The following is a 115,343-nucleotide window of genomic DNA, read 5'->3' on the forward strand; positions in this document are numbered from 1 at the left end:
TAGAAATTACCAAAGTGGAAAATGAACGCCTTGAATTTATAGTATCTGACGAGAAGCTCATTGAAAAAACAGGTGGCATTTTGCAGGGAATGAGTGGCAGTCCTATTATCCAAGACGGTCGTTTTGTCGGTGCTGTGACACATATGTTTGTGGAGGAGCCGAAAAAAGGTGCAGCGCTAACAGTAGCGGAAATGTTAAGAAGGTCTTCATAAAAAGGTATGAAAGGTAAAAATCCGTTTAATTTTCCCCAGGCAGGACAAAAGCCGCGGGAAACTACACGGATTTTTTACCCTTATTTCATCGAATCCAACATGTATTTCCGGTAATTTCCTGAAGAAGGCATGATATTTAAAAAAACTGTAGTTTTATCTACTAAATTTATCTAAAATAAGTTATAAGAGCATTCGACAAGTCGCGTCATTTAGCGTAACTTGTCGATATTAAAAGAAAGTATCGGACTACATACTCATTTTTGGAAATAGAAAAGGTTTTTAAAACAAAAATGTCGAAAATTCCACAGTGTGCCAAAAACGGCATTTAGGGGTTTAGGTTATCGCTTTGAGGTGTTCAAAGCAAGTCCAGAAGGAGGAATTGAAATGACAAAGGTAAAAGTAGCGATTGCAGATGATAATCGTGAGTTATTAAAAACAATGGAGCAGTATTTTCAAGGACATGCCGAAATAGAAATTATTGCAACTGCTTCAAATGGAAAAGTATGTCTACAAATGCTTGAGGAATTTACACCAGATATTTTACTTCTAGATATAATAATGCCTCATCTTGACGGTTTAGCTGTATTAGAGTCCATGTATCAAAATGAGAAAATGTCATCAATTCAAGTCATTATGCTAACGGCTTTTGGCCAAGAGGATGTCATGAAACAGGCGGTGGATTTAGGAGCTTCTTATTTCATGCTAAAGCCCTTTGAATTCGACCAATTGGTACAAAAGATTTTACATTGTGCTGGACAGAAGGCGACACTTCCGAAAAAGACAAGCGTATTACAACCGACAGTACCTCAAAAATTAAATCAGCATCAATTAGACAGTACGATTACAGCCATCATCAAAGAAATCGGTGTACCTGCACATATTAAGGGCTACTCCTATTTGCGTGAAGCCATTCAAATGGTCTTTGAGGATATTGAATTATTAGGATCTGTGACAAAAATTTTATATCCAGAAATCGCTAAAAAATTTAATACGACACCATCCCGCGTGGAACGTGCGATTCGTCACGCCATAGAGGTAGCCTGGAATCGTGGCAATTATGAATCCATTTCGTCAATGTTTGGCTATACAGTCCATCACTTGAAATCCAAACCAACAAATAGCGAATTCATCGCCATGATCGCAGACAAAATTCGTATTGATATGATGGCTAGCTAGTACCGATATATATCATTAACATATACAGCAATTATACTTCGCATAGTATAGCGCCTTTTTAAATCTATAGTTTAAAGGGGCGCTTTTTTTGTTACTTGAACAAATACTGTGGAAATTTCTGTGGCTGACCTTTAACATTGAAATCGTTAAAAGAACGTCAAATCAGCTAAAAATACGCGATATATACATGTATAGTGGATTTAACGTCATATTCTAAAGATGAAGAGTAAATCATTTGAGACCTTTCTACAAACTTATAGTAGGTGATTACAATAAAAAGTATAAATTTTCAATTAGAGGGAATGAATTCGCTCGAAATCACACAGATAACAGAAGAGCTATTTGAGGTGCGTTTAGCATTCGATGGTAAAATAAGTATGCAATATATGAATCGACAGCAATTGATACAACTAGGTTCTACTTTCCGAATTGAAAGGAATATCAATACTTTGTTGGTTAAAAAGACCTATTTAGACCTATAGTTTAGTGGGAAGCACCCGTGGATACCTGTACTTGGAAGATGATATATTCAAAATAGCCTGATGGAATTACTTTGAATTTATCGGTAATTTTAATAAAAAAACTCAAAAACAAACAATTTATTAGTACTAAATATCTATAATCTATTAGCGTAAATAAAATATTGTCTTATATTTTAATGATTAAGTGGTACTATTTTCTTTCTCGGTAGTGACAATGGTCTCTAAACAAATGTAAGTGGATTGTATATACTTACATATAGAGGGAAGGAGGAGGTAGCTTGATTCTAGTTCGAAATGAAAACTTCGAAATTTCTGAGGAAAATGGCAAGGTATTTATGCTTACTTTTAGCGCAGGTTTCCCATTAAAAGAATTTGATAGCATCCTACGTAGTCATCCACGACTGAAATTATCTAATTTTTCAATTTTAAAAAATGTGTTATCAACCCAGAATACCAATCCTGTTGAAATTGGACGCTGGCTTCCGAACATTGAAGCAGAAGTGGCACGTGATAAGATGTCAGCCTCTGTTTTTATATATGAAACGCATGATTATATTCAAAATAATAAAGAAAAATTAACACAACAAATTCGAGAAACACTCAATGAAAATGGAATTATACATGGCATATTAGATTTTGATATATTGAAGGCTGAACCAGGAAAAGCATTCTTAATTGCTCAAGGTGAGCAACCAATAGCAGGAATAGATGCACAAATTACATACTTACCTAAACCCGAGAGAAAGCCAGTCATTCGTGAAGACGGTAAAGCGGATTACTATGATATGAATTTTATTTCGGAAATTTCAGAAGGCTCTTGGCTAGGTGAAAAGATTCCTGCTACATTAGGTAAACCAGGGAAAAATGTGCTAGGTCAAGAAGTTGCTGCTGTACCTGGACGAGATTATCCTATCAAATATGATACAAAATCTGCCTATGAAGTGGAAGAAGACGGAAAAATCGTCATTCGCTCGAAAATTGCTGGCGTTTTAGATGATGTCAAAGGCATGATAGGTGTAAACAGGCACCTTCCTATAAATGGTGATGTAGGAGTTGAAACAGGTAACCTTGAATTTAATGGTTCACTTAGTATTAAAGGTACAGTAACAAATGGCTATACAGTTATTGCGACTGGCGATATTTCCATTGAAGGGGCTGAGGGTGTAAGCGGTGCCAAGCTTATTAAATCCATTGAGGGTGATGTATATATTCGTGGGGGCATCTTTGGGCTTGGTTCAACAGTGGTAGAAGCAGGTGGCAATATATTTGTTAAACATGTAAATGAAGCAAATTTATTTGCAGCTAATAGTATTCATATTGGTTTTTACGCACTAGGTTCACAACTTTCTGCTCATTCGATATATGTGGATGAACGAAAAGGTAAAATTATTGGGGGACGTGCAGTAGCTAAAAATACGATTGTTACGGCCATTTCAGGAAACCGATTAGAGCGTCGAACAGATTTAATAATAGAAAGTATTAATAAGCAGGAAAATAACACCGTGATGCAGGAAAAAGCAGCACAGCTAAAACAATTGCAAACAGAGATTTCCGCACACGAGAATAGCATGAAAAATTTATTACCTTTTCTCAATCAAATGTCCAAAGAACAATCAGCGTCATTTGAGGTAACAAAACAAGCCTTAACTAAATTAAAGGCTGAAGCGATTACATTAGATCGTGAAATAAAACTATTAATGGATGAAATGCGTCATGTAGGGAAAGAAGAGATTATTGTGACAAAAGAGGCGCACCCTGGAACTTATATTCAAATTGGTAGAAAATCATCTTTATTAAGCAAAATGACGAATGGTAAATTCCTACTAGAATTTGGTGAGTTAAATGTCTAAGGCAGCTTTTATCCCTGTTTTTGCACATCGAGGTGCTTCTGCTTATGCATTAGAGAATACCTTTCAAGCTTTTGAAAAGGCATTAGAGCTAGGTGCTGATGGGATTGAACTAGATATTCAATTCTCAAAAGATGGATTACCTGTAGTGTATCATGATCCACAATTATCGAGGTTAGTAGGCACCAATAAATTGGTGAGCGATTGTACGATGGAGGAGCTTCTGCGCTTTAAACTTGGCAAGCCTTGGAGACGTCTATTTTCGTCCTATAAAATGCCAGCGTTTGAGGCAGTTTTAGCATGGGCAAATATACAGCAGATGCCGTTGAATATTGAATTAAAATCAACGATCTTGGACAATAAGAGTGGGCTAATTCATTTTCTTGGAGGCTTGGCTCTGCCAAAAGGTAGTCATTTTTCATCCTTTCACTATGAGCTTTTAGAGATCGTAAAAAAGCATAGACCTGAATTTGAAACGGCCCTTATTGCTACGAAAAAAATAAAATGGGATCTTCTAGCTGATTATAAAGCGGCTGATAGTGTGCATATGCATAAAAGGTACTACAAACCAAGATATTTGGAGGCCTGTGTTACAAGTGAAAAAGCATGTCGTTTTTATGCTATTGATGGCACGGAACCATTTTTAACTAATCCGCACCCTTCTGTTATTGGTTGGATTACGGATTATCCTGATAAAGTTATCACATCTCAGCAGCGGGTATAAAAAGAGCTATCCAGTAAGTCTTGCATGACTTATTTGGATAGCTTTTTTTATTTTTTTTGGAAGCGTGGTGCTACTTTTCCGTTTTTTCGATCGCGATGCAGTAAAAATCCAGCGAAAAACCCAAAGCCTATGACGAAGAAAATGACACCAACTACAAATTGCAACCATAAAAATGGGAATGGTGAAATGAGCTTACCAAATAATGTATCACGCATAAATTTAATGCCACCTGCAGCCATAAGACCTGGAATAAGCATTACAATAAATGCAGCTAAACGGGCCATGTATACCCCTCCTTATTCCTATGATTAATTTTACCTGTGGATGGGGGAATGTCAAGGAAGGGTATAAACCAATATAATATTTTTAGCTAAAAACGTGACAGGACAGAAAGTAGCGATTGTAACTGAATGTTTAGAAAATTCTTACTTAAATAAGAATATGTAATAATAGTTGCGAAATTGTGAATTTGTCAGTATTGTAAAAATAAGTGGAGCAATATTATCCATTACTAAACAATTTCTTCTTTGAGTATTAGGGTCTAAACACCTACTACCGAATAGGAGCTCAGAATTTGCTGAGTGAGGACGCTATGAAGATTAGATTGTTAGATAAAACTTGATTGGATGGGCATTTGGGGATGCACTTTCCAAAGCAAAGGGGCGAGTTTCATGGAAATCTTCAAGTATATGGAAAAGTATGATTACGAACAATTGGTATTTTGCCAAGATGAAGCATCAGGGTTAAAAGCGGTTATCGCTATCCATGATACAACACTTGGACCAGCACTAGGTGGAGCACGTATGTGGACGTATGCGTCGGAAGAAAATGCAATTGAAGATGCATTACGTTTAGCACGAGGAATGACTTACAAAAATGCTGCAGCTGGTTTAAACCTTGGCGGTGGAAAAACGGTCATTATTGGTGACCCATTTAAAGATAAAAACGAAGAGATGTTCCGTGCGTTAGGTCGTTTCATTCAAGGATTAAATGGCCGCTATATTACAGCTGAAGATGTAGGTACAACGGTATCAGATATGGATTTAATCCATGAAGAAACAAATTATGTAACAGGAATTTCTCCTGCATTCGGTTCTTCAGGTAACCCATCTCCAGTAACAGCTTATGGTGTTTACCGTGGTATGAAGGCAGCTGCAAAAGAAGCATTCGGTTCAGACTCACTAGAAGGATTAAAAGTTTCTGTACAGGGTCTAGGAAATGTAGCCTACAAGCTTTGCGAGTATTTACATAATGAAGGGGCAAAACTTGTTGTAACAGATATCAATCAGGCAGCTATTGATCGAGTTGTTAATGACTTCGACGCGATTGCAGTGGCACCAGATGAAATCTATGCGCAAGAAGTAGATATCTTCTCACCTTGTGCATTAGGGGCAATTTTAAATGATGAAACAATTCCGCAATTAAAAGCGAAAGTGATTGCTGGTTCTGCAAATAACCAATTAAAAGATTCACGTCATGGTGACTACCTACATGAATTAGGTATCGTCTATGCACCAGATTATGTAATCAATGCTGGTGGCGTTATTAACGTTGCGGATGAATTATATGGCTATAATCGTGAACGTGCAATGAAACGCGTTGATGGCATTTATGATAGTATTGAAAAAATCTTTGCTATTTCAAAACGAGATGGCATTCCAACATATGTGGCAGCGAACCGCTTAGCTGAGGAACGTATCGCTCGCGTAGCAAAATCGCGCAGCCAATTTTTAAAAAATGAAAAAAATATTTTACACGGTCGCTAATTTAGACAGTTGATACATGAAGAGAAGTCGCATTGTCGACTTCTTCTATTTTCAACAAGAAATTAGGGCTTTAATGAAGTAAAGCTAAAGTTTTTCTAAAGCACTGACTGTTAAAAAAATCACTTGGTTATTGTTTAATAGAATCCTTTAGCACTTTTCTCAATAGGGGGAATAAACATGGCTCAAAATTATGATGTTGTCATTTTAGGTGGAGGTACAGGTGGATATGTTGCAGCCATCCGAGCTGCTCAGCTAGGCTTAAAAACAGCCATTGTAGAGCGTGAGCGTTTAGGAGGTACATGCTTGCATAAAGGCTGTATTCCAAGTAAAGCGTTACTCCGAAGTGCCGAAGTATATCGTATGGCTAATAAAACAGCTAGCGAATATGGTGTCGATATTGAAGGTGTAACATTACAATTTGACAAAGTTCAAGCTAGGAAACAAGCAATCGTTGAGCAATTAAGCCAAGGTGTGAATACACTGATGAAAAAAGGCAAAATAGATGTTTATCATGGTACAGGGCGAATTTTGGGTCCATCTATTTTCTCACCTATGCCTGGTACAATATCTGTAGAAATGTCCAATGGCGATGAAAATGAAATGCTTGTGCCTACGAATGTTGTCATTGCAACGGGCTCAAAGCCTCGTGGTATGGCAGGGTTAGCGATAGATGGGCAATATGTGCTGAATTCAGACCACGCATTACAGTTAGAAAGTTTACCAAAGTCACTACTAATCGTTGGTGGTGGTGTTATTGGAATTGAGTGGGCATCTATGCTATGCGATTTTGGTGTATATGTAACAGTAGTAGAATATGGTCCATCCATTTTACCAGCTGAAGATGCGGACATCGTTAAAGAAGTGACGAAACAACTTGAGAAACGAGGCGTTCGTATTGTTACGAATGCTCGCTTAGATACAAATACATTCAAAATTGAAAATGATAACGTTTTCATTTCTGCGCAAGTGAATGAAAAAGAAGAAGTTTTTGAGGCTGATAAACTATTACTTTGTGTAGGACGTGAGGCGAATACGCAAGGTATTGGTCTAGAAAATACAGAGATTGAAGTGGAAAATGGCTTTATTAAAGTGAATGGTTCCTATCAAACGAAAGAGTCTCATATGTATGCCATAGGAGATGTGATTGGTGGCTTACAATTAGCGCATGTTGCTTCTCATGAAGGGCTTTCAGCTATTGAGCATATAGCAACAGGGAAAACCGAGACATTGGATGCACTAAAAGTACCGAAATGTGTTTATTCCTATCCAGAAGTTGCTAGCATTGGATTAACAGAAAGTGCTGCTAAAGAACAAGGATTTTCATTAAAGATTGGTAAATTCCCGTTTAAGGCCATTGGTAAAGCATTAGTAAATGGAGAGACAGAAGGCTTTGTCAAAATTATTGCTGATGAAGAAACAGATGATATTTTGGGTATTCATATGGTAGGGCCTCATGTAACAGATTTAATTGGTGAAGCATCCTTAGCAAAAGTGTTAGATGCAACACCATGGGAAATTAGTCAAGCAATTCATCCACATCCATCCTTAAATGAGGTGTTAGTGGAATCTGCTCTAGCAGTGGATGATCGCGCTATCCATTTTTAATTTTCTGAATTTCATAACTAACATATCCAAATGTGGGGATATAGGATAAGATAGTTATTTCTCTATAATACGAAAGGGGTGTTCGTATGCAAGATGTTCAAATCAAACATGAAGATTTAGGTTTGTCAAATGAAGATGTACTTGCTATGTTCGAAACAATGTTAATGGCCAGAAGACTAGATGAGCGTATGTGGTTGTTAAACCGTTCTGGTAAAATTCCGTTTGTAATTTCCTGTCAAGGTCAAGAGGCGGCACAGGTTGGAGCAGCCTTTGCACTGGATAAAAGTAAGGATTATATTGCACCTTATTATCGTGATATGGGTGTTGTTTTACATTTTGGTATGACACCAAGAGAACTGATGCTATCTGCGTTTGCTAAAGCAGAAGATCCAAACTCTGGGGGTCGTCAAATGCCAGGCCACTTTGGTCAAAAGAAAAATCGTATTTTAACAGGTTCATCTCCTGTTACGACTCAAGTTCCACACGCAGTGGGCGTTGCACTTGCAGGACGTCTACAAAATGAAGATTTTGTTTCTTTCGTTACGCTTGGTGAAGGTTCATCCAACCAAGGAGACTTCCATGAAGGAGCGAACTTTGCAGGTGTGCATAAGCTACCAGTCATTATTATGGTAGAAAACAATCAATATGCGATTTCTGTGCCAGTAGAGCGTCAGCTAGGCTGTGCAAAAGTATCTGATCGTGGGATTGGCTATGGAATGCCAGGAGTGACCGTGGATGGGAAAAATCCGTTACAAGTGTATAAAGTGGTGAAAGAGGCTGCAGATCGTGCACGTAATGGGGAAGGTCCAAGCTTAATCGAAACAGTCACTTATCGTTTAACAGCCCATTCTTCAGATGATGATGACCGTCAATACCGTACGGCTGAAGATATTGCAGAAGGCAAAGCAAAGGATCCAATTGTATTATTTGAAAAGTATTTAATGGATACTGGCGTGATGACTGACGCGATACGTACTGAAATCGAAGAGCGTGTTATGGCAGAAGTAAATGAAGCAACTGATTATGCTGAAGCGGCTCCATATGCACAACCAGAGCATGCACTTAAATATGTTTATGCACCAGTGGACGGAGGTGACATGTAATGGCAGTAATGTCTTATATTGATGCGATTACATTAGCAATGAAAGAAGAGATGGAACGTGACGAACGAGTTTTCATTTTAGGAGAGGACGTTGGTCGTAAAGGTGGTGTATTCAAAGCCACTACTGGGCTATACGATCAATTTGGTGAATACCGCGTGCTTGATACACCGCTTGCAGAAAGTGCAATAGCTGGTGTGGGTATTGGTGCTGCGATGTACGGTATGCGTCCGATTGCTGAAATGCAATTTGCTGATTTTATTATGCCAGCTGTCAATCAAATCGTCTCAGAGGCAGCCAAAATTCGTTACCGTTCTAATAATGACTGGACTTGTCCAATGGTCATCCGCGCACCTTTTGGCGGAGGTATTCACGGGGCACTTTATCATTCACAATCCGTTGAAGCACTTTTTGCTGGTACACCTGGTTTGAAAATTGTCATTCCATCAACACCGTATGATGCAAAAGGCTTATTGAAAGCTGCTATTCGTGATGAAGATCCAGTATTATTTTTCGAACATAAACGTGCCTATCGTTTAATTAAAGGGGAAGTACCACTAGATGATTACACATTGCCAATTGGTAAAGCAGATGTAAAACGTGAAGGAGATGACGTGACAGTCATTACCTATGGTTTAGCAGTCCACTTTGCTTTACAAGCGGCAGAACGCCTAGCTGCGGATGGTATTTCCGCTCATATCCTTGACTTGCGTACAGTTTACCCTCTGGATAAAGAAGCGATTATTGAGGCTGCAAGTAAGACAGGTAAAGTATTGCTTGTCACAGAGGATAATAAAGAAGGTAGTATCATGAGTGAGGTTGCTGCAATTATTGCAGAACATTGTTTATTTGAGCTTGATGCACCAATTCAACGTCTAGCGGGACCTGATGTGCCAGCCATGCCATATGCACCAACGATGGAGAAATATTTTATGATTAATCCTGATAAAGTGGAACGTGCTATGCGAGAACTTGCTGCGTTCTAATAGATTACAACAAGGCTGAATGAAAAAATAAAAGCCTCAGACGGAACAACAGATTTTGACTTTGCACATATGAAAGTCAAAATCTGTCTAAATGCCTGTCTACGTTTAATGTTTTTAGCGCTGCATCAGGTACAATGACGCCTAGGCTTAATTGATGGGAGGAATAAAAGATGTCGGTTCAAAATATTACAATGCCACAGCTCGGCGAAAGTGTAACAGAAGGTACAATTGAAAAATGGCTTGTAAAGCCTGGAGATACAGTTAAAAAGTATGATCCATTAGCAGAGGTTGTTACAGATAAAGTAAATGCTGAAATCCCGTCATCATTTGAAGGGGTTATCACGGAGCTACTTGCGCAAGAAGGTCAGACATTACCAGTTGGAGCAGTCGTTTGCTCGATTGAAATAGCGGGAGAAGGTGAATTACCAGCACCGCCACCTGAAAAAAAATCAACGGTAAGTACGGCTATTTTAAATGCAGGTGTTCAAAAGAAACAGGAGGCACCACAGCAGGTAGCAGCTCCAGTATCTGCACCAAAAGAGGCACGTACGGGTAAAGTACGTTATTCACCAGCTGTTCTTCGACTTGCACAGGAGCATGATATAGCTTTAGACCTTGTAACAGGTACTGGCGAGGGTGGTCGTATTACACGAAAAGACCTGTTAAAGCTAATTGAAACAGGTAATATCCCAACGGCAAATGATGTAGCACAAGCAGCTCCAACCGTTCAAACGACATCAGCACCTACAGCAGCTTCTGCACCACAGCAACAAGTGGAAAAAGCAGCTGCACCTGTACAACCTATTCATCCAGGAGATATCGAAATTCCAGTGACGAAGATCCGTCGTGCCATTGCGAATAATATGGTGAAAAGTGTACATGAAGCGCCGCATGCTTGGATGATGATGGAAGTGGATGTAACAGATTTAGTGACTTATCGTGATAGCTTAAAGAATGAATTTAAGCAAAAAGAAGGCTTTAATCTTACATATTTCGCCTTCTTTGTAAAAGCGGTTGCTCAAGCTTTAAAGGAATTCCCAATGCTGAATTCGATGTGGGCGGAAGATAAAATCATTCAAAAACATGACATCAATATTTCGATTGCAGTAGCAACGGATGATGCCTTATTTGTACCTGTTATAAAACACGCAGATGAAAAATCCATTAAAGGAATTGCGAAAGAAATCAATGAACTGGCTATCAAAGTTCGTACAGGAAAATTAGCAATGGATGACATTACTGGTGGTACATTTACAGTGAATAATACAGGTGCATTTGGCTCTGTTCAATCAATGGGCATCATCAATTACCCACAAGCAGCGATCCTGCAAGTGGAAAGTATTGTAAAAAAACCTGTTGTTTTACCAGGTGGAATGTTTGCTGCACGTGATATTGTGAATTTATGTTTATCATTAGATCATCGTGTGCTTGATGGACTTGTCTGTGGTAAATTCCTAAATAGAGTAAAAGAAATACTCGAAAATACAAATAAATCTTCAACGTCAGTCTACTGATGACTTGTCGGAAACCTGCTGTATAAGGGTTTCCGATTTTTTTTATGCTTTTCGAGTCGCAATTTGTCATGTAGAATAACAAATAGAAACTACTAAGGGGGGAAGCTGATTAAGCGTCCGCATGTCAAACAACATGAAAAATATTGAATTTGAAATACCAGCCTATTCAGACTGGCAAGATGCAGCAATCAAAGCTTTAAAAGGGAAACCATTTGAGTCACTATTCACAAAAACAAATGAAGGTGTTACACTACAGCCGCTTTACACGCAAGAAAGTTTAGTAGCTAAGCTTGGAGAAGAGCTTGATTTACAAGTTGCCACAATCCGTTCCCTACAAAATGATCAAGTATTTCAGGTGGCACAACAAATTCACGCTGATTCAAGCGAAGCTTTTTTTGCACAGCTTGAGGATAGTCTAGCTCGAGGCAATGAAGTTATTACAATTGATAGCCGAGTGAGCTTTGCTTGGACAGAAGAAGTATTGGTCAAATTAGCATCATATTTCTCAGAATATTCGTTTAAAATTACTATTGAAAATTCAAAAGACCCATTATTAGCAGTATTCGACAACATTCCAGTAGATCAACAAGAAGCCATTAAAGGTTACATGATTTCAAAAGACCCTATCACTTTGACTGCATTTCCGAACGTGCGCTCAGTCAGTGCAGACACAACTGTTTATCATAATGAAGGTGCTAACGCTGTACAAGAATTAGCCTATGCACTTGCATTAGCAGCCAAATTTGCAGAACAAGAAGAAAGCTTTGAAGCGTTCTCGAAGAAATTCTTTGTATCATTTGCCATTGATACACAATTCTTTACGGAGATTGCAAAGCTACGTGCTTTTAAAGTACTTTGGAAAGCGTTCTCATCCGCTTATGGCGTAACAGATCATATCAAAATCCCTACTGTTGCTGAAACATCATTAAGAAGCTTTTCTAAATTAGATGTGTATGTAAATTTATTACGCTCTTCAAATGAAGCGCTTTCTGGTTTAATCGGTGGTGCTGATCTCTTTACGGTTCATCCACATGACGTGTTAACAAAACCTACGGATCAATCCATTCGTATCGCTCGTAATGTATCATTAATTTTAAGAGAAGAAACAAATGTCTTAAAAGTAAAAGATCCAGCAGGGGGCTCTTACTTTATCGAGTCGTTAACAGCAGATTTTGTGAAAGAAGCATGGGCACTATTTTTAGACATCCAGGCAGCTGGCGGTATCGATGAATATACAGCCTCTGGCAAGCTTGCAGAAGAAGTGGAAGCATCCTATCAAAAACGCATCAAAGCTGCCCAAACACGTAAGCAATCATTAATTGGAACGAATATTTATGCTAATCCAGCTGATATTCTTGAACAGGATACAAATCCATTATTTGCTGATATTAAGCGTATCGCTGCTCCATTTGAGGACTTACGTGCAGACATGACAGCAGCAGATGTAAAAACAGGTATTTTAGCATTAGGATCATTAAAAAGCTCTAAACCACGCGCAGATTTTGTAGCGGGCTTCTTAAACACAGTGGGTCTTGTACCAGAAAAAAGTGAGCCAGTGACAACTGTAGAAGAGGCAGTAGCTTGGCTGAAGGCGACAGAGGCTAAGTATGTAGTGATTGCAGGCAATGATGATGATACAAAAGCATTTGTATCAGTCATTTTAGCTGAAAAACCAGCGAATGTGCTTGTAGATGTAGCGGGCAAATTTAAAGACGAAGAAGAAGCATGGTTAGCAAATGGCTTAAACGGCTTTATTTTCGCAGGACAAAACATCATTGAAAAATTACAGTCCGTGTTTGCGAGCATGAAGGAGGTCCAACGATGAGCAAGCCAAATTTTAATGCAATAGAAATAGAAAAGGTTTTAACAGCTGAAGCACCTCAAGCGTCTGAAGATAAGTTCATGACAAATGAGGGGATTGAAATTAAAGATATTTACACAAAAGAAGATATTAAAGAGGCTAAACATCTAAATGATGTGGCAGGGATTGCACCCAACACACGTGGACCATACCCTACTATGTATGTAGCACGTCCATGGACGGTTCGGCAATACGCTGGTTTCTCAACTGCTGAAGAATCCAATGCCTTTTACAAACGAAATTTGGCCATGGGACAAAAAGGTCTTTCTGTCGCGTTTGATTTAGCAACACACCGAGGCTATGACTCTGATCATCCACGTGTAACAGGGGACGTAGGAAAAGCTGGGGTTGCGATTGACTCAGTTGAGGATATGAAAATCCTTTTCGATCAAATCCCGTTAGACCAAATGTCAGTTTCAATGACAATGAATGGTGCCGTATTACCCGTCCTTGCATTCTATATTGTAGCAGCAGAAGAACAAGGGGTAACGCCAGATCAATTAGCAGGTACTATTCAAAATGATATTTTAAAAGAATACATGGTGCGTAATACATATATTTACCCACCAGCTATGTCAATGAAAATCATTGCAGATATTTTTGAATATACAGCGAAGTATATGCCAAAATTTAACTCTATTTCAATTTCTGGTTACCATATTCAAGAAGCAGGCGCAACAAATGACATTGAGCTTGCCTATACATTAGCAGATGGCTTGGAGTATGTTCGAACAGGATTAAAAGCAGGTATTGATATTGATGCATTTGCACCTCGCTTATCGTTCTTCTGGGCAATTGGTATGAACTATTACATGGAAGTTGCTAAAATGCGTGCAGCACGTCGTATTTGGGCACAAATGATGTCTACGTTTAACCCGAAAAATCCAAAGACATTAGCATTACGTACGCACTCCCAAACATCTGGCTGGTCATTAACTGAGCAAGATCCATTTAACAATGTTGCACGTACTTTAATCGAAGCAAATGCCTCTTCGATGGGACATACGCAATCCCTTCATACAAATGCATTAGATGAAGCGATTGCACTTCCAACAGATTTCTCAGCACGTATCGCGCGTAATACACAGTTATTTTTACAAGAGGAAACAGCGATGACAAAAGTCATTGATCCTTGGGGTGGTTCGTACTACGTAGAGAAATTAACAGAAGAAATTACGAAATCTGCTTGGGTGTTAATCGAAGAGATAGAAGCGCTTGGTGGTATGGCTAAAGCGATTGAAACGGGACTTCCAAAAATGAAGGTTGAGGAAGCAGCAGCAAAACGTCAAGCTAAAATTGATTCTAAAACAGAAACGATTGTTGGCGTGAATAAGTATCGCTTAGCAAAAGAAGAGCCAATTGATATTTTAGATATCGATAATACCATTGTTCGTCAAAAACAAATTGAACGTTTAGAAGCGATGAAGGCAGCTCGTGATGAAGCGGAAGTTCAAAAACATTTAGCTCGCTTAACGAAGGCGGCTCAAGATGGAGAAGAAAACCTGCTAGCGGTAGCAGTGGATGCAGCGCGCGCTCGTGCTTCTTTAGGTGAAATATCTGATGCAATTGAAGCAGTTTCTGGTCGTCATAAAGCGGTCATTCGTTCGATCTCTGGTGTTTACTCTGCAAACTTCTCTGATGAGGAGCAAATTGCGGAAGTGAAACAAATGACAGAAGAATTCCTTGAAAATGAAGGTCGTCGTCCGCGTATTTTAGTTGCTAAAATGGGACAAGATGGACATGACCGTGGTGCAAAGGTTGTCGCAACTGGTTATGCAGATTTAGGCTTTGACGTAGATATTTCTCCATTATTTATGACGCCTGCTGAGGCTGCTCAAATGGCTGTTGAAAATGATGTTCATGTTATTGGTGTGTCTTCACTAGCAGCAGGACATAAAACATTAGTGCCTGAATTGATAGCTGAGCTTGAAAAACTAGGTCGTGAAGATATTATCATTATTGTGGGTGGTGTTATACCAGCACAAGATTATGATTTCCTTTATAATGCCGGTGCAGTAGCCATTTTCGGACCAGGTACAGTGATTCCTGTATCCGCACAAAAAATTATTGAAGAAATCTACAAACGTTTAGGCTATGAGGAAGTGTCTGAATAATGGACAAAAATAAAGGAATGGAAGAAAGTGCGCTATTTGTCATGGACGGAGTAGAGGCGACTCACGACGGGATGCAATATGGTACACCCAAAAAGTTCCGAAAGAAAAAGGCAGACACTCTAAATGTAGGAGAGCTTGCACAACAAGTACGTGCGGGCTCTCGCACACATTTATCAAAAGCCATTACCCTCATTGAAAGTTCAAACGCTACCCATAAAGTACAGGCACAAGAACTATTGCAGGAGCTTCTTCCACATACAGGCAATAGTATCCGAATTGGCATAACAGGTGTGCCTGGGGCAGGAAAAAGCTCATTCATAGAGGCTTTCGGTACTATGCTTTGTGATATGGGGAAACGAGTTGCTGTTCTTGCCATTGATCCAAGTTCTTCTCTATCGGGAGGAAGTATACTTGGCGATAAAACGCGTATGGAAGAGCTCGTTAAGAAGCCTAGTGCATTTGTGCGTCCATCGCCATCGGCAGGTACCCTAGGGGGTGTTCACAAAAAGACACGAGAAACCATGTTAGTTTGTGAGGCAGCAGGCTATGATGTGATTTTAATTGAAACAGTTGGTGTTGGACAAAGTGAAACCTATGTCCGTGGCATGGTTGACTTCTTCCTGCTTCTAGTTTTAACAGGAGCGGGGGATGAATTGCAGGGCATGAAAAAAGGCATTATGGAATTAGCAGATGCAATTGTCGTGCATAAGGCGGATGGTGATAATGTACGTCTAGCTAAAAAAACGGTTGCAGAGTACAAACAAATTTTGCACTTTTTACAGCCTGCTACACCTGGTTGGATGTCAACTGCCATGCCTGTTAGTTCACTAGAAAATCGAGGACTTGATAAGGTTTGGGAAACAATTGGGGAATTCAAGCAAATCGTAGAAGCAAATCACTATTGGGCTACCCGACGCCAGCAACAAACAAAAGAGTGGTTCCAATCGATGATTACCGATCATTTAATAGATCTCTTTTATGGAAACCCGCAACGTAAAGCACAAGTACAACAGCTTGAACGTCAAATTTTAAGTGGACAGTTGACAGTTACACAAGGTGTGGATCGTTTATTTAGCGAGGAGCAGGAAGACAAGTAAACGAGTCTTATTGAAATCGTAGTAATTTCAACTGAAATGTGTTGAGCAAGTAGGTGCACAAATTGCTTGCAAACTGCTATGATAAGAGATGGATAAGCGTCAAAAATCTACTATCTGAAATATAACTAAATTGGCGCGAACTTGAAAGGAGCTATCGCTATATGAATATGGATTACGATTTATTTATGCAGGAAATTTTAAAAACAGCACGTGCTGAAATTGAGGCAGCTGGTTATGAACAATTAACAACACCAGAAGCTGTAGAAGAGGCGTTTGCTCGTCCAGGTACAACATTAGTAATGGTGAACTCAGTGTGTGGTTGTGCGGGTGGTATCGCTCGTCCAGCAGCAGCACAATGCGTTCATTATGATAAACGTCCAGACCATTTAGTAACAGTGTTTGCAGGGCAAGATAAAGAGGCAACTGCAGCAGCGCGTTACCATTTTGGAGAAGATCATCTACCTTCATCACCATCATTCGTTCTATTAAAAGATGGACAAGTTGTCGCAGAAGTGGGACGCTATGAAATTGAAGGGCATGACCCAATGTCAGTTGTGACAAATTTACAAGCAAACTTTGAAGAATATTGTGACGAACTTTAAGTCTATTCTTGCATAAGAAAAATCATTTTCAACCAAGTAGAAAAGCCTCATAGATCATGCTATCTATGTAGGCTTCCTACTGATCCTCATGTATAGATAGTTTCATTATTATTAAAATTTTTGTAATATTGGCTAAATAATTAGCTGAATGAGTGAAGAGTACTAAAGGATGGGAGGCAGTCGGCCTGAAGAAGTTTTCAATCGGCTATCGAACTTTAAAAACAGCAATTGGTGCGGCCATCGCTATTGCCATTGCACAGTATTTTGATTTAGCCTCATATGCATCTGCTGGTATTCTAACCATATTATGTGTGCAACCAACAAAAAAGAAATCCATTTATGCAGCCTATACACGATTGGTTGCAAGTATTGTAGCAATGCTTTTTGCCTTTGTAAGCTTTGAGTTATTTGCTTATCATCCACTTACACTAGCAGGCATGCTTATACTCTTTATTCCTACCATTGTATCTTTAAAGGTTGCGGATGGATTTATCTCCAGTGTCGTGATTATTATGCATATTTACGCTGCTGAAGGTTACTCATTAACACTTGTTTATAATGAATTAGCGTTGATGGCTATCGGTTATGGAACAGGGATTGCCATTAATATGTATATGCCAGACATTCAAAAGGAATTAAATTACTACAGAGTCAAAATAGAGGAGCTATATAGTAAGATTTTTTTAGAAATTGCCAGCTATTTACGGCAAGGAGATACGTTGTGGAACGGCCAAGAAATTATCGATGCAATCAAAGCACTAGAAGAGGCAAAATCATTAGCGTTTAAAGATGTTCAAAACCATTTTACAAGACGTAAAAATGATTACTATGTATATTTCGATATGCGAGAGCAGCAGCTAGAAATTATCGAAAGAGTGCTACCCAAAGTGACGACATTACCTGTTATAGTACAAGAGGCTGAAATTGTGGCAGATTTTTTACAAGACCTAGGTGAGCATGTTCATTCGGGGAATACGGCTAGTCAGTACCGCGAAAAGCTCGAACATGTTAAGCGCGATTTTTCTCAGCTTCCTTTACCACAAAGCCACGAGCAATTTATCGCTCAGGCAGCCCTCTATCAGTTTATAGAGGAAATGGACAGGTATTTAGAAATAAAGCAGTCATTTAAAGGGTTAAAGGCTAAAAAAGAGCGCCCACAGTAGTGTGGACGCCTCGTGCTTTGCCTTAAATTATCATAGATAATCCGAATGCTAGAGATGAGATTAGCATAATTGCGATCATACTATAAATAACGACTTTTTGAAATTTTTTATTACTCATATGCTCGTTCGCTCCTTCTTTTCTTATAAATAGTTTAGCAAATCTGAAAAATTTCTCAAGTAGTAGAGTTTTGACAAAAAAGTCTGTAAAATAGAGTATGTACCATAACAGAAGGAGATGTCACCATGGAGAAAGTAGACCATATTGGGATTGCAGTGCGCGATCTTGATGAACGCATTACATATTATACAGAAACTTTGGGCTTAAAGTTGATGAAAGTGGAAGAAGTAGAATCTCAACAGGTTCGTGTGGCATTTATCGATGCAGGGAACGTGAAAATCGAGCTATTAGAACCAATGAGTGATAAAAGTGCCATCCATGGTTTTATTGAAAAACGTGGAGAAGGAATTCATCATGTTGCGTTTGGTGTGACGGGAATTCGTGAACGAATGGCAGAGCTTCGTGAAAAAGGTGTACGTCTCTTATCCGAAGAGCCAGGGCCAGGTGCTGGAGGGGCAGAGGTTGCGTTTATGCATCCTAAATCCTCATTTGGGGTGTTATATGAATTATGTGATAAAAGTGGAAAAGGGGATAAGTGATTAGTATGGATATGTTCGACAAAATCAATGACTTGTATGACCGTAAAACGGTAATTGAACTTGGTGGTGGCTATGATCGCATCGATAAGCAGCATGAGAAGGGGAAACTTACTGCTCGTGAGCGTATAGACTTGTTGCTAGACGAAGGTACATTTTTCGAAATCAACCCATTTATTACACACCGTACAGTAGACTTCGGCATGGAGAAAATGGAGGGACCTGGTGATGGTGTCGTAACTGGATTCGGTAAAATTAACGGACGTCCAGTATACTTATTCTCTCAAGATTTCACAGTGTTTGGTGGGGCGCTTGGAGAAATGCATGCGAAAAAAATGGCAACAGTGATGGATCTAGCTGCTAAAAATGGTACACCATTTATCGGCATCAATGACTCAGGCGGTGCACGTATTCAAGAGGGTGTTCTTTCATTAGATGGCTATGGTCATATCTTCTACCGAAATGCCATTTATTCTGGTGTGATTCCACAAATCTCTGTGATTATGGGACCTTGTGCTGGTGGAGCTGTTTATTCTCCAGCTATTACTGACTTTATTCTAATGGTGGATAAGACATCTCAAATGTTCATTACAGGACCTAAAGTAATCGAAACGGTAACAGGAGAGAAAATTTCTGCTGAAGATTTAGGTGGTTCGAAAGTAAATAATGCGGTCAGTGGGAATGCTCATTTCCGTGCTCCTTCTGAAGAGGCAGCGATTGATGAAATTAAAAAACTATTAAGCTACTTACCACAAAACAATAAAGAAAAGGCACCTCGTCAAGCTAGACCTGAAGGGGATGACTACCGTCCAGAAATCGTAGATACAGTACCAATCGAAACAACACGTCCATATGATGTACGTAAAGTTGTTGAGCAAGTAGTGGATGAAGGTTCGTTCATGGAAGTACATGCAGAGTTTGCTAAAAACGTAGTTGTCGGTTTTGCACGTATTGCTGGCGAATCAGTTGGACTTGTTTGTAACCAACCAAAAGTTCTTGCTGGTGGCTTAGATATCGATTCTTCTGATAAAGCTGCTCGTTTCATTCGTACTTGTGATGCATACAATATCCCAATCATCACATTTGAAGACGTTTCTGGCTTCTTCCCAGGTGTTAAACAAGAACATGGTGGTATTATTCGTCATGGTGCGAAAATTCTTTATGCTTATTCAGAAGCGACTGTTCCAAAAATTACAGTGATTTTACGTAAAGCTTATGGAGGCGCTTACGTTGCCTTAAACTCTAAATCAATTGGTGCTGACCTTGTATTTGCATGGCCAAATGCTGAAATTGCTGTTATGGGTGCTGCTGGCGCAGCTAACATCATTTTTGCCCGTGAAATTGCAAAATCAGATGACCCAGAAACAACTCGTGCAGCAAAAATCGAAGAATATAAAGAGAAATTTGCTAACCCATATGTTGCAGCATCTCGCGGTATGGTAGACGACGTAATCGATCCACGAGATACACGTATCAAGCTGATTCAAGGACTTGATATGCTGTCAAACAAACATGAAACACGTCCAGAGAAAAAGCACGGTAATATTCCTCTATAATAGTCATACAAGCCTAGCAGCTCAAAAGTTGCTAGGTTTTTCATTGCCAAAAAGTGAAACATTTTTGTTTGTCATCCGTACTGATAGATATGAGGAGTTGAGATGAATGGAATGGCAGCAATTACAAACAGAGCAAGAAAAGATTCATGCACAACTTAGAAAAGCATCTAGATTAAACGAACAAAATCAGTTAATTGATGGGCAAATTAAACATACACAACAGGAAATAGACACTCATACAGCAGCACTCCACCAAATTCGATCCAAACTTGATAAATTGGATGGTTTCTCGTTTATGAATATGATTCGTACATGGACAGGGCAACAAGATGAACTGAGGGCAGAAAAAATTGATAAGGCGGCAGTACTTGAATTAAAGCTGAATGAAGCAAAGAAAATGCAAAATGATTTAGCAGAGGACAACGTGCAAGTGATGAATCAGCTTGCCCAGATTGATGAAAATGCGCTACAGCAATCACTTCAACAGGTCTACCTTAAAAAGAAGAAGTATTTACAGATTCATGATGCTGCCCAAGCAGAAAGGCTAGAGCATTTAGCACATGAGGAAATGCTAACAAAGCAGCTCATTAGAGAAATTAAAGAGGCGGAGGAAGCGGGAGAAGTAGCTCTTACAAGGCTAGGGCAAGCAGCAGCTTCATTACATTCGGCCAATGGATATTCCACATGGGATACATTTTTTGGCGGTGGGCTGATTGCTACGCACTTAAAGCATGATGCACTCGATCAGTCTGAAAACTATTTACATAGTGCTCAAATTGCGTTACAAAGGTTTCATAATGAATTATTAGATGTTCATGATATGTCTACGAAATCGCTGCATATTGAAACAGATGGGTTTGTTAAGTTTGCTGATTACTTTTTTGATGATATTTTTTCAGCATGGTCTGTTCATTCTAAAATCTCGACAGCAAGGGAACAGGTCTCGCGTGTTCAAGATGATGTACATAATACGATTTGGCGCTTACAGGATAAACATAATAAAGCTGTCAACTACTTACAATCATTAGAAAAAGAAAAAGAGATTATTTTCAATGACTAGGGAAAGTCTGAGATTTTTCTCAGACTTTTTATTTTGGTAGTATTGTTCAATGATTTCAACTCTTCTGACGTTGTGCTAAAATGATACATATACTATAACGTGGAAATACACGTAAACTAAGGGAGTTTTACAACATGACAAGTCGTTTAGTAGAAGAGTTTTTTGAGCTCGTACAAATTGATTCGGAAACAAAACATGAACAACTAATAGCACCAATTCTTGTAGATAAGTTAACTGCACTTGGATTTTCAGTGATTCAAGACGATGCACATACGCGTAATGGACATGGGGCAGGTAATATTATTGCCACATTAAAAGGCACATTGGATGTAGAGCCAATCTATTTCACTTCTCATATGGATACTGTCGTTCCAGGAAAAGGCATCAAACCGTCTTTGCGTGAGGATGGCTATATCGTATCAGATGGTACGACGATTTTAGGTGCCGATGATAAAGCAGGACTAGCTGCTCTATTTGAGATGGTCAAACGTTTGAAAGAGCAAAATATTGCACATGGCGATATTGAATTTATTATTACGGCTGGTGAAGAAAGTGGCCTTGTTGGCGCTAAAGAGTTAGATCCAGCTAACATTAAAGCAAAATATGGATTTGCGGTTGATAGCGATGGCAAAGTTGGTGGTATCGTGACAGCAGCACCATTCCAAGCGAAAATTTTCACAAAGATTATTGGAAAAACGGCACATGCAGGGGTTGCTCCTGAAAAGGGCATTTCTGCCATAACAGTCGCATCAAAATGCATTGCTCAAATGAAACTGGGTCGTTTAGATGAAGAAACGACAGCGAATATTGGGCGTTTTGAAGGTGGACAAGCGACGAATATTGTTTGTGACGAAGTGACAATCCTTGCAGAAGCACGCTCTATAGACAAAGCTAAATTGGATGCGCAAACAAAGCATATGCAAGATACGTTTGAACAAGTAGCTGCTTCTTTAGGCGCACGTGCAGAGGTAGAAGTGAAGCTGATGTATCCAGGCTTCCGTGTAACGGAATCGGATAAAGTAGTTCAGGTAGCGATGGCTGCTGCACGCAATATTGATCGTACACCGACACTAGGCATTTCTGGTGGAGGCTCAGATGCAAACGTCATCGCAGGCTTTGGCATTCCTACAGTTAATTTATCTGTTGGATACGAGGATATCCATACAACAAATGAAAAAATACCAGTAGAAGAACTTGAAAAATTAGCAGATTTACTAGTAGAAATCGTCAAAGAATCGGCGAAAAACTAACAGTCGAATAAGGATGTGACCCTATGGAAAGTGTCAAAGCAGTCGTTTTTGCTTGTGGGACAGAGGAGTATGCTGTGCCTGTGGAGCAAGCGATTTCAATTGAAAAATTAGAGCAAGTAACACCTATTCCTCATTTACCTAACTATCTTCTAGGCTTTACAAGAATTCGCGGTGAGCTTGTACCTGTTCTTGATTTTGAACGCATACTGTACAATCGTTCATCGAATACAGCAACTGCTCGTATCATTGTGTTGAATACAGATGTTGTTAATTATGGATTACTTGTTACAGAAGCACGTGAAATTCTTGATTTCGATGAATCAGTACTTCAGCAATTGGGTCTAGTCAATTATAGTAAAACACGCTATTTTACTGCGGTAGCTAATCTTGAAAATCGAATGATAACTTATGTTGATCCAAAAATACTGGTTAATTCATTAGAGGGCATTCGAGAAATTATCAATTATTTACACAAAATGCTTGAAAATGAAAAGGAAAACGTAGAGGCTTAAGTTCTCTACGTTTTTTTATGTTTGAATAGTAAATTTAACCTGTATTTTGTCGTTTTTACCTGATCATACATGTGACAATTATGCATTATACCTACAGACAAACAATTGCTAACCGCGTATGATAATGGTTAAGAAAAAACTGAAAAAGGCAAACTTCACCGAAAGGGAGGGACGCAAAGCCATGAGTCTAAACACTATAATTTCAGTGCAAGATTGTCAGGTTGCCAGGTTCTGTTCTAGGAGCCGTGGCGAGTAGAATGGAGTTAGTTCGTATGAAGAGACAATTAAAAGTATGGACCGCACTAATCGTCATCATGATTAGTTCATTAGCTTTATCAAGTGGAAAGGTTGATGCAATGTCTATACAGGAAAAGGCTACTTGGCTGTGGGATACATCCCTCATCATTGATGACCAAGAAAAAATATTATTATTTTTAGAACATAACGATGTCAATAAAGTTTATCTGCAAATCGATCAAGGCATAGCGAGCAATGACTATAAGCATTTTATTAGTAACGCTTCTCACAGAGGTATTCGCATTTATGCATTGGATGGTGCTGCAAGCTGGGTTTCAACTGAGGGTAGTCGAAGCCAAGACGAATTGTTTAATTGGTTACATACATATAATGAGAATTCAACTCAATCTGAGCAATTTTCTGGGGTTCACCTTGATGTAGAACCTTATTTAAATAGTGGATGGAGTTTACATCAAGCACAAACGATAGAATCCTATCAAACACTAATAATGAAAGCAAGTGAGAAAGCAAGTCAGTTACAACTTACTTTAGAAGTAGATATGCCATTTTGGTTTGATGAAGTTCAGTATAATAACCAATTTGGAAAAGGGTTATTAGCTGATTGGGTCATTGACCATACGGATAGTGTGACGATCATGGCCTATCGTGATGCTGCAAAAGATATTATCTCTATTGTAGAACATGAAATCGCTTATGCTTCCACTGTGAATAAATCAATTGTAATTGGTGTAGAAACAGGCGCTTCAGAGGAAGGGGAAAATATTACTTTTTATGATAATGGAGAAGCCTTTATGAATGAACAGCTTATACTTGTTCAGCAACATTTTTCAAATAACGATGCTTTTCATGGAGTAGCCATTCATTATGTGGAGAATTGGATGACCATGCGTCCATAAAAAAAGTCCTTCCAGTGTTAAACTGGAAGGGCTTTTCTATTGGTATTAGGAGAGTCGACCACTGTAGTCCTCGAATTTAAATTCACGAATGACTTTAATACCTTCTTCATCATTATAAGAAACGATAGATGGTAAGTTGACACCGTTAAACATATGGTTTTTAACCATTGAATAATGAGCCATATCTGTGAATACAAGACGATCACCTGGTTTTAATGGCTGTTCAAACGAATAATCGCCAATCACATCACCAGCTAGACATGTTAGTCCGCCTAAGCGATACGTGTGTGCTAATTCATTTGCTTGTCCAGAACCAATAATCATTGGACGGTAAGGCATTTCAAGTACATCAGGCATGTGACATGTTGCTGATGTATCTAAAATAGCAAGATCCATTCCATTTTCTTGAATATCTAGCACCGTTGCTACTAAATAGCCTGTATTAAGGGCTACTGCTTCACCTGGCTCAAGATAAACAAGCAGGTTATACTTTTCTTGAATATAATTAATGATGTTCACAAGTTTTTCTACATCATAATCATCACGTGTAATATGGTGACCGCCACCGAAGTTTAACCATTTCATTTGGTGTAAAACATCACCAAATTTTTCCTCAACTACTTCAATAATACGCTCTAATGTATCAGAATTTTGTTCACACATCGCATGGAAGTGTAAGCCATCGATACCATCAAGCTGTGATTTATCAAAGTTAGCCAATGTTGTACCAAGGCGAGAGTTTGTGTAACAAGGATCATAAAGAGCTGTTTCAATTTCAGAGTATTCAGGATTCACACGAATACCACATTCAATTGTTTTACCAGCAGATTTAACTTTATCCTTGAACTGAGCCCATTGGTTAAATGAGTTAAATACGATGTGGTCCACATAGCCTAGAAGCTCGTCCATTTCATGCTCAATATAAGCAGGTGCATAAACGTGAACTTCTTTGCCCATTTTTTCATAGCCAAGACGTGCCTCATGCAGTGAGCTAGATGTAATGCCCGCTAAATATTCCCCTACTAGTGGGAATGTTGAATGCATAGAGAAGCCTTTAAGGGCTAATAAAATGCGGCAGCCTGTTCGATCTTGAATTGATTTTAAAAGCTCAAGATTCTTTGTTAATAATCGCTCATCCACTACATAAGAAGGGGATGGAACTTTTGAAAAATCAATTGGTTTCATCGGCTTAATTCCTTTGCATCTAAATCAAGGTCTAATAATTCTGGGTTATGGCTTTCTTGCCACGGTAGACCCCATTTATTTAGTGCATCCATGAATGGATCTGGATTGAAATCTTCCACATTCCATACACCTGGTTTACGCCATTCACCGTTCATCACAAGCATTGCACCGATCATAGCTGGTACGCCAGTTGTGTAAGAAATCGCTTGTGAACCAACCTCGTTGTAGCACTCTTCGTGGTCACATACGTTGTACACATAGTACGTTTTTTCTTTGCCATCTTTTAGACCGCGAATGATACAACCGATGTTTGTTTTACCTTTTGTACGTGGTCCAAGTGAAGCTGGATCTGGTAATACCGCTTTAAGGAAATGGATTGGTTGAATCATTTGCCCTTCGAATTCGATTGGCTCAATTGATGTCATACCTACGTTTTCTAACACTTTTAAGTGTGTTAAGTATTTTTCAGAGAACGTCATCCAGAAGCGGATTTGTTTTAAACCTTTGATATTTTTTGCAAGGGATTCAAGCTCTTCATGGTATAGAAGGTAAATATCTTTTGGTCCGATTTCAGGTAGGTTATACACTTCTTTTTTCTCAAGTGGTGCAGTTTCAATCCACTCGCCTTCTTTCCAGTAACGACCATTCGCTGTAATTTCACGAATGTTAATTTCTGGGTTGAAGTTTGTTGCGAAATGATATCCATGATCTCCCGCATTGGCATCCACGATATCGATATAGTGGATTTCATCAAATTCATGTTTTTGTGCATGAGCTGTGAAAACGCCTGTTACACCTGGGTCAAAACCGCTTCCAAGTAATGCAGTTAAGCCAGCTTTTTCAAACTTCTCTTTATAAGCCCATTGCCATTTATATTCAAATTTTGCCGTTTCAGGTGGCTCGTAGTTTGCAGTATCCACATAGTGCACACCTGTCGCTAAGCAAGCATCCATAATCGTTAAGTCCTGATAAGGTAGAGCCACGTTAATCACTACATCTGGTCCGAAAGCTTTAATAAGCTCAATAACCTCTTCTGTATTGTCTGCGTCTACCTGTGCAGTATGAATTTTTGTTTTTCCGCCATCTAGTTTTTCTTTTAGAGCGTCACATTTTGAAACAGTTCTACTTGCGATACAAATTTCCTCAAATACGTCCGAATTTTGAACACACTTGTGTACCACAACACTGGCAACTCCGCCAGCTCCGATAATCAATGCTTTACCCAATTGTCTACCCCCAAGTTCATATAAAGTATTGTCAAACAAGCTGATTATACAGAAAATTGATATACTACTCAATCATTGTTTTAAAATTTTCTACAAAAAATTTTATTTTTCTACAACAATTAGACGTATAAGGAGGGGAATGCCTCGGAAAAGAAGGGAATCATGAATAAATCTACAACGCCATTTTAGTAAAAATAGAGGAAAGTTGCTGTTGTATAGACCTAAATAATTGGTGAAGTTATATCACAATTCATCCAAGATACTACGACATCAAGTAAATATTTTTCTAAATGAATGTTTTGACATAGTATCTCTACCGATTGACGATTTGATACCAGCTACTAAATCATTTCTACTAACTTTACATAAAAAAATCCCTCTACATATAGAAAGGGAAGGAACCACATTAAACGTGCTACAGGTATCTGTGTACTGGAAAATGATGCATATTATTTCAGAAAACGATTGGATACTTGTTGTTTTTCTTCCCCCCATATATAGAAGAAAACCACAAGCAAAGTACTAAAAAAACCCATCACAAGAGCATACGTACTGAGGGCTACTCCCACTTGACTTTGCATGGCATAAATAAAAATGGCCCCTATTGTTAACAAGTTGCCTGTAACAATCGATACTAGATGAAAGCGTTTATTCATAGCAAGCCCTCCTATTAGATGAATTGGTAATGCTCAGGATTTAAGATAATTAACTTCAATTATCGCACAATTCAGAACTTTTTCCAATGTTTTTATCTTACTAGAATAATTAAAGATGCTTTTTTAATACATCTTTTTGTAGTATGATGAAACACAAAAGGAATATTCATAGATTATTACAAGAAAGGGGAGAGGATGGATCGTGAAATTACGCAATTCATTAACTTTTCAACTTGGGACGATTATCGCTGGTATTTTAGTGGTGATGCTAGGGATTACTTCGTTCGCTACATACATAACTGCTTACAATAAACTTTATGATGCTGCTGGTGTTGAGGCCTATGGCTGTGCCAATATTACGACAGGTTTGATCAATCCGCAACAATTGGACAAGGCCATTCAAGGCGACAAGGCTGTACAGGAAAGCATTGGGAACGATTTGAACTGGACAACAGGTCATAAAGATATTTTCCAAACACAATATATTTTATCGTTGGATGGCACATTATTAGCGCTTGATGATCATTTGGCTGAAAAAGGTTATGCCCCTGGTGATCAATTTTATTTAGATAAAGAAGCTATTGATATGTTGCTTACACATAAGCATCCAACATACTCACAGCCTTATACCTATGCAGGGATGGACCGTTTATCTGGCTATGCTCCTATTTTTAAAGACCATGATTCCAGTAAAGAAATTATTGCCATTAGTGTCATCGACTTTGATGCTAATATCGTGAAGGAGCGAACATGGGATGTTGTACGAAATGGGATTTTAATTAGTATTTTCCCTATGCTAATTGCTTCCATCATTACAGGCTTTTTAATTCGTCGTAAAGTAAGACCGATTAGTGTGCTGATTCAGCAGGCGAAAGAAATTGCCAATGGTAATTTAGCTGTACCTGAAACAAAAATTAACAGTAAAGATGAAGTAGCGGATTTAGCGAATACATTAAATCGAATGACAGCTAATTTACAAAATATGATTATGACGATGCGTTCCACTTCTAACACTTTAACGAATAACGCAGATGAAACCGCTTCCACCCTGAACGATATGAGCAATACCATTCAAGGTGTCGCCAATAATATCGAAGAGGTAACAAGTGCCGTGACGGCAGGGATGCACCATGCTGAAAATGCGACAGATGTTCTTACTTCTTTAGCGCAGGACCTTCAATTGATTCAAAGCAATACCAATAACAGTGCTGATAATGCTAGACAAACGATGGAATTAGCAACAGAGGGTGAGCGACTAGCAAAAGATATAAGCAATGATATGGCATTAATTCATAGCGGATCAGGTGAGGTACAACAAACAGTAGAAAACTTAGTTACATCTGCAACCAAAATTCAAACGATTACAACGTCTATTGCAAACATCGCATCACAAACAAATTTGCTAGCACTGAATGCTTCCATTGAAGCGGCTAGAGCAGGGGAGCATGGCAAAGGCTTTGCTATTGTTGCTGAGGAAGTACGGAAGCTTGCTGAGCAATCTAATCAAGAGGTATTGCAAGTTGAACAGCTTATTCAGGATATAATGAAGCATGTGCAGCAGGTCATGTCATCTACGAATGATAATACGCAATATATTGAAAAAGGAACAGAGACAGTGCGTCTAACAGCACAATCTTTAGGAAATATTTCTACAGCAGTGGCTGCAACAGTAGAAGAAATGATTACCATATCTAATGCTATGACCGCTGAAAACGAAAAATCTACACGTATTGTGCAAATGATTCAACAATTAACAGAATCTATTCGTGATATAGAAGAAACGATGAATATGATTACTGTCGCAGCACAGCAAACAACTGCAAGCATTGATGAGGTGGCACATGGCTCTAATGAAACAAATCACATGGCACACACACTCGAACAGCATGTAAAGGCGTTTAAATTAAAAGAATAATAGAAAGATTAGGACATGTTGGCTTTTGCTAATACTACTTAAATGGTAAACTAGCAATAAGATTTTTCTTTTGCGAAGGTGAGGATTTTAATGGTGGTAAAACAAATGAACGAGCAAGTTCAACAAGTCAATGACTTATTTTTGAGTGGTCAAGTAAAGGAAAGTTATCAACTAGCTAAAGAAATATTGGGCAATGATACAGCGATCGCAGAAGAGGCCTATCAAGTCATTCAGCAGCATGTGGCAATGCTAGAGGCAAATGGGTATGCAAATATGCCTCAGCCTACTGATGACAAAGCAAAGCAAAGTGTGGAACGTACAGATGGTTCGTATCCAGAACGAGATGTTCTCGCAGCTTATATAGGTAGTCAGGATGATGAGCAATTTGGTAAAGTGGTCGATGAATTATTAGCAGGACCTATAGAAGCGCAGGCGAACGCCTACTATACAATGGCAGAATATTATGTCCTTGCAAAAGAACAGGATAAGGCATCAGTACAGTATGCGGAGGCAATCAAATTGCAGCCTAATAAGGCATTGTATTGGGGAGCATTTGCACAGTTTTTAAATCGTCACGAAGGTAGCCCTTATTTGGCATTAAGACTGATTGAAGAAGCAATACTCCTAGATGGAATGAATCCTCGTTGGCACTATATTCAAGGTAATATATTTTTCCAGCTAGTAGCAGCGACAAAAAATTTAAGCTATTTACCTGCCTTGGAAGAAGCATGGGAGAAAGCTAAAAAACGTTGTACAGCTAAGCAGGTCACATTGAAATTGGATTTGGAGAAGTCAAAAGATTTGTTAGCGCAATGGAAAAAGCAAATGCTCTAACAGGTATCTATTAATAATTATTTCCTTTCAAGTATAATTATGCTATAGTGAAACCATAAACGGACGTATGAAGCTTATCGATGACATGAAAGAAGTGTTTTTTTGAGTTTATATGTAGCGTATGTATTGGTAGGACTTGCCATTGCCATGCCTGTAGGAGCTATTACAGTAGAAATGACAAAGCAAGGACTCAAAAATGGTTTTATGCACGGCTGGGCAGTTGGACTTGGTGGCATGACCATTGATATTGTATTGGTTTTTGCTTTGTATATGGGACTAGCTTCCATCTTGGCTATGCCTTTAATTCAACTACCTATGTGGATTATTGGAGCAGGCTTTTTATTCTTGTTAGGCTATGATTCTATCAAGAACGCTGACCATGATATTACATTGGCAGGAGAAAAAGTAACCAAATCGTTTTTTGCCTCTTATTTTAACGGCTTACTAGTGGCCATTTCGCCTGGTAATCTTGTTTTTTGGGTCAACGTATTTGGTGTGGTGCTAGCAAAATCTTATGGACAAGGGGAGTCAACGAGCTTTTTAATTATTGCTGCTGGTGTTTTAAGTGGAATTTTACTCCACGATATCGGTTTGCTGACCATTGTCTCGGTTACTCGTAAAGCTATGAATCGGAAGATGATTAGGACATTTACCATTGTCGCAGGATTCTTATTGATTGGTTTTGCTTGTTATTTTATCTATGAATTTATACAAGGAATTAAGATTTATATATGAAAAGTGCGATCCCTAAAGATCGCACTTTTTTTATTGCGCAATAGCCTCAGTATGCTCTTTTAAACAAGCTAAAATTTCTTCTGCTACTTCATGCGCTAATGCTAGTTCTGAAGTAAAGCCAACACAAGAACAATTCATCTCACCTAAAATATAGCAATCTTCTCCGACTTCATTGGTATCTAGCATAAAGTCGGCTGTCCAGATTAGCGGTAAATCATAATTGCCTAGTAGGTTTGTTACTTGAGGGAGCTGCTTTAAAAAGTTTTGTACCAGCTCTTGCCAGTCTTCAGGTTTGTCATAGCGATATTGAGCGCCAGAGAATAGAGTTGCACTAAAGGCATCCTCGGTAGCAGCTGGTTTTTTATGTACGACGTGTACAGGATGATCGCGCAACATGAATAAGCGGATTTCGCCTTCTGTAATCCTTGGAAGAAAGCGCATATCGATTAACATACCATTCGTCCCTGTAATATACTGCTCACAAAATGTCATAAAGTCGCCAAGCTGCCAATATTCTACATGATTATCTTTTGCTTCAGTACATTTGATTTGTGCATCAAGTGGCACTTCAGTGATACCCTCTGCTAGCGGTTCCACCAATTTTACACGCCAAATACCTTCTCCAGTTGAACCACGATTTTGCTTCAAAACACGCTCTGTTAAAGCTAAGGAAGTAGGGAATTGTTTTTTGAATGCTTCGATTGTGTAGTAGGCAAATGTATCATCAGGTACTAAATTTGTTGTCGTCAGTTTTGATAATACGTCTTTTGAACCATAGCTAATCATGGCGTCTGGATGTGGCATCCCTATAACGCCAGCTTGGCATAGCTCTCGTAGCATAGCAAAGTACTCTTCCTCATGCTGTAAGTTGCCTGGGTTAATGCGAGATACATAGGCAATACCATGTTCCTTAACATAGTGAAAGATTTCCTGCTTTTTTGTGATATCAAAGAAGAGTACCTCTGCATCCTGTCCACGTTGCTGTAGCGCTTCCACCATTGGCATTGTATCTGGGCGATAGCCATCTGGGCCTTTATCTGTGCCGCCTTCCACCTCGAAAAAAATAACTTTTTTATCCATAAAATACCTCCTTATATCTGTTGTTATGTTCAGTATAGTAGACAAATAAGGAGAAAAGATAGATAAAATATGTAAATTTTATGTATAAATTCATATATTACTATCTCGGTAATAGGAGGTATTGACTATTAAAATTCATAACTCTCTTAATTTTCTGTTTTCAAGCTTGCTTTTTCTGAAATACTGTAAGGTATAAAATCATAAGAAGAATTAGCAATGTACCAATAAACTGATAGCCACCAAAAGCAATCTTTAACCACCAAACACTTGTGATGACAGCCATTAATGGTTCAAGACTACCTAGTAGGCTTGACTCCTTTGGTGAAAGATAGTGCAAGCTAGCAATATAAAACCAAAAAGCGAGCATTGTCCCAAAAATAACAATAAAGAGAAAATAGGCAATGGTTGAAAACGTCCAATCAGATAGATCGATAGCCCATGGTGGGTGAGCTATACTCATTACTATACCACCGATGATCATCGACCAGCCGACAACTAGTAATGAATGGAATTGCCGTAAAAGTGGGACGGCATAAATGGTATAAAATGCAACAGAAAGACCAGATAAGATACCCCATAACACAGCCATTAAAGGAACGGACAATGTTGAAAAAGAACCGTTTGTTAATAATAAAAAGGTCCCCACAAGTGTAAGTGATACAGCTATACCATCCTGCTTTGTCAATGGACTTTGCCTCGTTAGAAAGTAATAAGCCATGATAAACAGTGGTGCTAAATATTGCAATAATGTGGCTACAGCTGAATTACCAATAGCGATTGACATCATATAGGTGTATTGGACAGCAAGCATGCCAAGTAGGCTAAATAAAATTTGTCTAAAAGCATTTTGCTTTGTGCGCCATATGACGAAAATGGATTCATGCCGATGGGTCATTTTATATATAGCTATTAGTAACAGACCTGCTAAAAGTAAACGACTAGAAACAAGCCAGCCGACCTCTAAATTGTCCTGCTGAAATAGTCGTTGGGCAACGGTCCCTCCGATTCCCCAGAAACTTGCTCCAAGAATAACTAGTAGAAAGCCCAGTGTACGTTTATTTTGGATAATTTGATTCATCTGTTTACATCTCCTAAACTATCAATATAAGATGATTATAAAGTGATTAAGTGGAAATAAATATCGATTTAATCCAATAAACTATCAATATATTGAGGTGTTAGAGATGCCGTTAACACATATTAAAATTGCTAAGGATTTACAAGAATTAACCTTGCATGGAACAAAAGAATTTCCAGTTGCCTTGTATGAAACGATTATGCGATTAGAAAGCATGGATTTTCTACCTCTCCATTGGCATAAAGAAATACAATTTGTTTTGATAAAAAAGGGATGTGCTCAGTATCGAGTGGGGACGGACGTTTTTGTTTTGAACCAAGGCGAGGGGCTCTTTATTAATGCCTCTGGATTACATGAAGCAAAGCCTTATCAAATCGAGCAAGCGATCGTTTATTGTGTAAATGTAGATCCAAAGTTAATGGGGGGGCATGAGGGCAGTATCTTTTTCTCAAAATATGTAGAACCGTATATTACAAGTAATCGAATACCTTATGTCAAACTAACAGGAGAGTTGGCACAGAAAGTAGCAACGATTGCGGAATTAATGCGAGAGCAAACCGCTTTTTTTGAGTTAAAAGTACGGAGAGAGCTTCTATTTATTTGGGAATCCATGCTAACCCAATCCTTATTGACAGAACAAATAATGGATTCTGCCACTATTGTGCAGCATGAACGAGCAAAAGCTATGCTAGATTTTTTACATGCACATTATCAGCAGAAAATAGCATTAGAAGATTTAGCTAGCCATGTGTATATAAGTCGCGCTGAATGTAGTCGTTTTTTTAAGAAAATAGTGGGCATGACACCGTTTACCTATTTATGCCAATATCGACTGCGCAAAAGCATAGAATTATTGAAAGGTAATGAGCTATCGATAACAGAAATAGCTGTTAATACAGGCTTTAGTACCGTCAGTTATTATATTGAAAAGTTTAAAGAATACACTGGCTATCCGCCACATGTTTATCGTAAGAAGTTTTTAGGTGTGAAAAATAATTGAACGTGAATGGAAATAGGACCATCTTTTATTCTCAAATTCTATACAAGATGAACCATTTGGCATAAAGTAAAATTATTAGTAGAGAGGGGGCATTGTGAATGATGGTCTTAAAAAATAAGCAAAATATTTGGCTAGCCTTATTATTAGTGGTATTAGCGAGTAACTATACACTCTATAATACAGGATTTGGCACATCCCTTTTACCTATCGAAACAAATGGTGTTGTCATGGGCTCATTAATTGACTGTATTGTGGTGGTGCCTGTGCTATTTATGCTTTATAAAGGTAAATTTTCATTAAAGCAAGCCATCCTATTAGCTGCAGCTGGCTGTATTGCTGCACGTTTTATCATTCCTATGGAACACCTTCAGCCTTATGTGGCAGTGACATGGGCTGGCTTTGCGATTGAAGGGTCTATTATTCTATTAGAAATTATCCTAGTGGCAACACTTGTACGATACCTGCCAAAAATCCTAGGGGAAGTGCGGAGAAGCTCTTTACCAGATCTCTTTTCATTTTCAAAAGCTGTAGAAAAACATGCACCCAAGCATCCAGTTATTCAGATGATCTGTGCTGATTTATTAGTGCTTTATTATGGTTTCGCGAGTTGGAAAAGACAAGAACGACAAGGTTTATCTTTGCATAAAAATTCTAGCTATATCGCTTTTCAGCTCATGATTATTCATGGGATTGCTATTGAAACGATTGGTATTCACTGGTGGCTACATGAAAAGTCAATGATACTTTCCATTGTGTTGCTTGTTTTTAATATTTATTCAGTAATCTTCTTTCTTGCGGATATGCAGGCTATTCGCCTAAATCCTGTTTATGTCACAAATGATACATTGTACTTATCTCTGGGATTAATGAAACGTACTGAAATTCGTTTTGATCATATTGCTGAAATCATCGAAGACAAGGAGCGGTTAGAGGGAAAATTATCAAAAGATACGAAAGACTTTATAGCACGTGATTTTGGTGAGGCCTATCCGCATTTTATTTTGAAAATGAAGGAGCCTGTGGAAGTAACGTTTATGCTAGGGATCAAGAAGCACTATAGTCACATAGCCATTAAAGCAGACCAGGTTCAAGAATTTAGACAAATGCTTGTAGAAGGAATGGCAATGAGCCAACATCATTAAAATTACTTATAAAAAAGTAGTAGTCAATGTTTTGTAATCAAAACATTGACTATTTTTTTTATTGATTGATTTTAATACTATTTAAACTAATTTTAACCTTCGGATTTTATAGTTTTAATGTACTGAGAATGATTGATTTACAGGAGGGCTTTGTTTTAGCGAAAGATTGAGAAAATTGTATGCCTGAGATAAAAGGGGAAGTGTAATAACAGCACGAATTAGTACATGATTAAAAAACCGCAATGTTCAACATGGCTATATGGAAGTTCCAATAACGAAGAGATCAATCAAATACAGTCTATGACAGAGCAACAGCCATCCTTTGGTATGTAGTGAACGGATTGAAATGACAAAATTCCAGCCTGCACTAGCAGAATTAAGCACAGAAAGACGATATGAGCAGATTACAAACACCAGATCACTTGTTCCAAAACTTTCTTTAATAAAAGGCGAAGCGCATTTATTGGAGAAATATTATAATAAGCTTAATGAGCAACATACCATTTCTGACAGCATTACAAAAATTTTTATTCCCGTACATCCAATCGATGTTCTTAAAGAACAAGTAATGTTAGAAAATGTAAGAGTAACAAAAGATACGAAAACAAAAACCTCGGCATCTTTCTAGTCGATCAAAATCTACGAGCAAGTATTCCTTTACTGGTGTTTTTTATGTAAAGGATATCTGTCCTATTATGATCGACACTACAACAAGTAAAGAGGAGTTATTGAGAAGCGCTACTATCTGTTCATTCGAAGAGTAGCATTGCAAAAATATAAAGCGGTTACAAAGATGATAAATACTAGCATAGAAGAGGAGGGATTGTGTATGAACGATTGCATTCTTTTACAGTCTAGTCAAGATTGGCATCTACAGAGAATGTATATGAAGAAGTTCAACAAACTGGTACTGGTAAAAAGTGTTCATCATAATTCAGCAGAGACAAGAGCCAAACTACAATATGAATTTTCCTTGTTTTCGAATGAGCAAAATCCTTGGTTATTAAAGCCAATAGCTATTGATTATATAGATGATCAATATGCGATCATCTATGAAAATTTTAATGGAGTCCCCTTAAAGCAATTCAGTAATAACTTGATTTCTTTGCATCAATTTCTCCAGATTGCCATTGACCTTGTCAATATTTGTATGAAAATGCAACAAAGTGGTTTACTTTATCTACACCTACATCCTAATCAAATCTTAATCAATCCTAATTCTTTAAAAATAAAACTATTAAGCTCTGAATTTAGTACAAAATATGATGTAGAATCTCCAGTTGTGATTGAAAATCCCTATGAACGACTAGATCAGCTACCCTATTATGCACCTGAGCAAACTGGCAGACTACATTTAGAGGTAGACTATCGGACAGATTTATATGCACTGGGGACCATTTTTTACGAAATACTGGGCGGTCAATTGCCTTTTCAAGCAAAGGATGCCGTCGATTTGATTTATGAAATCATCACAAAAAAACCAGAACCATTGGTAAGTTTAGACAGTCGTTATCATTCATTGCTTTGGGAAATGATTGAAAAGCTATTAGCTAAAAACCCAGCTGATCGTTATCAAAGTGCCATTGGTTTGAGAGAGGATTTGCTACAAATCCAACAGAAACTTTTAGTAAACGAACCGCTTGAAAATTTCCTGCTTGGTGAACAGGATTTGCATCTGAATACGGGACTGTCTACTAAGCTTTATGGGAGAGAATCGCAATTCGCAGAGCTTTCCTCTGTTTTTCGTCAGGTTGCAAAAGGTGACAAAAAGATGGTTACGATATCAGGACAAGCAGGGTATGGAAAGTCCAAGTTAGTTCAAGAATTAAAGGGTGAAATAGCGGCCGCAAAAGGCTATTTTATTACAACTAAGTATGAGCAATTGCAATTAGAAAATGACTATTCCATTGTTATCCATCCTTTAAGGAGTTTATTGAAATTTATTTATATGGAAGGTGAAAGGTCTGTCCATTTATGGAAAAAATTATTTCAAGAGGTTAAATTAGTTGTGACAGATGAACTTATCCATCTATTACCTGAACTTAAATGGTTTGTGAAGGAGGAAGTACACTTCCAAAAAGAAGTTAGCCAAAATACAAAACAGCTCCATTCCTATACGTTTATATCGATTCAAAAAATTTTATTAACATTTGCTATGCAGAAGAAACCAGTTATATGGTTTGTAGATGATTTGCATTGGGCCAATCAAAGTACAGTTGAAATTATGACCCAAATTTTTGAGCAACACCGAGCAGGATACTTTATGATGATTGGTACATTCCGAGTGAATAAGGACAGCGCAGAGGAGGAAAATCAGCAAAGAACTTCTAGTTTTTCGAGCGGTCATCATATCCATTTACCCTTGCTTCAGGAACAACATGTTCAACAATGGTTGGAGGCATCTTTCCAGGCAAAGCCTCATACCATACAGATAATTGCCAAGCAATTATTTAATTTGACCAAAGGGAATCCGTTATTTGTGAAAGAGGCGTTTCGATCACTCCAGCAAGATAACACAATTTATTTTAATGCAACAACAAAAGAATGGGAGTTTAATCGTAAGAAATTTAATTTATCCCGATTGAACAACGAGCTACTTGTCTTTATTGAAACTAGAATGGCTAATTTAACAACAGAAGCCCATGAGATTTTACGCATAGTTGCATGTTTTGGTCAGCGCTTTGAATTTACAGATGTCTTAAAGCTCGTGTCCTTATCAGCTCAAGCGTTATTAAAACACCTGGAAACACTTGTTGAGAATGGCTTTATTATTCCGTTAGATGCCCATTATAAATGGGCAAGTACGTTAGAGCATGAAGGAATTTTACATACATTTTCTACCAAATTCCAATTTGTTCACGATCGTATTCAACAAGTAGCTTATCAGGACTTATCAGGGCAATTGCGTGCTAAATACCATTATCAAATTGGCCAGCTTTTAACAGATGACTCTCAAATGGCTGCAGATCATGATCGATTAAGCGAAATCGTCATGCATTTCAATTACAGTCGCCACTTATTGACTGGGGAAGAAAAGCAAAAGCTGGCTATCTGGAATTATCAACTCGGTATTGAGGCTAAAAGAATAGGGCTCTTTGATAATGCGCTAAAATTTTTTACAACTAGTAAAGAACTATTGACGCCTGATCATTGGGAGACTAGGAGAGAACAGTCGGTTAAATTATATGCAAATTTAGGTGAATGTGAATATTTAACTGGCCACTACGAACAATCGGAAATGCATTTAACAGAAGCTTTGCAGCACGCAGAGACAAAATTAGAAAAACTGATGATTAACAATTTGAAAACGGTATTATACATTGAGTCCGATAACCCTACTATTGGTCTAGAAGCAGGCTTGGCAGGTTTTCAAGTTGCGAATCTTAAAATTTCAGCATATCCTAAAAAGTCACAGCTTCTAAAAGAGTATCTATTGTTGAAATGGGCATTGCGACATATGTCTGACCAAGACTTGTTGCAGCATCCGCCAACGAATAGTAAAGAAATTGATATTTTGATTCATTTAATTATTAATATGACGGCAAGTGCTTTCCTATTAAATCCTAACTTAACAGGCATTCTTTTAATGAAAGGGCTGCGTTTACAGTTGAAGTATGGCGCTACATCGAAAAGCGGCATGGTATTGATTAACTATGCTATGCTTTTAAATGCAGGTTTTGCCAATATAAAAGAAGCCACTCGCTTTGGCAAACTTGCCATCATTGTTGCGGATAAGCAAGAAAGCATATATATCAAGGGCCATACTTATTATGTGTATGGCGTGTTTATCAGTCATTGGACAGAGCCCTATGAAACCAGTATTCAATATATTAATGAGGCTCAAGCAAAAAGCCAAGAGCTCGGCTTATATCATTTAGTATCCTCAGCTTCATGTTTTATTGTCGCTATACGCCTTATTCAGGGTGTTAACCTAGAGGATTTACAACAAGAAATTAGACGACAACAAGATGAATTTTCTATTCATGCAAGTACCCTTTCGATTGACTTTTTAGCCGAAATGGGGAGATGGATGAATATCCTCCGCTCTCCTCATCATCCTGTACATTGGGCCTGTCCTATCACAATACAGGATCAGCCTGCTATTAAAATCATGCATTATACAGTGCGTTTACAAATGTCCTTTTTATTAGCGGATGAAATACAAGGGAAAGCGATTCTGGTTGAATTAAAGAAGCTAAGTAAGGACAGTTATACATTACCAATCACCACAGTCTATTATTTTTATCGGGCCATGTGGCAATTTCACTTTCTGCATAGTCAAAATTGTCAGGTACAGGAGCAGAGATTATTTTTAACGGATATACGTCAAAGCCTCAAGAAATTTAAGAAATGGGCTGTTTATTCTTCAGAAAATTATGAGCATCTTTATGCTTTATTAATGGCAGAGAATTACCGTTTACACAACAATGACAGTGAGGCAGAACTCTATTATGACCGAGCAATACGATTAGCAAGTATGAATGGTTTTGTCCAGGATACAGCCTTAGCATATGAACGAGCTGCTAACTATTATCTCGCAAAACAGCAAAAGAAAACGGCAAGGCATTATATATTGAATGGTATTCAAAGTATTGAAACGTGGGGAGCAGAAACAGTTGCTAGCAGATGGGCAAGAGAATATCAAGTGCATCGCAAACTGGAGAATCACAGTAGAGAATCCCTCACGTTTGATATGATGACGGTTTTTGAAACGACTCAATCATTTGCAACAGCTATTCGTATGGAAGAATTACTGCATAAAATATTGTTTTCACTGTTAAAGCATGTGGGGGCAGATAGTGGCTATTTCATTCATAAACAGCAGCAGGAATTATTGGTGTTAGCAAAGGCGGAAGCTGCGGAAAAAACATTTACGATGTATGATCAACAAAGTATGGAGAATTTTAATGCGAATATGCAATCGATTATACGCTATGTTCTTAATAGTAAAGAGCATGTGATTATCGACAATACACAAATAACACAGCATCCTCTTTTCTCCTATTCGACGGCTAAATCTATTCTTTGCCTGCCGATTATCCATCAAAATGAAATTATTTCGATATTGTATTTTGAGAATACTTTAATGACGAATGCCTTCCATCCATCTCATGTTCAGCTATTGAAAGTGATTGCGGCTCAAATTGCCGTTTCTTTTGAAAATGCGAAAATATATGGAGATTTAGAAAAACGTGTTCAGTTGCGTACTAGGGAGCTAGATGAGACGAATCGGCATTTGATAAAAATGAATGAACGTTTAGAAAAAAATGAACTGGAACGTAAAAAACTCTTGCATAGTATTTCCCATGAATTACGCTCCCCGTTAACCTCTACATTAGGGTATATAGAACTTATGCTAGAGGGCGTGATTGATGAAGCAGTAGCCAGAAAGAAATATTTAATACGAAGTAAAGAAAGGCTATTATCATTAAATAACTTAATTCAAGATTTGTTTGATTTAGCAAATCTAGAAGCTGGTAGAGCAGAATTTTCTTTTACAGAGGTAAAGGCAAAGGAATTATTTTTACAAATGGCAACCCGTTATGAGGATGAAGTAAAACAATCAGGATTAACATTCAGTGCTCACTTTTACGGTCATGAAGAAGCTCAGCTACTGATTGATAAAACGCGAATCAATCAAGTGATTGAAAATATCATGACCAATGCAATGAAATATACATCAAATGGTGGTATTCAATTGTCCTTCCATGTAGAGGACAAGCACTTGTTTTGTTCGATTGCAGATAGTGGCATTGGTATTGCTGAGAGTGATCTTCCCTTTATTTTTGATAGCTATTATCGAGCAACTAACACTCATGAAGCACATTCGCATGGCATTGGCTTAGCTATCTGTAAACAAATTGTTTGCCAGCATAATGGTGAGATTTTTGTTGAAAGTCTTGAAAATGAAGGAAGCATATTTAGCTTTACATTACCACTAGTTAAGGTATTGGCAAAAAATTAAAAAGGGGTGGTGAGTGTTTTCTTACTTCTCACCACTCTCTTTTTTATAAACGAATTGGTAGCCAAAACCTCTCACTGTTTGAATCCATTTCGGCTTTGAGGGGATATCTTCAATTTTACGACGAAGCGTACTAATATGGACAGATACGGTTTTCAAATCAGTGACACCGTCATAGCCCCACACATGATCAATGAGTTGATCGACACTAATCACTTGATTCGCATGCTCAATTAGAAAAAAGAGGAGTAGCTTCTCCTTCGTAAATAAATTTAAAAGCTGTCCATCCTTATAAACATTTTTCTCATCTAAATGTATGGACAAATTATCTATATGTACGATATTACTTTTCTTTGTTGGGTTTCTTCTTTTTAAATTTGCTTGGATACGGGCCAATAATTCTTTTGGAATAAATGGCTTTGTCATATAATCATCTGCCCCCACCTCAAAGCCCTCAAGTTTCTGTTCAATTAGATGATTGACGGTCACAAAAATGATAATGACATCCGATACATCACGGATTCTTTTGGCTAACTCGAAGCCTGTACCATCTGGTAAATTAACATCTAACAAGATTAAATCTGGTTGTTGCGTGACAGCGAGATGCCAGCCACTGGATAGAGATGATGCCTTTAATACATTATAGTTAGCATTAGCTAGCGTGAGCGATAAAACCTCCATAATATCTATATCATCTTCCACTATTAAAATTTTCTCGTTCGACATATCTATTAATCACCTTCCTATTTCAAATATACCAACTTTTGTCTAGGTTGGGAATTAGAAGACTTAGGACTCGAATGATTTTAGAATCCCTCATAACCTTAGTCAAAATAATCATGCGAGTTTACTAAAAATAAATAAAGACTTCTATTTCCCATTAGAAATGAAGTCTCTAAAAAATTAATCTAAGTGTGCGATAGCTCGGAGTAGATCATCACGGATGGCCTCCCAAAATTGCTGTTGAACACTATCACTGTACGTATAAAGCTCTTTATGTTGAACATGCTCATAGATGGCAGCAATCGTTTCTTGATGAAAAGAGAGACGATGGTTTAATAGCTCTCGTTCTTCTTCAATACAAAATAGTTTATAAATATCGGATAAGCGTTCAAACTTTGCTAATTTCTGTGTCATCACTTCATATTGTGTTTGATGAAAACGCCCTACGGCAGAAGTCATTGAGATTTTTGCCCGATGCTCTGCTTGTAATGTCCGATACTCTTCTTGACGGATGGCCACACGATACCAAAATTCATAACGATTAGGTAATTCTTTTAGTTCATAGGTAAGTAATGATTTTAAAATTGAATGCACTTGTTCATATGTATCGATGATCTTCGCTGGTTCTTTAAAAATGCCAAACATACTACCACCCCCATGTAGTTTAATACTACGAGTGAAGATTAAAATCCTTTAAAATAATCATAATATTCAAAAGCGAGAACCTGCTAATTATTGAAACCCTGACTCCGTAGTTACGTAAAGATTTACAGGGGGTGAGTCAATGTATGAGTATAAATTTGTACAAACACATTTAGGTAGCTTTTTTCAGGAATCTACCTATCGGAAAACAATCGAAGAATACGCGAAGCAAGGTTGGCGTTTAGTGCAAGTATTGCCGATTGCTTATAATGGTCATGGGAAACCAACAGACTATGAAATCATTTTTGAGAGATTATTATCATGACTATCAATGAACGCTAGATTCTTGCCATAAATGGTGGGAGTTTAGCGTTTTCTTATTTTAATACAAAATTTGCTGTTTTTATTAACAAAAATAGTGTATTCAGAAAAATATAGAAATAGCATTTACAAAACAAAAATATATGTGTTAACTTAAATATTGTTAATGGTTAACTTAAAAGAGGGAGGTTAACAATGCAACATTTTTGGGTTGTCGGTACAGATACGGATGTTGGGAAAACAATTGTCACCACCATGTTGATGTGTCATTTACAAAAACAAGGCTTGAAAGTTTCACCATACAAGCCTGTGCAAACAGGAGAGGTATACGAAAACGGTCGTGGCTATTATCATGATACAGCCATGTATGAAAAGTATTCCTTACAATTGCTTCAACAAGAGCATCTCAATAGCTATTCATTTAGAGAAGCTGCATCGCCACATTTTGCTGCGCAACTGGAGGGGCAGCAAATTGATGTCAATGAGCTATTATTGCGGATTCAATTATTACAAGCGTCCTATGATGTTGTGATATGTGAAGGAGCGGGTGGGCTTTTTGTTCCTTTTACTGCTCCCCATGGGATGACGCTGCTTGATGTCATCGTCAGTAGCAAGCTGCCAGTAGTGCTTGTTACAAGGACATCCCTAGGGACGATCAATCACACATTATTAACAATAGAGGCATTGCGCTCTCGTGAAGTTGACGTTCTTGGCATAGTGTTTAATGGGAACACAGGTAGCAGTATGGAGCAAGATAATATACAAACGATTTTACAGTACCATCCCTTGCCCTATGCGATTATTCCAAAGCTACAAAATTTGTCACAGCTAATGGATTATGCCATGACGCACACAACACTGTTTGAAAGGCTTTTTAACTATGAAACAAGCATTAACTGATTTACAGCTAAGAGATTTACGTCATGTTTGGCATCCATGCTCACAAATGAAGGACTATGAGGCATTTCCACCCATCGTCATAAAAAAGGGGCAAGGTGTGTGGCTTTATGACGAACATGATCAGCGTTATTTGGATGCTGTATCTTCTTGGTGGGTTAATTTATTTGGACATGCCAATCCGCGTATTAGCAAAGCTTTAAGTGAGCAAGCATTTACATTAGAGCATACGATCTTTGCTAATTTTACACATGAACCAGCCATACAATTGGCTGAAAAATTAACTGCATTAGCACCACAGGGATTACATAAAGTCTTTTTTGCCGATAATGGCTCATCTGCTATTGAAGTTGCACTGAAAATGAGCTTTCAATACCATATGCAGACGGGGAAACCAGCAAAAAAGCGCTTTCTCGCCTTGACGGATGCCTATCATGGAGAAACTATTGGTGCTTTATCCATAGGAGGGGTAGGGCTTTACAATGAAGTTTACCAGCCTCTGTTATTAGATACTGTTCGTGCTAAAGGGCCAGATTGCTTCCGCTGTCCATTTCAGGAAGATCCAGCAAGCTGTAATGCACCATGTAGTCAATTTGTTGAGGAACAACTTCAAGCGCATCATGAGGAAATCACGGCAGTTATTATTGAACCATTAATTCAGGCTGCAGCAGGTATGAAAATGTACCCACCTGTCTATTTACAGCGCTTACGGGCGTTGTGCTCACATTATGATGTGCACTTCATTGCAGATGAAATTGCTGTAGGTTTTGGTCGGACCGGTACATTATTTGCCTGTCAACAAGCGGACATCATGCCAGATTTTATGTGTTTATCAAAGGGGCTAACAGGTGGTTATTTACCTTTATCAGTTGTCTTAACGACGGAGCAAATCTATGACGCTTTTTATGATGATTACGGAACAATGAAGGCTTTTTTACATTCGCATAGCTATTCAGGCAATACTTTGGCCTGTCGTGTGGCACTGGAAGTGTTAACGATGTTTCAAGAGGAACAAGTGATGGAGATGATTCAGCACAAGGGACAATACATGCGAGCGTTAGCCATGGAAGCTTTTTGTGATATGCCTTATGTGGGTGAATACCGACAAGTTGGTTTAGTGGGAGCGATTGAACTAGTAAAGGACCGGTGGACAAAGGAAGCGTTCGCCAGTGAGGAGCGTATCGGCTATCAAATTTATCAAAGGGCTTTAACGAAAGGCTTACTCATCAGACCGCTCGGCAATGTTCTGTATTTTATGCCACCTTATATTATTTCTGAAGAGGAAATGTCATTTATGATTCATACAACGAAAGAGACAATCGAACAATTTTTCCAGGACAGGGGGGCTAAGGTTGGGTAAGCGACAACAAACATTAGCGCTAGTCATGATTGCCATGTTTGCTGCTCTAACAGCAATCGGAGCTTTTGTTAAAATTCCATTGCCTGTCGTACCGTTTACATTACAGATTGTTTTTGTATTTTTAGCAGGCTGTTTATTGGGAAGTCGGAATGGTTTTTATAGTCAACTAGTCTATATCAGCGTGGGCTTAGTAGGCTTACCTGTTTTTACACAGGGTGGTGGTATCACATATGTCTTACAGCCAACTTTTGGTTATCTGATTGGCTTTGCCCTAGCCGCCTATGTGATTGGGTTCATTATTGAAAGGATTGAGACGCCGACGAAAAAGCATTTTATTGCAGCAACCATTATTGGGCTAGTTATTATTTATGCTGTGGCTGTTCCTTATTTGTATGTAGCATTGAATTTCTGGTTAGACATGAAGTCAAGCTGGTCACATGTGTTTGTTGTCGGCTTTTTAAGTAGTATTGTCGCTGATTTTTGCTTAGCTATTACATCAGCGCTATTAGCGGAGCGCTTGTATAAAGTATTTCAGTCAGCAAGAAATGTGAAATTTTCACACGTAGAGGGGGAGAATGTAATATGAATTATTACCAATTAGCACAAGAAGTTATTGCTGGAAAGATCATTAGCAATGAAGAGGCACTTGCCATATTAAATAGTGAGGATGATGAGCTATTACAGCTTATGGATGGTGCTTTTACGATTCGTCGTCATTATTATGGTAAAAAAGTTAAATTGAATATGATTATGAACGCCAAAAGCGGTTATTGCCCCGAGGATTGTGGCTATTGTTCCCAGTCCTCTAAATCAACGGCTCCTATTGAGAAATATCCATTTATTACAAAAGAGGAAATTTTAGCAGGTGCAAAACGAGCGTTTGACAATAAGATTGGGACGTATTGTATTGTAGCCAGTGGTCGTGGGCCAACACGTAAGGATGTCAATGTCGTGAGTGAGGCGGTTGCTGAAATAAAAGAAAAGTATGGCTTGAAGGTTTGTGCCTGTCTTGGCTTACTAAAAGAAGAACAGGCACAGCAACTAAAGGAAGCGGGGGTGGATCGCTACAATCATAATTTAAATACATCGGAACGTCATCATTCCTTCATCACGACCTCACATACATATGAGGATCGTGTCAATACGGTAGAGATTGTGAAAAAGCATGGAATTTCACCTTGCTCGGGTGCCATTATTGGGATGAAGGAAACAAAAGAGGATGTCGTCAATATTGCACGCGCCCTCCATCAATTGGACGCTGATTCTATTCCTGTAAACTTTTTAAATGCAATTGATGGCACAAAGCTAGAAGGGACAAAGGATTTAAATCCCCGTTATTGTTTAAAGGTTTTAGCTTTATTCCGCTACATCAATCCGACAAAGGAAATCCGTATTTCGGGTGGTCGTGAAATCAATTTAGGCTCACTTCAGCCACTTGGTCTCTATGCAGCTAATAGTATTTTTGTTGGGGATTATTTAACAACAGCAGGACAGGAAGCGAATAGCGATTATCGCATGCTGGAGGATTTGGGCTTCGAAATTGAATTAACACATAAACAAGAAGAAGTATTTTGTTAAACTTATGACATGTAAATCTACTACTACAGCAAAAACCGTACTTTTGTACGGTTTTTTGGCTATAGATGAAAAGAGACGGATAGACCTGACTTCACTGGCAGTGGATATACCTATAAAATCAAGGTTTTCACAAATTGTTCAATGAAAGCGTTTTGAAATTGAACAGTTTGTGAAGACCTTCACATAAAGCTTTCTTTTTGAAAAAATCAGCGTAAAATAAGAATCAAGTAAGGAATTGTTATAAAACAGTTGATAAGTCGTATCACAAATTTTGGTGGTTGTTATATTACAAAAATAATGAGTGAAGGGAGCTTTTCACATGTGGGTTATTACAGTTTTTGATAAAAAGGACGTTCGAATTTTTGAGTACGCGAGCAAAAATGAGGCAACAGAAGCTTTAGCAAAATTCAAGAAAAATGCCGTTTTAACGTATACAAAATAAGTTGCTGATAAAGCAGCCCTCTACCGACAGAGGGCTGTTTTTTAATGTACAACAATGGAAACAGCACTGTACATTAATAATAGTGCCATGATCATGTTAAATGGTTTTCGGTATTGCTGTAGTGCTTTTTGAAAAATGGAGCCACATAATGCCCAACTAAATGTACTGATTACCCCTACTAGCGCTAGAAAGAACGAGAAGAGTAGATAGCTTATGTAGGATGAGTAGTAGGGTAGGATGTAAGTTGCGACAACAGTGAGACCAAATAAAATACCTTTTGGGTTAATAAATTGAACGAACGCTCCTAAAAAAAATAGGTTTCGTTTTTCTTCTTCGTTGTCGTGATCCTCTAATTCTTTGCTTGTTAAAATTTTATAAGCCAGGTACAACATATAGCCTACACCAAATATGGTTAGGGGTAATTCAATGGCAGGTAAAATGTTTAACATGATCGTGTTAAAAAAGCTACTAAGACCAATAATGATGAAAAAACCAATCCCTACACCTAAACAGAATGGAATCGTTTTCGCTAAGCCATATTGTTTAGCAAAAACCATCGCCATAAAATTATTAGGGCCAGGTGTAAAGCTTGTAATGATGATAAATAATAAAAAGGAAAATACAGGCAAAACAATCCCTTCTTTCAAGTTGTGTGATATAATGCACGAAATAGACTGTATAACGTCGGTCTTTTTATTATACAAAACGTACGTTATATTGTACATACAAGGAGGGCTTTTGGATGGAAGAAATTCATCTCGTCTTTGCGAGAAATTTAAAGGCAATTCGAGAAAGGGAGAAATTAAGCTTAGAGAAAGTTTCTCAGCTTAGTGGCGTGAGTAAAACGATGATTGGTCAAATTGAGAGGGGAGAATCCAGTCCAACTTTGACAACGATTTGGAAAATTGCAAATGGATTAAAGGTTTCGTTTACAGAGCTTATTCATCCTCCCCAACCTGAGACGGAGGTTATTCGCGGTAAAGAAATTCAAGTATTGAAGGAAGATCATGGCCGATATATGGTTTATCCTCATTTCCCCTATCAAAAGGATAGTCGTTTTGAAATATATAGAATTGAAATCAAAGAAAATGGAATGTTAGATGCTGAGGCTCATCGAGAAGGAACGGAGGAATATATAACCGTTTTTGATGGGGAATTAATCATCCATATACAGGGTCAGGATTATCGATTAACAAGTGGTGATGCCATACGATTTAAGGCTGACCGTCCACACACATACAGCAATCCAGGTAGTACAGTAACACGACTTAGTATGACTATTTACTATCCACATTAAAAAACGTATAAACGCTTTTCACAGCGTTTATACGTTTTCGTTTTATAAAATACTAGCTAAACGTTTAATTCCCTCACGGATGACTTCAGGTGTTGCGTTTGTATAGTTAAGACGCATTGTATTCACATTCGTTTTTGATGTGTAGAATGGATCGCCAGGCACGAAGGCTACCTTTTGTTCCATCGCTTTATTGAATACATCAAGGGCCGGTGTACCGTCCTTCATTGTTGCCCAAATGAACATGCCACCCTCAGGTCGTGTATATTCAACATGGGCAGGGAAAAACTCCTGCATAGCATCAAGCATCGCATCCGACTGATTTTTATATAAAGCAATAATTTTCTTTACATGTTCGGTATAATCATTACTTGCTAAGTAATCGTAGATAACATATTGTGAAAAAATATTAGTATGAAGATCAGACGCTTGCTTCGCTGTTTCAATATGCTGCAATAGCTCTTTGTTTTTTGTGATAATAAAGCCAAGACGCATGCCTGGTGTGACCGTTTTAGAGAAAGAACCTAGTAAAATACTATTTTCTAATTTTCCAGCCCCGATATATGGAAGTGGCTCCCCTTGGAAACGTAGCTCTCCGTATGGATCATCCTCAATTAAAGCAACATCATATTTTGCCACTATTTCGCAAATTTGCTCACGCTTTTCTTTCGAATATGTGAGTCCTGTTGGGTTTTGGAAGTTCGGCACCGTATAAATGAATTTTACATTTGGTTGTTGTAGAGCACGCTCTAACTCTTCTAAGTTAAGACCATCATTTTCTAGCGTAACACCATGGAAAGTTGGCTCTGTTAAAGTAAAGGCTTGGATAGCCCCTAGGTAACCTGGCTCTTCGATGATAATGCCATCGCCTTTATTGATAAGTACTTTACCAATTAGTTCAAGCGCTTGCTGTGAACCTGTAGTAATAAAGACATCGTCAGCATGTACATCAAGTCCATGGACACGTTGATATTTCGCGGCAATATATTCACGCAATGGTGCATAACCCTGTGTGGATGAATATTGGAATAATCGGCTGCCATTTACTGTAATAGCATGGTCTACGGATGCTCTCAATGCATCAATCGGGAAAGAAATCGGGTTTGGAAGCCCGCCTGCAAAGGAAATAACGTCCTCGGCATCTGTCACTTTTAAAATATTTCGAATAAATGAGGATGGTGTTTTTAAGATTCTTTCAGAATATTGCATAATTATCGGTCCTTTTTTTCTGATTTTTTAAAAATTATATCATTGTCATCGTGTGCATACAATATTATCATTGTATGCAAGACAATTAAACTATTGTATGCAAATTAAGAGAAAGAAGGGCCTAGTGAATGCCTATTAATTCATTTGACGAGTATCCAATGAGTTGGAAGCCGGATATTAGCAATATTTCTGCTCCGTTATATATAGCCATCGCACATCAGCTAGAACAAGATATTAAGGATGGAAAGCTAGTACCAGGCACAAAATTGCCACCCCAGCGTGAATTAGCTGATTTTTTAGATGTGAATTTGAGTACGATTACAAGAGCCTTTAAGCTTTGTGGCCAAAAAGGATTAATTTATGCCTCGATTGGCAGCGGTACATTCGTTTCAACAGATGCGGCTAGCAATAAAATGTTACTGCCAACCAACCATGCCACACCTATCATTGAAATGGGCTCTGTTTTACCAGATAATTTTGTTAATGATGATATTACACGCTTTATGAAGAAAATGATAAACGAACCTAGTTTTAGCATGCTATTTCAATATGGACGACCTGAGGGCAATGCATGGCAAAACGAAGCCGTGATGAAGCTACTCGAACTAGTAAATTTTCAAACAGACCAGCCTATTCTTCTAGGAGCAGGCGGACAAAATGCCATTGTGGGAACCCTTGCAGCTTTATTTCAGCCAGGCGACCGCATTGGTACAGATCCAATTACCTATGCAGGCATTAAAACAGCTGCAAATATGCTTGGTATCCAGCTTGTGGCTATCCAACAATGTCAGGGTGAAATGACAAAAGAAGGATTACTATATGCTTGTAAAAATGAGCATATCAAAGGAATCTATGTGATCCCTGATTTTCATAACCCAACGACTCATACGATGTCAGTAGAAACAAGAAAAATGATTGCAGACGTGGCAAGACAGAAGGATTTGCTTGTGATCGAGGATGCTATCTATAGCTTTCTCAAGGAGCAACCGCTTGCTCCGATTGCTTCTTATGCACCTGATAAGGTTATTTACATTGCTAGCCTATCTAAAACACTATCACCTGGTTTACGATTATCCTTCCTTGTGACACCGCCTGCGCTACGTAAAAAAATAATGGAGACACTCTATAATATCAACATTTCTGTTTCTCCTATCATGCTGGAGCTTGCAGCACGATTAATCCATGAAGGTGTTGCCCAAACGATATTAGAAAAACACCGAGCATATGCCAAGCAGCAAAATGCGCTTGTCGATCAGTATTTAGGGGATTATCACATATTAGGGGATGAGGAATGTATTTTTAGGTGGCTCCAATTGCCTGATAAATTTACGGGTGTTCAATTTGAATTGTTAGCTTCGAAAGCTGGTGTACAAGTCTATGCAGCGGAACGCTTTGCCGTAGGGAATACAAAGCCTGTCAATGCCGTTCGTTTAGCCATTGCAGCGCCAGAATCTCAACTTGAGCAAGCGTTAATTATTTTAAAGGACCTCCTCGAAAGTAATGGTGATTATGCATTTGTTGATTAGAGGTTATGGGGCGTATAATAAGGCTAAGAAAGAAACGAGGTGATGAACATGGCACATAAAGGGCGTGTTATTTTGCATGTGGATATGAACAGTTTCTATGCTTCTGTGGAGCAAGCACATGACCCAAGTTTAAAGGGGAAGCCTATCGCAATTGCAGGGAACCCAAAGGAACGGCGTGGCATTTTAGTAACTTGTTCATATGAAGCAAGAGCGCTAGGCATTTATACAACTATGACTGTTCATGAAGCAAAGCGTAAATGTCCTGAGCTATTGTTATTACCTCCAGATTTTCAAAAGTATCGTCATGCATCTAAAGAAATGTTCACCATTCTTCGAAGCTATACACCATTAGTAGAGCCTGTTTCGATTGATGAGGGCTACTTGGATGTGACTGAGCTAAGCAAGGAACGGCATGCCTTAAGTATTGCCCAGGAAATACAAGCGCGCATTTTAGATGAGCTGGATTTACCTTGTTCCATCGGTATTGCACCGAATAAATTTTTAGCGAAAACAGCCTCTGATATGAAGAAACCAATGGGGATTACCGTACTACGAATACGGGATATTGAACAGCAATTATGGCATCGTGAGGTTGTCAACATGCATGGGATTGGAGCAAGTACTGCTAAAAAATTAAATGCACAAGGCATCTTTACAATAGGTGATTTAGCTAAGACAGAAGAATTTAAAATGAAGCAAATATTAGGGAAGAATGGGGTACGGCTTCGAGCAAGGGCCAATGGGGTGGATCAGCGCATGGTCGATCCTGAGGCAATCTTTGATACGAAAAGCGTTGGGAATTCAACAACATTACCAGAAGATGTAACAGATGTTCGTACACTTCATAAAACAATCGAAGGTCTATGTAAAAAAGTGGTGGAGCGTCTTGATGCCAAGCGCTTAGCAGGTTCAACTGTGAGCATTCAAATACGGGATGCTGATTGGCATAATCATACACGTTCGAAAACAATGTCCAATGTCCTGTATCGTTATGAAGAAATTTACGACATTGCTTGTACTTTATTTGATAAGCATTGGGATGAATCTCCTGTAAGATTACTTGGTGTAACGGTTTCCAATGTGGTGGATCGTAAAGATTATTCACAGCAATTATCGATATTTGATTTTCAGGAGCATGCGAAAGATGAACCGATTCTCAAGCTTGTCGATGAAATTGAGGGACGGTTTGGCAAGGGGATTATAAAACGTGGTGTAGATTTAGGGAAACGTTCCTCCTATCAATCACAAACAAGCTTTAGTAAAGATTTTTTAGATGACCATGAATGAGAAAGAATGAAAGTAGGTGTATCTATGCAATACAAGGAGTATGGGGATGCTAACAATCCTTTCATGATGTTTATTCATGGAGGGGGCGTTGGAGGGTGGATGTGGGATCAGCAAGTTCGCCATTTTTCCCATTATCACTGTGTTATACCTGAGCTAATGACATACAATCCATTTTCCATTGAACAAAGTGCGAAAGAGCTTCTTCTGCTTATTGAGAAAAAAGCCAATGGGAAGCCTGTTATAGTAATTGGTTTCTCTTTAGGAGCGCAAATCGCTATTCAAATGCTAAGTCTACAGCCTAGTTTAATCGATTTTACGATCATCAATAGTGCGCTCGTGATACCCTCTCCTACTGTAGAAAGGATGCTTCAACCGTTTATTCGGCTGTCATTTCCGCTTATAAAAAATAAAACATTTGCGAAACTTCAAGCAAAAGCCCTGTACATTCAAGAAGATTATTTTGAGCGTTACTATCAAGAGAGTGCCACGATGAAAGTAGATACATTGATTCAAATTTTGCGAGAAAATATGTCATTTTCCATCCCAGCTGACTTTAACAAAGCTCAAGGAAAGATCCTAATAACTGTGGGAGAAAAAGAGAAAAGCAACATGAGAAAATCCGCTAAAGCACTTGTGCAAAGTCATCCAAATAGCAAGGGTGTGTTATTGAAGAACATCGGTCACGGCGTCTCATTAGCCCAGCCTGCATTTTTTAATCGCTTTGTAGAGAATTGGATTAAGGATGGTCAATTACCTGAAGGGACAGTTATTCGGTAGGGGAACCCCATTACGAATCGTCATCCATAATGGAGTTGATGTATGGATCATTGAAAATAGTGAGGATATAAGTGTTTATGCTGCAATATCCATTCCTTCATCTCTATCATCATTTCTTCGTAGCTAGGGACAATAAATGAAAAGTCATTTCTTGTATTTATTAATGTTTTATTGATTTGAACAAGGTGATGAGGAAGAATTTTTATACTGTTGTTCAGTAAGTGCTTATTAAATAGATGCAGTAGATCGTGTTTAGAAATATTTGTCGTATTGACGAGATGATAGAGTCCTGTTAAATCTTGTTGTGCAGCACGTTCAATGGCTTTAGCCAAAGTAAGTGTTGTCACTCCCGTCCAAATAGCACCCGAATAGCCATAGACGGGACTTTTTTGTTGCATAAACCAATTGAAGAGTCCGATGCCATCCTTTTTCAAATCAGGACCAATTATGGAATTACGAAATGTTATGTGCTTGTCGTTATTCACTTCCCCTATACCTTTGGTGCGGTCATAAAAGGTTTCCCCGTCTAGTACACTATTTTCATAGTAGGGAGCACTTTTGCCTGAAAATACGCAGTCGGTACTTAGATGAATAAGCTTTGTGTGACGATTTTCAAGGAGAGATACAATGGCATGCGGTAAATAGCTATTCAGTAAAACACTTTGGGCAGGATGAGCCTCACAAGCATTGTTTAAAACACCAATACAATTAATGACGACATCTACCTCATTGTCTAGTAGTAGCGACCTTAAAAAATGGGAGTCTGTCACATCACCTGTTCTATTATTGCCATAGGGAAAAGGGGTTCGAGAGTATGTTGTTACATCATGCCCTTGTTCACATAAATAGATGGCAATGGTATGACCAGCCATGCCTGTAGCACCGAGCACTAAAAATTTCATGGTTTTCCTCCTGTCCAATGAAGGAGCTCTTCTTGTATAAGAGGCAATGTTAATAGCTTTACTTTAATGTCAGCCACACTTAATTGTTGGGTATTGTTCGAGTTATATTCATCCGTTAATGTAATTTTTGGAGAGCCCTCATCGAGGTATTTTCCATAATTTAAATCCCGATAATCCGCGGGGATTCGATAGAAATGGCCCATATCAATAGCTTTTGCTGCTTCCTCCTTCGTACATAATACTTCATACATTTTTTCTCCGTGCCGTGTTCCGATAATTTGCATGGCGTTGTTTGCTTGAAAGATCTCAAGTAAAGCCTGTGCTAAATTTGCTATTGTGGCAGCAGGTGATTTTTGCACCATAATATCCCCGTTTTGAGCATGTGAGAATGCGTACAATACCAATTCTACCGCTTCCTCAAGGCTCATCATAAAACGTGTCATATGAGGGTCCGTAATCGTTAAAGGTTTCCCAGCCTTTATTTGTTCAATGAATAATGGGATAACCGAGCCTCGTGAAGCCATGACATTACCGTATCGAGTGCCACAAATTAGGGTATGGTGAGGGTCAACCATTCGTGACTTTGCAATAAACGTTTTTTCCATCATTGCCTTGGATATACCCATCGCATTGACAGGGTACGCGGCCTTATCTGTCGACAGGCAAATGATTTTCTTGACGCCAGCTTGAATGGCTGCTGTTAGTACGTGATCTGTTCCTAAAATATTGGTTTTCACAGCTTCTAAGGGAAAAAATTCGCAGGAGGGAACTTGCTTGAGAGCGGCGGCATGAAATACATAGTCAACATTATACATCGCATTGTGAATGCTTTGAATATCGCGGACATCCCCGATATAAAATTTAATTTTTGTATGCTGATAGTGTTTTCGCATATCATCTTGCTTTTTTTCATCCCTTGAAAAAATCCGAATTTCCTTGATATCCGTATTTAAGAATCGCTTTAATACGGCGTTCCCGAAAGAGCCCGTGCCTCCAGTAATCAATAATATTTTATCTGTAAACATTGTATAGTTCGTTACACCTCCTGCATGCTATTATTTCAATCCTCTTTGATGTAGGTCACATTCTGAGTTCTCCCTAGGGTAGTTGTACCAATAAGCAAATTCGTTAGTATATTTACTTGTCGGATTTTTATCCATCAGGGCGCAATTAAAATCCCAATCTCCTGCAATATCTTTGCGTATCGTAAATTTCGCATCTCCAATTAAACTTCTCCTGATAATCTTAAATTGCCCAGGTAAGGAATAGCGGTTGGATTCATCTTTAATAAAAGCAAAGCCATTTTTAATAATCATGTTGTAATAGTAAATATCAAATGTGCCATCCACTTGTGCTAGTACATTGCGAATAGCAGGTAAATAGTGGTCATCACTATCGATGATGGCTATATAATCTCCTGTCGCTTCTGCAATGCAGCGATTGTAGGCAACACTCGCACCTAAATTCGTTGGGTGAACGATGATTTTTAAAGCTGCACAGTTTTTCTGATAATCCTGTAAAATGGCTAGCGTATTGTCTGTAGAGCCATCATCTACCACAATAATTTCATAGGCATATTCTTTAGGAATACTATCAAGCATCGTTACGATCCATTCTTCGCTATTAAATGCAGGTGATAAAAAACTAATCTTCATCTGATCCCTCCATTCTATGTTCATTAGTAGAGTTGTTCCATGTGACTGAGTAGATCCTTTAATACAATATGCGTAGACGTAGTGCTACTGTAGGCAATTGCTTATTTTAGGATGTTTTTAAGAGAGTGTTTTTAGATAGAATTTTTATGTTTACTAGAGATATGGCATAAGAAAGACGAAAATTTACTAACATAAGCACATTTAGCAAGAGAGGTCATAAACTAGCGAGAGCGCTTTTTTTAGAAAGAGGGATACGATGACAAAAAGAATAGCATTTATTTGTAGCGTGGAATCTTACAAACTTTCGGATGCCCATATTTTCAAAGATTTGTGTCTAGTGCCTATTTTATTGGGGGAACATTTAGGCTATGAGGTCACTATTGTCACGACAGAAATGAATGAAGCTCTACTTCAACAAGTCTTTCCCACTGTAAAATTTGAGTCTGTACCATTTGAAGATGATTATGTGGTGAATATGAATGCTTATTTAGCCCAGCATGCAAGGGACATCGACATTGCCTTTGCTATTGGACCCTATCCATCCTATTTAGCTATTTTGAAAACCTATAAGCATTTTAATCCAAATGGCAAAATTTATATGAAATTAGATGTTAATCGATTTTGGCTAAATCGATTAAAAACCTATCCCTATTTTTTAGAGTTGTTGCAGCTTTGTGATCTCCTTACCTCTGAATGCATATCTATTCAAACAGCAATCAAAGACTTTTCACAATTGGATGTGAAACATATACCCAATGGTTTTTATGAACATTTCCCCACAGAGCCAGTGCCGTTTCACGAGAAAGAAAATAGAATTCTAACAGTTGGGCGATTGGATGCACCAGAAAAGCAAACAATTTTGACAGTTAAGGCATTTTTAGCAGCACAACTGCCAGATTGGGAGCTTCGTTTAGTAGGGCCGATGTCAGTCTCATTTCAAGAAGAGCTGAGACTATTACTAGATAGTCATCCGCTTGCCGCTCAAGTAACGATGGTAGGACCTGTTGTTGATAAGGTTCAGCTAGAAGAGGAGTATCGTAAGGCTAAAATTTTTTGCTTAACGTCTTTAGTCGAATGCTATGCCCATGTCTTTGCGGAGGCAGCTAAAAATGGTTGCTATATCGTGACAACAGATGTGGATGGTGCTGCTGATATTACACAACAACAGCGTTTTGGTACAATCCATCCTACACATGATTGGGAGGCGATAGGTTGGACATTGCAACAAGTTGCAGCACAGGAATCATTATTGGCAGATACTTGTGTCCAGCTTCAAGCATTTGCCCGCAAGGAATTAAATTGGAGGCAGATCGTCAAGAAGGTTGCCAATTATTTAGGTGAATAAAAGTGAATAGTGAATCTTTTCTGGATTGAGAGGAGTATTCTTTTCTTTATACCAGTATTTCCTATATAATAAAAACTAGTTTTATAAAGCTAGACAATCATGGGTAGACACAAGGGGAGACTAGAATGGAAATACTACAAGCAACAATGGATGAACTAGAGGACTTAGCAAAACTGTTTGATGAATATCGTCAATTTTATGGAATTGAGTCAGATATAAGCAGTGCCAAGGCATTTTTACAATTACGATTGGCCTTGAAAGAATCCGTCATTTTTATCGCGCTGATGGATGACAAGATAATTGGATTTACACAATTATATCCAACATTTTCGTCCATTGCTTTACAGCGAGCCTATATTTTAAATGATATTTATGTAACAGAAGATGCTAGAGGCCTAGGGGTGGGCAAGGCATTGATGGAAAAGGTATTTCATTATTGCGAGCAACAGTATGCTCGCTATGTCACGTTACAAACGGCGGCTGATAATGTAAATGCACGTAAGCTTTATGAAAAGCTACAAATGAAGCAAGATGAATATTGTAATTATGTTAAATATTTTATGTAAGCCGAAGTGGTGAATCTCATCGTTGGATGAAAATGCTTCTTTCAGATCATAAATATCCCCTAGATCGTTTTGATCTAGGGGATATTTTTAATTCTAACTATTTTATTTCAAGCGTATAGGGTTGTGTGCTAGCTTTGCCATCAAACTCACTTACTTCAATATAGTATTTGCCTGCATCCAGCTCCACCGTACCAACCTCGGCATCACCAACACCGTAAAGATCGAATGTTTTGACGGTTTTTCCGTTTGCATCTAACACTCGAATAACACCATCCAACGCTTTTTCTGTTTGGAGTGAGAAGAAGACTTCGCGTTTCTGATCGTTATTCCATTCAAAATAGTCTTTATCACCAAATGGTATACCTGCATTTAAATATTGCGTTGCAACCCATTTCTCATCCTTTTTCACAAGAACAGATGGCTTGCTAGGTACTCCATTTACTAATTTTGAATCCGCATCTTCATCCACATGCTTATGATCAAACAATGTTAATGTATAAGGCTGAATCGATACTTGGCCAAGCCCCATGCTGTTGACTAGAATAAAATAGCCTCGATCCTTCTTTGCCTTAAACGATGTATTTACATCGTTTGTACCCATCATTCCAAGTAACATTTCAAGAATATTATCACCTAAGCCAAATGGAATTTCTGTCTCCATTTCTTTGGCATCAATCTTCATATTGCCGTTCGTATCTTCGATGATAGCTCCTGCAAATTTCAAGTCTTTTTGTAGTTCTTTAGGTAGCTGAGCTAATTGTTCATTTGTAAAGGGAACCGAAGAAAGAAGCAGACTCATGACTTCATCATTGCCTTGTTGCTTATAGTAATAATAATCTACATCATCTTGATAAATCAGGTGGTCTCTATAAGTAGTACCTGGTTGAATTTTTAGCGCTTTTGCTTCCTCATGATTGTTTGGATTGTACTCTGCTGGAATATCGCCTATTTTCTTTGTTTTCAATGTATAAGGCTCAGCAGATCGTTCTCCAGCATTGACAACGGCTACCACGTATGTTTTGTCCTTTTTCAATGGTATGACCTTTGCATCGTCTTCGTTACCAGCTGAACCAAGTAGTAGTGCCAGTATACCAAGGTCATTAGTTAAGGAAGAAACGGGAATTAATTCTTTTGTTTCTTCATCATATTCAAACACTGTACCTGTCGGCATTTGGTTCATGCCTTTCAAAAAGCTGAAGCTATAAAGGGCGTCTTCCTTCGCTTTAAATAAGAAATAATCCTCATCATAATCTGTTTGGAAATAAGCTTTTTGATCGTCACCTATTTCAAAGCGGATTGCCTGCTTAATGATAGGGTCAACATTTTCTAGGTTGCCTGAAGCCGTAGGATTCAATAACATACTCATCAGGCTGTCAATTTCATTACGTTTTTTTATGTTGTTTTCTATAAGCGGTAATTGGCTCTCTGGAACATTTTCTTCGATCATGGCTTCATCTACAGGTAGACCATCCTCATCAGGTGGGAGGGAAACTACTTCACCTTTTAATGTGTAAGGGATCATCGATTCACTGATCGTTTCTTCTTTTTCGATGCCGCCACTAAAGAACATCTCCATAGAAAACTCGCTATTACTTTCATTAGATACACTTAAAACGTACTCTTGATCTGGAACAGCGTCGATAATCATACGAACCGGTTCACCTTTTGCTGTACCATAAGCGGTCTGCATTGGATAGGCTTCTTCTTCACCTTCATCATTTTCAGCTTGATCGATTTCTTCTGGTGGCACAGGATTAAAGTCATCTTTTAGATAAAGCTCCATAGAGGCAGTGACACCAGGAATTCCCGATAGATCAAATTGTAACGTCGTCGGTTTTTTGACAGAGAACGTGAAGTAATCTTGATCTTGTTGTTGATCTTTTGACAGTAATGTATAGTTTTTACCTGCTGTACTATATGGGAACTTTTTAATAGGCTCCATCGTAGACTTGTCTATTGTATCAATTGGCAAGTCCTTCGTCGTTTGTGCTGTAAAAATGTAAGTAGATTTGCCTTTTAAACTATAGCTTCCATTATGATCTTTGACACCAATGACAAGCGTTCCCTTTTGATCTGCTTTAAATAGATAACCTTCTTTTTTTCCTACGCGAACATCATTGACATGGATAGGCTCTACATCACCAATCCCGCTATTTGGGTAGAAATATAAATCAAAGGCATAGTCGTATTTGTCAGCGCCTTTTAATGTTAATTGAGCATATTCATTTTCTTCTAAATCGACTTTATACCATTTCTTTTCGTCTTGCTGTTCAAAAGTACCCTGTTCTGTATTTAGCTTATTTTTAGCAAGGATCTTGGCGTTCTTAATACGATCTTCCTTTGTCTCTGAATAATGCTTAGGCAATTTATTTAAATCAAATTGTAATGCTTTTACAGGATCAACTAATCCGTGACCATAAGTAAGATCATAGCCTTTCTCGCCCAAATCTTGTGCGGTCATTTCTAAAATCGCTTCTATTTGATGCGGTTTTAAAGATGGGTCTTTGGATTTAAGAAGAGAGGCGATACCTGCCACGACAGGAGAGGCCATGGATGTTCCACTAAACTTGACAAAAGATGATCCTTTCTTCGCATCATGAACGGTACTATAAATGTCTTCACCTGGTGCAACAATATCCACAGATGGTCCGTAATTGGAGTAGCTCGATAGTTTGTTACGTTCGTTTGTTGAACCAACACTAATGACACCTTCGAAAGAAGCGGGGAAGGAATATTCATCTGTCGATTCATTTCCTGCGGCCGCCACAATTGTAATCCCACTATCAATCGCTTTCTGAACGGCTTCCTTCATCAGGGGAGATTCACCATAGCCTCCTAGACTCATATTAATGACGTCAACGCCCTGCTCAATTGCATAAAGAATACCCTGTGCAATGATGAAATCATTAGCACCTTCTTTGCCGTTAAATACATCAATTGGCAGTAACTTTGCATTCGGATTAATCCCATGCCCACCTACGCCATTATCTTTTGCTGCGGCGATAATACCTGCCACATGTGTTCCGTGATCGCCTGAATAAGTAGTATTAGCAGGTGCTGCTGCATTATAGGGTGGAAGTACTTGTGACTTTAGATCGGGGTGTTTAAAATCTACACCAGAATCAATGACAGCAACTGTGACATCATGGTTGCCTGCTAATTCTAGTGCCTTATCCATTTGCAGTAAGTTTAAATGATACATCTCTTGTTTTTTAGGATCAGCTTCTTTATTAAAAGAATGATAGATGTAACTAGGAGATACACTTGATATTCCGTTTTGCTTTAAATAGTAAGAGACGGCTTTTTCGATCGATACGCCTTTATTTAGTTGTACAACATCATACCCTAATGAAGGAATGGAGCGGATGACCTTGGAGCCAATTTTTTTATGTACGTTTTTATCAAGACCTGAATGCTTGATAACAATTGTATCCTTACTCATCCATTTTTCTTCATTCTTCTCTGTTTGTTTCGCACTGTTTGCCAGCATGTTTTTCGCTTTATGCTGAGGTGCCTCAGCAAAGGCAGAAGCAGCAGGAACCATGAGTGCAGCAGATGCTACAACAGCGACTGATTTTTTATACCAACTTTTCAATTGTTATCTCTCCTTGGTGTTATAAATTAAATCTCGACTATATTAATACGGACAAAGATTAGAAAAGTTTCGTAATGGAGGAAAATTTTTCTTTGCTATTTTAATTTTTGGTAGGTATAACGAAAAAACCTAGCATTATTAAAAGCTTTAGATCTGTTCTATTAATTGTTGTAGCTCCTGCTTGGAACGAGGGATGTTGATATTTTCCTGCAATAGCTTCTTTTTTTGCAAAGCTATGACCATTTCAAAAATCCATGGACGTTCAAGATGCGCGCGATGTAACAATTCGTCTTCATAAAACAAGGTGATTGGATCACCGTTATAAATAATTTTTCCAGCCTCCATAACAATGATTAGATCTGCCCATTCATAGGCGAGAGGTATGTCATGGGTTGCTAGTAAAATGGTTCTCTCACCATCATCTAATTTGGCTAAGTATTGTAATACTTGTGTAGCATAATAATTATCAAGACCGGCTGTTGGTTCATCTAACAAAAGGACAGAGGGCTCCATCGCTAAAACACCTGCCATTGCTACACGTTTTTTCTGACCTACGCTTAAAAAATGAATGGGTTTATCAAGCAAATCTTCCACTTCGGTTTGCGCAACGGCCCATGCTATTTTTTCTTCCGTTTTTTCAGTAGACCAGCCGAGATTCAATGGGCCAAATGCTATATCTTGCTTGACGGTCCCTGAAAAAAGCTGATGATCTGCATTCTGAAAAACAATGCCGACTTTTTGGCGTAGGGCCTTTAAAGCTTTTCGACTATATTCCAGATCGTTGCCTTCGAATACAATCGTTCCAGCTGTAGGTTTTAAAATACCGTTAAGATGCTGAAATAAAGTCGATTTTCCTGCGCCATTATGTCCGAGTATGGCGATTTTTTTACCTTTTGGAATGTCTAATGTAATATCTGACAACGCCTTCGTACCATCCGCATAGGCATAAGATAATTGGTTGAGTTCAAAATAAAATGCTGTCATGTAAAATACCCTCCATATACGATGAGGACTAGTAAAATAGCTGCCATGCCTAGCCAATTTTTCTTGCTATAAGAGCCCATCTCTTGCCAGTAGACGGCCTCGCCTCCACGTGATTGCATGGCATTGTTGAGCTCTCGGCTACGCTGAAACATTTCCACAAATAATGCCACAATAAGCATGGAGACAGAGCGTAGCCATTGCATCGGTGAATGATAGCCAAGACGTGCTTGCTGGGCGAGATGTATATTTTGCATGCTTTCTAAAAACATAAAAATAAAACGATAGATTAGTTCGACGAGCTCCACTAATAAAGAGGGAAGTCGCCATTGTCGTAGCACATAACATATTCCTTGTACGGAAGTGGTTAGAATTAAAAAGTATAAACAACTAATGCTGCCAAGGACAATAAAGAACAGCTGTTGCGCTGCTAACACACTTGCATTCCCAATAAAGACAGTCCAATTCCTAAATGTAAACGACCAAATATGGGCAGGGAGTGCATTCGTTGATGATGTAAAGGAAAGTAAAATAGATACGAGACTTGTTAATAAGAAAAAGCTAGGTAGCAATAATAATTTGCCGTAGTATGCAAGCGGAATTTTTGCACCTAAAATGATAAAAGCACTCATTACAAAAAATGTAATGAGTGAAAGTCGTTCATCTCTCATGATGAGCGTTATGAGAAGTAGTCCAAGTGAAAATATCATTTTTTCTAGCGGATGAACGGACGCTAGCTTATTCAGATAGGCATACTTATCAATGAGTAACATAATGGTTAACCTTCTTTGTGTTTGCCACGCATATAGCCGATGAAGTAGCCAATAAAGCCAGCTCCTATAGCTGCCTGTAGCACGAATAATAAGCTTTCGATTTCACCACTTGGTGGCTCCCATAGACTTTCAAACCATGGTTCATATTCCGCATTGATTTCACCGATAGCTGCTTCTGCTTCTCCATCAGCACCACCAAATTCAGCACCTTTTTGTATGAATAAGGGAATGATGGCTAACAACACAACAATTGCTAATAACAATAAATTTTTTTTCATTTGTTAATGTGCCTCCTTTGTTGAGAAAACACGTAACGTTTTTAATTCGCTAACATTGTATTTTTTCAAGAAATTCATCACAATGACCGTTAAAATTCCTTCACTCACTGCTAAAGGAATTTGAGTTAAGGCAAAAATACCTGCAAACTTTGTAAAGGATGCCATAAAGCCTCCAACCTCTGAAGGAAAGGCTAGTGCTAGTTGTACAGAAGTCACAATGTATGTACCTAAATCACCAAGCATAGCTGCAAAGAATATGGCTAGTGAAAATGACAACCCTACTTTTTGAGCCCCTTTAAAGACAAAGTAAGCAATAAAAGGACCAACAATAGCCATAGAAAAGGCATTAGCCCCTAAAGTTGTAATTCCTCCATGAGCTAATAATAAAGATTGAAATAATAAAACGATTGTTCCAATTACACTCATTGCTAGAGGGCCAAAGAGTACTGTCCCAAGTCCTACACCAGTTGGGTGAGAGCAACTACCTGTAACTGAAGGGATTTTTAGGGCGGATAGCACAAAGGCAAAGGCTCCTGAAAGCCCCAAAAGCATTTTTGTTTCAGGATTTTCATCAATGGTTTTTCGAATAGAACGCAATCCTAGAATGATAAATGGGATAGAGATCACCCACCAAAAAATAGCCCATTCGATTGGTAAAAAACCTTCCATGATATGCATGGCAAAGGCACGTTTTGGCACGATTAAAAAGGCCAGTAAAAAATAACTAAGTTTCCACCATGATAATTTCAAAAAGCTTTCCTCCTAACTAATTAATAGATTTTTAGAATATTGCGTGCGTAATTAAAAAAAGCACTTCTCCTTAGGTGGAAAAGTGCATAGCTAAAAAAGCAAATAACAGTCTCATCTGCTAAGCCGCACACCTATCCTCGTAGGTTGAAACGATCACTTATTTTTCGGCAGGTCTCCTGGCTCTAGTTCAATGCTTTATAGGTCTTCCCATCCGTTGGACAGTGACATATTCTATAAAGCTCCCTATTACAGTGGCGGGACCGCGCCGGGCTCAAACCGGCTTCCCTTTTAAGCAAAATGACAAGCACTTTGCACCGAAAAACATTCAAATTGTGAGATTTCACGACAAAGTGTAACATGAATTTCCATAAATATGCTATACCTTTTATGAAATTTTTTAAATTAAAGGTCAACAGTGAATATTCTGATAAAATTTTGTGCGCAAATTATATAGATTGTATAAATTTCATACCTAGTTCCATTCAAAATTGATAAATTTGTCATAAATTTTTAAAGAAATATTGAAATTTTAAAATAATAAGATATGATAAAGACAGTTTTCTATTTAAAATTCTAATAAAAATTTCATATAAAACGTCAATAAGTGCTCGAATAGCTCGAGATAATAGGGAAATTGGTGAAAATCCAATACAGCCCCCGCTACTGTAATAGCTGATGAAATCGCAAAGCCACTGGTACAAACTTGGGAAGGTGCGACAGTAAAATGAAGCTTAAGTCAGGAAACCTGCTTATTTGATTGTGCATGCAAACTTTTCGGAGGGAGAAGTTGAAGCGAAAGCGGGTACCTGTATTTCATTCTATTCGTTTTTATTTGGCTTCTACAAAACCTTTACTCTTCGTTATAGAGTAAAGGTTTTTCTTTTTCCAAAAAGCAAATGAGGGGAGACAGAAGATGACAACTTGGAATTTAGAGGGGATGAAAACACATCTCTTTATTTGCAATGGCAGTAGCTGCATGAAAAAGGATGGGGAGGAAATTACCTTAGCCATTCGAGATGAGATACAGCGGCAAGCACTCGATCAGGAAATACATACGACAAGAACGCGCTGTAATGGACGCTGCAAGGATGCTTGTGTGGTAATCGCTTATCCTCAAGGAAACTGGTATCGTGTGCCATCAACAGAGCATGCTAGAACACTAGTACAAGATTTACATCATGAATCCTTATACAACGAACATGTCTTTACACTTCGTGAAGGTACATTACAGCGTACTGCTCAAACAACTGCCATTAAAGGGATCGAAAAGGTGAAAGAGGGGTAACAACATGGCGCAAAAAGGAAAAATTTTCGTAGTAGGCTTTGGACCTGGAGATTTTAAGCATATTACGACACGTGCAGTAGAGGCTTTACAACAAAGTGATATGATTATAGGCTATAAAACCTATGTAGAGCTGATTCAAGATTTAGTAAGTGCAAAATCGATTGTTAGTACAGGCATGACAGAAGAAGTGTCGCGTGCACAGGAAGCCGTTCGTCAAGCTGAAGCAGGGAGCATCGTCTCAGTAATTTCGAGTGGTGATGCAGGCGTCTATGGCATGGCAGGATTAGTCTATGAGGTGTTAATTGAGCTAGGCTGGACAGAAGCAACAGGAATTGAAGTTGAAATTGTTCCTGGGATTTCTGCGATTAATTCATGCGCTAGCATACTTGGTGCACCTATTATGCATGATGCTTGTACAATCAGTTTGAGTGACCATCTAACACCTTGGAATTTAATTGCAAAGCGTGTCGAGGCAGCTGCGATGGCGGACTTTGTCATTGCTTTATACAATCCTAAAAGTGGACGTCGAACAAGACAAATTGTCGAGGCTCAACGAATACTTTTAGAATATCGTTCGCCAGACACACCAGTTGGGCTTGTGAAAAGTGCCTATCGAGAACGTCAAGAAGTGACCATGACAACACTAGCAGAAATGCTAGAACATGATATTGGTATGTTGACAACTGTCATTATCGGGAATTCGTCAACATTTTTCTATGACAATAAGATGATTACGCCCCGCGGTTACCAACGTAAATATACCCTGGGTGAAGAGAAACAGCCATTACGTCCACATCAACGTTTACGCGAAGAAAATGAACCTTGGGCAATGAACCAAGAGACAGGAACAGCGCGAAATGACTTTACGGCTGACCCTAATGCAGGGCGCTTTAATAAACCCAGTATAGCCGCTACGCCAAAGCCGAAAAAAACAGCTCTTGAAATGGCTACAGCGGCACTTGCAATGGTAAAAGGGACAAGCGCAGTCAAAGTAACACCGAAGCTTGTACAGCAAAAAATAGAATCTATTTTTGAATTAGCAGTAAGTCCTGGTGTAGCCAATAAGTTTTTTACTCCCCAGCAAATGATGACGTTAGCGGAGGTCGTTGGGGATGAGGGGACGATGGAATACACACCAGATCATCAAATTCATTTGAAAATACCAACGACTGCCCCTGAACAGATCACAGAGAAATTACAGGAAGTAGGGTTTTTATTAGCTCCGATTGGTGATGTGTTATCACTGAAGGCTTGTGATTTTTGCTACGGTGAAAAGGCTGATTCAATACCATATGCAGAGGAAATACAAGAAAAACTAGGCGGTATGTCCTTACCAAAGACATTAAATATTGGCTTTAATGGCTGTGGGATGGCCTGTTATCGGGCTGTATTTGATGATATTGGCATCGTCTACCGCAAAAGTAAATTCGATGTCTTTATTGGAGCAAAACCAGTCGGTCGTACAGCACACGCAGCACAGCCTGTTGTAGAAGGGCTGGAGCCTGAGCAACTAATTCCACTCATTACAGATATTATTGAAGAATATAAAGCAAATGCTCATCCAAATGAACGCTTATTTAAATATTTTAAACGTGTGAAAAAAATACTGCATTTTACGTATCAAGATATGTCTTCCAAAATAAAAGTAGAGCCAGCTCCGTGCGGCGACTAGTAAGGAGTAGAGAGATGAAAGCTATTTTATTTGTCGGCCATGGGAGCCGTTTAGCAGCAGGAAATGATGAGGTTCGTACATTTATCGAACAAATGACACCGCGTATTGATGAACAATTTTTAGTGGAAACTTGTTTCCTTGAATTTGCTTCACCTAACATCGAAGAAGGTATTACAAACTGTGTGAAAAAGGGAGCTACAGAGGTACATGTAATTCCAATCATTTTACTGCATGCAGGCCATTCAAAACTGCATATTCCAGCGGAAATCGAGCATGCACGTGAGCATTATCCAACGATTACCTTCACATATGGTCAAACAATTGGTATCCATGATGAAATCTTTGCCATTTTACAAGATCGCCTAGCTGAAATTGGCTTTAATTCAGAACAAGAGCAGGAAGACACAGCGATTTTATTGATTGCACGAGGTGGCAGTGATCCATCTGCTAATGGTGATTTTTATAAAATCACGCGACTTTTATGGGAAAAACTACCTGTAAAATACGTAGAAAGTGCTTTTATGGGTGTCACAGATCCACGAGTTGAAGAAGGAATTGAACGTTGTGTCAAACTAGGTGCAAAAAAAATCATCATGTTACCATACTTTTTATTCACAGGCATTTTGATGGAACGTATGCATGGCATGTGTGAGAAGTTTAATGAACTTTATCCAGATTGTGATATTCAAATTGCTAACTATTTTGGCTACCATGAACGGTTACAAAATGTTTTATTAGAGCGTATTGAACAGGCAATCAACGGTACATCAACAGGTATGCAAGATTTAGAAGATTATCGCGCCTATGCGGCAGTACATGGACATGCACATCATCATCACCATCATGATCACGATCATGGACATGCGCATCATCACGATCACGATCATGGGCATGACCATGACCATGACCATCATCATGAAGAGGAGCCGGTAAAATGATTTTCATGTTAGCAGGGACAAGTGATGCAAGGGATCTAGCCCTTGCATTACAAAGCGCAGGTTATGCGGTAACCGCTACGGTCGTCACTGAATCGGCAGCCTCTAGTCTTGCTGACGTTGGCCTGCCACATTTAATCGGTAGACTGACAGCTGAGGAAATGGCGACCATCATGACAGAGCAGGGCTATCAATTGGTGGTAGATGCTTCTCATCCATTTGCGGAGGAAGCCTCTAAAAATGCGATGGCAGCGGCAGAGCAGGCAAAGATTCCTTATATTCGCTATGAAAGAGCTCATGAACATTATGCCCATCCTTTGATTACTGTTGTAAAGGATTATGAGGAGGCAGCTCAGCTAGCTGCAGAAAAACGCGGTGTCATTATGCTAACGACAGGTAGTAAAACACTCGCTACCTTTACAAGGGTTTTACAGGGCTTAGAAAATACAAGAGTAATCGCTCGTATGCTTCCACGACTGGATAATATGGAAAAATGTGAGGCACTTGGCGTGGCGCAGCGAGATATTGTGGCTATTCAAGGTCCGTTTTCAAAGGAATTAAATGAAGCTCTATTTCGTCAATACGGAGTGACGTTGATGATTACCAAAGAAAGCGGTAAAGTGGGCTCAGTTGATGAGAAGCTAGAGGCAGCTCTCGCATGCCAGATTGAAACGATTCTTATTGCACGACCAAATATACAGTACGGCCAACAATATTCAACATTTGAAGAAGTATTACAGGCTGTTGAACATACAATTTAGGAGGCATTTTCCATGGATTTTAAAACAGATTTTAAACCATTAACGGTAGACCCAGATAAAATTTACGATTACAGTTTCTCTATTATTGCAGAGGAAATGGGCGAGCATGACTTCTCAGAAGATGAATGGAAAGTTGTACGTCGCATTATCCATGCATCAGCTGATTTCGAGCTAGGCCGTAGTGTCATCATTACACCAGGTGCTATTGAAGCGGGTATCAAGTCTATTCTTGCAGGACGTCATGTCATTGCAGATGTGCAAATGATTGAAAGTGGCTCTGGTAAAAAGCGTTTCCAAAAGCATGGTGGTGATTTGCATTGCTATATTGCGGATGAAGATGTATCAATAGAAGCGAAAAAACAAAATACAACACGTGCCATTATTTCGATGCAAAAGGCATCAAAATTACATAAAGGTGGTATTTATGCCATTGGTAATGCACCAACTGCATTGCTGGAATTGATTCGATTAATTAAAGAAGGGCTAGCAAAACCAGATTTAATTATCGGTATGCCTGTTGGTTTTGTGTCAGCAGCTGAGTCAAAAGAAGAGCTGCTTAAACTAGAAGGGATTCCGTACATTACAAATGTTGGTCGTAAAGGCGGTAGTACAGTGACGGTTGCTGCTTTAAATGCCATCTCACTTTTAGCGGACGAACAGGCGAAAAAATAATGGAGCGGAAGCCAAAAAAGGACCCCAAGGACATGCGTCACGGTTATACGACGGGAGCCTGTGCAACTGCTGTATCAAAGGCTGCACTGCTTGCCCTTATTACTAAGGAGGAGCAAGAGACAAGCACGATTCATTTACCTATTGGTCGAGATGCAACCTTTACAATTGAAAAATGTATATTTGAAGAAAATGCTGTCAGCTGTGAAACGATTAAAGATGCTGGTGATGATCCTGATGCGACCCATCAGGCACTCATCGTTGGCACAGTGAGCTGGGCAGATACACCTGGGATTCATTTAGATGGAGGTATTGGTGTCGGGCGTGTCACAAAGCCTGGCCTGCCAGTGCCTGTCGGAGAGGCAGCCATTAATCCTGTACCCCGTAAAATGATTTATAGCACGGTCCAAGGTGTGTTGGACGAATTTCACATTACTCGAGGCGTGAATGTGGTGATTTCTGTACCTAAGGGTGAGGAGATTGCTAAAAAAACGTTAAATGGACGACTCGGTATACTTGGGGGCATCTCAATCTTAGGCACAAGGGGAACCGTCGTGCCTTTTTCGAGTTCTGCTTATATGGCCAGTATTGTCCAAGCCATCAGTGTAGCGAAAGAGGCTGGCTGTGAGCATTTAGTGGTGACAACAGGTGGACGAAGTGAGAAGTTTGCGATGAAACAATACCCACATCTAGCAGAAGAAGCGTTTATTGAAATGGGTGACTTTGTAGGTTTTACATTAAAGCATTGTAAGCGTCTAGGCATCAAACAAGTTTCACTCGTTGGGATGATGGGGAAATTTTCTAAAGTCGCACAAGGAGTCATGATGGTGCATTCCAAAAGTGCACCAATCGATTTTAATTTTTTAGCACAGCTGGCAAAGGATATAGGGGCAGATAGAGAAACGATAGCACAAGTTCTGGAGGCAAATACAGCTTCACAAGTAGGTGAGATGATGATGGAGAAGGGCTATGATGCGTTCTTCCATCGTTTATGTGAGGCTTGCTGCTATTCCTCTATCCATCATATTAAGGGCGGTTTAACGCTTTCCACATCGATCTATTCGATGCAGGGACAATTATTAGGAAGGGCTGATGACATTGCATCGATCGATGAAGTTGATTGGGATCGGGGATAACGGATTAGCAAGCTTATTACCTCAATACCTTCAGTGGATTGAAGACTGTGAGGTACTTGTTGGTGGTGAGCGAGTACTTGATTTTTTCCCAGACTATAGGGGTGAAAAAATCCTGATAAAAGGAGGTCTTTCAACACTTGTTGAAAGATTGTCTGAAGAAACAAGAAATACCGTGATTCTTGCATCTGGAGATCCATTATTTTATGGCATCGGAGGCTACTTAGCAAAAAAGCTACAAATAGAGGTTTATCCCTATATGAGCTCCGTCCAGCTGGCCTTTGCGAAAATGGGAGAGAGCTGGCAGGATGCTTACGTAACGAGTATTCATGGACGACCAATGAAGGGCCTGGCACAGCGAATTGATGGCAAAAAGAAAGTGGCACTTTTAACCGATGCAGAGAATAGTCCGAATGCTCTTGCTAAATATCTAAAGCATTTTGGTATGACGGAATATCGTGCGTTTGTCGCCGAAAATTTACAGGGCGACAACGAAAAAAGTGGCTGGTACTCGCTCGATGAAATGGAAGTTACTCATTTTTCTCCTTTAAATGTCGTGATTTTAAAACAAACAATAGCACCGAAACGCTACACGCTCGGGATTGATGATGAGGAATTTTCACAACGAAAGCCAGATAAAGGACTTATTACGAAGAAAGAAATTCGAGTTTTAAGTTTGCAAGCCATGCAGCTTCAACGGGATAGCATTATTTGGGATATTGGCACATGTACGGGATCAATGGCCATTGAGGCAGGTAAGCTTGCTCCTGAGGGACAAGTTTTTGCCGTAGAAAAAAATGCCCCTGATTTAGAAAACTGTCTTCAAAACCAACAAAAGTTTCGAGTCGATATAACTGCTATCCATAGTAAAGCACCAGAGGGTTTAGACAACTTTCCAGACCCTGATGCCATTTTCATCGGGGGCACTGGTGGTGAAATGGTTGAGTTACTGCAATTATGCTGTCAGCGTTTAAAGCAAAATGGGCGCATTGTCTTAAATGCGGCGACTATTGAAAATTTATATAAAGCTGTTGAGGCATTTAAAGCTTGTGGTTTTGCTGTTGACATTTTACAGGCTCAGCTGGCACGCAGTAAACCAATTTTAGATATGACACGCTTTGTGCCATTAAATCCAATATACATTATTTCCGCTTATCGAAAGGAAGAAAATCATGAGTAATCTAGGAATTTTATATGGCTTGGGCGTTGGTCCTGGCGATCCAGAATTAATTACAGTAAAGGCATTTCGAGTGATTCAGGAATCACCTGTTATTGCTTACCCAAAAAAGCTAAAAGGCAGTAAAAGCTATGCCCATCGTATTGTAGATGTGTATATTAATCCAGAAGAAAAAGATATGCTTGGTCTTGTATTCCCAATGACGAAAGATGAGGCTGTTCTAGAACGTGAATGGACAAAGTCAGTAGAACTTGTCTACGAAAAATTACAAGCAGGCAAAGATGTAGCCTTTGTTACAGAGGGCGATCCTTTATTGTATAGTACGTTTATTCATATGATGAAGCTAATGCAGGACAAGCATCCAGATGTCGAAATTCGCACGGTACCAGGAATTTCTTCGTTTAATGGCTCTGCATCACGCTTAGGCATTGCGTTAGCGGATGGTGATGATCGTGTTGCGATTATTCCTGCGTATGACAATTACGAAGCTATGCGTGAAGCGATTGAAACACATGATGCTGTTGTTTTTATTAAAGTGGCGAAAGTGATTGATTTAATGCTTGAAGTGCTACGCGATTTAGATTTATTAGATAAAGCATCCGTGGTGACAAAGGTAACATCTGATGAAGAAATCATTTGGGATGTGCGTGAGTTGGATGGTGTCGATTTAGAATATTTAACATTAATGGTGGTGCGTAAATAATGAAAAAAATCTATATTGTCGGCGCTGGTCCTGGTGATCCGGATTTAATTACAGTCAAAGGTTTACATATGTTACAAACAGCGGACGTTGTCATGTATACAGATTCTTTAGTGAGTGAGGACCTTATTGCGAAAGCTAGACCAGATGCGGAGGTCATTCGTACAGCTGGTATGCATTTGGAGGAAATGGTTGCTGTGATGGTGGACCGAGTCAATGCTGGTAAAACAGTGGCACGTATGCATACAGGTGATCCAGCGATGTATGGTGCCATTATGGAGCAAGTTGCGCTATTAAAAAAGGAAGGCATTGGGTATGAAGTCATTCCAGGAGTTAGCTCTGTATTTGCATCGGCCGCTGCAATCGGAGCTGAGCTAACAATTCCTGATCTAACACAAACCCTTATTCTAACACGTGCAGAGGGGCGCACACCTGTACCAGAATTTGAAAAGCTGCGTGATTTAGCGAGCCATCATTGTACAATTGCCTTATTCCTTAGTGCAACGCTGACGAAAAAAATTGTCAAAGAGCTACAAAGTGCTGGTTGGGCTGATGACACGCCTGTAGCAGTTATTCAACGAGCTTCATGGCCCGATCAAAAAATCGTACGAACAACTTTAATCGAATTAGATGAAGCGATGCGTGTGAATGGTATTCGTAAGCATGCGATGATTTTAGCGGGCTGGGCATTAGACCCGAACATTCATGATAAAGATCAATATCGTTCGAAGTTATATGATGCAAGCTTTACACACGGCTTTAGAAAAGGTGTGAAGACAAGTGATTGAGTTACAAGAGGGTGTGTTACCAGAGGTTGATCAACGTAATCCTTATGCCGTTGTAGCCATTACGAAGCATGGTGTCCAAATAGGACGTCGTCTGCAGCAAACCTTTGCAGCAAGTGATTTATATTATATGAGTAAATTTGAACAAGGCGATGAAGAAGAAAAGCATATTCAACTATTTACAGGAACAGTGCGCCTGCTATTGCCAACACTATTTAAGCAATATAAAGGGTTAATTTTAATTATTTCACTAGGGGCAGTTGTACGAATGATTGCGCCGATTTTAAAGGATAAAAAGACAGACCCAGGTGTTGTGGTGATTGATGATCGAGGGGAAAATGTGATTAGCGTATTATCAGGGCATTTAGGTGGTGCCAATGAGCTAACACACGAGGTGGCAGCTGCACTTGGTGCAAATCCGATTATTACAACGGCTTCTGATGTGCAAAAGACCATTCCTGTCGACTTATTTGGCGCACGTTTTGGCTGGGTATGGGATAGTGCCGATAAATTGACGCCAGTAAGTGCTTCTGTCGTCAACGAGGAACATGTAGCCATTGTACAGGAAACAGGCGAACGTGATTGGTGGATGCGAGATACACCGATGCCAGAGCAAATTAAAATCTATCCATCAACACAGGCAGCCATCCAAGCTACTCCCCATGCCACATTATTAATAACAGATCGAATCATTGAACCTGAAGAAGAGGTTCTTCTAGAAAACGGTGTTATTTATCGCCCAAAATCCATTGTGCTAGGAATGGGCTGTAACCGTGGTACATCTTTAGAGGAAATTGAACAAGTAATCGATGAAACCTTGGCAGAGCTAAAGCTTTCGAAAAAAAGTGTGAAAGCCTTATGCACGATTGATTTGAAGAAAGATGAGCAATGTTTCTTAGAGATTACGAAGAAATATGATTGGGAGTTCGTTACGTATACACCGGATGAATTAAATGAAATCGAATTTCCATCACCCTCTGAAACAGTCTTTAAATATACAGGTGCATACGGAGTGAGTGAACCAGCAGCTATGCGCTATGCACAGGTTCCATCACTTCTATTAGAGAAGAAAAAATCGGGTAATGCTACGATTTCAGTTGCTAGATACCTATTTTAAGGAGGAAGTCCATGCAAACAAATCGCTTTGTACTAGCTGGTACGGGTAGTGGTGTAGGCAAAACTACTTTTACCATTGGACTGATGAAGGCACTTCAAAACAAAGGGAACGTGGTACAGGGCTTTAAATGCGGTCCTGATTATATCGACCCAACCTATCATACAGCTGTAACGGGCAGAGTATCTCGTAATATTGATAGCTGGATGTTTTCACACGAAGCAGTCCGTGATATTGTGGCACGTGCAAGTATAGATGCAGATGTATCTATTATTGAAGGTGTGATGGGCTTTTATGACGGTAAAAGCCCTTTATCTGACGCTGGGTCTGCTGCTGATATTAGCGTAGTGACAGAGAGTCCTGTTATTTTAATTGTCAATTGTGCTAGCATGGCGCGTAGCGTAGCAGCAGTTGTGAAAGGCTTCCAATTACTATCAGATAAGCCGAATATCGTTGGTGTTATTGCGAACCAGGTTGGTAGTGTCGGTCATTACGAAATTGCGAAGGCAGCTATTGAACAAGAATGCGGCATACCTGTTATTGGCTACCTAAAGCGTGAGGAAGGGATCGATATCCCGAGTCGTCATTTAGGGTTAGTACCTGCTATTGAAAGAGGAGAGCTAGATTCATTTTTTGATAAACTAGGGAACCTGATGGCGGAAACGATTGATTTGGATCAATTAATACATTTAACAAAGGCTCCTATCTTGCAAGAATCAGGCCATTTATTTAGGGAGGAGCCTTCACGAAATATTTGTATAGCAGTTGCAAGAGATGCAGCTTTTAATTTTTATTATGAAGAAAACTTGGCTTTGTTACGTGCGAAAGGTGCGACACTACAGTTTTTCTCACCGCTTGCGAATGAGCCTGTACCAGCTGAAGCAGATGGCTTGTATATTGGTGGTGGCTTTCCTGAGGAATTTGCAGAGTCACTTGCTACCAATACAGTCGTTAAAGACTCTATTCGTCAAGTCATTGCTAAAGGTCTTCCAACATTAGCTGAGTGTGGGGGCTTTATGTATTTAACAGAGGCCATTACAAATAGCCATGGCGACCGCTATGACATGGTAGGGGTAATTCCTGGAGAAGTGGCGATGCAAACAAAACTAGCAGCACTTGGTTATCGTGAAATTTTTGGCACAGCCGATAATTTCTTAATTGGTGCTGAGGAACAAGCGAAGGGCCATGAGTTCCATTATTCCAAATATAGTGGTTCTCACAATACAGCAGCCTATGAAACGATTGGTCGTTTTGGCAAAAAGAAAGAAGGCTATCAAGAAGGAAATTTAGTGGCTGGCTATACTCATTTCCATTTTGTATCAAACCCAAAGCTAGTTGACAATTGGTTAACAGCTTGTAAGAAGGTGAAAAGTAATGACTAATTATTTTCCTATTCATATCAATCTAGAATATAAAACAGTTGTGATTGTAGGCGGGGGTCACGTGGCAACGCAGAAGGTAGCATCCCTGTTACCAGCAAAGGCAAACATCGTGATTGTCAGTCCAACCTTACATAACACATTACAGTCACTTGCAGAGTCAGGGCAAATTACTTGGAAGCAAAAGGAATTTGAACCTCGTGATTTAGATGACGCCATTCTCATTATCGCTGCAACGAATGTGACAGCAGTTAACGAAGCCGTTCAAGAAGCAGCACAGCATTGGCAATTAATCAACCGAACAGATAAACAAAGTGAAAGTGATTTTATTACGCCTGCTACTGTTCGCCGTGGTCCGTTGGTGGTAACTGTTTCGACATCGGGAGCAAGCCCAAGTCTAGCCCGCAAGATTAAAGCAGATTTAGAAGAGCAATTCGATGATGCTTATGATGACTATGTATGCTTTTTACAGCAAGCTCGATTAATGATTGCTGCTAAGTATGATAAAGGTCCACAAAGACGTGCGGCATTACAAGCATTGCTAGAGCCAAACATCCTTGAATGGACACGTCATGGTGAGATCGATCGACGAGAAGCATATTTACAACAACTATTGATGGGAGCAACGCAATGAAGGATGGAATCGTATATATCGTGGGAGCAGGTCCTGGCGATCCGAAGCTCATTACTGTGTATGGACTGGAATGTATTCAAAAGTCTGATGTAATTGCTTATGACCGTCTTGTAAATCCTAAATTGCTTGATTTTGCAAAAAAGGATGCGGAGCTAGTTTATTGTGGCAAATTACCTGGGAAGCATCATCTCATTCAAGAGGAAATAAATGCATTACTCGTTGAAAAAGCACAAAAAGGTAAAATTGTTACACGCCTAAAAGGTGGCGATCCCTTTGTTTTTGGACGTGGCGCGGAGGAAGCTGAAATATTAAAAAATCATGGCATTGCCTATGAAATCGTTCCGGGGATTACAGCAGGAATTGCAGCTCCTGCATACGCAGGAATTCCAGTTACACATAGAGACTTCGCGACAAGCTTTGCCCTTGTAACTGGACATGGTCGTGAAGAAAAAGGACAAGATTTTTTGAATTGGCCCGCTTTAGCTACGGGTATAGATACCGTTGCCTTTTATATGAGCGTTGGTAATATTGCCTACATTGCTCGCAAATTAATCGAAAATGGACGGAAGGCAACAACGCCAGTAGCGGTCATTGAGTGGGGAACAACTGCTCAGCAACGCACGATTACAGGGCCGCTAGATGAGATAGCCAGCATCATTGAGCGTGAAGGGTACCATAACCCTTCTATGATTGTTGTTGGCGAGGTTGTCAATGTACGGGAAAAAATTCAATGGTTTGAAGAGCAAGGTCTTACCTTTTCATAATCATTTCTTATAAGCGCACAAGGAGGAAGCACTATGACTGTCATTGAAGCATTAAAAAAACGTCGAGCAATTCGTAATTACACGACACAACCAGTAGAGAAAGAAAAAATTGAGCAAATTTTACAGGCAGCAACCTATGCACCAAATGACCGGATGCGTGAGCCCTGGCATTTTTATGTCATTCAAGATGAAGCCATGAAGCGTTATGAAGAAATGGCAAGTGCTTATTTACAAGAACGCTTTCCCACGAAGCCAAATTTAGTGGAAAGTTCATTAAAGGTTGTACAAACAACCCCTGTAGCCATTGTGGTGACAGCTGACATAGTAGAAGGGGACACAGATGCGACAGAAGATAATGTCTTTGCTGTATGTAGTGCCATTATGTCTATGTGGTTGACAGCAGAGGAGCTAGGTCTTGGCTTTGTTTGGCGTACACGTGGTGTTGGCCTTGTACATGATCCTCGTATGCATACGTTTATTGGTGCAAGCGACGCTCAAAAAGTAGTTGGTACAATATTTATTGGCTACCCACAGGAGCAAGAACAAACCGACAAGAAACGAACACCGTTTGCAGAAAAGACAACATGGCTGTAAGGAGGCTATCAGCATGGCAAGAAAAGGCTTGTTTTTAGTATATACAGGTGAGGGTAAGGGCAAAACGACAGCATCTCTTGGCGTTACATTGCGTGCAGTTGGTCGAGGCTTAAATGTGCGTTATCTGCAGTTTATCAAATCCCCAGAACGTACTTATGGAGAGCAAATTGCCCTTCGTAAGCTAGGCGTAGAAATGGAACAAATGGGCATAGGTTTTACATGGACAAAAACACCTGAGGAGCATCGAGCTGCATTAGCCAAGGCTTGGAAAAAAACGAAGGCAGCTCTACAGGATGACAGCATTGATTTATTGGTCCTAGATGAACTCAACAATGCCCTAGCGATCACCAAGTTTCCAATCGATGATGTCCTTCCCCTAGCAGAAGTCATCGAGGCAATCCAACACCGCCCTTCTACAATGCATTTGGTTGTCACAGGACGAAGTGCGAATCCAGCATTACTAGCAATGGCTGATTTAGTGTCAACCATTGAGGCGACAAAGCATTACTATGATGAAGGGATTCCAGCGGTGAAAGGGCTCGAATTTTAAAGCCCTTTACAATTGCTGGAGGAAATACACACGAAGCGAAAACGAATACATGCGTTCTGCCATAGAATAATTACGGAGGAGAGTGACTATGCCAGCAAAATCAATCATGATTCAAGGAACAGCTTCCGATGTTGGAAAAAGTATGATTTGTACTGCACTATGTCGTATATTTTCAGATGATGGACTGAAGGTAGTCCCATTTAAATCACAAAATATGGCTCTTAATTCATTTGTTACAAAGGATGGCGGTGAAATCGGCCGCGCACAAGGGGTACAGGCAGAGGCGGCTCGTGTTGTTGCAACGACAGATATGAACCCTATCTTGCTGAAACCGAAGCAAGATATGATGTCAGAGGTTATCGTTCATGGTAAGCATTTTTTAAATATGGATGCCAAAAGTTACCGCAATAATTTTGTGCAAGAAGCGATGCCAATCGTAGAGAAATCAGTTCGCACGCTTCAACATACATATGATGTTATTGTCCTAGAGGGCGCTGGTAGCCCAGCAGAAATTAACTTAAAGGATCGCGATATTGCGAATATGCGAATGGCTCATTTAGCAGATGCAGCGGTAGTCCTCGTTGCTGATATTGATCGTGGCGGTGTCTTTGCCTCGATTGTTGGTACACTGGCATTGTTAGATGAGGAAGAACGAGCACGTGTTAAGGGATTAATTATCAATAAGTTTAGAGGCATGCGTGAATTACTGGATGATGGTTTGGCATGGGTGGAGCGCGAAACGGGTATTCCGGTACTTGGTGTGATTCCTTATGTCGATGTCAATATTGAAGCAGAGGATTCTCTTGCATTATCGTCACTACGTTTTAAAAAACCAAAGCCAGGCGAATTTGCTGTAGATGTAGCCATGATTCGTTTACCTCGTATTTCAAACTTCACCGATATTGATCCATTTTTCGATGAGCCTGAGGTGGGTGTACGTTTAATTGGTCATGTCAATGAATTAGGTACACCAGATTTACTCATTCTGCCAGGAACGAAAAGTACAATGGATGATTTAGCTTGGCTAAAAGCACAGGGCTTCGATCAAGCCATCACACATTTACGTGAGTACGGTACTAAAATTATTGGCATTTGTGGCGGTTTCCAAATGCTTGGTGAAACATTACTTGATCCAGAAGCAGTGGAGGGGAATGGTGAATCTGCAGATGGTCTTGGGCTATTACCGATGGAAACCATTTTTGTAGGCAATAAAAAAACGGTGCAAATGACAGGCGTAAGAGGGCAGGACATATTGACAGGCTATGAAATCCATCTAGGGCGTACAAAAATTTTACGTGGTGCGGTATCACCGTTTTTACTATTAGAGGATGGAAGAGAAGATGGTGCGGTTAGTCAAGATGAGCAAGTGATTGGCACATATTTCCACGGCTTGTTCCATAATCGTCCCTTTACCCGCCAACTCGTCAATGAAATACGAGTGAAAAAAGGGCTAGCAGCTTTACCAAGTGATGTGAAAAGTGACGCAGAACGAAGAGAAGATGCCTATAATATGTTAGCCGACCACGTTCGTGCAAATCTTGATATGAAAAAAATATATGAAATATTATCGTTAGAGGTATCTATATGACGAGAAAAGGACCGTTAGCCATTAACTATGAGGCATTATGGCAGGAAGGCATGAAGGACTGGCATGGCAATATGCCTGAACGAATGGTGAATGATCAGCTAGAGGAGCAATTTTGGGCCCAATCAGTGGCACGTAAAAAAGTGGGACAAACAGATCCTTATGCTGCATTGATTTTTCAGGAGCTTCAAAAAAAGATTGAACCTCAGCATTCTGTATTAGAAATTGGTCCTGGGTGGGGCAATTATACATTTCCATTAGCTGATAAAGTAAGGAAGCTCACATGTGTGGATAGCTCTGAAAGCATTTTGCATTACTTACAGCAGTGTATGCCGCAGGAGGAGCACGTTTCCTATATTCATGCAAAGTGGGAAAGTTTAGAGCATGATGAGATTGAACCACATGATATCGTCTTGGGCGTGAATTGTTTTTACCGAATGTATGAAATAAAAGCAGCTTTATATCACATGAATCGGCTGGCGAGAAAGCGTGCTATCATTGGGATGACGACAGGCCCCATTCAGCCACACTATGAAAAGTTATATGAAAAGTATGGTTATGACATTAAATTTCCGCGCAGAGATTATATCGAGTTTTTGAATCTACTCTATGAAATGGATATTTACGCGGATTGTCAGATTATCCCTCTAGAACGTGTCTATGAATATGAAAGCTATGAGCAGCTTGTGACAACGCAGAGTAAAAAAATATTAACGACGAATTTTCAGCGAGCCCATGTAGAAGAATCACTGCTACCTTTTATCGAAGAAAAGGATGGACGTTATTATTATCGTCATGATTTCCATGCGGCGCTTGTTTCATGGCAACCAAAATAATAAAGAAACCTTTGGAGAAACTGTACACCAAAGGTTTTTCTTATGGGAATGGATAAGGTACAATAAAATGATATAAATAAGAAGTGAGGTGGCTTATGTTGCAGCTACATTTTCTAGGGACAGGCGCAGGCATGCCTTCAAAAGAACGAAATACAAGTGCTCTGATGGTAAAGCTATTAGACGAAGTGAGTGAAATGTGGCTATTTGACTGTGGGGAGGCGACACAGCATCAAATCCTTCATACGTCGTTAAAGCCACGGAAAGTGACGAAAATATTTATTACACATTTACATGGGGATCATATTTTTGGACTTCCAGGCTTTTTAAGCTCGCGTTCCTTTCAAGGTGGGGATGAGCCGCTAACGATCTTCGGACCATCTGGCTTACAACAGTGGATTGAACAAACATTGGCCCTATCAAAAACCCATTTAACATATCCTTTACGCTTTGTAGAAGTACAAGAAGGCATTATTTTTGAGGATGCTCATTTTATAATTCATGCTAAGGAATTACGCCATGTTGTACCTTGCTATGGGTATCGTATCGAACAAAAGGATTTACCAGGCGAATTATTAATCGACAAAGCACAGGCACTTGGTGTTCCAAAGGGACCTTTACTAGGCCAATTAAAAAATGGCCACGATATTGTACTTGAAAATGGTGATGTGGTGCTTGCGAAAGACGTGGTGGCACCAGCCAAAAAGGGCTTTACATTGTCAGTCTTAGGCGACACGAAATATTGTGAAGAAGCAATCCAATTATCAATGGGCGCTGATATCATTGTCCATGAAGCAACTTTTGATGGTACAACAACAGATTTAGCAGCAAGCTACGGTCATGCAACAAATGTGGAGGCAGCAAAAGTCGCACAGCAAGCTGGAGCACACTATTTATTATTAAATCATTTAAGCGCACGTTTTCTTCCATATGACTTACCTCAATTTTTAGCTGAAGCACAGGGGATTTTTCCGAATACATTCCTAACAGCTGATCAAGCCGTATATACATGGCAACATAATAAATTATTTTGATATAGTTATTAAGTAAGAAACATCTATTAGAGGAGATTCTTCTAATAGATGTTTTTAGTTTATAGTCCTAAAGGTGTGTAGATAATTTTGTTTAAATATTACTGTTTAATCATGAGAATGATCCTTTTTTGCATGCCTCTACTAGTACAAAATAGTTAGATTTATCCTCCTTGCTTATCTATTCCAGAATTTTTACAAATTAATGACAATTTAAACTTCTTCAAAAATTATTATTTTATATTTAATAAATTGTTAATGAAATATATGGAAGTAATATTGTATGATGAAGTGGAAATAATCGTAATTTTTAGGGGGATCTCATCATGAGAAAGTCAATGAAATGGAAAATGCTTCTGGAGATTATGGGCATTGTGGTGTTCATTATAGCGGCATTTTCTATTTATGTTTATCAAGCTACATATAAAAGTGAAAAAAGCAATGGAGAAGCAATCGCCAACTCCATTGTCATGGGGTTGGAAGGAGCGATTCAATCTAGAGAAAAAGCAGAAGAAATTATGGAAAAAGAAATGATTGCCGAATCTGTAATGGCTTCTTACATCATTGACAAAGGTGCTACATATGAGGATTTAAAGGCCATTGCTGAGCGTGGTGGCATCGATGAGATTTGGAGTACAGATGATAAAGGGAATACAACGGTGACATCAGTAGCTCCAACTGTTGATTTTAACTTTGGCGCTGATCCAAACGGACAAGCTGCCGAATATATGCAACTTTTAGATGGAAGAGCGAAAGAAATTGTCCAAAAAGCACAAATTCGCGATGTCGATGATCAATTTTTCAAATTTGTCGGGGTAGGTAGCTGGAATCCAGCAACTCCACAAATTGTACAGGTGGCTCGCCATGGACAGCAGCTACTAGATTTAGAAGCAAGTATCGGCAGTGAATCTTATATAGATCAACTGAACAACTATTTATCCTCAACCGTATTATTCGCCGCTATTGTAGATAAAAAAGGCCAAGCCATTGCCGCTACAGCAAAACAAAATTTAGCGGATATTGGTTTTGAGCCAGCCCAATTTTCAGCACAAAAGTCGACTGAATTTTCAGGGCGCTACGATGGCACACGTGTCACGCAATATGTAAAGCCATTATCAAACGGTACATACTTAGCTATTATTGTATCCAATGCTATCCTCTCACAAATTTTGGTAGGCACAATTGTAGCTTCATTGATCGTTGTCTGTGTGATTTTCTTCACTACGGGCCTGTCTATTTCGAAACAAGTATCGCGTATTTTAAACGTGCGCAACTCCTTAGAGGAAATTAGTAAAGGAGAAGCAGATTTAACCAAGCGTATTCCAATCCATGCAAAGGATGAGATTGGCCAATTAGTGACGTCATTTAATGGGATGATGGATAATTTCCAACAAATTATGTGTGAGATAAAGCAAGGGGCCAATCAAATAAAAAAAGCTACCTATACAATTCAAGAAAATGCTCATGAAACACTTGAATCAGCCGCAATTATCCAAGGAGAATCTAGTCAGGTAGCTCAGGCCTCCTTTGCACAACAGAATAATACGGCAGACAGTGCGCATTCAATGGAGGAATTGGCGCGCAGCATTCAATATATTTCGGAATCCATAGCAGAAATTTCTAGTATTTCACGTAATACCGAGGAAAACGCAGATAATGGATTACAAATTATGCAGTCCTTACAAAAGCAATTAGTGACTGTTCATGAGAAAACGAATTTTGCGGTGATTGGAACACAGGAGCTTGAAAAACTATCTACAATGATCGGGGAATTTACCAATGTGATTACGGGAATTTCTGATCAAACGAATTTACTGGCATTAAATGCATCTATTGAAGCGGCGCGTGCTGGTGAAGCGGGGAAAGGCTTTGCCGTTGTAGCTGAAGAAGTTCGGAAATTAGCTGAAGATTCTAAGAGTGCGGCGGATAGAATCACCCAGGTGGTGATGAATGTCCAAAAGGAAACAGCCAATATTGTAGCAACCATCCAAGCAACAGCAGATGTCTTACATGCAGGACGTGCAATCGTACAAGAAGCACAGCAATCGTTTGAAGGAATTCATAATGATGTACAGGTGTTAGCAACACAAGTGGATTTAGTATCAAGCTCCACTGAGGAAATTGCTGCTAGTACAGAGGAAGTAACAGCTACCATGGAAGATGTTTCGCTCTTGGCTAAGCAGACATCGCAAAGTGTTGATGCCGTTGCTCAAAAGGCTAAACATCAAGCGGAAAATATGGAGAACATGACCGCATTTATCGACCAATTAAATACAACAGCGGAAAACCTCCAACTATCAGCAGGCAAATATAAAGTATAAAAGGAAAAATATAGTACGATAAATCACTAGATTCCCGTATAATTGAAAAAAGGGGTGTGGTTTAAATGAATCAACAAAAGATGCCGCCAGCATTATTACGATTAATCGTCATTTTTCCCAATGTGCTGAGCTATTTACTATTATTCGGTCTAATTATTTTTGTCATGACAAATTATGAAACATTAAAAGCAACAAATAATTTAACTGTGTGGATTATTTTTATTGTCGTATTAGCACCCGCTGCTGCCTACACGACTTTCAGCATCGTAAAGAAAATCCGAGCAGGGCATATGTAACTCAAAGTGTTGTTATTAGAGCATGTTCTAATAACAACACATTTTTTTTTGACAAATTGGGTTCAATCCTCTATATTTTTGTTAGTCATAACTAACATTTAGAGGGCGTGTAAAATGAAAAAAGATACAAAGGATAAAATTCTTGCCGCTGCAACAAGCTTAATGACTGAAAGGGGCTACTCCAATGTCTCTGTGAAAGACATTGCTTTAACTGCTGGAGTGAGTGAAATGACTGTTTTTCGTCATTTTGAAACAAAAATGGGGATTCTACAAGCTGTGCTAGATAGACATTCTTATATTCCATACTTTGAACAGTTATTTGCTCGAGATTTATCAGGAAATCTAGTGAATGACTTACAGCAAATTGCTAACGCTTATCTAGCTTTTATGGAAAAAAATAAAGCGATATTTCTCATTACTACACAAGATAGAAGTATACTACCAGGAGTAATGGAGCTTATTTCGGATAGCCAAACCAAACAATTATTAAAATTATTGGAAGGTTATTTTCAAGTCCAAATCCAACAGAGAAAGATGAAGGATATTGATACAAATGGGCAGGCCACTGTTTTTTTAACGAGCCTTTTCGGTTTCTTTGTATCCAATGCATTTTGGGATGATCATTTTTTAAAAAACCAAAAGGAAAGTTTTGTTGATCATTTAGTAGCTACTTTTGTGGGTGGAGTCTGTATTTAATGCTCCACTCTCAAAGCTTTCATATATTTTTTAAATAAAATGTTAGTTATAACTAACTAACAAAATAAAGGGGATTCAAACATGAAGGAAAAAAGAAATGTTATAGTAGCAATTTTACTATCTGCAGCATTTGTGTCTATTCTCAACCAGACTTTATTACTCATAGCGATGCCGCCCATTATGGAAGATTTTAAGATTCATGCTAACTTAGCACAATGGCTCACGACGGTTTATTTATTGACGAATGGAATTCTCATCCCCATTACAGCATTTCTAATCGGTCGTTTTTCAAATCGATTGCTGCTAATCGTTGCCCTCACGTTATTTAGTATCGGTACATTTTTAGGTGCCTTTGCACCAACTTTTACAATTTTGCTTCTCGCAAGAATTATTCAAGCAGCTGGAGCAGGGGTGATTATGCCGTTAATGCAAACGATTTTATTAACGATGTATCCAAAAGAAAAACGGGGTTCGATTATGGGGCTAGCGGGTCTTGTAACAGGTTTTGCGCCAGCAGTTGGCCCAACTTTATCTGGCTGGATTTTAGAACACCTTACATGGCGACATTTATTTTTTACTGTCCTACCTGTTTCGGTCATTGTGTTAACAGTAGCGACGATTTTTATGAAAAATGTAACGACTACAAAAGAGGGAAAGCTAGATGCTCTTTCAATCGTGTTCTCTTCATTAGGGTGGGGAGGTTTGTTATATGGTTTTAGTATTGCAGGAACAGCAGGCTTCCAGTCAATGCAGGTTGGTGTCACATTAGGGATGGGTGGGACGATGTTAGCTTTATTTATTAGGCGACAGCTACGATTACCCAAACCCATGCTTGAATTTCGTGTCTTTCAATCTACTATGTTCTCTATCACAACCTTCTTATCAAGTTTGGTCTATGCCATTATGATTGGTACACAAATACTATTAACCTTTTATATTCAAAACGTGCGTCAACTTTCTGCACTTGAAACAGGATTAGTTTTATTAATTGGTGCTCTAGTGATGGGCTTTATGTCTCCAGTGACAGGGAAGATTTTCGATAAAGTTGGAGGAAAGGGCTTAGCACTAGTAGGATTCACATGTATTTTTATTGGAACAAGTCTGCTTACAGTGATATCAATGAATACGAACCTTTTGCTACTGGCAGGGGTGTTTACGATGATTTCCTTTGGGATTTCAATGATTATGATGCCCCTAACAACGGCTGGCATGAATGCGTTACCTATATATTTAATGGCCCATGCAACAGCAATGACTAGCACATTGCGTATGGTTGGGGGTGCATTAGTGACGGCATTACTTGTAACCATCATGAGTACTGTGACTACTTTACAACATGAGTTGGGAGAAGCTGATGCGATGCTAAATGGTATTCGAACTGCTTTTATTGCCACAACGATTTTAAGTAGCATTGGACTACTATTGTCTCTATATGTAAGGAAAGGGCCAAGTACTCATTAACCTCTATTTCTAATACGCATAAAAATAGCCTAAATAGAGAAACTAAGGGGAGAAGAGGCTTCACGATTTTAGAAAAGAGGTGCTTTTTGTGGATCCAACAAATTGTGATTTTTCACCAATGAAAGAAACTTTAAAAGATGAGCTTCTCGAAGTGATCATGTCCTTACAGCAGAGTGTGCAGGAAATGGATACAGATGCAAATTGTCTCCTCGGTAATTTTGAGAAAATTAAAGAGAAGTTTATGACAATTGAAATGAAAGCTGCAACGTTCTATTTAAATTGTTATCTTTCCCCGTTTACTGAAAAGTATCCAGAGCTATCACACAGTGTGCAAAATATGTCTTTGAGAAGGCATGGTGGTTTAATTGTTATTCAAAGACAGGATGCTTTAGAGAATTTAATTCAGCCTGGTATTCATATTGGTGCAGATTTAACCCATTCTTTATTAGAATCTATTTTCTTCCCTGGTAATCCCCTTCACGATGGAGCGGTACTTGTCCATCAAAATCAAATTGAGTCAGCTGCCAATGTACTGCCATTGTCAGAGCGGTATACAGGGGAAAAGAAATTAGGAACAAGGCATCGTGCAGCGCTGGGATTGAGTGAGCAAAGTGATGCACTTGTAATGGTTGTATCAGAAGAAACGGGTAGAATTTCTTTTGCTCTTAAGGGCAATTTATATCCTGTTACAACACCTGGCATCATATAGGGGGTCTCCCTATGTTAAAAATATATCTTGAATTCAAGATATTTTTCTTGCGGAAGTATCACTTGCGTGGTAAAGTGATAACTGAAGGGAGGGTGAAGTCATGAGAAATCATACACTAGGCACCTTAACGTGGATTCGGATGATGCGCTTTACAACGCAAAGTAATCAGTTATCGAATGAATTTTTAAAACGTTTCGACTTAACGACAGCACAATTTGATGTGTTAATCCAGATTAAAACATATGCCCCGATTACACAGTCTCAATTAGCAGAAAAAGTAACTGTAACGCAAGGTGGCATGTCTCGCATGCTTGCCCGACTAGAAAAAGAGGGACTAATCGAGCGTAAACAAAATTGGAAGACGAAAACCATCTCATTGACATCAAAAGGGGAGCAAATGATTGATGCAGCAACACCTAGTCAACTTCACTTCCAGTCTTCGTTTTTTGAAGAAGTATTATCAGCTGAAGAAATTAAATCTTTATATATTGCGATGACAAAACTTGAAAAACATAGCCGAGAAAAAAAATTGCCGCCCGTGTAATTTTTTTTGTGAAATCACTTGCTTAGTCAAGTGAAAATAATGAGGAGGAACAATTATGATGAACAAATTAAGCGGACACCATCATATATCAATGCTAACGAAAAATGGTAAACAGAATAATCATTTCTACACAACTATTTTAGGGTTACGACGTGTGAAAAAAACGGTGAATCAAGACTCACCTTCCATGTATCACTTATTTTATGGAGACTTAACAGGAGCAGCAGGTACAGAATTAACATTTTTTGAAATGCCTGTTGCAGGACGTACAGTGCGAGGGACGAATGCTATTACACGTATTGGCTTACTTGTACCTAGCTTCGAAAGCCTACTATATTGGAAAGAACGCTTTCAGCAGCTAGAGGTAGAACATAGCGATATCACTACTTATGCAGGCAAAGAGGCTTTATTTTTTGAAGATCATGAAGGTTTACGGATGGTATTGTTAAACCACCAAGGACAAGAAACGCCTGCTCAATGGCAACCATGGGATGGAAATGATATACCGAAGGAACATCGTATTTTAGGCATGGGGACTATTGAAATCACTGTGCGATATTTACCAAGAACGGTCAATTTATTACAAGATTTATTTCACTATACAGTTATTGCAGAAAAGGACAAAGAAACGGTCCTACAATCGATAGAAGGGGAAGTACTTGGCGAGATTGTTGTCAAAGAATTAGAAGGACCAAGCGAGAAACCTGGTAAAGGCAGTATTCACCATCTTGCGTTACGTGTTGCAACTGTTGAAGAATTACAGCAATGGGATACCAAAATCAAGGAGCTTGGATTGGATAGTACTGGTGTGGTTGATCGTTATTATTTCCAAAGTCTATATTTTAGAGATCGTAACGGTATTTTATTTGAAATGGCGACAGATGGGCCAGGGTTTACGGTAGATTCAGCAGTGGAAGAACTTGGCAAAGAGTTAGACCTCCCGCCATTTTTAGAAGAGAGACGTTCAGAAATTGAAGCTATTTTAGAACCGCTTGAATAAGGAGAGATAACACATGATGGAAAAATATCGTATTGATCAAGCACAAGGACTCGAATTCGGACTGTACTCTTTAGGTGATCATATCCCTAATCCACTAACGGGCGAGCGTATTTCTGCTCAACAACGACTAAAAGAGCTAGTCGAGGCAAGTCAATTAGCAGAGCAAGCTGGAATTGATGTATTTGGTATAGGTGAAAGTCATCAGTCTTATTTTACAACACAGGCACATACGGTCGTGTTAGGTGCTATCGCACAAGCAACTTCGACTATTAAATTGTCTAGCTCCGCAACCGTATTAAGTGTTTCAGACCCTGTACGAGTATATGAGGATTTTGCCACAATTGATTTATTATCAGATGGTCGTGCAGAAATTGTAGCGGGACGTGGTTCACGTGTAGGTGCCTATCACTTATTAGGTGTTGATTTACAAGATTATGAAGAAATCTTTGAGGAAAAATTAGAGCTTCTTATGAAAATCAATGACGAGGAGCTTGTGACTTGGGAAGGGCAATTTAGAGCACCTCTCCACCATGCACAAATTTTACCGCAGCCAAAAAACGGCTCGTTGCCAATATGGCGTGCGGTGGGTGGACCACCTGCCAGCGCCATTAAAGCAGGCTATATGGGCATTCCGATGATGCTTACAACATTAGGTGGACCTGCTATCAACTTTAAACCATCAGTGGATGCCTATCGCGAAGCGGCAGAGCGCAAAGGCTTTGACCCAAATGAATTACCTATTGCCACAACAAGCTTGTTTTATGTAGCAGACACAACAAAAGAGGCATTGCAGGGCATGTATCCACATTTAAACGGTGGTTTCCAAGCTATTCGTGGTGGGGGCTATCCAAAGCAACAATTTGCACAAGCGCCTGATACACGTGATGCTTTAATGGTGGGCAGTAAAGAGCAAATTATTGAAAAACTACTTTATCAATACGAACTATATGGCATGCAACGCTTTATGGCACAAATCGATTTTGGTGGCGTACCATTCGAAAAATTGATGAAAAATATTGAAATCATTGGTAATGATATAATTCCAGCGATAAAAAAACACACAGCAAAATAAGGAGTGGCTCATTATGAAAATTGTCGCACTTGCGGGTTCTAATGTCGGCTCAAAGACAAGAACAGCTACACAAAAGTTAGTCGAGATGCTACAAGAAAAATACCCACAGCATGAAGTAACATTACTAGATCTTGCTGACTATCAGCTAGTTTTTAGTGATGGACGTAATTACTTTGAATATGAAGGCGATACAAAATATGTGACGGAAACCATTATGGCTGCAGATGCGATCGTTATTGGGACGCCAACATTCCAAGCATCTATACCAGCTACATTAAAAAACATCTTTGACCTTTTACCTGTCAATGCCTTCCGCGATAAAGTCGTCAGTGTTATTGTTACAGCGGGTACATCCAAGCATTATTTAATGGTGGAACAGCAACTAAAGCCGATCCTTGCTTATATGAAAGCGCACATCGTACCGACCTATGTATTTATAGAAGAAAAGGATTTTTTACGTAAAGAAATTGTCAATGATGATGTCCTTTTTCGTTTAGAACGGTTAGCAGAGGATACCGTGATGGTTACAGAGGCTTTTGCAGAAATTCGAGCCAAAAAAGATGCTGAATATGATTTTTAAAGATAAATAGAAGAAACGCTGTGAAGTAGTCTGACACAGCGTTTCTTTTTGTGTCAAGGCTAGCTATAAGTTCGTGACAATCATGATAAAAATAAAACCCAAATCACTTTGAGTTTTTAATAAAGGTGGTTAAGGGTAAATAGAGGATAGAACTGGTTCTTCTGTAGCTAACAAAGCCGTATACTTTCCATATGGAGAAATGGATATAGAAACTTCTAGTAGTTCCCAACGTTTTAAAATTAAAGAGTGTGTGTAGGAAACTTGAGATTTGAATATTGTTAGGGGCGATATAGAATCCCTACTAAAGTAATTAGATAGTGTAGTATACTTCAATGCAAATGATGGGAGAGATGGAAATGGAAAACGATTGGGATAAAGCTATAGGTTCTCTTTCTAAAATAAACGTTTTTTCAAATCCAAATAACGAGCCTGTTACCATAAGTGGTGAAGCTGATGATTTGAAATGTATAGGTGTTGGGACAGATGCGGCTGTTTTTCAAGCTCTTTCCGCCCCAGCGTATGCATTTAAACTATATGCCAAAGACAAAGTGCACAAAGTAAAAGTTGAAGCAAATGTGTATCAAATACTTGGAGATTCACCTTTCTTTTCAACATGCTTTGCTTCACATGACGAATACCTTGTTTTAAGTTACGAAGAAGGAAAAACGCTTTTTGATTGCATTCTACAAGGTATTCACATTCCAAAACAGGTTATAAATGAAGTAGAGGATGCAAGAGAATATGTTCGGAAGAAGGGCCTTAACCCTCGTGATATTCATTTGAAAAATATTTTGCTACAGAATGGAAGGGCAAAAATAATTGATGTCTCTGAGTACACACTACAGGGTAATGATCATCGATGGGAGCATTTAAAAAAAGGATATGAGCAATACTATCATTTAATTGATGGAAATTCTGTGCCGTTTTGGTTAGTAGAAACAATACGAAAGTGGTATAACCAACGTGGAAAGAATACTTCATACGAAGAGTTTACAAAAAATATTTTAAAGTTTCTATTAAAAAATAATTGAACTTACGGGAGCTCTTTTACGAGATGCTTTAATAGAAATAAAGAAAACAGACAACAAGATTTCATTGACTGTTTTAAAAACTACTTATTCGCTTATAATAGTAGGTTTATCGAATGAGACAATATCAATAATATGGTCTAAACAAACAATCTGATAATGGAATAGCTCCTTGTAGGAATAGATATCGAGAGCTATAGTTCCTTTACTTATAAAATCTAAATAAGTTGATTTTGTAAAAAGGCGTACTGAGTTACCCAAGAAATCATCTTCTTGATTGACAAAATGAAATGATTCGTCAAAAACAGTATAGGCTACATATGAATCGAATTCTATATGTATGACCGGTAATGTCTTATCAATTTCAATAGGATAGACATCATTTATAGTATATTCCTCAAAACTTAAATCCTCGCTTTCGGCGCTGACGGAAGCTCTAGAAATAGAAACTCTCAAAGAGTTTGTCCCTGGCTCTACTATATTATCTAAAAACAAATAACCTTTCCATTGCATTAAATCTTCATAGTTCATACAAATCACCCTTCTATATTATCACTTGAGATTATGGTCATTTTATAGTTAGAATTTCAAAATGTCAATTTTGAGATTGGTTGAATTAGAATAAAAATTTATTGATTATCAATAAAAAATAATTGACTTAGAATATATTTTGGATTTATGATTGTTACAGCGAGTTGTAGAAAGCTGCAGTGTAGGAATTAAACATAAAAATATTTAGGAGAGAAGAAAAAGTTATGAAAAAATATATTTTTGCATTAATGCCAATCATATTAGGCGTACTTAGTTTTTTAATCTTTATGGTGAAAGGGAGTAATGTAGCACCTGATGGTACATTAGAAGAACCATTCTTTCTTATTCCAATAGGATTTTTATTGTTAGTTATTGGATTTATATGTGTAGTAGGGGTGGCGTTAAAATCGGTTATTAAAAAGACACAATACGTTAAATAATAGATAAAACAACCAGGTCATACATAAGAGACTTGGTTGTTTTTAATATTTACTTAATAAAAGCACTACATTTGTGTGGGAGTTTTGTTTACACGATCTATGGAGTAGACTGATGATTTGATTGAACAACATAAATAGCTATTTTAGTTGACTGCAAAATTGTACTTGAAGGTTTTGCATGATAAGTTTGTAACTACCTTTTTTCAAAGCAGTCATCTTCGTTTAATGGTTGTACATTAATTTCATAAGAAAAACTTATGTTGATTGAGCTGAAAGATTAATAGTATTTTATGATAATCATTTTGCTTAACGCTACAGTTTTCATGAAGTTTATGGAATTGTGGTATGATTATTTTTAGAGAGTAGGGGGTCAATAAACATGGTATTTTCTCTTTTTAAAAAAAAGAAGGAACCACAGCAGCTAAAAAATAGAGTGGAGTTTTGTATCACTAATTTAGCACTTGGTGCGGCAGATGCGTATGATGTATTAGTAGAACGAGAAGATATTGAGATAGAGGAATCTGGTTGTACATCCCATTGTGAAATCTGTGAGCAAGGTATTTTTGCGATAGTAAATGGGGAAGTTGTGAAAGCAGATGACGCGGAGACATTGGTACAAGCTATTGATGAAGAATTAAAACAAAATCCACTTTTCTAATGAAAAAACAGCTTGCTGGAGCACAAGCTGTTTTTTGATGGAAATGTAATTACCAACCACGGACGTATTGTACGGGAGGCTGCACGTCTTCTCCTAGCTCTTTAGCTGCATGTAGTGCCCAGTAAGGGTCTCGTAATAAAACACGCGCTAAGAATATTAAATCTGCACGATTATTTTGGAGTATCTCTTCGGCTTGAATGGCTGTGGTAATAAGACCAACTGCACCAGTAGGAATATCAGCCCCATGCTTAATCGCTTCTGCATGTGGTACCTGATAGCCTGGAAAGACATTGATGGCTGCTGGTACAACGCCCCCTGTTGACACATCAACTAAATCAACACCTTGAGATTTCATCCAGCGGCTAAAAACAATAAAGTCATCCATTGTTGTACCATCTTCCGCATAATCTTCCGCAGAGACACGTACCAATAAAGGACCATCCCATACACTGCGAACAGCATCGATGACTTGACGTAGAATGCGATATCGATTTTCCTGTGAGCCCCCATATTGATCTTGACGTTTATTCGTAGCAGGTGATAAAAACTCGCTAATTAAATAGCCATGTGCGCCATGAATTTCTAGTACATCAAAGCCAGCCTTTGCGGCACGAATAGCTGCTTGTTTAAATGCCTCGATGACATAGTGAATGTCCTCTTCTGTCATTTCTGTTGGTGTTTTATAGTCTGAACTAAAGGCAATAGCTGATGGAGCAAAAATTTCGCCATCTACTGTTGCTTTGCGACCAGCATGTGCAAGCTGGATGCCTGTTTTAGCGCCGTACGCTTTCATCCCCTCAACTAATTGACTTAATCCTTCAATATGTGCATCATCCCAAATCCCTAAATCCTTATTTGAGATACGACCTTCTGGCACAACACCAGTAGCTTCTAAAATGATTAAGCCTACTTGACCAGCTGCACGTGTTGCATAATGGACGAAATGAAAGGGTGTTACCATGCCATCGTCTTGTGCTGAGTACATGCACATAGGTGCCATCACAACACGGTTTTTTAAGGTGATAGATTGCAATGTATAGGGTTCGAATAATTTACTCAAAATAAAGCCTCCTAATTCCTAGTGATACACTCTATTTTGCACATAATGCTACCCATTTGCAAGTGAACGAGATCGTGCCTCCGCTTCTTTAATGCAGGCTTCGATGGCTTCATTAAATTGATATTGCTCTAATGCCTGTATCCCTGCCTCCGTCGTGCCACCAGGACTCGTCACCTTTTTGCGTAAGACATCTGGTTCATCTAATGACTGCTTGAGCATCTCAGCTGTCCCCGCAAGTGTTTGAGTCATTAGCAAGCGCACCGTATCTTTCGATAAGCCTACCTTCGTCCCTACTCGTTCAAAAGCTTCCATTAAATAATAGATATAGGCAGGGCCGCTACCTGAAAGGGCTGTGACTGCATGTAACTGATCTTCATCGACTTCAATAACGGAGCCAACAGCCTCTAATAACTGGAGGAATAGGATACGCTGGTCTGCAGATACCTCGTTATTGAATGCAATGCCACTTGCTGACATGCCGATTGTAGCGGAAGTATTCGGCATCACCCTTGCTACTGGGCGACTCCCTAAAAATTCTGTAATTGTATCAATCGCAATGCCTGCTAAAATAGATAGTACAGCAGTGTGTGCCGTAAGTTTAGGCTTTAAATCACACATAGCAGCAATAGCATCTTTCGGCTTCATCGCTAAGATAATCAGATCTGCCTGTTGAAAAATCGCAGGATCAAACACACAATGGACACCATATGTTTCATGTAGGAAATGTAAGCGTTCCTTGTCTGAGCGATTGGTGACGTAAATTTCCTGTGGTGTGAACACCTTTTGTTTAATCCAGCCTTGCATCAATGCTTCCGCCATTGAGCCTGCACCGATAAATAAAATTTTTTTCATGAACAAAACCTCCAGTTCAAAATAAAAAAGCGCTCTCGTCCTTATCTAGAAGGACGAAAACGCTCTCGTTTCCGCGGTACCACCTTTGTTTGCCAATTGTTGGCACAACTCTTAGCCCTCTTATCGCAAGGGAAACGGTTATGTTTGCATAACTGCTCAGAAGTAGGTTCGGTAATGGGAGCGGGTGATGTTACTCTCAGCAAATGTAACACTCTCTAACACCTTCACCAGATACGTACTCGGCTTCTTCAATGCACATAAATAATTAGATTATTCAAAATTATAGTGAGGAATAAGCAACCTGTCAACAGGAGGATGACGAAAACAGAAAAAACTTGTAAAATAGAATGAATCAGTATTCACAAGTGCGTGAAAAGGGGGAGACAACTTTGTCTATATACAAAATAGAAATACCAACACCCTATGCAGTAGGAGATGTCAATGCATTTATTGTAAAAGGCGATGCACTTAGCATTTTTGATGTTGGCCCAAAAACAATGGAAGCCTATGATGCTTTAAAATGGGGGATTCGAGCAGCAGGCTTTGACATGCAAGATATTGAACAGGTTGTGTTAACCCATCATCATCCAGATCATGCGGGATGGGTCGATGCTTTTCCATATGCAGAAATTTTAGGGCATGCCTATAATGACAAATGGCTTCGTCATGATGAAGACTTTTTACGCTATCATGAACAATTTTACAGTGAACGTTTATTGGAGCATGGGGTACCACAAGAATATATTGCAAAAAGTGTCCATGTTCGTCGTGAATTGGAGCTTGTAGGGGAACGACCGTTAACGCAAATTTTGGCAGATGGAGATGAAGTTCCTGGGCATCCAGGATTAAAGGCAATCGAAACATTAGGTCACGCACAAAGTCACTTCATTTTTTGGGATGAAAAAACTCATCATGTGATTGGTGGAGATTTATTGCTTGAAAAAATAACGCCCAATCCATTAATAGAGCCACCATTGGATCGTACTGTAGGACGTACAAAATCTTTACTACAATATAATGCATCCCTTGAAATTCTACGTCAATTACCTGTCAAAATGATGCATACAGGGCATGGAGCAGAGCTAGAGGATATTCCGTTGTTAATTGATAAACGATTAGAGCGACAGCACCAACAATCAATGAAGGTTTTTGAATTATTAGGCGATGATCAATTAACAGTTGTCCAAGTAACAAAACGCTTGTATCCGGCTATCTTCCAGCATCAGCTTGGTTTAACTTTATCTAAAACACTTGGTCATTTAGATTACCTAGAGGCCAATGAGTATATTACGTCAACAAAGACAGAAGCAGGTATCTATTTATTTCAAAGGAAGTAGGTTTATACATGAAACATCCTAACAAAACAATCTTTGTGACAGGAGCTACAAGTGGGGTTGGCTTAAAAATCACTGAATTACTAGTAGCTCAAGGGCATATTGTTTATGCCACAGGTCGCAATGCCGTTGCACTAAAGGTGCTAGAGCGTTTAGGTGCTCAAGTGATCCAAGCGGATTTAACCAATCTACATACACTTGATGATGTTTGTGCGCAGCTACCACCGATTGATGTAGCGATTCTTTCAGCAGGTGTAGGGAAGTTTGCTGTAGCCCCTGCTTTACAGGATGAGGATATTGCGCAAATGATCGAATTAAATGTTAGCGTACCCATTTATCTTGCCAAACGATTAGCCTCTAAGATGATAGAGCGCAAACAGGGCCATTTAATATTCATTGGTTCTCAGGCTGGGAAGGTGGCCACACCAAAAGCGAGTGTCTATGCTGCGACGAAACATGCTATTGTCGGTTTTACCAATGGATTGCGTATGGAATTAGCTCCTTACAATGTAAAAGTGACAGCCATCCATCCTGGTCCCATTGATACACCATTTTTAGATAAAGCCAATGATACAAGTGGCTACCGAGAATCCTTAGGGCGCTTTTTATTGTCAGCGGAGGAAGTAGCTCAAGAGACAGTGAAAACGATTGATCGTCCTGTTCGTGAGATTAATCTACCTAGAATTATGGGATTGTCGAGTAAATTGTATGCATTAGCCCCTGCAACCATTGAATGGCTAGGCAAATCATTTTTCCATAAGAAATAACAACATTTGAAACTGTAAACATGCTTCACGTGCATGTCTACGGTTTTTTCATATTTACATATAATTGTAGCTATAGTAGTAAAAAGGAAGAGTTGAAAAGGAGACATAGATGTATACAATTGGTCAAGTTGCAAAATTTTTAGGAGTTTCTAGAGATACCTTAAAATTTTATGAAGAAAAGGGATTAGTAAAGCCCCAGCAAAATAGTGAAAATGGGTATAGAACATACAATCATTTTGATATATACGATATCACAACAATCAATTTTTATAGAGAAATTGATTTTGAAATCAAAAAGATTCAGGAATTGAGAAAAGGCAAGAGTATAGAGGGCATCCAATCATTGTTAGTAGAAAAAGAACAAGTAATGTTAGAGGAAATAGCTTATAAAAAGCTACAATTAAAAAAGCTCCAGCTTGTAAAAGAGGATTGTCAAAAAATTAGCCAATATCTAGGCACATATACTATAAAGGAAATGAAACCATTAGAAATAATGGGCGTAATAGAACATTATACAGCCTATGATGAATATGATTCGTTAAAAGAAAATGCAGACAGTATAAAGAAAGCGGTAATTCTTACTTCTTTAAGAAGAGTTATTAGATTCGATGATAGCGGAATGCTCGAAAATAAATTTATGGTTGTCAGGAAAGTAGAAAATAGCGATCATCCAATTAAAGGTGAAATTTTAGCGCATCCCAAATGTCTTTATACAGTTATTGAAGATGGGCGCTGGTCAACAGGTGGCAAAAATACAGACAATAAAGTAGAGGCTAGTATAAGAAAAGTAGCTAAGGAAAATGGCTATGAGCTTTTAGGGCTTGTTTATATCAACTTATTGCTTACCACTTATGAAGAAGGGCTTGAACGTATTTTTTTAGAAATGTATGTACCGATAAAATAAAGGCAAAATGGGTTTGACCTGTGAGCAACCCCTAGGTTTATGCTGAAGATATTCAGATGAAATGGGGGATCTACTTGCGTAGAAAAAAGAAATTAAAAAAACCAGTAGCAAGCTTTATTATTTTAACCAATATTATTTTTTGGCCACTTTTCTGTGTTGTAGGAGCCGTCAAGCTATTAGGCTATCCTACTTGGCTATTTGATACCGTACGCTGTCTATCGGCTTGGTCATCCACCTTTGCCTTTGCGTTACTATTTCCAAGAATCTATCCTGGGCAACGTTTTATCCACTTTGTCAAGCAAAAATTCAAAAACAAATTGTCACTTTCAGTAATTGTTTTAATCGTGATGATACAAACAGCTATCTTTATCATGATCTTGTTTCAAATCATGAATAATTATGAAGAAAACTCTATTTTTACGCTGTCTTCATGGGGCATGCTCAGTTTTTATTTTGTTAAAACGCTTTTGTCAGGACCACTGGGTGAGGAGTTAGGATGGAGGGGCTTTGCACTGCTGGAGCTGCAAAAGAAGTATTCGCCATTAATAGCTTCAATTATCATAGGCTTTTGGTGGGGAATGTGGCATTTACCGATATGGCTTACAACAGGGTTTATGGGAATGGATTTGATCAAATATAGCTTCTTCTTTATGTTAACGATTATAGCTACAACCATCATCATGACAGTATTTTATACGATCAATCAGAATTTAATCATTCCTATTATTATTCATCAGCTCTTTAATTTTTTTATCGGCTCCATTAATGGAAACCTAATTGATTTAATTATGTATAATGCCATTTTATATTCGGCGGTGGCCGTTCTACTTATTTTGATTAATCCTAAAAAAGTATTGTATAAGTTACAATCAGCCAAGTAACTAAAAAGAATCCAGTTTGTATCATGGATTCTTTTTTTCGTCCGTTGCTAAATTTATATAGTATACATTTATATATATAGTAAAAAAACGTTTTTTCGAGTGAATTGCCATGGATTTCTTGTCAACCTTATACAAGGAACGACTTACTTTTGACAATAAAAATAAAAGTCTATGAATTTATAAAAATACACTTGTATTTATTTTTATAACATGATACTATTCGTGTATAAACTTTTAAATGAATGTATAAACATACATATCGATAGAGCAATGGAGGCGCATTTTTAATGGCAAATAAAAAAGTAGTATTAGCTTATTCAGGTGGACTTGATACTTCGGTAGCAATTCCATGGTTAAAAGAACAAGGTTGGGACGTAATTGCAGTATGTCTTGACGTTGGCGAAGGGAAAGATCTTGAATTCGTAAAAAATAAAGCTCTTCAAGTAGGAGCGATTGAATCTTATATGGTGGATGCGAAAGACGAATTTGCTGAAGGGTATGCATTAATTTCTTTACAAGCACATACTTGGTATGAGCAAAAGTATCCATTAGTATCAGCACTTTCCCGTCCACTTATCTCGAAAAAACTAGTAGAGATTGCTAATCAAGTAGGCGCAGATGCTGTTGCGCATGGTTGCACAGGTAAAGGGAATGACCAAGTTCGTTTTGAAGTATCGATTAAAGCATTAAATCCAGATTTAGAGGTATTAGCACCAGTACGTGAGTGGGGCTGGAGCCGTGATGAGGAAATCGAATATGCAATGAAGCATAATGTACCGATTCCTGCAACATTGGATTCACCATTCTCAATCGACCAAAACCTATGGGGCCGTGCGAATGAAGCTGGCATCATGGAAGACCCATGGGTGTCACCACCAGAAGAAGCTTATGGCTTAACTGTTTCTGTTGAAAATGCACCGAATGAAGCAGAGTATGTGGAAATCGAGTTTGTAGCTGGTAAACCAGTAGCATTAAACGGAAAAGAAATGAAGCTTGCTGATTTAATTCAAGAATTAAATGCAGTAGCAGGTGCTCATGGTGTAGGACGTATCGATCACGTTGAAAATCGTTTAGTTGGTATTAAATCTCGTGAGGTTTATGAAATTCCAGGTGCAAAAGTGCTGTTAACAGCGCATAAAGAGCTTGAGGACTTAACGCTTGTAAAAGAATTAGCACACTTCAAGCCAGTAATCGAGAAAAAACTATCCGAATTAATTTACGACGGTCTATGGTTCTCACCATTACGTGATGCTCTGGAAGCATTCCTTGCGCAAACACAACAATATGTGAATGGTACAGTACGTGTGAAACTATTTAAAGGACATGCGATTGTAGAAGGACGTAAATCACCAAATTCATTATACAGTGAAAAGCTAGCAACATACTCGAAGGAAGATCAATTCAATCATGCTTCCGCTGTAGGCTTTATCGAGTTATGGGGTCTACCAACTGTAGTGAACTCATCTGTGAATAAAAAGTAATGTTGAACAAGCAAGGTGTGGTGAGGCATTTGTGCTTTTACTACACCTTTTGATAAGTAATCGAGGAAAAGGTGAGCTGACATGACAAAACTTTGGGGTGGACGTTTCCAAAAATCAGCAGAAGCATGGGTAGACGAATTTGGCGCATCTATTGGCTTTGACCAGCAACTTGTGCTAGAGGACCTTGAAGGTAGTGTTGCACATGTCACAATGCTTGGTGCTACAGGAATTTTACCAGCAGCTGATGTAGAGGCCATACTAGGTGGTCTTGCCCAATTAAAAGATAAGGCAATCGCAGGTGAGCTTGAATTTAGCGTTGCCAATGAAGATATACACTTAAATTTAGAAAAAATGTTAATTGATTTAATAGGTCCTGTCGGTGGCAAACTACATACAGGACGTAGCCGAAATGACCAAGTAGCAACGGATATGCATCTTTTCTTGAAAAAGCGTGTGCAGGAAGCAATTGATTTAATTGTGACGTTCCAACAAACACTATTAGACAAAGCACAAGAGCATATTGAAACGATTGCACCAGGTTATACGCATCTACAACGTGCACAGCCAATCTCCTTTGCACACCATTTAATGGCTTATTTTTGGATGCTAGAGCGTGATAAACAACGTTTTACAGAATCCATAAAACGTATTGATATTTTACCTTTAGGTGCTGGGGCAATGGCAGGGACAACTTTCCCGATTGACCGTTTAAAATCAGCAGAGTTATTAGGGTTTAGCGAGGTTTACGCAAACTCCATGGATGCTGTAAGTGATCGTGATTTTATCGTGGAATTTTTAAGTCATTCCTCCTTACTTATGGCGCATTTATCACGCTTTGCTGAGGAAATTATTATCTGGTCTACAGATGAATTTAAATTTATCGAACTGGATGATGCCTTCTCAACAGGTTCTTCGATTATGCCACAAAAGAAAAACCCAGATATGGCAGAGCTTATTCGTGGTAAAACAGGGCGTGTTTATGGGAATCTAATGGGCTTATTAACGGTGTTAAAAGGCACACCATTAACATATAACAAAGATATGCAGGAGGACAAAGAGGGGATGTTTGACACTGTTCATACGATTCTTGGTTCACTTAAAATCTTTGAAGGTATGGTTCGTACAATGACTGTCAACACGGAACGCTTACATCAGGCTGTTCACGCTGATTTTTCAAATGCAACGGAGCTAGCAGATTATCTTGCTACAAAGGGGATGCCATTCCGTGAGGCACATGAGGTGACTGGTAAGCTTGTCTTTACATGTATTCAAAAGGGCATTTATTTATTAGACTTGCCATTGGAAGAAATGCAGCAAGAAAGTACGTTAATTGAAGCGGATATTTATGATGTACTAGCGCCAGAAGCTGCTGTTCGTCGCCGCCATTCCTTAGGTGGTACTGGCTTTGAACAAGTAAAAATCCAAATTGAAAAAGCGAAAGCCTGTCTTGTAGCCATTTAATTTTTGCGTGCATGTCCTTGTGACTTTTTGCATAGATATTCATTAAAGCTGTCCTGTGAGGCACTATGAAAACCTTTATCCTTTTTCAACTGAGCCAGAGGGTGACGTGAAGAAGAGAACCTTACATATGTGAAGGACAATCCCCAATTCTGGAGACGCGGAATTGGGGTTTTTGTATAAGTAAATGTAGGAGGGATGAAGAAATGAATGAACGTTTTACAAAGGGGCTCGAAACAATTAAACAATATGTGACAGAAGAAGAAGCAGCACGGATGATTGAATCCGATGCATTAGCCGATATAGCACCCGATTTACGCAAAATGATTATTGAATTTGCTTACGGTGATGTCTATGCACGGCCTGGGCTGGATGCAAAGAGTCGAGCACTCGTCGTGATAACAGCGGTAGTTACACAAGGTGCTGCACCACAAACCAAAACGCATATTCAGCGTGGATTACATGCAGGCTTGACACAGACAGAAGTGGTCGAGGCACTTTTACAATTAGCACCCTACATCGGTTTTCCAAGAGTGCAAAATGCTTTAACGATAGCCCAACAACTCTTTGCAGAGAAAAGCTAAAGCATGTATAAAAAATAGAAGAAGGCTCATAATAAGAGAGGAACCACTTATTAATCTAATCTGATGGGGAGGATGCAGAATGAGTAGTAATAGTCAAACACCCAAAGACCAAGAATCTCAGGAAAGTCCGCCACAACTGTTGAAGGTTGAAGCTTCATAAATCTTAAGCCTAAAGGTGAAACAGAACATTCTGTTTTGCTATAGATTAAGAAGAAGTGTAAACCATATCAGTTAAAAATCAAATAGAAGCAATAAGTGTCCATGGATCCAGAATTATTCTGGGTCCTTTTTGTTTCTTATTTGGGGTCTAAGTACTCAAGATATCCGCTCTAAATGAAGTTCAAAGCGCTCCTAGGAAGGAGAACCCGCTCTAAATGAAGATTAAAGCGCTCCTAAGGAAGGGGGATCCGCTCTAAATGGAGTTCAAAGTGCTCCTAGGGGAGGAGAACCCGCTCTAAATGAAGTTCAAAGCACTACTAAGGGAAGGCTCCCGCTCTTATTGTGAAAAAACCTCTACTCAACACCATAAAAAATTCCTTCATTTGACATTAATTAAAATCTGTATTACTCTATGCATAACAGATTTCTGTTTGGTTATAAGCAATACAGATTGGAGGGTTATTATGCAAATACAATTAGATCCAAACAGTGAATTGCAGCTATATAAACAATTGGCCAATCAAATAATAGAATGCATTGCGCAAGGTGAGCTGAAAAATGGTGATACTTTACCGTCTGTACGTTCGATGGCTACAGATCTAGGCATCAATGTTAGCACGGTCAGTAAAAGTTATCATGAGCTTGAAGAGAAGGGCTTAATTGAATTGAAGCCGAAAGCAAAAGCGGTCATTATTGGTGGTCAAAAGAGAGAGCTGGAAGAAACGGAGGTTGAAAAAGTCGAAAATGCCTTGAAGCCTATCATGGCGGAGGCTTTTGCGCGTGGCCTCGAGAAAGAGCAAATGACAAGTTTGTTCCAGCGAATTTTAAAACAATGGAAGTAGGGGTAGTATGCTTATAATTGTAGGCATCTTTATCATTGTCGGAATTATGGAAATGATGACACCACATTTAACAAGAAAAACCCTTGTTTTTGGTGTTTCCATACCCGAACCATATGTCAAACATCCACAATTAAAGCTGTGGAAGAAGCATTATAGCCAAATCATCGCAGGGATTGCTGGCTTATTCTTAGTAGGTCAAATCGCTCTCTATCTTTCACCTATACAAGAGGAGAAGGTATCTTTAATTTCCTTTATCCTTTTGTATGTCATGCTCCTTTTATCATCAGGTCTTTACATGAGTTATCATGCTAAAACGAAAAAATTAAAGGTGCAGGAGCAGTGGGAGGCACAAATAAAAACAGTATATGTGACAGATTTGTCTATCCGCCAGAAAGAGGAAACATTATCACCTATATTTTTTAGTGTACCCATTATCATCACACTTGCATTAATCGCTTTTACGTACATGAACTATGAGTTAATCCCTAAGGTTTTCGCAACTCATTGGAATGGGGCAGGAGAGGTCGATGGTTGGACTCAAAAATCGCGGCTCTCAGTCATCAGTATGCCACTTATATTATTGGCAATACAAATTAGTTTTTTCATGATGAGTCAAGGCATGAAAAGTGCCAAAATTCAATTAAGTGCACAGGCCAAAGAAGCATCCATTCATCGGGAGTTAACTCAGCGTAAATACGGAAGCTGGTACCTGGCAGCCATTAATTTTAGTATGACAATTCTATTTGTTGTTTTACACTATACAACTGTTATTTTACAAGACCAAACGGCTTTCTACTTCTTCCCACTTTTTCTTGTCTTTAATGTCGTTACGTTGGGTGGTTTACTAGTGTTCATTTGGAAGCTCAGTAAAAGTAATGAACGTTTTGATGAGGTACATACAAATGAAACAGCTGCCACAGATGATCAATACTGGAAATGGGGTATTTTTTATTGCAATAAAAATGATCCATCCTTATTAGTGCCTAAAAAGTTCGGGATTGGTTGGACTGTAAATTTCGCGAACAAATGGTGTTACATCTTAATAGCGATTACGTTACTGCCAATTTTATTGGTGATTTTCATATAGAAAGGAAGATTAGATGAAAAAATGGTTATTGATTTGCTGTACAATTTTACTTTTAGCTGCCTGTGGGCAAAAAGAGGTCACTGCACAACATCAAGGATCAAAGGGGACAAATGCAATGAATGAACAGTTTATTGGAAAATGGGAAGGAACTATTGAAACGCCAAATGGACCATTACCGATTATTATCGATTTAAAGAAGGAAAGTGGTACATTATCCGTGCCAGCACAGGGCTTATCTAATTTTCCATTTCAAAGTGTGACGTATACAGGTGATAAAGTAAAAGTGTCCATAAATTTAAACGGCTCTGCTATTGCCATTAATGGCACAATCAAAAATGAACAAATAGAGGCTACATTTCAACAAAATGGTGGGAAATTTCCTTTAATACTAAAGGCTTATAAAGAGCAACCTGTTACCTATGACACATTAAAAATTCCCGTTCAAAACGGTAACTTAACGGTAGCTGTACAAAAGGCTTCTCCATCTCCATCACCAGTGGCACTGATAATAGCAGGATCGGGGCCAACTGATAAAGATGGTAATTCCGCTTTGGCTGGAAAAAATAATAGCTTGAAAATGTTGGCCGAAGGTTTAGCACAACAGGGCATTGCGACGGTGCGTTATGATAAGCGAGGACTTGGTGACAATCAAGCGCTCTTAACAAAGGAAGAGGAAGGAACGTTTGACCAATACGTTGATGATGCTGTACAAATTATCCAAACATTGATGGCTGATAAAGCCTACACAAGTGTCCATGTGATTGGTCATAGCGAAGGCTCACTCATTGGTTTGCTCGCGGCTCAAAAGACAGGCGTAGCATCCTTTGTCTCCATTGCCGGTGCAGGTAGGTCGTTAGATGAAGTGCTTTTAGAGCAATTAAAAGGTCAATTAGCACCAAAGCTTTTTAATGAATCCACGAATATTTTGACAGCTTTAAAGCAAGGGGAGCAAGTGAAAAATATTTCGCCAGAGCTACAGGCCCTTTTCCGTCCATCTGTACAGCCTTTCCTGATTTCCTTGCTAAAATATCAACCTGCTAATGAGCTTGCAAAAGTAAAAAGCCGTGTATTGCTAGTACAAGGAACAACGGATTTACAAGTGAAGGAAGCCGATGCTGAGGCATTGAAGAAAGGCAAACAAGACTCAAAATTACTTTATCTAGCGGGTATGAATCACGTATTGAAAAAGGCACCGGCAGATCGCGCCAAAAACTTAGCAACCTATGCAGACCCTTCGCTGCCACTGCATGAAGAATTACTACCAGCAATTGAGCAATTTATTAAAAATGAAAAGTAGGATGATTAACCTTGGGAGTACTTGTCTATTTAATAATCATGCTGCCGTTTCTCATCTTCGCCATTGTTCTATCGCAAGGTAAAGGATCTTTTCTACTTGAAGGCTTTCATACGATGGCACAGGAAGATAAAGAACAATATGATGAAAAGGCACTGGCAAGATTTATGGGAAAAATGATGTATGGCTACTGTTTTTGTGTCCTTTTATGGATACTAAACGAATTTTTCCATACACAATGGTTATTTCATGTAGGTCTTGTACTTTTTGTCGCCCTTACGATATTTTTATTGATCTATGCGAACACAGGTAATCGTTTCAAAAAATAGCATGTAAGAAAAAGTAGAACCATTTTATAATGGTTCTATTTTTTTGTAAGCGCTTTATGAAAATTCTTTAAAATCTAAATATTTGGAAAACCGTAATTTTAGTGTCACGAATATGCTCGTTCATGCGCTGTTTTTCTTCTTTTCTGTAAAAATAGAATTTTAAGAATAATTAGTATTATTATAGATGACATTAAAAAATTACTAAGTTAGGAGAATTCTTTGATATGTCGCAAATGTTAGCACTGACGATAGTACTTGCTATTCTTTACATCGGAGATATCGTAGCAACAAGAACGAAGGCGTGGATTCCATCTGTGTTCGTCTGTGCGGTATTATTTTTAATTGGCTATTGGACATTCTTCCCGAAAGATATTGTTAGTATTGCCGGGATTGGTCCAGTCGTTGCCACGATGTTAATGTATTTATTAATTACGAATATGGGTACACTTCTGTCCCTTAAAGAATTGAAAAACCAGTGGAAAGCCATCGTTATTTCTTTAGCTGGTATTGTAGGCATCATCGCCATATTATTTACAATTGGTGCCTTGCTATTTGATTTAAAAACGATGATTGTTGCAGTTCCACCATTAGTCGGTGGTGTTGTGGCAGCGCTAGTGATGTCAGAAGGCGCTTCTGCAGCTGGCTTAGAGGATTTAGCCGTCTTTGCCATTGTAATTTATGTTATTCAAGGTTTTGCAGGATATCCCATCACGTCCATTGTATTGAAGCGTGAAGCAAAACGTTTATTAAAAGAACACCAGCAAGGGAATATACAATCGGTAACACAGGTAGAGGAAGATGTTGAACAGGCATCTGAGCAACCAAAATTATTTAGGAAAATTCCTACCAAGTACAATACAGAATACTTTAAATTTTTCCGTTTAGCGCTTGTTGGATTATTAGCGTATGGTACATCTACAGCATTAGCACCTGTTGTGACAGTCAATGCGTTAGTGCTATGCCTAGTGTTTGGTGTCCTTGCATCGACATTTGGTTTTTTAGAAAGACAACCATTGCAAAAAGCAAATGGCTTCGGTTTTGCCATTATGGGGTTAATGCTCTTTATATTTGATGGCTTAAAACAGGCTTCCCCTGAAATGCTGATGCGTATTATTGTGCCATTAGTAGTGTCTATTGTCTTAGCAGTCATTGGTATGTATATTTTCTCTTTCATCGCAGGAAAAGTTTTAAAGGTCAGCCCGAATTTAGCGTTTGCTGTATCCTTAACAGCGCTCTATGGGTTCCCAGCAGATTATATTTTAACGAATGAAGTAGTGAAATCGTCCACAGCCGATCAAAAAGAACGAGAAATGCTGTTAAGTCATATGTTACCACCGATGCTTGTGGGAGGTTTCATTAGTGTAACGATAACATCTGTGATTTTAGCGGGTATTTTTGTCAATTGGCTATAAAGAAGGAGAGAGTCAGCATGAATAAAATGAAAGAAATTATTGCGGAATTAAATAGTGAGCTTGTGGCAATTCGTCAAAAATTGCACAGTGAGCCAGAGCTTTCTTGGGAAGAATATGAAACAACGAATTATGTAGCAGCATATTTAGAGAACCTTGGTATTCCGTATAGACGAACAGAGCCAACAGGCATTATTGCGGAGTTAAAAGGGGGCAAGGAAGGAAAAACCGTTGCCTTACGTGCAGATATGGATGCATTATCAGTTTATGAAATACGAGAAGATATTCCGTATCGCTCTAAAACGGATGGTAAGATGCATGCCTGTGGTCATGATGCGCATACAGCCATGTTGCTGATTGCAGCTAAGACATTACATACGGTACAAGAAGAAATTGAGGGAACAGTTCGTTTTATTTTCCAGCCAGCGGAAGAAGTAGCTACAGGCGCAAAAGCGATGGTAGAGCAAGGAGCAATGAAAGGTGTAGATAACGTCTTTGGTATTCATATTTGGTCACAAATTGACACAGGGAAAATTCAGTGTAATAAAGGTCCTGCCTTTGCCTCTGCTGATATTTTCAAAGTGCGCTTTAAAGGGCAGGGCGGTCATGCCGCAGTCCCACATGATGCCATTGATGCCGTGATGATTGCTTCAACGTTTGCTTTGAATGTCCAAACAGTTGTGGCACGTACAGTCAATCCACTTCAACCTGCCGTTCTTACAATTGGAAAAATGGAGGTTGGCACACGCTTTAATGTAATTGCAGAAGATGCCATTTTAGAAGGGACTGTGCGTTGTTTTGATAAAGAGGTTCGTTCACATATCGAAACGCAAATTCGTCATTATGCTGACCAGATTGCCTCACTTTATGGTGGCACAGCAGAGGTCGTTTATGAATATGGTACACAAGCCGTCAACAATGATGTGGCGAGTGCCAGCTTAGTCGAGCGCCTTGCAGCTGAACATTTTGGCGCGGATGCTTATCATATTGATGATCCGACAATGGGTGGAGAAGACTTTAGCTTTTACTTAGATGAAGTACCTGGCTGTTTTGCTCTAGTAGGCTCAGGCAATACAGAAAAGGATACACGCTGGGCACATCATAACGGCCATTTTAATATCGATGAAGATGGTTTGCGCGTTGGAGCCGAATTATATGTACAATATGCGTTAACTTGGTTAAGCGAAAACTAATAAAGTGAAGTAACTAAGCTTCTTATGAAATTAGTATAAATTCACCTTAGCTGGTCATAATAAAGAAGATTTCACTTATGAAATCTATAATGATGAGGAGGATGAAAAATGAGTAGGTTCGAACAACTAGACCCCAAATCTCAAAAAATCCACCGCAACTGGTCAAGGATTAAGCGATCAAAATCGCAAGTAAATGGTGAAACGGAGATTACTCTCCATAACCGTCTCTTGCGAAGTGAAGCAAAGGCCCGTCAGTTTTAATCATGCTAGAAAAGTAAGTGTCATCAAGCCCAGAAAAAATTCTGGGTTTTTCTTTATGACTAAGAAAGATGTATTATATTGTAAGGAAGTAATTTCTAACAGAAAAGGAGAGCAAAGCTATGATTAATCCTATTCCCATTTATCTACAGCAATTTGCAGGAAACGTCCAAATTATAGATGACGTTGAATCCCAGTTTCAGCTTCATTCTAGTGCAGGCAATGAACAATTTGAAATTTGGTATTACGGTGATTTGCTAATGATTGAAGGGGAGGAAATGCCTTATATTACAGGCTCAACCGCTAGAATCGTTGCTAAAGATCCTTTATCTGCCGAGGAAATTTTGCTCTTTGATGCAACTCTACATGGTTATAATGCGCTATTTTGTGAGGCGTATACAGAGAATCACCGTGACAACCGTCCACTAGAAAAATATAATTTACCCGAAACAGAAGTCGTATTATCATTTTTCTATAACATCGACTATGATGGAGAAATAGACGACTATGAGGTAGATGAACAAGAAAATGTTCAACTTATAAATGGAGAAAACACTAACTGGGAAACGATTAAAAGAAATGGCTATGATGCATTTGCTTTTTATTTTAAAAAAGAAGATGGAACACTTTTAGCATTTGCTGAAGAAGAACTAGCCTAATAGGAAGGGATTTTCGCGAAATGCAACTCATACAATTTACACAAGATTTAGCAAATCCAATTCATCAATACCAATCCATTGATACATTTTATAGAAAAATCACGAAAACGGAAGTACCTACGACGATTGGTTTCATCTATATTGAGCCAGGCGGTGTGGTTGGTTTGCATGACGCCCCCATTCCACAGCTATTTATCGTTATTAATGGAGAGGGATGGATTAGTGGTGAAGATGGTGAAAAAATCACGATAAAAACAGGACAGGGAGTACTATGGCATCAAGGACAGGCGCATGAATCTGGTAGTATAACTGGCTTAACAGCACTAGTTATCCAAGCGGAGCAGATAAATCTTACATAAAGTATAATTTTATTGATTAAATGTGTGCTTAAAGATACCAACTTATTTTTTAAGAGAAATATACAGATACTCAAAAATCATTTTCATTGTTAGCTAACTCTAAACGGATATTAAAATTTTATGATAAATATAACTTTTTTACCTACAGATGGTGTAATGTCCTAATTCTATGATGCGGTAGTAATATGGTCCTGATTATCGACTTCATGGAGCGAATTAAGATCCCTCCTAGAATGAAGATTTCTTCTGTTTTTTATAACACTTAAAGTATAACAACTGTTATTTATGTAAGAAAAAATTGAGCTACCAAATACAACTTGAAATCTTTAAATCTTTGTAGGTAAACGATTGATAAAAAATATAGAGGACAACTAATAGATTATGCTATAATTAGTTAGAATTTACATTATACATAAGGGGGACATAATCACATGTTCATCGGAAAAGGGACAGCAAGGGAAATAGGAAACAAAATTGACAAAGTATTAAATGAAATTAAAGATATTCAAGCAAATATTGACCGTTCATCAGATAAAATTGATAATGAATTGAATTCTTGTTCACGTGAACTCATTAATGCACAAACAACTTTAAATGAGATACGACCGCTTGTAGATATGTTACTTGCGCAGGTTGGTCAAGAAGCACCCCCACACGTTAAGGCTATGTTAGATAGTGTAGCTATGGGTATTACAGGTAAAGTGGATAATACGTTGAACAATCTTGCCGAAGTACAACGCAATGTCAAGGATGTAGATAAATTAACTGATGAAATTGATGGTTTTACAGATAATGTTAGTAAAAAGGTTGCCGAAATTGACGAATTAACAGATAAAATACAATAATAGGGGGCAAACATATGAATTCATCTATGGGTGGAGGACGTTCTTGGAATAGTAATCAACGTATTGCGGATTCAGTGGACCATACAGCATCTCAAATTGTTTTAGCCTGTGACATGATTACTAACGCTACTATTAATTTTGATGCCATTCAACAAGAATTAATGATGTTATCAAATCAGCCTGTTCCGCCAGAACCCTCACAATTAATGAGCATAGCTAATCGTTTACAATTTACAAAGCGTCAAATTGATGATTCTGTTCAAAAAGTAAAAGAATTTGCAAAACATATTGATTCTAAAACAGATGAAATTCAAAAGCGTAGTAGTTGGTAATTTAAAATAAATTTTTCTAATACGTGCATTTTTTGTATAGAATCCTACTAGATAGAATGAAGTTTTGAAAGTATCAAAAAGTTTTAAATTTGTGGTATTTTTTAGTGGGTGCCAAGTATGTGCAATAACGAAGTGGTGCAAACCGCTATAGGCTATGCAAGAGGATTACTGCACTGATAAAAGTTTATAATTATAAAGACCGGTTTTCTATTCATATAGAAAATCGGTCTTAGTTTTTCTCAAATAGGACTTATTTGTGTAACGGTAGTACATATTAGTGAGCTAATATTTAACCTCTACATCACTATAGAAGTAACTGTTGTTGCTCAAATCAAAATACATATTTAATTCTAAAAAATATAGATTAAATATGTATTTTTTGGAAATTTAATTTAAGCATTGTTATTTTTCTGATAGTAATAATAATATATTTTAAAACTATCAACTGTTTAAACCCATATGTCAACCACTTATTAGTATAACTTAGTTAGTTGAGAAGACATCATAATATACACTCTACTTTATAAATCTTTTACTTGATAAAAGTTTCTTGTACTGTGATTCCTTCGTATGTATGATGCCAGCTTATTCTAGCAATTTCTTGTACAAAAGTAATGTCATTTTCTTGCATCTGTCGTATAATAAGTGTCAACACTTTTCACCTTCTATTCCAATTTTTCTCTTTATTGTAACATTCAATCATTCAAAGGGGGTCACTTTCATGCAAGTAATTGAAAAAGCTTTTGGCTATATCACGAGAACGCATGAGGATCAATTACAGGTACTCGTATTTGAACAGAATTCAGTTGGGGCAGGTATCCAGGTGCCCAAAGGTACGGTTGAGGAAGGGGAAACACCTTTAGATGCTGTGAAACGGGAAATGCTAGAAGAAACAGGTCTAACCACACTTGTCGTTCAAGCGCTAATAGCACAGGATTATTTTAATCATCCATCAGGTGTTTTACAGAAACGGTATTTTTATCATTTAACATCCGATGAAACACGGGATGCATGGCAACATCATCCAACAGGCTTAAACGAAGGGGATTTAATCTTTTCATTCTATTGGATTTCAGCTGAGCAAGATGCCCTGCTAGCAAAGGGGCATGGCGATTATTTATACCGATTGTTAGCAAAGGTGAGAAATTGAACCTATTATAATAAAACCGCGTCAATTGGACGCGGTTTTTATGTTGATTCAATTAAGCCTTGGCAGCAATCTCTAGGGCTTGTGCAAAATCAGCAATTAAATCATCAACATGCTCAAGTCCTACAGAAAAACGTAGAAGACCATCTGTGATGCCTCGTTTAGCACGCTCTTCAGGCTCCATAGCCGCATGACTCATTTTTGCAGGGTAAGAAAGGATAGATTCTACTCCTCCAAGAGAGACCGCAAATACTGGAATTGTCATCGCCTCAACCAATGCCTTGGCAGCTGCATAGCTTGGTAGTCGGAAGGATAAAACGGCCCCAGGACTTGTGCTTTGACGCTGATGAATAGCGTAGCCTGGGTGTGAAGCAAGCCCTGGATAGTAGACCTGCTCAACTAGTGGATTGCTAGCCAAATACACAGCAATTTTTTGTGCAGATTCAGCAGAACGACTAAAACGTACATCTGTTGTTTTGATGTTTTGTAGTAGTGTGAATGAATCCTGTACACCTAAAATATTACCGAATGAATTTTGGATAAAGTAGAGATCCTGACCTAGCTTTTCATCGGCAGTAACCGTTAAGCCAGCAATAATATCAGAATGTCCAGATAAAAACTTCGTTGCACTATGAATGACGACATCTACACCAAGTTCTAGTGGGCGTTGGTGTAACGGTGTCATAAAAGTATTATCCAAGAATGTAAGGCAGTGGTGTTGCTTGGCAAGCGCCACTACACCACGAATATCTGTAATGCCTAACGTTGGATTTGATGGTGTTTCCATATAAAGTAGTTTTGTAGCTGGCGTGATTGCTGCTTCTACAGCTGCTAGATCCGTAAAATCTACAAATGTATGGGAAATCCCAAAGCGCGGCAACACCTTTGTTACAAAACGATAGGTTCCACCATAAACATCCTCAGTCATGACGATATGATCTCCCTGCGATAACAGCATTAATGCTGCTGATACGGCAGCGATACCAGATGAAAATGCATGGGCACGAACGCCACCCTCAAGCTCTGCTACAGCTTTTTCTAACGCATCTCTTGTAGGGTTGCCTGAACGAGCATAATCATATTCTCCAAATTCATCTATACTTTCTTGATGGAAAGTAGAGGACAGATACATTGGGACGTTAACAGCCCCTTTTTTATTACTATAGCCATCACGAACACCTGCGTGAATGAGGCTTGTTTCAATACGTTGCTTCATCAATTACGCCTCTTTTCTAAGGATATCAAACACTTGTCGTAAGTCTGCAATTAAATCTTCTGGTTCCTCAATGCCAACAGAGAAGCGTAATAAACGATCACAAACGCCACGCTCCACACGCTCTTCATAAGGCATATCTGCATGTGTTTGTGTAGCAGGATACGTAATAAAGCTTTCGACACCGCCAAGACTTTCAGCAAAAGTAATTAACTTTAAGTTACGAAGGAATGGGTCAATCCACTCAGGCTTTTGCAAGCGGAATGACAGCATGCCACCTTTTCCAGTGTAAAGGACATCGGTCACTAACTCTTCTTCCTCTAAGTAAGCAGCAATCGCCTTCGCATTGGCATCATGTTGCTTTAAGCGTAGATGCATTGTTTTTAGACCACGAATAAGTAACCATGAATCCATAGCTCCTAGCACCATGCCACTACCATTATGAATAAAGCCAATGCGTTCGGCTAATTCTGTGCCTTTAGCAACCACTAGCCCAGCTAAAACATCATTATGACCACCAATATACTTCGTTGCAGAATGAAGCACAATATCTGCGCCTAATTCAATAGGGCGTTGGAAGTAAGGCGTATAAAAAGTATTATCCACAATTAACCATGCCCCATGCTTATGTGCTAACTCCGCATACACTTGTAAATCAAACTCCTGCATAAGTGGATTTGTTGGTGTTTCAATAAATATTGCACGTGTATTTTCATTCATTAATGCTTCCACCTGTTCAACCGATTCAAATTTTGAATAAACAGGCTTAATATTATAAGTATCTTGGAAGAAATTAAAAAGTCTATATGTACCACCATATAAATCATCTGGCACGACTAATTCATCGCCTGGTTTAAATAGGGATAACACCAATTGAATGGCAGCCATCCCGGAACTACAGGCAAAGCCCATATCGCCACCCTCTAAATCAGCAATTCCTGCTTCTAAAAGAGCACGTGTAGGATTTTTTGTACGTGTATAGTCAAAACCAGTAGATTCACCAATCCCAGTATGTTTATAAGCAGTCGATAAATGAATGGGTGGGCTCACAGCTCCTGTTGCTGGGTCACTTAAATTACCAAGTTGTACAAGCTTTGTTTCAATACTTCTGTTTAATGTCATGACGTCACTCTTTTCTTCAATATTATTAAAAGCAACAACTTTTGCTTTCAATTTAATAGTATTCTCAATAATTGTTACCAATTTAACATGGATACTAAAGAAGAACAAGGTGATTTCTGAAAATTAGCTAGATTATTTATAGTTAATCACCTAGGAATAGTAGGAGATTCCAGGATAAAGATAGAGCTAAAGAGAGGATAGTTTCAAGTTACGGATACAAGATAGAAAGTAGCGGATACAACGTAAAAAATGAGGGATAGAGCGGACAAAGTGGGGGATAGGTTCTGAAGTAGCGGATAGAACGTAAAAAGTGGCGGATACAACGCGAAAAGTGGTGGATAGAGCAGACAAAGTGGGGGATAGGTTTTGAAGTAGCGGTTAGAACACAAGTAAAGGAGACAAAATAAAAACATCTGCCTCCTTTGAGAGACAGATGCTTTAACAACATGTTAGGCTTGTTCTTTTTTTAGCAAGTCGCGAATTTCTTTGAGAAGCTCTTCTTTGGCATCGAGTTCAGGTGCTGGTTCTTCCACGACTGCTTCTTCTTTTTTACGTGTGAGCTTTGTCATAATTCGTAAGGCCATAAAAATGGCAAATGCTATGATTAAAAAATCAATGATGGATTGTAGAAATACACCAAAATTGATTTGGGCTTCACCTGAGCCAAAAACAAAACTCTTTGTTAAAT

113 protein-coding genes and 3 riboswitches (2 of these 116 only partly in view) are annotated in these 115,343 nt (G+C 38.8%); of the genes, 88 read left to right on the plus strand and 25 right to left on the minus strand.

The window, feature by feature from the left end:
- The 4 genes from VK91_RS09395 to VK91_RS09410 all read left to right on the plus strand — a co-directional run.
- On the plus strand, positions 1 to 212 hold the final stretch of the coding sequence (locus VK91_RS09395) for a SpoIVB peptidase S55 domain-containing protein (RefSeq protein WP_048392300.1). The gene continues 736 nt to the left of window position 1, outside the view; 212 of the gene's 948 nt are visible here — the last part of the coding sequence; its start codon lies beyond the left edge, outside the window; its stop codon occupies positions 210 to 212.
- Positions 213 to 596: 384 nt separating this feature from the next.
- Positions 597 to 1,388: a sporulation transcription factor Spo0A gene (gene spo0A, locus VK91_RS09400; RefSeq protein WP_016993890.1), complete on the plus strand. Its 792-nt coding sequence runs from the start codon at positions 597 to 599 to the stop codon at positions 1,386 to 1,388.
- Between the two features lie 760 nt (positions 1,389 to 2,148).
- Positions 2,149 to 3,720 (plus strand): DUF342 domain-containing protein, encoded by a 1,572-nt coding sequence (locus VK91_RS09405; RefSeq protein WP_048392301.1) that lies wholly within the window; start codon positions 2,149 to 2,151, stop codon positions 3,718 to 3,720.
- A complete protein-coding gene (locus VK91_RS09410; protein WP_048392302.1) occupies positions 3,713 to 4,441 on the plus strand; it encodes a glycerophosphodiester phosphodiesterase in 729 nt (242 codons plus the stop codon). The genes VK91_RS09405 and VK91_RS09410 overlap by 8 nt, the downstream gene beginning before the upstream one ends.
- 47 nt (positions 4,442 to 4,488) lie before the next feature.
- On the opposite strand, the gene VK91_RS09415 is transcribed toward VK91_RS09410, so the two are convergent.
- Complete coding sequence (locus VK91_RS09415; RefSeq protein ID WP_004231186.1) at positions 4,489 to 4,725, minus strand: DUF2627 domain-containing protein; 237 nt, start codon at positions 4,723 to 4,725, stop codon at positions 4,489 to 4,491.
- Between the two features lie 387 nt (positions 4,726 to 5,112).
- Here VK91_RS09415 and VK91_RS09420 point away from each other — a divergent pair, with 387 nt between their 5' ends.
- The 10 genes from VK91_RS09420 to VK91_RS09465 all read left to right on the plus strand — a co-directional run bounded on the left by VK91_RS09420 (position 5,113) and on the right by VK91_RS09465 (position 18,249).
- Positions 5,113 to 6,207 carry a Glu/Leu/Phe/Val dehydrogenase gene (locus VK91_RS09420; RefSeq protein ID WP_048392303.1) on the plus strand — a complete coding sequence of 365 codons (1,095 nt, stop codon included), beginning with the start codon at positions 5,113 to 5,115 and terminating at the stop codon, positions 6,205 to 6,207.
- A 177-nt stretch (positions 6,208 to 6,384) separates the two neighbouring features.
- Entirely contained in the window at positions 6,385 to 7,812 is a 1,428-nt protein-coding gene (lpdA, locus tag VK91_RS09425; RefSeq protein ID WP_048392304.1) for a dihydrolipoyl dehydrogenase, read from the plus strand.
- A gap of 86 nt (positions 7,813 to 7,898) precedes the next feature.
- On the plus strand, positions 7,899 to 8,915 hold the full coding sequence (locus VK91_RS09430) for a thiamine pyrophosphate-dependent dehydrogenase E1 component subunit alpha (RefSeq protein WP_048392305.1): 1,017 nt from the start codon (positions 7,899 to 7,901) through the stop codon (positions 8,913 to 8,915).
- The gene (locus VK91_RS09435) at positions 8,915 to 9,898 is read left to right on the plus strand and encodes an alpha-ketoacid dehydrogenase subunit beta (RefSeq protein ID WP_016993882.1); all 984 of its coding nucleotides are present in this window, start codon (positions 8,915 to 8,917) and stop codon (positions 9,896 to 9,898) included. Before VK91_RS09430 ends, VK91_RS09435 begins: the two co-directional genes overlap by 1 nt.
- A 170-nt stretch (positions 9,899 to 10,068) precedes the next feature.
- Positions 10,069 to 11,412 (plus strand): dihydrolipoamide acetyltransferase family protein, encoded by a 1,344-nt coding sequence (locus VK91_RS09440; RefSeq protein ID WP_048392306.1) that lies wholly within the window; start codon positions 10,069 to 10,071, stop codon positions 11,410 to 11,412.
- A 121-nt stretch (positions 11,413 to 11,533) separates the two neighbouring features.
- Positions 11,534 to 13,237, plus strand: a complete 1,704-nt coding sequence (locus VK91_RS09445; protein WP_048392307.1) for a methylmalonyl-CoA mutase family protein — start codon at positions 11,534 to 11,536, stop codon at positions 13,235 to 13,237.
- A complete protein-coding gene (scpA, locus tag VK91_RS09450; RefSeq protein ID WP_048392308.1) occupies positions 13,234 to 15,387 on the plus strand; it encodes a methylmalonyl-CoA mutase in 2,154 nt (717 codons plus the stop codon). Before VK91_RS09445 ends, scpA begins: the two co-directional genes overlap by 4 nt.
- Positions 15,387 to 16,484 (plus strand): methylmalonyl Co-A mutase-associated GTPase MeaB, encoded by a 1,098-nt coding sequence (gene meaB, locus VK91_RS09455; protein ID WP_048392309.1) that lies wholly within the window; start codon positions 15,387 to 15,389, stop codon positions 16,482 to 16,484. Before scpA ends, meaB begins: the two co-directional genes overlap by 1 nt.
- A 161-nt stretch (positions 16,485 to 16,645) precedes the next feature.
- On the plus strand, positions 16,646 to 17,086 hold the full coding sequence (locus VK91_RS09460) for a BrxA/BrxB family bacilliredoxin (RefSeq protein WP_004231203.1): 441 nt from the start codon (positions 16,646 to 16,648) through the stop codon (positions 17,084 to 17,086).
- Between the two features lie 152 nt (positions 17,087 to 17,238).
- Positions 17,239 to 18,249 (plus strand): aromatic acid exporter family protein, encoded by a 1,011-nt coding sequence (locus VK91_RS09465; RefSeq protein ID WP_081010952.1) that lies wholly within the window; start codon positions 17,239 to 17,241, stop codon positions 18,247 to 18,249.
- A 22-nt stretch (positions 18,250 to 18,271) separates the two neighbouring features.
- Here the strand turns inward: VK91_RS09465 and prli42 are convergent, their stop codons facing one another.
- The gene (gene prli42 / locus VK91_RS23210; protein WP_009370219.1) at positions 18,272 to 18,367 is read right to left on the minus strand and encodes a stressosome-associated protein Prli42; all 96 of its coding nucleotides are present in this window, start codon (positions 18,365 to 18,367) and stop codon (positions 18,272 to 18,274) included.
- Between the two features lie 125 nt (positions 18,368 to 18,492).
- Here prli42 and mce point away from each other — a divergent pair, with 125 nt between their 5' ends.
- The 6 genes from mce (at position 18,493) to VK91_RS09495 (ending at position 24,435) form a co-directional block, all read left to right on the plus strand.
- A complete protein-coding gene (gene mce, locus VK91_RS09470) occupies positions 18,493 to 18,906 on the plus strand; it encodes a methylmalonyl-CoA epimerase (protein WP_004231207.1) in 414 nt (137 codons plus the stop codon).
- A 5-nt stretch (positions 18,907 to 18,911) separates the two neighbouring features.
- A complete protein-coding gene (locus VK91_RS09475; RefSeq protein ID WP_048392310.1) occupies positions 18,912 to 20,459 on the plus strand; it encodes an acyl-CoA carboxylase subunit beta in 1,548 nt (515 codons plus the stop codon).
- Between the two features lie 106 nt (positions 20,460 to 20,565).
- Complete coding sequence (locus tag VK91_RS09480; RefSeq protein ID WP_048392311.1) at positions 20,566 to 21,519, plus strand: hypothetical protein; 954 nt, start codon at positions 20,566 to 20,568, stop codon at positions 21,517 to 21,519.
- A gap of 134 nt (positions 21,520 to 21,653) precedes the next feature.
- Positions 21,654 to 22,769, plus strand: a complete 1,116-nt coding sequence (locus VK91_RS09485) for a M20/M25/M40 family metallo-hydrolase (protein ID WP_048392312.1) — start codon at positions 21,654 to 21,656, stop codon at positions 22,767 to 22,769.
- A 23-nt stretch (positions 22,770 to 22,792) separates the two neighbouring features.
- Positions 22,793 to 23,281, plus strand: coding sequence for a chemotaxis protein CheW (locus tag VK91_RS09490; protein WP_048392313.1), 489 nt, complete (start codon positions 22,793 to 22,795; stop codon positions 23,279 to 23,281).
- A 137-nt stretch (positions 23,282 to 23,418) separates the two neighbouring features.
- Positions 23,419 to 23,510: riboswitch (cyclic di-GMP riboswitch) on the plus strand.
- 43 nt (positions 23,511 to 23,553) lie between these two features.
- Positions 23,554 to 24,435, plus strand: coding sequence for a hypothetical protein (locus VK91_RS09495; RefSeq protein ID WP_048392692.1), 882 nt, complete (start codon positions 23,554 to 23,556; stop codon positions 24,433 to 24,435).
- Between the two features lie 45 nt (positions 24,436 to 24,480).
- Here VK91_RS09495 and nspC read toward each other — a convergent pair whose 3' ends face one another.
- From nspC to VK91_RS09510, 3 genes are all read right to left on the minus strand, one after another.
- A complete protein-coding gene (gene nspC, locus VK91_RS09500; RefSeq protein ID WP_004231219.1) occupies positions 24,481 to 25,620 on the minus strand; it encodes a carboxynorspermidine decarboxylase in 1,140 nt (379 codons plus the stop codon).
- Complete coding sequence (locus VK91_RS09505; protein WP_048392314.1) at positions 25,617 to 26,846, minus strand: saccharopine dehydrogenase family protein; 1,230 nt, start codon at positions 26,844 to 26,846, stop codon at positions 25,617 to 25,619. Before VK91_RS09505 ends, nspC begins: the two co-directional genes overlap by 4 nt.
- A gap of 449 nt (positions 26,847 to 27,295) precedes the next feature.
- Positions 27,296 to 27,502, minus strand: coding sequence for a hypothetical protein (locus tag VK91_RS09510; RefSeq protein ID WP_004231223.1), 207 nt, complete (start codon positions 27,500 to 27,502; stop codon positions 27,296 to 27,298).
- A gap of 202 nt (positions 27,503 to 27,704) precedes the next feature.
- Here VK91_RS09510 and VK91_RS09515 point away from each other — a divergent pair, with 202 nt between their 5' ends.
- The 3 genes from VK91_RS09515 to VK91_RS09525 all read left to right on the plus strand — a co-directional run bounded on the left by VK91_RS09515 (position 27,705) and on the right by VK91_RS09525 (position 30,986).
- Positions 27,705 to 29,417 (plus strand): methyl-accepting chemotaxis protein, encoded by a 1,713-nt coding sequence (locus VK91_RS09515; RefSeq protein ID WP_048392315.1) that lies wholly within the window; start codon positions 27,705 to 27,707, stop codon positions 29,415 to 29,417.
- Between the two features lie 90 nt (positions 29,418 to 29,507).
- On the plus strand, positions 29,508 to 30,251 hold the full coding sequence (locus tag VK91_RS09520) for a hypothetical protein (RefSeq protein ID WP_048392316.1): 744 nt from the start codon (positions 29,508 to 29,510) through the stop codon (positions 30,249 to 30,251).
- Positions 30,252 to 30,353: 102 nt separating this feature from the next.
- A complete protein-coding gene (locus tag VK91_RS09525) occupies positions 30,354 to 30,986 on the plus strand; it encodes a LysE family translocator (RefSeq protein ID WP_048392317.1) in 633 nt (210 codons plus the stop codon).
- A 30-nt stretch (positions 30,987 to 31,016) separates the two neighbouring features.
- Here VK91_RS09525 and VK91_RS09530 read toward each other — a convergent pair whose 3' ends face one another.
- Both VK91_RS09530 and VK91_RS09535 read right to left on the minus strand, forming a co-directional pair.
- Positions 31,017 to 32,066 carry a Cj0069 family protein gene (locus tag VK91_RS09530; protein WP_048392318.1) on the minus strand — a complete coding sequence of 350 codons (1,050 nt, stop codon included), beginning with the start codon at positions 32,064 to 32,066 and terminating at the stop codon, positions 31,017 to 31,019.
- A gap of 160 nt (positions 32,067 to 32,226) precedes the next feature.
- Positions 32,227 to 33,144 (minus strand): DMT family transporter, encoded by a 918-nt coding sequence (locus tag VK91_RS09535; RefSeq protein ID WP_048392319.1) that lies wholly within the window; start codon positions 33,142 to 33,144, stop codon positions 32,227 to 32,229.
- 106 nt (positions 33,145 to 33,250) lie between these two features.
- On the opposite strand from VK91_RS09535, the gene VK91_RS09540 reads away from it, so the two are divergent.
- The 4 genes from VK91_RS09540 to VK91_RS09555 all read left to right on the plus strand — a co-directional run bounded on the left by VK91_RS09540 (position 33,251) and on the right by VK91_RS09555 (position 41,251).
- A complete protein-coding gene (locus VK91_RS09540; protein WP_048392320.1) occupies positions 33,251 to 34,144 on the plus strand; it encodes an AraC family transcriptional regulator in 894 nt (297 codons plus the stop codon).
- A 98-nt stretch (positions 34,145 to 34,242) separates the two neighbouring features.
- Positions 34,243 to 35,286 (plus strand): hypothetical protein, encoded by a 1,044-nt coding sequence (locus VK91_RS09545; RefSeq protein ID WP_048392321.1) that lies wholly within the window; start codon positions 34,243 to 34,245, stop codon positions 35,284 to 35,286.
- Positions 35,287 to 35,632: 346 nt separating this feature from the next.
- Positions 35,633 to 35,914, plus strand: a complete 282-nt coding sequence (locus VK91_RS09550) for a hypothetical protein (RefSeq protein ID WP_048392322.1) — start codon at positions 35,633 to 35,635, stop codon at positions 35,912 to 35,914.
- A gap of 201 nt (positions 35,915 to 36,115) precedes the next feature.
- Positions 36,116 to 41,251 carry an ATP-binding protein gene (locus VK91_RS09555; protein WP_048392323.1) on the plus strand — a complete coding sequence of 1,712 codons (5,136 nt, stop codon included), beginning with the start codon at positions 36,116 to 36,118 and terminating at the stop codon, positions 41,249 to 41,251.
- Positions 41,252 to 41,272: 21 nt separating this feature from the next.
- Here the strand turns inward: VK91_RS09555 and VK91_RS09560 are convergent, their stop codons facing one another.
- Both VK91_RS09560 and VK91_RS09565 read right to left on the minus strand, forming a co-directional pair.
- Positions 41,273 to 41,974, minus strand: a complete 702-nt coding sequence (locus VK91_RS09560) for a response regulator transcription factor (RefSeq protein ID WP_048392324.1) — start codon at positions 41,972 to 41,974, stop codon at positions 41,273 to 41,275.
- Positions 41,975 to 42,151: 177 nt separating this feature from the next.
- Positions 42,152 to 42,616, minus strand: a complete 465-nt coding sequence (locus VK91_RS09565) for a hypothetical protein (RefSeq protein WP_048392325.1) — start codon at positions 42,614 to 42,616, stop codon at positions 42,152 to 42,154.
- A 139-nt stretch (positions 42,617 to 42,755) separates the two neighbouring features.
- On the opposite strand from VK91_RS09565, the gene VK91_RS09570 reads away from it, so the two are divergent.
- The 6 genes from VK91_RS09570 (at position 42,756) to VK91_RS23215 (ending at position 47,211) form a co-directional block, all read left to right on the plus strand.
- The gene (locus VK91_RS09570) at positions 42,756 to 42,938 is read left to right on the plus strand and encodes a DUF4177 domain-containing protein (protein ID WP_048392326.1); all 183 of its coding nucleotides are present in this window, start codon (positions 42,756 to 42,758) and stop codon (positions 42,936 to 42,938) included.
- 191 nt (positions 42,939 to 43,129) lie between these two features.
- Positions 43,130 to 43,834: a dethiobiotin synthase gene (gene bioD / locus VK91_RS09575; protein WP_048392327.1), complete on the plus strand. Its 705-nt coding sequence runs from the start codon at positions 43,130 to 43,132 to the stop codon at positions 43,832 to 43,834.
- The gene (gene bioA / locus VK91_RS09580; RefSeq protein ID WP_048392328.1) at positions 43,815 to 45,191 is read left to right on the plus strand and encodes an adenosylmethionine--8-amino-7-oxononanoate transaminase; all 1,377 of its coding nucleotides are present in this window, start codon (positions 43,815 to 43,817) and stop codon (positions 45,189 to 45,191) included. The genes bioD and bioA overlap by 20 nt, the downstream gene beginning before the upstream one ends.
- Positions 45,184 to 45,777 (plus strand): biotin transporter BioY, encoded by a 594-nt coding sequence (locus tag VK91_RS09585; protein ID WP_048392329.1) that lies wholly within the window; start codon positions 45,184 to 45,186, stop codon positions 45,775 to 45,777. The genes bioA and VK91_RS09585 overlap by 8 nt, the downstream gene beginning before the upstream one ends.
- On the plus strand, positions 45,774 to 46,769 hold the full coding sequence (gene bioB, locus VK91_RS09590; protein WP_048392330.1) for a biotin synthase BioB: 996 nt from the start codon (positions 45,774 to 45,776) through the stop codon (positions 46,767 to 46,769). The genes VK91_RS09585 and bioB overlap by 4 nt, the downstream gene beginning before the upstream one ends.
- Positions 46,770 to 47,088: 319 nt before the next feature.
- Complete coding sequence (locus VK91_RS23215; RefSeq protein ID WP_004231260.1) at positions 47,089 to 47,211, plus strand: hypothetical protein; 123 nt, start codon at positions 47,089 to 47,091, stop codon at positions 47,209 to 47,211.
- Positions 47,212 to 47,252: 41 nt separating this feature from the next.
- Here the strand turns inward: VK91_RS23215 and VK91_RS09595 are convergent, their stop codons facing one another.
- Entirely contained in the window at positions 47,253 to 47,840 is a 588-nt protein-coding gene (locus VK91_RS09595) for a LysE family transporter (protein ID WP_048392331.1), read from the minus strand.
- A 113-nt stretch (positions 47,841 to 47,953) separates the two neighbouring features.
- Between VK91_RS09595 and VK91_RS09600 the strand changes: the two genes are divergently transcribed.
- Positions 47,954 to 48,508 carry a helix-turn-helix domain-containing protein gene (locus tag VK91_RS09600; protein WP_048392332.1) on the plus strand — a complete coding sequence of 185 codons (555 nt, stop codon included), beginning with the start codon at positions 47,954 to 47,956 and terminating at the stop codon, positions 48,506 to 48,508.
- A 42-nt stretch (positions 48,509 to 48,550) separates the two neighbouring features.
- On the opposite strand, the gene VK91_RS09605 is transcribed toward VK91_RS09600, so the two are convergent.
- Positions 48,551 to 49,714, minus strand: a complete 1,164-nt coding sequence (locus VK91_RS09605; protein WP_048392333.1) for a PLP-dependent aminotransferase family protein — start codon at positions 49,712 to 49,714, stop codon at positions 48,551 to 48,553.
- 128 nt (positions 49,715 to 49,842) lie between these two features.
- On the opposite strand from VK91_RS09605, the gene VK91_RS09610 reads away from it, so the two are divergent.
- Genes VK91_RS09610 through VK91_RS09620 form a run of 3 tightly spaced genes read left to right on the plus strand, consistent with a single transcriptional unit; the run spans position 49,843 to position 53,304 of the window.
- Complete coding sequence (locus VK91_RS09610) at positions 49,843 to 51,240, plus strand: PLP-dependent aminotransferase family protein (protein WP_004231269.1); 1,398 nt, start codon at positions 49,843 to 49,845, stop codon at positions 51,238 to 51,240.
- A 48-nt stretch (positions 51,241 to 51,288) separates the two neighbouring features.
- Positions 51,289 to 52,527, plus strand: coding sequence for a DNA polymerase IV (locus VK91_RS09615; protein ID WP_048392334.1), 1,239 nt, complete (start codon positions 51,289 to 51,291; stop codon positions 52,525 to 52,527).
- Positions 52,528 to 52,551: 24 nt separating this feature from the next.
- Positions 52,552 to 53,304: an alpha/beta fold hydrolase gene (locus tag VK91_RS09620; RefSeq protein WP_048392335.1), complete on the plus strand. Its 753-nt coding sequence runs from the start codon at positions 52,552 to 52,554 to the stop codon at positions 53,302 to 53,304.
- A gap of 47 nt (positions 53,305 to 53,351) precedes the next feature.
- Here the strand turns inward: VK91_RS09620 and VK91_RS09625 are convergent, their stop codons facing one another.
- The 3 genes from VK91_RS09625 to VK91_RS09635 are packed head-to-tail and all read right to left on the minus strand — an operon-like array spanning position 53,352 to position 55,861.
- Complete coding sequence (locus VK91_RS09625) at positions 53,352 to 54,206, minus strand: sugar nucleotide-binding protein (protein WP_048392336.1); 855 nt, start codon at positions 54,204 to 54,206, stop codon at positions 53,352 to 53,354.
- Positions 54,203 to 55,231, minus strand: coding sequence for a polysaccharide biosynthesis protein (locus tag VK91_RS09630; protein WP_048392337.1), 1,029 nt, complete (start codon positions 55,229 to 55,231; stop codon positions 54,203 to 54,205). Before VK91_RS09630 ends, VK91_RS09625 begins: the two co-directional genes overlap by 4 nt.
- 30 nt (positions 55,232 to 55,261) lie before the next feature.
- Positions 55,262 to 55,861 carry a glycosyltransferase family A protein gene (locus VK91_RS09635; protein WP_016993848.1) on the minus strand — a complete coding sequence of 200 codons (600 nt, stop codon included), beginning with the start codon at positions 55,859 to 55,861 and terminating at the stop codon, positions 55,262 to 55,264.
- A 256-nt stretch (positions 55,862 to 56,117) separates the two neighbouring features.
- On the opposite strand from VK91_RS09635, the gene VK91_RS09640 reads away from it, so the two are divergent.
- Positions 56,118 to 57,206 carry a glycosyltransferase gene (locus VK91_RS09640; protein ID WP_048392338.1) on the plus strand — a complete coding sequence of 363 codons (1,089 nt, stop codon included), beginning with the start codon at positions 56,118 to 56,120 and terminating at the stop codon, positions 57,204 to 57,206.
- A gap of 125 nt (positions 57,207 to 57,331) precedes the next feature.
- A complete protein-coding gene (locus VK91_RS09645; protein ID WP_048392339.1) occupies positions 57,332 to 57,772 on the plus strand; it encodes a GNAT family N-acetyltransferase in 441 nt (146 codons plus the stop codon).
- 97 nt (positions 57,773 to 57,869) lie between these two features.
- On the opposite strand, the gene VK91_RS09650 is transcribed toward VK91_RS09645, so the two are convergent.
- From VK91_RS09650 to VK91_RS09670, 5 genes are all read right to left on the minus strand, one after another.
- Positions 57,870 to 61,367: a S8 family serine peptidase gene (locus VK91_RS09650; RefSeq protein WP_048392340.1), complete on the minus strand. Its 3,498-nt coding sequence runs from the start codon at positions 61,365 to 61,367 to the stop codon at positions 57,870 to 57,872.
- A gap of 147 nt (positions 61,368 to 61,514) precedes the next feature.
- Positions 61,515 to 62,351, minus strand: coding sequence for an energy-coupling factor ABC transporter ATP-binding protein (locus tag VK91_RS09655; RefSeq protein WP_048392341.1), 837 nt, complete (start codon positions 62,349 to 62,351; stop codon positions 61,515 to 61,517).
- Complete coding sequence (gene cbiQ, locus VK91_RS09660; protein WP_048392342.1) at positions 62,348 to 63,121, minus strand: cobalt ECF transporter T component CbiQ; 774 nt, start codon at positions 63,119 to 63,121, stop codon at positions 62,348 to 62,350. Before cbiQ ends, VK91_RS09655 begins: the two co-directional genes overlap by 4 nt.
- A 5-nt stretch (positions 63,122 to 63,126) precedes the next feature.
- Complete coding sequence (locus tag VK91_RS09665; protein WP_009370241.1) at positions 63,127 to 63,399, minus strand: energy-coupling factor ABC transporter substrate-binding protein; 273 nt, start codon at positions 63,397 to 63,399, stop codon at positions 63,127 to 63,129.
- Between the two features lie 3 nt (positions 63,400 to 63,402).
- On the minus strand, positions 63,403 to 64,149 hold the full coding sequence (locus VK91_RS09670; protein WP_048392343.1) for an energy-coupling factor ABC transporter permease: 747 nt from the start codon (positions 64,147 to 64,149) through the stop codon (positions 63,403 to 63,405).
- 148 nt (positions 64,150 to 64,297) lie between these two features.
- Positions 64,298 to 64,483, minus strand: a riboswitch (cobalamin riboswitch).
- 251 nt (positions 64,484 to 64,734) lie between these two features.
- Positions 64,735 to 64,917: riboswitch (cobalamin riboswitch) on the plus strand.
- Between the two features lie 145 nt (positions 64,918 to 65,062).
- Between VK91_RS09670 and VK91_RS09675 the strand changes: the two genes are divergently transcribed.
- From VK91_RS09675 to VK91_RS09810, 28 genes are all read left to right on the plus strand, one after another.
- Positions 65,063 to 65,434, plus strand: coding sequence for a ferredoxin (locus VK91_RS09675; protein ID WP_004231296.1), 372 nt, complete (start codon positions 65,063 to 65,065; stop codon positions 65,432 to 65,434).
- A 4-nt stretch (positions 65,435 to 65,438) separates the two neighbouring features.
- A complete protein-coding gene (gene cobJ, locus VK91_RS09680) occupies positions 65,439 to 67,106 on the plus strand; it encodes a precorrin-3B C(17)-methyltransferase (protein ID WP_048392344.1) in 1,668 nt (555 codons plus the stop codon).
- Between the two features lie 14 nt (positions 67,107 to 67,120).
- Positions 67,121 to 68,044, plus strand: a complete 924-nt coding sequence (locus VK91_RS09685) for a sirohydrochlorin chelatase (RefSeq protein WP_048392345.1) — start codon at positions 67,121 to 67,123, stop codon at positions 68,042 to 68,044.
- The gene (gene cobK, locus VK91_RS09690) at positions 68,041 to 68,802 is read left to right on the plus strand and encodes a precorrin-6A reductase (RefSeq protein ID WP_048392346.1); all 762 of its coding nucleotides are present in this window, start codon (positions 68,041 to 68,043) and stop codon (positions 68,800 to 68,802) included. Before VK91_RS09685 ends, cobK begins: the two co-directional genes overlap by 4 nt.
- Before the next feature lie 12 nt (positions 68,803 to 68,814).
- Entirely contained in the window at positions 68,815 to 69,474 is a 660-nt protein-coding gene (locus VK91_RS09695; RefSeq protein ID WP_048392347.1) for a precorrin-8X methylmutase, read from the plus strand.
- Positions 69,474 to 70,607: a cobalt-precorrin-5B (C(1))-methyltransferase gene (locus VK91_RS09700; RefSeq protein ID WP_048392348.1), complete on the plus strand. Its 1,134-nt coding sequence runs from the start codon at positions 69,474 to 69,476 to the stop codon at positions 70,605 to 70,607. The genes VK91_RS09695 and VK91_RS09700 overlap by 1 nt, the downstream gene beginning before the upstream one ends.
- Positions 70,564 to 71,784, plus strand: a complete 1,221-nt coding sequence (locus tag VK91_RS09705; protein WP_048392349.1) for a bifunctional cobalt-precorrin-7 (C(5))-methyltransferase/cobalt-precorrin-6B (C(15))-methyltransferase — start codon at positions 70,564 to 70,566, stop codon at positions 71,782 to 71,784. Before VK91_RS09700 ends, VK91_RS09705 begins: the two co-directional genes overlap by 44 nt.
- Positions 71,777 to 72,484 carry a precorrin-2 C(20)-methyltransferase gene (gene cobI / locus VK91_RS09710; protein WP_004231310.1) on the plus strand — a complete coding sequence of 236 codons (708 nt, stop codon included), beginning with the start codon at positions 71,777 to 71,779 and terminating at the stop codon, positions 72,482 to 72,484. The genes VK91_RS09705 and cobI overlap by 8 nt, the downstream gene beginning before the upstream one ends.
- The gene (gene cobM / locus VK91_RS09715; protein ID WP_004231312.1) at positions 72,484 to 73,269 is read left to right on the plus strand and encodes a precorrin-4 C(11)-methyltransferase; all 786 of its coding nucleotides are present in this window, start codon (positions 72,484 to 72,486) and stop codon (positions 73,267 to 73,269) included. The genes cobI and cobM overlap by 1 nt, the downstream gene beginning before the upstream one ends.
- On the plus strand, positions 73,262 to 74,383 hold the full coding sequence (locus VK91_RS09720; RefSeq protein ID WP_048392350.1) for a cobalt-precorrin 5A hydrolase: 1,122 nt from the start codon (positions 73,262 to 73,264) through the stop codon (positions 74,381 to 74,383). Before cobM ends, VK91_RS09720 begins: the two co-directional genes overlap by 8 nt.
- An 11-nt stretch (positions 74,384 to 74,394) precedes the next feature.
- Positions 74,395 to 75,762, plus strand: coding sequence for a cobyrinate a,c-diamide synthase (locus VK91_RS09725; protein ID WP_048392351.1), 1,368 nt, complete (start codon positions 74,395 to 74,397; stop codon positions 75,760 to 75,762).
- On the plus strand, positions 75,755 to 76,393 hold the full coding sequence (locus VK91_RS09730; protein WP_009370253.1) for a bifunctional precorrin-2 dehydrogenase/sirohydrochlorin ferrochelatase: 639 nt from the start codon (positions 75,755 to 75,757) through the stop codon (positions 76,391 to 76,393). The genes VK91_RS09725 and VK91_RS09730 overlap by 8 nt, the downstream gene beginning before the upstream one ends.
- A complete protein-coding gene (gene cobA / locus VK91_RS09735; RefSeq protein WP_048392352.1) occupies positions 76,390 to 77,157 on the plus strand; it encodes a uroporphyrinogen-III C-methyltransferase in 768 nt (255 codons plus the stop codon). Before VK91_RS09730 ends, cobA begins: the two co-directional genes overlap by 4 nt.
- 33 nt (positions 77,158 to 77,190) lie before the next feature.
- Entirely contained in the window at positions 77,191 to 77,751 is a 561-nt protein-coding gene (locus tag VK91_RS09740; RefSeq protein ID WP_048392353.1) for a nitroreductase, read from the plus strand.
- 13 nt (positions 77,752 to 77,764) lie between these two features.
- Complete coding sequence (locus VK91_RS09745; protein WP_048392354.1) at positions 77,765 to 78,301, plus strand: cob(I)yrinic acid a,c-diamide adenosyltransferase; 537 nt, start codon at positions 77,765 to 77,767, stop codon at positions 78,299 to 78,301.
- Positions 78,302 to 78,389: 88 nt separating this feature from the next.
- On the plus strand, positions 78,390 to 79,889 hold the full coding sequence (locus tag VK91_RS09750) for a cobyric acid synthase (RefSeq protein ID WP_048392355.1): 1,500 nt from the start codon (positions 78,390 to 78,392) through the stop codon (positions 79,887 to 79,889).
- Positions 79,886 to 80,722, plus strand: a complete 837-nt coding sequence (locus VK91_RS09755; protein WP_048392356.1) for a class I SAM-dependent methyltransferase — start codon at positions 79,886 to 79,888, stop codon at positions 80,720 to 80,722. Before VK91_RS09750 ends, VK91_RS09755 begins: the two co-directional genes overlap by 4 nt.
- Before the next feature lie 98 nt (positions 80,723 to 80,820).
- The gene (gene rnz / locus VK91_RS09760) at positions 80,821 to 81,753 is read left to right on the plus strand and encodes a ribonuclease Z (RefSeq protein ID WP_048392357.1); all 933 of its coding nucleotides are present in this window, start codon (positions 80,821 to 80,823) and stop codon (positions 81,751 to 81,753) included.
- A gap of 323 nt (positions 81,754 to 82,076) precedes the next feature.
- On the plus strand, positions 82,077 to 84,071 hold the full coding sequence (locus VK91_RS09765) for a methyl-accepting chemotaxis protein (protein WP_048392358.1): 1,995 nt from the start codon (positions 82,077 to 82,079) through the stop codon (positions 84,069 to 84,071).
- A gap of 65 nt (positions 84,072 to 84,136) precedes the next feature.
- Positions 84,137 to 84,367, plus strand: coding sequence for a hypothetical protein (locus VK91_RS09770; protein ID WP_009370265.1), 231 nt, complete (start codon positions 84,137 to 84,139; stop codon positions 84,365 to 84,367).
- Positions 84,368 to 84,481: 114 nt separating this feature from the next.
- A complete protein-coding gene (locus VK91_RS09775) occupies positions 84,482 to 85,063 on the plus strand; it encodes a TetR/AcrR family transcriptional regulator (RefSeq protein WP_048392359.1) in 582 nt (193 codons plus the stop codon).
- Between the two features lie 81 nt (positions 85,064 to 85,144).
- Positions 85,145 to 86,524 carry an MDR family MFS transporter gene (locus VK91_RS09780; RefSeq protein WP_048392360.1) on the plus strand — a complete coding sequence of 460 codons (1,380 nt, stop codon included), beginning with the start codon at positions 85,145 to 85,147 and terminating at the stop codon, positions 86,522 to 86,524.
- Positions 86,525 to 86,612: 88 nt separating this feature from the next.
- Positions 86,613 to 87,233 carry a sporulation-specific diadenylate cyclase CdaS gene (gene cdaS, locus VK91_RS09785; RefSeq protein ID WP_054549207.1) on the plus strand — a complete coding sequence of 207 codons (621 nt, stop codon included), beginning with the start codon at positions 86,613 to 86,615 and terminating at the stop codon, positions 87,231 to 87,233.
- 100 nt (positions 87,234 to 87,333) lie between these two features.
- Positions 87,334 to 87,777 (plus strand): MarR family winged helix-turn-helix transcriptional regulator, encoded by a 444-nt coding sequence (locus tag VK91_RS09790; protein ID WP_048392361.1) that lies wholly within the window; start codon positions 87,334 to 87,336, stop codon positions 87,775 to 87,777.
- 58 nt (positions 87,778 to 87,835) lie between these two features.
- A complete protein-coding gene (locus VK91_RS09795) occupies positions 87,836 to 88,777 on the plus strand; it encodes a ring-cleaving dioxygenase (RefSeq protein ID WP_048392696.1) in 942 nt (313 codons plus the stop codon).
- A gap of 16 nt (positions 88,778 to 88,793) precedes the next feature.
- Positions 88,794 to 89,849 (plus strand): LLM class flavin-dependent oxidoreductase, encoded by a 1,056-nt coding sequence (locus tag VK91_RS09800; RefSeq protein ID WP_036218710.1) that lies wholly within the window; start codon positions 88,794 to 88,796, stop codon positions 89,847 to 89,849.
- Between the two features lie 13 nt (positions 89,850 to 89,862).
- Entirely contained in the window at positions 89,863 to 90,429 is a 567-nt protein-coding gene (locus VK91_RS09805) for an NADPH-dependent FMN reductase (protein WP_048392362.1), read from the plus strand.
- A 356-nt stretch (positions 90,430 to 90,785) separates the two neighbouring features.
- Positions 90,786 to 91,460: a serine/threonine protein kinase gene (locus VK91_RS09810; protein ID WP_048392363.1), complete on the plus strand. Its 675-nt coding sequence runs from the start codon at positions 90,786 to 90,788 to the stop codon at positions 91,458 to 91,460.
- 84 nt (positions 91,461 to 91,544) lie between these two features.
- Here the strand turns inward: VK91_RS09810 and VK91_RS09815 are convergent, their stop codons facing one another.
- Positions 91,545 to 91,988 (minus strand): hypothetical protein, encoded by a 444-nt coding sequence (locus VK91_RS09815; RefSeq protein WP_048392364.1) that lies wholly within the window; start codon positions 91,986 to 91,988, stop codon positions 91,545 to 91,547.
- 224 nt (positions 91,989 to 92,212) lie between these two features.
- Here VK91_RS09815 and VK91_RS09820 point away from each other — a divergent pair, with 224 nt between their 5' ends.
- Positions 92,213 to 92,428 (plus strand): DUF3955 domain-containing protein, encoded by a 216-nt coding sequence (locus VK91_RS09820; RefSeq protein WP_048392365.1) that lies wholly within the window; start codon positions 92,213 to 92,215, stop codon positions 92,426 to 92,428.
- 379 nt (positions 92,429 to 92,807) lie between these two features.
- Positions 92,808 to 93,086, plus strand: coding sequence for a DUF1450 domain-containing protein (locus tag VK91_RS09825; protein WP_048392366.1), 279 nt, complete (start codon positions 92,808 to 92,810; stop codon positions 93,084 to 93,086).
- Positions 93,087 to 93,135: 49 nt separating this feature from the next.
- Here the strand turns inward: VK91_RS09825 and namA are convergent, their stop codons facing one another.
- Complete coding sequence (gene namA / locus VK91_RS09830) at positions 93,136 to 94,146, minus strand: NADPH dehydrogenase NamA (RefSeq protein WP_048392367.1); 1,011 nt, start codon at positions 94,144 to 94,146, stop codon at positions 93,136 to 93,138.
- A gap of 48 nt (positions 94,147 to 94,194) precedes the next feature.
- Positions 94,195 to 94,998 (minus strand): pyrroline-5-carboxylate reductase, encoded by an 804-nt coding sequence (gene proC, locus VK91_RS09835; protein ID WP_004231357.1) that lies wholly within the window; start codon positions 94,996 to 94,998, stop codon positions 94,195 to 94,197.
- A 347-nt stretch (positions 94,999 to 95,345) separates the two neighbouring features.
- Between proC and VK91_RS09840 the strand changes: the two genes are divergently transcribed.
- The 19 genes from VK91_RS09840 (at position 95,346) to VK91_RS09925 (ending at position 112,323) form a co-directional block, all read left to right on the plus strand.
- Positions 95,346 to 96,335, plus strand: a complete 990-nt coding sequence (locus VK91_RS09840; protein WP_197078712.1) for an MBL fold metallo-hydrolase — start codon at positions 95,346 to 95,348, stop codon at positions 96,333 to 96,335.
- Between the two features lie 8 nt (positions 96,336 to 96,343).
- Positions 96,344 to 97,099, plus strand: a complete 756-nt coding sequence (locus tag VK91_RS09845) for an SDR family oxidoreductase (protein ID WP_048392368.1) — start codon at positions 96,344 to 96,346, stop codon at positions 97,097 to 97,099.
- Positions 97,100 to 97,208: 109 nt separating this feature from the next.
- The gene (locus VK91_RS09850; RefSeq protein ID WP_048392369.1) at positions 97,209 to 98,003 is read left to right on the plus strand and encodes a MerR family transcriptional regulator; all 795 of its coding nucleotides are present in this window, start codon (positions 97,209 to 97,211) and stop codon (positions 98,001 to 98,003) included.
- 74 nt (positions 98,004 to 98,077) lie between these two features.
- Positions 98,078 to 98,884, plus strand: a complete 807-nt coding sequence (locus tag VK91_RS09855; protein ID WP_048392370.1) for a CPBP family intramembrane glutamic endopeptidase — start codon at positions 98,078 to 98,080, stop codon at positions 98,882 to 98,884.
- Between the two features lie 287 nt (positions 98,885 to 99,171).
- Complete coding sequence (locus tag VK91_RS09860) at positions 99,172 to 100,365, plus strand: argininosuccinate synthase (RefSeq protein WP_004231366.1); 1,194 nt, start codon at positions 99,172 to 99,174, stop codon at positions 100,363 to 100,365.
- 81 nt (positions 100,366 to 100,446) lie between these two features.
- The gene (argH, locus tag VK91_RS09865; RefSeq protein ID WP_009370279.1) at positions 100,447 to 101,826 is read left to right on the plus strand and encodes an argininosuccinate lyase; all 1,380 of its coding nucleotides are present in this window, start codon (positions 100,447 to 100,449) and stop codon (positions 101,824 to 101,826) included.
- A 203-nt stretch (positions 101,827 to 102,029) separates the two neighbouring features.
- Positions 102,030 to 102,407: a carboxymuconolactone decarboxylase family protein gene (locus tag VK91_RS09870; RefSeq protein ID WP_048392371.1), complete on the plus strand. Its 378-nt coding sequence runs from the start codon at positions 102,030 to 102,032 to the stop codon at positions 102,405 to 102,407.
- 623 nt (positions 102,408 to 103,030) lie between these two features.
- Complete coding sequence (locus tag VK91_RS09875; protein ID WP_009370283.1) at positions 103,031 to 103,408, plus strand: GntR family transcriptional regulator; 378 nt, start codon at positions 103,031 to 103,033, stop codon at positions 103,406 to 103,408.
- Between the two features lie 7 nt (positions 103,409 to 103,415).
- Entirely contained in the window at positions 103,416 to 104,495 is a 1,080-nt protein-coding gene (locus VK91_RS09880; RefSeq protein WP_048392372.1) for a DUF1648 domain-containing protein, read from the plus strand.
- 13 nt (positions 104,496 to 104,508) lie between these two features.
- Positions 104,509 to 105,792 carry an alpha/beta hydrolase gene (locus VK91_RS09885; RefSeq protein ID WP_048392373.1) on the plus strand — a complete coding sequence of 428 codons (1,284 nt, stop codon included), beginning with the start codon at positions 104,509 to 104,511 and terminating at the stop codon, positions 105,790 to 105,792.
- Positions 105,793 to 105,803: 11 nt separating this feature from the next.
- Positions 105,804 to 106,118, plus strand: a complete 315-nt coding sequence (locus VK91_RS09890) for a DUF3784 domain-containing protein (protein ID WP_082148133.1) — start codon at positions 105,804 to 105,806, stop codon at positions 106,116 to 106,118.
- Positions 106,119 to 106,342: 224 nt separating this feature from the next.
- Complete coding sequence (locus tag VK91_RS09895) at positions 106,343 to 107,530, plus strand: membrane protein (RefSeq protein ID WP_048392374.1); 1,188 nt, start codon at positions 106,343 to 106,345, stop codon at positions 107,528 to 107,530.
- 17 nt (positions 107,531 to 107,547) lie between these two features.
- Positions 107,548 to 108,720, plus strand: coding sequence for an amidohydrolase (locus tag VK91_RS09900; RefSeq protein ID WP_048392375.1), 1,173 nt, complete (start codon positions 107,548 to 107,550; stop codon positions 108,718 to 108,720).
- A gap of 108 nt (positions 108,721 to 108,828) precedes the next feature.
- A complete protein-coding gene (locus VK91_RS22445) occupies positions 108,829 to 108,981 on the plus strand; it encodes a YpzG family protein (protein WP_004231380.1) in 153 nt (50 codons plus the stop codon).
- A 119-nt stretch (positions 108,982 to 109,100) separates the two neighbouring features.
- Positions 109,101 to 109,637: a hypothetical protein gene (locus tag VK91_RS09905; protein ID WP_048392376.1), complete on the plus strand. Its 537-nt coding sequence runs from the start codon at positions 109,101 to 109,103 to the stop codon at positions 109,635 to 109,637.
- 20 nt (positions 109,638 to 109,657) lie between these two features.
- Complete coding sequence (locus VK91_RS09910) at positions 109,658 to 109,996, plus strand: cupin domain-containing protein (RefSeq protein ID WP_048392377.1); 339 nt, start codon at positions 109,658 to 109,660, stop codon at positions 109,994 to 109,996.
- Positions 109,997 to 110,427: 431 nt separating this feature from the next.
- The gene (locus tag VK91_RS09915; protein WP_048392378.1) at positions 110,428 to 110,841 is read left to right on the plus strand and encodes a hypothetical protein; all 414 of its coding nucleotides are present in this window, start codon (positions 110,428 to 110,430) and stop codon (positions 110,839 to 110,841) included.
- A gap of 14 nt (positions 110,842 to 110,855) precedes the next feature.
- Positions 110,856 to 111,173 carry a hypothetical protein gene (locus VK91_RS09920; RefSeq protein ID WP_048392379.1) on the plus strand — a complete coding sequence of 106 codons (318 nt, stop codon included), beginning with the start codon at positions 110,856 to 110,858 and terminating at the stop codon, positions 111,171 to 111,173.
- Between the two features lie 721 nt (positions 111,174 to 111,894).
- The gene (locus VK91_RS09925; protein ID WP_004231389.1) at positions 111,895 to 112,323 is read left to right on the plus strand and encodes an NUDIX domain-containing protein; all 429 of its coding nucleotides are present in this window, start codon (positions 111,895 to 111,897) and stop codon (positions 112,321 to 112,323) included.
- Positions 112,324 to 112,375: 52 nt separating this feature from the next.
- On the opposite strand, the gene VK91_RS09930 is transcribed toward VK91_RS09925, so the two are convergent.
- The 3 genes from VK91_RS09930 to mscL form a co-directional block, all read right to left on the minus strand.
- Positions 112,376 to 113,536: an aminotransferase class I/II-fold pyridoxal phosphate-dependent enzyme gene (locus VK91_RS09930; RefSeq protein ID WP_048392380.1), complete on the minus strand. Its 1,161-nt coding sequence runs from the start codon at positions 113,534 to 113,536 to the stop codon at positions 112,376 to 112,378.
- 3 nt (positions 113,537 to 113,539) lie between these two features.
- Positions 113,540 to 114,655 (minus strand): methionine biosynthesis PLP-dependent protein, encoded by a 1,116-nt coding sequence (locus VK91_RS09935; protein WP_048392381.1) that lies wholly within the window; start codon positions 114,653 to 114,655, stop codon positions 113,540 to 113,542.
- A gap of 449 nt (positions 114,656 to 115,104) precedes the next feature.
- Positions 115,105 to 115,343: the 3' portion of a large conductance mechanosensitive channel protein MscL gene (gene mscL / locus VK91_RS09940; RefSeq protein WP_009370295.1), read on the minus strand. 151 nt of this gene lie beyond the right edge of the window; only the last 239 of its 390 coding nucleotides appear in the window; its start codon lies beyond the right edge, outside the window; it ends in the stop codon at positions 115,105 to 115,107.

This window comes from Lysinibacillus sp. LK3, from assembly GCF_001043675.1.
GTDB classification, from domain to species: Bacteria; Bacillota; Bacilli; order Bacillales_A; family Planococcaceae; genus Lysinibacillus; species Lysinibacillus capsici.

What these genes read in the sequence shown, in the direction of transcription:
- spo0A (WP_016993890.1), top strand. Translation starts at nt 597, where the DNA reads ATGACAAAGGTAAAAGTAGCGATTGCAGATGATAATCGTGAGTTATTA.
- VK91_RS09410 (WP_048392302.1), top strand. Translation starts at nt 3,713, where the DNA reads ATGTCTAAGGCAGCTTTTATCCCTGTTTTTGCACATCGAGGTGCTTCT.
- VK91_RS09415 (WP_004231186.1), bottom strand. Translation starts at nt 4,725, where the DNA reads ATGGCCCGTTTAGCTGCATTTATTGTAATGCTTATTCCAGGTCTTATG.
- VK91_RS09420 (WP_048392303.1), top strand. Translation starts at nt 5,113, where the DNA reads ATGGAAATCTTCAAGTATATGGAAAAGTATGATTACGAACAATTGGTA.
- lpdA (WP_048392304.1), top strand. Translation starts at nt 6,385, where the DNA reads ATGGCTCAAAATTATGATGTTGTCATTTTAGGTGGAGGTACAGGTGGA.
- VK91_RS09430 (WP_048392305.1), top strand. Translation starts at nt 7,899, where the DNA reads ATGCAAGATGTTCAAATCAAACATGAAGATTTAGGTTTGTCAAATGAA.
- VK91_RS09435 (WP_016993882.1), top strand. Translation starts at nt 8,915, where the DNA reads ATGGCAGTAATGTCTTATATTGATGCGATTACATTAGCAATGAAAGAA.
- VK91_RS09440 (WP_048392306.1), top strand. Translation starts at nt 10,069, where the DNA reads ATGTCGGTTCAAAATATTACAATGCCACAGCTCGGCGAAAGTGTAACA.
- VK91_RS09445 (WP_048392307.1), top strand. Translation starts at nt 11,534, where the DNA reads ATGTCAAACAACATGAAAAATATTGAATTTGAAATACCAGCCTATTCA.
- scpA (WP_048392308.1), top strand. Translation starts at nt 13,234, where the DNA reads ATGAGCAAGCCAAATTTTAATGCAATAGAAATAGAAAAGGTTTTAACA.
- meaB (WP_048392309.1), top strand. Translation starts at nt 15,387, where the DNA reads ATGGACAAAAATAAAGGAATGGAAGAAAGTGCGCTATTTGTCATGGAC.
- VK91_RS09460 (WP_004231203.1), top strand. Translation starts at nt 16,646, where the DNA reads ATGAATATGGATTACGATTTATTTATGCAGGAAATTTTAAAAACAGCA.
- prli42 (WP_009370219.1), bottom strand. Translation starts at nt 18,367, where the DNA reads ATGAGTAATAAAAAATTTCAAAAAGTCGTTATTTATAGTATGATCGCA.
- mce (WP_004231207.1), top strand. Translation starts at nt 18,493, where the DNA reads ATGGAGAAAGTAGACCATATTGGGATTGCAGTGCGCGATCTTGATGAA.
- VK91_RS09475 (WP_048392310.1), top strand. Translation starts at nt 18,912, where the DNA reads ATGGATATGTTCGACAAAATCAATGACTTGTATGACCGTAAAACGGTA.
- VK91_RS09480 (WP_048392311.1), top strand. Translation starts at nt 20,566, where the DNA reads ATGGAATGGCAGCAATTACAAACAGAGCAAGAAAAGATTCATGCACAA.
- VK91_RS09485 (WP_048392312.1), top strand. Translation starts at nt 21,654, where the DNA reads ATGACAAGTCGTTTAGTAGAAGAGTTTTTTGAGCTCGTACAAATTGAT.
- VK91_RS09490 (WP_048392313.1), top strand. Translation starts at nt 22,793, where the DNA reads ATGGAAAGTGTCAAAGCAGTCGTTTTTGCTTGTGGGACAGAGGAGTAT.
- VK91_RS09495 (WP_048392692.1), top strand. Translation starts at nt 23,554, where the DNA reads ATGAAGAGACAATTAAAAGTATGGACCGCACTAATCGTCATCATGATT.
- nspC (WP_004231219.1), bottom strand. Translation starts at nt 25,620, where the DNA reads ATGAAACCAATTGATTTTTCAAAAGTTCCATCCCCTTCTTATGTAGTG.
- VK91_RS09510 (WP_004231223.1), bottom strand. Translation starts at nt 27,502, where the DNA reads ATGAATAAACGCTTTCATCTAGTATCGATTGTTACAGGCAACTTGTTA.
- VK91_RS09520 (WP_048392316.1), top strand. Translation starts at nt 29,508, where the DNA reads ATGGTGGTAAAACAAATGAACGAGCAAGTTCAACAAGTCAATGACTTA.
- VK91_RS09530 (WP_048392318.1), bottom strand. Translation starts at nt 32,066, where the DNA reads ATGGATAAAAAAGTTATTTTTTTCGAGGTGGAAGGCGGCACAGATAAA.
- VK91_RS09535 (WP_048392319.1), bottom strand. Translation starts at nt 33,144, where the DNA reads ATGAATCAAATTATCCAAAATAAACGTACACTGGGCTTTCTACTAGTT.
- VK91_RS09540 (WP_048392320.1), top strand. Translation starts at nt 33,251, where the DNA reads ATGCCGTTAACACATATTAAAATTGCTAAGGATTTACAAGAATTAACC.
- VK91_RS09545 (WP_048392321.1), top strand. Translation starts at nt 34,243, where the DNA reads ATGATGGTCTTAAAAAATAAGCAAAATATTTGGCTAGCCTTATTATTA.
- VK91_RS09550 (WP_048392322.1), top strand. Translation starts at nt 35,633, where the DNA reads ATGACAAAATTCCAGCCTGCACTAGCAGAATTAAGCACAGAAAGACGA.
- VK91_RS09555 (WP_048392323.1), top strand. Translation starts at nt 36,116, where the DNA reads ATGAACGATTGCATTCTTTTACAGTCTAGTCAAGATTGGCATCTACAG.
- VK91_RS09560 (WP_048392324.1), bottom strand. Translation starts at nt 41,974, where the DNA reads ATGTCGAACGAGAAAATTTTAATAGTGGAAGATGATATAGATATTATG.
- VK91_RS09565 (WP_048392325.1), bottom strand. Translation starts at nt 42,616, where the DNA reads ATGTTTGGCATTTTTAAAGAACCAGCGAAGATCATCGATACATATGAA.
- VK91_RS09570 (WP_048392326.1), top strand. Translation starts at nt 42,756, where the DNA reads ATGTATGAGTATAAATTTGTACAAACACATTTAGGTAGCTTTTTTCAG.
- bioD (WP_048392327.1), top strand. Translation starts at nt 43,130, where the DNA reads ATGCAACATTTTTGGGTTGTCGGTACAGATACGGATGTTGGGAAAACA.
- bioA (WP_048392328.1), top strand. Translation starts at nt 43,815, where the DNA reads ATGAAACAAGCATTAACTGATTTACAGCTAAGAGATTTACGTCATGTT.
- bioB (WP_048392330.1), top strand. Translation starts at nt 45,774, where the DNA reads ATGAATTATTACCAATTAGCACAAGAAGTTATTGCTGGAAAGATCATT.
- VK91_RS23215 (WP_004231260.1), top strand. Translation starts at nt 47,089, where the DNA reads ATGTGGGTTATTACAGTTTTTGATAAAAAGGACGTTCGAATTTTTGAG.
- VK91_RS09600 (WP_048392332.1), top strand. Translation starts at nt 47,954, where the DNA reads ATGGAAGAAATTCATCTCGTCTTTGCGAGAAATTTAAAGGCAATTCGA.
- VK91_RS09605 (WP_048392333.1), bottom strand. Translation starts at nt 49,714, where the DNA reads ATGCAATATTCTGAAAGAATCTTAAAAACACCATCCTCATTTATTCGA.
- VK91_RS09610 (WP_004231269.1), top strand. Translation starts at nt 49,843, where the DNA reads ATGCCTATTAATTCATTTGACGAGTATCCAATGAGTTGGAAGCCGGAT.
- VK91_RS09615 (WP_048392334.1), top strand. Translation starts at nt 51,289, where the DNA reads ATGGCACATAAAGGGCGTGTTATTTTGCATGTGGATATGAACAGTTTC.
- VK91_RS09620 (WP_048392335.1), top strand. Translation starts at nt 52,552, where the DNA reads ATGCAATACAAGGAGTATGGGGATGCTAACAATCCTTTCATGATGTTT.
- VK91_RS09625 (WP_048392336.1), bottom strand. Translation starts at nt 54,206, where the DNA reads ATGAAATTTTTAGTGCTCGGTGCTACAGGCATGGCTGGTCATACCATT.
- VK91_RS09630 (WP_048392337.1), bottom strand. Translation starts at nt 55,231, where the DNA reads ATGTTTACAGATAAAATATTATTGATTACTGGAGGCACGGGCTCTTTC.
- VK91_RS09635 (WP_016993848.1), bottom strand. Translation starts at nt 55,861, where the DNA reads ATGAAGATTAGTTTTTTATCACCTGCATTTAATAGCGAAGAATGGATC.
- VK91_RS09640 (WP_048392338.1), top strand. Translation starts at nt 56,118, where the DNA reads ATGACAAAAAGAATAGCATTTATTTGTAGCGTGGAATCTTACAAACTT.
- VK91_RS09645 (WP_048392339.1), top strand. Translation starts at nt 57,332, where the DNA reads ATGGAAATACTACAAGCAACAATGGATGAACTAGAGGACTTAGCAAAA.
- VK91_RS09655 (WP_048392341.1), bottom strand. Translation starts at nt 62,351, where the DNA reads ATGACAGCATTTTATTTTGAACTCAACCAATTATCTTATGCCTATGCG.
- cbiQ (WP_048392342.1), bottom strand. Translation starts at nt 63,121, where the DNA reads ATGTTACTCATTGATAAGTATGCCTATCTGAATAAGCTAGCGTCCGTT.
- VK91_RS09665 (WP_009370241.1), bottom strand. Translation starts at nt 63,399, where the DNA reads ATGAAAAAAAATTTATTGTTATTAGCAATTGTTGTGTTGTTAGCCATC.
- VK91_RS09675 (WP_004231296.1), top strand. Translation starts at nt 65,063, where the DNA reads ATGACAACTTGGAATTTAGAGGGGATGAAAACACATCTCTTTATTTGC.
- cobJ (WP_048392344.1), top strand. Translation starts at nt 65,439, where the DNA reads ATGGCGCAAAAAGGAAAAATTTTCGTAGTAGGCTTTGGACCTGGAGAT.
- VK91_RS09685 (WP_048392345.1), top strand. Translation starts at nt 67,121, where the DNA reads ATGAAAGCTATTTTATTTGTCGGCCATGGGAGCCGTTTAGCAGCAGGA.
- cobK (WP_048392346.1), top strand. Translation starts at nt 68,041, where the DNA reads ATGATTTTCATGTTAGCAGGGACAAGTGATGCAAGGGATCTAGCCCTT.
- VK91_RS09695 (WP_048392347.1), top strand. Translation starts at nt 68,815, where the DNA reads ATGGATTTTAAAACAGATTTTAAACCATTAACGGTAGACCCAGATAAA.
- VK91_RS09700 (WP_048392348.1), top strand. Translation starts at nt 69,474, where the DNA reads ATGGAGCGGAAGCCAAAAAAGGACCCCAAGGACATGCGTCACGGTTAT.
- VK91_RS09705 (WP_048392349.1), top strand. Translation starts at nt 70,564, where the DNA reads ATGACATTGCATCGATCGATGAAGTTGATTGGGATCGGGGATAACGGA.
- cobI (WP_004231310.1), top strand. Translation starts at nt 71,777, where the DNA reads ATGAGTAATCTAGGAATTTTATATGGCTTGGGCGTTGGTCCTGGCGAT.
- cobM (WP_004231312.1), top strand. Translation starts at nt 72,484, where the DNA reads ATGAAAAAAATCTATATTGTCGGCGCTGGTCCTGGTGATCCGGATTTA.
- VK91_RS09725 (WP_048392351.1), top strand. Translation starts at nt 74,395, where the DNA reads ATGCAAACAAATCGCTTTGTACTAGCTGGTACGGGTAGTGGTGTAGGC.
- VK91_RS09730 (WP_009370253.1), top strand. Translation starts at nt 75,755, where the DNA reads ATGACTAATTATTTTCCTATTCATATCAATCTAGAATATAAAACAGTT.
- cobA (WP_048392352.1), top strand. Translation starts at nt 76,390, where the DNA reads ATGAAGGATGGAATCGTATATATCGTGGGAGCAGGTCCTGGCGATCCG.
- VK91_RS09740 (WP_048392353.1), top strand. Translation starts at nt 77,191, where the DNA reads ATGACTGTCATTGAAGCATTAAAAAAACGTCGAGCAATTCGTAATTAC.
- VK91_RS09745 (WP_048392354.1), top strand. Translation starts at nt 77,765, where the DNA reads ATGGCAAGAAAAGGCTTGTTTTTAGTATATACAGGTGAGGGTAAGGGC.
- VK91_RS09750 (WP_048392355.1), top strand. Translation starts at nt 78,390, where the DNA reads ATGCCAGCAAAATCAATCATGATTCAAGGAACAGCTTCCGATGTTGGA.
- VK91_RS09755 (WP_048392356.1), top strand. Translation starts at nt 79,886, where the DNA reads ATGACGAGAAAAGGACCGTTAGCCATTAACTATGAGGCATTATGGCAG.
- VK91_RS09765 (WP_048392358.1), top strand. Translation starts at nt 82,077, where the DNA reads ATGAGAAAGTCAATGAAATGGAAAATGCTTCTGGAGATTATGGGCATT.
- VK91_RS09770 (WP_009370265.1), top strand. Translation starts at nt 84,137, where the DNA reads ATGAATCAACAAAAGATGCCGCCAGCATTATTACGATTAATCGTCATT.
- VK91_RS09775 (WP_048392359.1), top strand. Translation starts at nt 84,482, where the DNA reads ATGAAAAAAGATACAAAGGATAAAATTCTTGCCGCTGCAACAAGCTTA.
- VK91_RS09780 (WP_048392360.1), top strand. Translation starts at nt 85,145, where the DNA reads ATGAAGGAAAAAAGAAATGTTATAGTAGCAATTTTACTATCTGCAGCA.
- VK91_RS09790 (WP_048392361.1), top strand. Translation starts at nt 87,334, where the DNA reads ATGAGAAATCATACACTAGGCACCTTAACGTGGATTCGGATGATGCGC.
- VK91_RS09795 (WP_048392696.1), top strand. Translation starts at nt 87,836, where the DNA reads ATGAACAAATTAAGCGGACACCATCATATATCAATGCTAACGAAAAAT.
- VK91_RS09800 (WP_036218710.1), top strand. Translation starts at nt 88,794, where the DNA reads ATGGAAAAATATCGTATTGATCAAGCACAAGGACTCGAATTCGGACTG.
- VK91_RS09805 (WP_048392362.1), top strand. Translation starts at nt 89,863, where the DNA reads ATGAAAATTGTCGCACTTGCGGGTTCTAATGTCGGCTCAAAGACAAGA.
- VK91_RS09810 (WP_048392363.1), top strand. Translation starts at nt 90,786, where the DNA reads ATGGAAAACGATTGGGATAAAGCTATAGGTTCTCTTTCTAAAATAAAC.
- VK91_RS09815 (WP_048392364.1), bottom strand. Translation starts at nt 91,988, where the DNA reads ATGAACTATGAAGATTTAATGCAATGGAAAGGTTATTTGTTTTTAGAT.
- VK91_RS09820 (WP_048392365.1), top strand. Translation starts at nt 92,213, where the DNA reads ATGAAAAAATATATTTTTGCATTAATGCCAATCATATTAGGCGTACTT.
- VK91_RS09825 (WP_048392366.1), top strand. Translation starts at nt 92,808, where the DNA reads ATGGTATTTTCTCTTTTTAAAAAAAAGAAGGAACCACAGCAGCTAAAA.
- proC (WP_004231357.1), bottom strand. Translation starts at nt 94,998, where the DNA reads ATGAAAAAAATTTTATTTATCGGTGCAGGCTCAATGGCGGAAGCATTG.
- VK91_RS09840 (WP_197078712.1), top strand. Translation starts at nt 95,346, where the DNA reads ATGAATCAGTATTCACAAGTGCGTGAAAAGGGGGAGACAACTTTGTCT.
- VK91_RS09845 (WP_048392368.1), top strand. Translation starts at nt 96,344, where the DNA reads ATGAAACATCCTAACAAAACAATCTTTGTGACAGGAGCTACAAGTGGG.
- VK91_RS09850 (WP_048392369.1), top strand. Translation starts at nt 97,209, where the DNA reads ATGTATACAATTGGTCAAGTTGCAAAATTTTTAGGAGTTTCTAGAGAT.
- VK91_RS09860 (WP_004231366.1), top strand. Translation starts at nt 99,172, where the DNA reads ATGGCAAATAAAAAAGTAGTATTAGCTTATTCAGGTGGACTTGATACT.
- argH (WP_009370279.1), top strand. Translation starts at nt 100,447, where the DNA reads ATGACAAAACTTTGGGGTGGACGTTTCCAAAAATCAGCAGAAGCATGG.
- VK91_RS09870 (WP_048392371.1), top strand. Translation starts at nt 102,030, where the DNA reads ATGAATGAACGTTTTACAAAGGGGCTCGAAACAATTAAACAATATGTG.
- VK91_RS09875 (WP_009370283.1), top strand. Translation starts at nt 103,031, where the DNA reads ATGCAAATACAATTAGATCCAAACAGTGAATTGCAGCTATATAAACAA.
- VK91_RS09880 (WP_048392372.1), top strand. Translation starts at nt 103,416, where the DNA reads ATGCTTATAATTGTAGGCATCTTTATCATTGTCGGAATTATGGAAATG.
- VK91_RS09885 (WP_048392373.1), top strand. Translation starts at nt 104,509, where the DNA reads ATGAAAAAATGGTTATTGATTTGCTGTACAATTTTACTTTTAGCTGCC.
- VK91_RS09895 (WP_048392374.1), top strand. Translation starts at nt 106,343, where the DNA reads ATGTCGCAAATGTTAGCACTGACGATAGTACTTGCTATTCTTTACATC.
- VK91_RS09900 (WP_048392375.1), top strand. Translation starts at nt 107,548, where the DNA reads ATGAATAAAATGAAAGAAATTATTGCGGAATTAAATAGTGAGCTTGTG.
- VK91_RS22445 (WP_004231380.1), top strand. Translation starts at nt 108,829, where the DNA reads ATGAGTAGGTTCGAACAACTAGACCCCAAATCTCAAAAAATCCACCGC.
- VK91_RS09905 (WP_048392376.1), top strand. Translation starts at nt 109,101, where the DNA reads ATGATTAATCCTATTCCCATTTATCTACAGCAATTTGCAGGAAACGTC.
- VK91_RS09910 (WP_048392377.1), top strand. Translation starts at nt 109,658, where the DNA reads ATGCAACTCATACAATTTACACAAGATTTAGCAAATCCAATTCATCAA.
- VK91_RS09915 (WP_048392378.1), top strand. Translation starts at nt 110,428, where the DNA reads ATGTTCATCGGAAAAGGGACAGCAAGGGAAATAGGAAACAAAATTGAC.
- VK91_RS09920 (WP_048392379.1), top strand. Translation starts at nt 110,856, where the DNA reads ATGAATTCATCTATGGGTGGAGGACGTTCTTGGAATAGTAATCAACGT.
- VK91_RS09925 (WP_004231389.1), top strand. Translation starts at nt 111,895, where the DNA reads ATGCAAGTAATTGAAAAAGCTTTTGGCTATATCACGAGAACGCATGAG.
- VK91_RS09930 (WP_048392380.1), bottom strand. Translation starts at nt 113,536, where the DNA reads ATGAAGCAACGTATTGAAACAAGCCTCATTCACGCAGGTGTTCGTGAT.
- VK91_RS09935 (WP_048392381.1), bottom strand. Translation starts at nt 114,655, where the DNA reads ATGACATTAAACAGAAGTATTGAAACAAAGCTTGTACAACTTGGTAAT.